This window comes from Pusillimonas noertemannii (genome assembly GCF_003096595.1).
GTDB lineage: Bacteria > Pseudomonadota > Gammaproteobacteria > Burkholderiales > Burkholderiaceae_B > Pusillimonas > Pusillimonas noertemannii.
On sequence record NZ_QEKO01000001.1, the window covers coordinates 511410 to 623501 of the forward strand.

Consider the following 112092-nt stretch of genomic DNA (forward strand, 5'->3'; position numbering starts at 1 on the left):
CCGGCGTTGCCGCTGCCGCCCTTGCCGCCCAGGGTGGCGCTGAGATTGGTCTTGTTGGTGCCGGATGCATAGGCTACGCCGCCCTGGCCGCCGCCGCCGCCGATGGACTGGGCCAGGATGCCGTGGGAAAGGTTGCCGGTGGTCAGGACCGACCCGCCTTGCAAGAGCTTGATGTCGCCGCCCCGGTTGCCTTGGCCCCCATTGCCCCCCAACGAGGCGGTGAGCGAAACGTCGGGCCGCTTGACCGAGCCCTTGGATTGTTTATCGAGATAGTCGGTGATCTTCTTTCCGGAAGATTGCATCTCTTTGTAGAAGTCGGATTTCTTGAAGGCGTCCGCCAACGACTTGTAGGTGTCGGTGTTCTGGATGTCCTTGACGAAGGCATCGAGGGCTTCTTTTGTTTCGGTGTTCTTGGTGTCGGCCGCCCACTTCTTGTAGGCGTCGACGCCCACCGCTTTCTTGAGCACGGCCCAGACTTCGCCGACCGTGTCGGGCGCATCGTCAGGCGCCGCCAGGCTCCCGCCGTTGCCGCCGCCCCCGCCGATCGATTGGGCGAAAATGCCATGGGAGGCGTTGCCGTAGGTTTCGATGATGCCCTGGTTGGACACGTCGATGGTTCCCCCCGAACCGCCCGCGCCGCCTTTGCCGCCCATCGACAGGGTGATCGAGGTCGTGCCCCCGGATGCGGCGGTACCGCCGCCGCCCATGCCGCCCCCGCCGCCGATGCTTTGCGCAAGCAGGCCGTCGGCCTGGGCCCCACGGGTGCGTACCACGCTCGAGGACGACAGCACGGCGTTGACCACACCGCCATCGCCGCCATTGCCGCCGTTGCCGCCGATGGCATTGACGACGGTGACCGAGTCGGCCAGAGGCAGTTTCTGCACCAGGCTGTCGAGCGTTTTGTCAAAGGACAGTCCGGATGAGGCCGAGGCAATGACCGCACCGCCGCTGCCGCCGCCTCCGCCGATGCTTTGAAGCAGCACGCCCGTGGCGCCGGTGCCCCGCGTTTCAACCAGGCCGTTGTTCAGGACAACGGCCGAGCCCCCTTTGCCGCCGCCCTTGCTGTTGGTGCCGCCTATGGTCTGGCCGAATGCGACCGTTCTGTACAGGCTGAGCGCGTCGGCCGATGCGGAAGCGGACCCTGCGGCGCCGCCGCCGCCGCCGATGCTCTGGACATGAATGCCTATGGCGCCGTCGCCATGCGTAAGGACGCTGCCGTTGTTGGAGACGCTGGCGTATTCGCTGGAGCCGCCGCCCCCGCCGCTGCCCCCGATGCTGTTGCTGACATTGAACGCGGTGGCGCCCGGAGCGGCGATGGCCAAACCGTAGGCGAACGCGTTGCCGGCGTTGCCGCCCCCGCCGCCAATGCTCTGCGCCAGAATACCGGTGGCGCCTACACCATATGTTTCGACGAGGCCTGTCTTGTTGTCGAGATTGACGGAGCCGCCGAGACCGCCATCGCCTCCGGAGCCGCCAATTGCATTCGTAAGGGTGATGGAAGGCAATGATTTGCCTGAGGGTGTGACGGCGGGCAGGGCGACGGCGAAGGCAGAAGCACCGCCGCCCGTGCCGCCGCCTCCGCCGATGCTGCTGGCCTGTAGTCCGGTTGCGGCTTCGCCCCGGGTTAGGATTGCGGAGCTATTGATGAGCTTGACATGGCTGCCCTTGCCGCCCTTGCCGCCTGAACCGCCCGTGGCGGAAGAGGCCGACAGGCCGTAGCCGACGGATCGCGAAGTGGCGTAGCCGCCGGTGCCGCCTCCGCCCCCGATGGATTGGGCCAGCACTGCTGTTGCATTCTTACCTGAGGTTTCTATGCTTCCCCCCTGGCTGAGGAAGGCCACTTCGCCGCCGATGCCGCCGCCGCCGCCCGCGCCCCCGAGGGCTACGGCCAGAAACGCGGTGGAGCTCGAGGCTGCACCGCCGGTGCCGCCCCCTCCGCCTATGCTTTGCAACAGCGCGCCATAGGCGGAATCGCCGGCCGTGCTGATTGTTCCGCTATGTTCGACGTATACCATGCCGCCGACGCCGCCCTGGCCGCCGGTCCCGCCGCTGCTGAAGGGCAGGATGCCACTGTTGCCGCCCGACCCGCCGCCCTTGCCGGTTATGGCGGGCTTGGCTGCGTGGAAGGCATCGAGGGCGCTGCCGCCGCCGATGCTTTGCGCCATGATGGCGCTTGCGCCGGCGCCCGTGGTGGCGATGCCGCCGCGGTTGAAGACGGAGACCCTTCCGCCCAGGCCGGCGCCGCCGCCGTCGCCGCCGGATACGAAGGCGGCGCCCCCGCCGCTTCCGCCGCTTCCGCCCACCGATTGCGCGACGAGGCCGAAACTGTAGTCGCCTTTCGCGGAGATCGTCCCGCTGTTGAATGCATTGACCGCGCCGCCGGCACCGCCCCGGGCGCCCGGCGTGCCCGACGTGAAGGCGCCGTTGGCGCCGTTGCCACCGTTTCCGCCGGCGCTTTGCAGGATGACGGCGGTGGAGTTGCTTCCGTTCGAGGAGATGGCGCCGCGGTTGGTGAAGTTGACCGTGCCGCCGTCGCCGGCGTTGGAGGGGTAGCCGCCGCTGTTGCTGGCGTTTCCGCCGTTTCCACCCAGCGAGCTGGCGGACAGGGCGGGCGCCAGCGCCCCGCTTATATTGATGTCGGCGCTTTGCTCCAGAGTGACGACGACGCGGTCGCCGTTGCCGCCGCGATCGATGTCGACCCTGTAGTCATAGGTGCCGTCGGACGACTTGCGGCCGTCGACCTTGCCTATGCCCGCCGCCCCGCCCTCGGAGAGCACCTTGATGGCCGGTACCGAAAGGTTGCGGGGATTGGCCCCGGCGACCGCCGTGATGCGCGATGCGAGGCTCAGCCTGGCCTCGCCGCCATCGCCACCCCGGGAGATGCCGCCGTCGCTTTCCGTCCATGAGGTGTATCCCAGGCCTCCGGTGCCGCCGACTGAATAGACCGAGATGACGGGCAGGGAGCGGTCTGAAGGCTGCACCGCATAGTTCAGCACCCATGTGATGTCGGCTGACTTGGAAACGGTAAGCGAGGCGTCTCCGGCGCTGCCCCCCGGCTTGCCCGGCACATTGTGGAAGACGCCCTTGCTGTAGACCGAACCGCCCGCGCCGCCGACGGAGCCGATTTCAAGCGCCATGGACCTGAGGGTAATGGTGCCGGTGGCCGGCCAGGGCGCAGGTATCGTGCTTCCGGCCAGGGTTCTGGTCAGGGGGGAGTTTTGCGTCCAGTAGGAAGCAGGCCCGTTCTGGCCCGCGGTGGCACTTTCCCAGCCGAACGCTGTTGAACCGTCTTTGCCGTCGGCCCCCTTGTAGACCTGGGCAAAGCCGAGATCGACCGCCCATGCCGGACTGGCCCCGATGGCGCCCAAAGAGGCCAGACAGGTGGTGAGGCCGACGCCGCGCAAAAGCGCGGCGGCCAAGCTGTTAAGGGAAAATTCGCGGTTGCCGCGATGTGCGTGTTGACTGCGCTGGATAAGTGTCACGAGAATATCGCCTGATGGCTTGAATTACATTTCTCGATATTAACGTAAATATATGTAACTTCTGTCGCATTTTTGGAACGGAAACAACTTTTACCTGAAACGTAAGCGGCGGCGGAAGTCTCATGGATTCAAGGTGGATGCTGGCGAATCTAGCGGCACGGCATCCAGCGAAGGCCTTCAGGCGTAAACTCTTTTGCGAATGTCCGACGGCTGGCCTCAGGCAGCCCGTCGGCGCCTCCATTTACAGACCGGAACGAGACAGCAATGGTACTGATCGCCCTTTATGTGGTTGCCATCACCGCCGAAGCCATGACGGCCGCCCTCTCGGCGGGCCGGCGCGACATGGATTGGGTAGGCGTGTGTGTCATTGCCTGCGTCACGGCATTGGGCGGCGGTTCGGTGCGCGACGTATTGCTGGGCCACTATCCCCTCACTTGGGTCAGGCATCCCGAATACCTGTGGATCACGGCCACCGCGGCGCTGGTGACGGCCCTGATCGCACCCGTCATGCGCCGGTTGCACAGCCTGTTTTTGCTGCTGGACGCCCTGGGCCTGGTCGTGTTCACGGTAATAGGCTGCCGCATCGCCCAGGAAATGCAGTTGCCCACCACCATCGTGCTGGTCAGCGGCATGATCACGGGCTGCGCCGGCGGGGTGCTGCGCGACGTCCTGTGCAACGACATTCCGCTGCTGTTTCGCAAAGAACTCTACGCCAGCGTGTCGGGCCTGACCGGCGCGGTCTTTTTGGCTGCGCAGACCTTCGACATGCATTTGAACTCGGCCATGCTCATCGCCATGGTTTTCGGGCTGGCCATGCGCATCCTGGCCTTGCGCTACAACTGGCAGATGCCCAAGTTCGTCTATCGGGACGAATGGCGCTAGGGCCTGTTAACCGTAAAAGGGTAGAGCCCTTTTAGGGCTAACAGGCCCTAGGCCGAGGCGGCGCGCCTGCGCCGCCGCAGCCGTCGCCAGCCCAGCACGACGCCGGCGGCCGACACCACGATGCCGCCCAGGCTCAGCGCAATCAGGACCGCGTCGCGCAGTGTCCGTGTGTCGAGCAAGGCCGGCGTGTCCCAGCTATGCAGGAAATAGAACAGCCAGCGTCCGATGCGCTGCGAGCGGGACAGGCTCATGCCCACCTGGCCGGTGTTCAGATCTATATAGACCCATGTATGTTCGGGGTCGTCGAAGCCCATGCGCAGGGCGGGCAGGCCGCGCACCAGGGCGCCGTTCATGGCCGCGGGATGTCGTTGGTAGTAATAGATATCGTGCTGGGCGACGAGGCTCGTCTGCATGGTTTGCGCAGGAAAGAGCCGCCGCGCGGCGGGCTCGACCTCTTCGGCCGTCCAGGCCCGCGCCACCACCAGGCCGCCTTCACGCAACTTGACGATGCGGCTATGGGCTCGTCTGTCGTGCGCCAGCACATAGGCTTGGCCGTCCAGGCGGTGCCAGGCAAGCTCTACCGGACGAAAGCCGTCTTCCCTGAGCGCGGCAATGATGCTCCGTGAGTCGGCCAGCGGGCCCAGGGGTGCATCCATGCTGCCGGCATAGGCCCGGAGGTCGGGCTTGCGTTCGGGCGAGAACACGCCCACGGGGTTCATGGACATGAGGCCGCTGAATATCCAGGTGCAGACAAAGCCGCCGAACAGCAGGCCCGCCACATGATGCCACTTCATCCAGGGTTCGCGATAGGGCGAGCGCGAGCCCGATTTGTATCGATGGCTGAAGCGCCAGCGCCAGATGCCGACCAGCACCCCGCTGAGGGCGGAAACCGTACCCAACAGGGAAAGGACGATGACCGTCCACGACCAGACCGGGTCGGACGACGTGCTGCGGAAGGCATAGAGCCAGTGCAGCCAGGCGCCGACGTAATTCCATCGCTGCTGCGCCGCCGGAGCGTCCAGCATCACCTGTCCGGTGCGGGAAGAGATATAGAGCGTGACGGGCTCGGGGGCCGATATCTCGACCTTGTGCAGCGGGCGGTGGACGTCGAGGCTGCGCGAATGGGTCCACGTGTCTTCCTCGACGAGGCCCTGGTAAACCACAGGGGCTTGCGTTTGTGCCGCAGGCCATGGCGTGGCGACCGACGGTGCGTCTTGCCCTGAGTCGCCCGTTTGCCGCGAGGCGACTAGTTCGCCCGCGTGCCTGCCCGTGGCGCTCGTTCCCTGGGCAAACAGCCAGGCGGCCCGCATGGCGTCTTCGGCGCTTGCCGGACCTTTGTGCGGGACTCCCCTTGCGCCGTCGTAGACAGCCGGCCGGCCGGCGTCTTGAGCGACGTAGGCCGGCTTGCCGGCTATGGAGGTCAGGACCAGCCCTGCGGAAGAACTCAATGTGCCGGCGCCGGCCCCGTCCGCCGCATCGTCCAGCGCCACGCAGCAGCTTTGCGGGTCCAGCTCGGGCAATGCAGCCAGCCGTTCCCAGGGCGTGAGCTTGGGATAGCCCACATACAGCATGACGATGCCGCTGACGAACCATAAAAGCATCAGCAGGCATCCGGCGATGCCCGTCCACCGGTGCGCAAGATACATCAGGCGCTTTGCCTTCGAGGCCATGCTCATTCGGCCGCTCCTTTTTCTGTAGTCAGGCTCTGGGCCAGGCTTAGAAACGATGGTTCAGCGTCAGTTCGAAGCGCCGCCCCGGCCCGTACAGCCACTGTGTCGGCGTGTAGTAGGCGGTGGTGTAATACGCCTTGTCGAACACGTTGTAGCCGCGCGCCGTAATTGTGGTGCGTTTGCCGGCCTGCCAGCGCAGCGCCAGGTCGGTACTGGTATACGAGGGCAGCTCCAGGGTGTTGGCGCTGTCGGCATAACGCTTGCCCACATATTGCACTCCGCCCATGGCGGTCCAGCCGGGCCTGAAGTTCCAGCTCAGCCATACATTGGCAAGCTTCTGGGCGACATTGGGCGGAACATTGCCCCGGCGCGACACCGCAGCGGGCGGCGAGCCGGTAGATTCATCGAAGTCGTCGTAGCGCGCGCGCAATATCGTGCCGTTGGCCTGCAGGCTCCAGCCGTGCGCGAGCTCCATGTCCAGCGACACCTCGATGCCGCGCGACGATTGCCCGCCCACTTGCACCCGCTGGCTGGGGTCGTTGGCATCGCGTGTAAGAAGATTGGTCTTCTTGATGTGGTAGGCGGCCAGCGTCCACTCGCCCTTGCCTTGCCAGAAACCCTGTTTCAGGCCCACCTCGATCTGCCGGCCTTCGGCCATCTCGAACTCGCTGTTGGCGGGGCTGAGCATGAGCAGGACGCTGACGGGGTCCGCCGCCTGTGCGTATTGGGCATAAAGCGAAAGATCGGGGCTTACTTCGTAGACCGTTCCCAGGCGAAAGCCCACATTCGAGTAGCTGCGGTCCAGCGTGCGCGCGCCCATGATCAAGTCGTCGCGGCGCACGGTGGCGTGGTCGTAGCGCAAGCCGCCCAGCACCGACCACTGCGGCGTCAGCTTGAGCCGATCTTCCATGAACAGGGCGTATTGCACAGCCTCGTTGCGGTAGCGGGGCAGGGTGGGGACGTCGCTGTGGAACCAGCCCGGCACGGGGTCGTAAGGGTCGACCGGGCCAGAGCTGCCGGTATAGGTGTTGTTGCTGTGCTGGAAGCTGCTTCGATTCACATCGAAGCCGACCGAGAAGGTGTTGGGCAGCGAGCCGACACGCCCTTCGAAGGCCGCGTTGGCGGTCAGGCCGGTCTGCTTCTGGTCGTGATGGATCTCGGTGTTGTCCGAGCGGTCGACCAGGCCCGAAGCGGGGTTGTAGACATAGCGTTCAGCATTGCGCCAATCGCGCTTGCTGCGCACATGATAAAGCCGGGCACGCACCGTGGCCGATTGACCAGGCGTCCACAGGGCATCGAGTTCCGTCCATTGGTCGCGGTAGCGTATGGTGCCGTCCTCGACGTTGTAGTTCTTCTCGCGCAGGGCATCCAGTTGCCGTCCCTCGACCAGCGGCGTGCCGAAATAGGCCATGGGCTTCTGGTAGCCATAGGCGTGGCTGAGCTTCAGGCTCAGGTCGCGGGAGGCCTCCCACTGGAGGGCGCCCGAGAATGTGGCGTCGCGCGACTCGCCCCGGTCCACCCAGTTGTCCGATCGGTTGCCGCTCAGGTTGAGGCGATACGACAGCGTGTCGCTGAGGCTGCCGCTGCTGTCCAGGCCCAGCCTTGCGGTGTCGCGCGTGCCGATGCCGGCCTGGACTTCATTCTCGATGGGCCCGTGCCTGGGCTTTCTTGGCACGATGTTCACGACGCCGCCTATGGCGCCGTCCCCGTATATGACCGAGGCGGGCCCGCGCAGCACCTCGATGCGCTCGACCGACCAGGTGTCGAAGGGAAAGGTCACGCCCACGCCGCCATACTGGCGCAAGCCGTCATACAGCCGCATGACCGAGGTGCTGTCCGTGAAGCCGCGCGACGAAAGCGACGATCCGCCGTTGCCCGGATGGCCCATGGCGCTGATGGCGCCCGCGCGGGTAATGGCCTCCGTCACGTTGGCCTGGCCGCGTTCCTCGATCTGGCGGCGGTCGATGACATCGATGCTGGCGGGCGTCTCGCGTGGCGCCAGGTTCAGGTTCGATCCGGTCTGGGCCGGCCTGTCGAGCTTGGGGGCCTGGTCGCTGGACACGACGATGGGGGCAAGCGTGTCGGGCTGGTCTTGTGCCAGGCCCTGAACTGGCCCAAGGGCCAGTGCCGCGGCAAAGCCGATCACGGCTGGCCGGGCGCTGCGGGCGCCGGACGCCCGCCTGCAAATCATGAAAGAAGTGGCTTTCATGGCTGTTTCCTGATGAGTCGCGGTCTAGTCGATGCGGGCGGCGGCGCTTGGCCGTTCGCCGGGCATGGGAAAAGAGCGCGGTGCCGCCCAGGCCGTGGCCGGACAGCATGCATGATTGAGATAAAGGAGCTTGCCCGCGGGATGCACCGGCTGGAAGCAAGCGGTGCTGCGCGGGCGGGGGCAGGATCAGGAAACGGCTGGAGGAGCCCTGGCGAGTGGAATGTTCCAGGCAATCGAGCCCGGCACCGCCGTGGTTTCGGCCTGGGCGATGCGCAGCACCACGGCATTGCTTGCCACGGGTGCAAGCACGGAAGGCTGGGGCGTTGTAGACGGCTGGAAGCAAAGCAGGCAGTGGCCCTGGCCCTGGTGCGTTCCGCCGTCATCGGTAAGCGGCGGGTCGCCATCGACCTGGATGGCGACGAGCTCGGGGCCGGTCGCACTGCAAAGCTGGGTCCATACCGTGCGCGATGCCTCATGCCCGCCCAGGGCCATTCCGAGGGAAGGCGCCAGCGTTGCAATCAGGAAGGCAAGAAGGACGAACCAGCTGGTGGGCCGTTGCGCTTTGAGGCGTGCCATGGGCATGGAGGTACTTGGCTAACCGCGAAATGTTAGCACGCCCTGCAGGGGCATTGCAGCCCCCGGAGCCCTGTGGCCGGCCTTGTGGAGGCGCTCAGCCGCGCAGTCCGTTCCAGAGAATGAAGCCGATGGCGATGGGCGTGATCAGGCCGATGAGCAGGCGGCGCCAGGCGGCCAGCGCGGACTGCCGCGGCGCCCCGTGCCATTCTTTCTGCAGGACATGCCAGATGACCCAGCCTGCAAACAGCGCCGTGAACAAACCGCCTACGGGCAGCATGACATTGGTGGCAATGGTGTCGAGCCACTCGAAGGCATTGCGTTCACCCCACTGCAGCGCCGGCATGCCTGTCATGCTCAGCGAGGCGAGCACGCCGACCAGGAACAGGCCGATTCCGGCTATGGCGCAGGCGGCCCGGCGGCCCTGGCCCGCGTGTTCCATCAGGAAGGCCACCACCACCTCGAGCATGGAGATGGAGGAGGTAAGGGCCGCGATGAAGAGCAGCGCGAAAAAGACGGTGCCGAACAAATTGCCCCATGGCAGGTATGAAAACACCATGGGCATGGTGACGAAGGTAAGGCTGGGGCCGGCGCCCTGGTCGAGTCCCAGCGCATAGGCCGGCGGCAGCACGAGCAGGCCGCCCATCACGCAACTGAGCAGGGTCAGCAGCGCCACGGTCAGGGCCGAGCGATTGAGGTTGGCGCTGGCCGGCAGGTAGGAGCCGTAGGTGGTCATGATGCCCAGGGCCAGCGACAAAGTGAAGAAAGAAAGGCCCAGGGCGTCAAGCACGGACTGCATGGTCAGGCCGGCGAAGTCGGGGACCAGGAAGGCCGAGACGCCGGCCCAGGCGCCGGGCACCATCAGCCCGCGCACGATCAGCAGGCACATCATCAGGAAGAGGCAGGGCATCAGCACCTTGGAGATGCGTTCGATGCCGCCTTGCACTCCGCCCACCACGCCGCCAACGGTGGCCAGCATGAACAGCGCATGATAGAAGAGCGGCAGCCACGGGTGTTCGGCCAGGGCGGAAAAATTGGCGCGCAATAGGTCGGGGTCGCGCGTAAGCGCCGTGGTCATGGTCTGCCAGATGTAGGCAATGGTCCAGCCGCCCACCACGCTGTAGTACGACAAAATGGTGGCGCTGGCCAGCACGCCCAGCAGTCCCACCAGCCCCCAGCCGGTTCCGCCCAGCTTGCGGTAGGCGCCGAAGGCCCCCGCATTGCCGGCGCGGCCTATCGTCATCTCGACGCGCAGCAGGCCAAGGCCTATGGTAAGGGTAAGCAGGGTGAACAGCAGCAGGAAGGCGCCGCTTCCCTGGTGGGCGGTAACGTAAGGGAATTTCCAGATGGCGCCCAGGCCCACGGCCGAGCCGGTGGCGGCAAGAATGAAGCCTAGATTCGATCCCCATTGGGCACGGTCCATGCGATTCCTTTGCAGCGGCTACGGCGGTCGCTCAGGTAAGCGGGATGATCACGATCTTCTGGTAGGCGGGCCTTTCCGCCAGTCGTTGGTACCATGCCTGGAAATGGGGCAGCTCGGGCCGCTGGATGGGCATGTTGAACCACGAATAGGCGATGCAGCCAAGGGGAATGTCGGCCACGCCGAACGACTCGCCCGACAGGTAGGGCTGGCCGGCGAGCGCATGGTCGGCCATGGCCAGAAGGCGCGAGAGTTCCTGCAGGCCTTTTTCGGCGGCGGCATGGTCGCGCTGCTCGGGGGCCAGCCGCACGGTATTCCAGAACAGCTGGCGATAGGGCTCCATGATCGAGCTTGCCACCCAGTCCATCCACATCTCGAGCCGTGCGCGCTCCGCCGCGCCGGCGGGATACAGGTGGACGGCGCCTTGCCTGGCCGCCAGATAGCGCACGATGACGTTGGATTCCCAGAGCACCAGGCCGTCGTCTTCAAGGGTGGGAATCAGGCCGTTGGGGTTGAGCGCCCGGTAGGCCGGTTCGTTGACGATGCCGAAGGGCCCGCCCGCATCGATGCGCTCGTACGAAAGGCCAAGCTCTTCGGCGCACCACAGCGCCTTCTTGACGTTGACCGAATTGGTCCTGCCCCAGATCTTCAGCATGGCGGCTCCTTGAGGTGGGTGCCCGCGTCGGCGGCGGGCGGGTTCAGGCCGCTGCGGCGGGGCGCAGCAGGCCGGCGTGATACCGTGCAACGTAGTCGTCGAAGCTTTCGGTATCGCTTTGTTCGAGTTGCGCCTGGGCGCGCAATGATTCGGCCGCGGCCTGCTCGAATTGGCTGAGGGTTTGCGCGTCGAGCGGCGACGCCAGCAGCGCATCGCGATGGGCGCGGCTTTGGCGCAAGGTGAATTCATGCAGGCCGATGCCTTCGTCGCGCATCTGCCGCAGCAGTGTGGCCGAGGGCGTGGATTCGGGCTCGTCGATTTTTTTCTGTTGCGCCAGCACGGCCTGCCTGTGGGGCTTGCCGGGGGCGTCGGTGTCGAGCAGATCGGCGTAGCCGAGCATGCGCTCGAGCAGTTCGGTGCCCCAGTCGCGCAGGCTTATGGGCCCGTCGCGGCGCGCCAGCACGAGGCCGGGCTTGCGGCCCTCATTGGAGACGACGGCGAAGTTGTCGTGGCTGTCGCGGCAGAAGCCGTTCTGGGGAAAGAAGGGGCTGTCTTCTACCGCACAGAACAGCAGGAAGGTGTCCATGAAACGGCTGGTCTCGGCGCTGATGCCCAGGGGTTCGTAAGGGTCGATGTCGAGGCAGCGCACCTCGATGTATTGGACGCCGCGGGCCGCAAGGGCGGTCGAGGGGCGCTCGCAGCGTTCGATGCTGCGTTTGGGCCGGATGCTGGAGTAGAACTCGTTCTCGATCTGCAGCACATTGGTGTTGAGCTGTATCCATTGCCCGTTGCGGTGGGTGCCGATGGCCTGGTAGGCGGGCCAGGGCGTGGTGACCGCGTCGTAGATGCGCTTCAGGAAGGTCTCGATGTCGTTGTAGCAAAGCTGCAGTTCGGACTGCGCCTTGTCTTTGTTGTTGTAGCCCAGGTCGCTCATGCGCAGGCTGGTGGCATGCGGCAGGTACAGGGTGTCGGCGTCGAGAGCATGCAGATCGTGGGGAGCATCGCCCAGGAAACCGCGCGATACGGCGGGCGAGGCGCCGAACAGGTACATCAGCAGCCACGAATAGCGGGTGAAATTGCGTATGAGCGCCAGATAGCCCTTGGAGCGCCGTTCGGCGGGGCTTGCACCCTCGGTGTTCAGCACGTCCCAGATGTCGTCGGGCAGCGAAAAGTTGTAGTGGATGCCCGCGATGCACTGCATGGCCTTGCCGTAGCGCTCGGCCAGGCCCCGCCGATACACATGCTTGAGCATGCCTGTGTTCGAGGTGCCGTACCAGGCGATGGGGATGTCGGGCTCGGCCGGCAGGCGGCTGGGCATGGACTGGTTCCAGATCAGTTCGTCGCCGATTCCGGCCGCCACGAACTTGTGCACGTCTTCGAGCTCGGCCAGCAGGGCGGGCACGGTGTTGTGGGTGCCCGTAATGAGCTCGAGCAGGGCTTCGGAATAATCGGTGGTGATATGCGGGTTGGTCAGCGCGCTGCCCAGGCCGGCGGGATGGGGCGTAAGGGCCAGGTCGCCGCTTGCGTCCACGCGCAGGCCTTCTTTTTCGATGCCGCGAAGCATGCCCGCGAGCATCGGAATGTGGGGCCGCAGCAGGCTGTGGCGTGGAGGGTTGTCAGTCATTAGAGGATTCTTTCGCTTGATACGATGTTTGGGGCGATTTTACCCGAGCACCTGGGTCGCCTTGAAACGGCGGGCCGCGCGGCTCTGGGGCTTGTCCAGGGCTTGCGTCGAGGCTTCCCTTAAAATGCCCGGATGGCTTTATTGTCGGCGATTTTCGGCTCAAAGGCAGGAATTCGTCGCTGCGGGGTTTCAGGCATGCAAAAAAATCGAATGAGGCGGGTGTGGATCATGGCGGCGGCGCTTTCGCTGGCAATGGTGGCCGCCTGTTCGCCCGAATACAACTGGCGCGAAGTGTCCGTGGGCGGCGAGGCGGGCATGGTGCTGTTTCCCGACAAGCCGCGAAGCCAGCAGCGCAGCCTGGAATTCGCGGGCCACGAAGTGCAGTTCACGCTTACCACCGCCGACATCGGCGGCACTCTCTTTGCGGTGGGGCAGGCCCCATGGCCCGCCCCCATGCTGGCTGACGAAGCCATGCGGCAGGGCATGGGCAAAGAGGTGGTGGCTTCGCTGTACCGCAATCTGGGGCGCGAGGCGCCTGCCGAACTGCCCGGGTTCGGGCAGGTGTTCGAGGTGAGCGGCGATGCTTCGTCGGGCATGCGGCTTCGAGCCCAGGTCTGGGTAAGCGGGCACGGCCTGGTCGAGGGCATTGTCATGGGGCCTGCCGACGGCTTTCCTGAGGCGGCCGCCGGCGAGTTTCTTGCGTCGGTCGCGAAGGGGCGGTGAGCGACGGCCGGGCGGGCAGCAGGCCGGTTCGATATGCCATGGTGATGGCTGCCTGGCGGCCCCGTACCTGGAATTTGTCGCTGGCATTGCGAATATGGAAGTTGACGGTGCGCTCGGTTACGCCAAGAATCATGCCGATTTCCCAACTAGTCTTTCCCATCGCGGCCCAGTGCAGGCATTCGAGCTCGCGAGCCGTCAGCGGCTTCATTCGGTTTCCTCCGTTTGGCGGCCCAGCGTATCGCCAATCTTTTTATTGCTATAGATGATGGAATGTATCAAGTTTATGCAAGAGGGTAAATCCGGGGCGGACAAAAGTACGCTCTCTCGCCGCGGGGCCACCGGCCAGCCGGCGCGCACGCCTTGGGCCCTGCGCATGGTGCTAGAATAGAACGATGTTTGTGGCGCCGATTTGCCTGATCCGCTTGCGGGCGCCTGATAAATCCAGCTAAAGAGGTCCGTATGGTCCCGTTGCATACTTCTTCCGAAACCGACGCATCCGCAGCTTTCGCCCCGGCGCAGCCCAAGGCTGACCCGCGTGGCGCCATCCCGCCGGGGTCGGTCGGCCTGGTTTCCCCCAGCTTCATTGCCTTCGACGAACCGTTGCGGCTCAGCAGCGGCCAGGTATTGCCGCGCTACGAGCTTGCCGTCGAAACCTATGGCACGCTGAACGCCCAGCGCAACAACGCGGTGCTGATCTGCCATGCGCTCAATGCCTCGCACCATGTCGCGGGCATGTCGGCTGACAATCCCAAGGACGTCGGCTGGTGGGACAACATGGTCGGCCCGGGCAAGGCAGTGGATACCGACCGTTTCTTCGTTATCGGCGTCAACAACATCGGCTCGTGCTTTGGCTCCACCGGGCCGGCCAGCGTCAATCCCGACACCGGCAAGCCCTGGGGCGCGGCTTTTCCCATGCTTACGGTCAAAGACTGGGTGCTTGCCCAGGTTCGCCTGGCCGACCACTTCGGCATCGAGAAATTCGCCGCCGTGATGGGGGGCTCGCTGGGCGGCATGCAGGCTCTGGGCTGGGCCATTACCTGCCCCGAGCGCATAGGCCACTGCATCGTCATCGCCAGCACGCCGCGCCTGTCGGCCCAGAACATCGGCTTCAACGAGGTGGCTCGGCGAGCCATTATTTCAGACCCCGATTTCCATGGCGGCGATTACTACGCCCATGGCACGGTGCCCGCGAAAGGCCTGTCGGTGGCGCGCATGATCGGCCACATCACCTATCTTTCCGACGACGACATGGCGGCCAAGTTCGGACGCACGCAGCGCTCGCCGGCACAGAACGGCGAATACCACTACGGCTACGACGTTGAGTTCGAGGTCGAGTCCTATCTGCGCTACCAGGGCGAGAAATTCTCGACTTATTTCGACGCCAACACCTACCTGCTCATTACGCGCGCGCTCGATTATTTCGATCCTTCGCGCACCCATGGGGGCGACCTGGCCAAGGCGCTCGAAGTGGCAAGCGCCGAGTTCCTGCTGGTCTCCTTTAGCACCGACTGGCGCTTCCCGCCCTCCAGGTCGCGCGAAATCGTGCAGGCCCTGCTGAAGAACCAGACGCCGGTCACCTATGCCGAGATCGATGCGCCCCATGGGCACGACGCCTTCCTGCTCGAAGACCCGCGCTACCACGCGGTGGTGCAGGGTTATTACGACCGCATTGCGGCCCAGCTGGGCCTGCCCCAGCGCCAATCGGTGAACGGGGTGCTGGCATGAGCGAGACACGCAGGCTGTCCGCGCGCGAGGCCGTGCGCCGTGCCGACGAATTGTGGAGCCGGGCAAGCAGTCAGGCCCTGCGCCCCGACCTTGCCCGCATCGCAGGCTGGATAGACACCGAGAGCCGGGTGCTGGACCTGGGATGCGGCGACGGCACGCTGCTGGCCCATTTGCGCGACAAGAAAAGCGTGGACGGCGCGGGCGTCGAGTTCGACGACGCCCGGGTCATCAGCGCCGTGCGGCGTGGCGTCAGGGTCGTGCAGCAGAACCTCGAAGAAGGCCTGGCCCTGTTCGACGACCAGCAGTTCGATTCGGTGGTGCTTTCCCAGACGCTGCAGGCCATGCACCATACCGAGCACATCCTGCGCGAGATGGCGCGGGTGGCCCGCTACGGCATCGTATCGTTTCCCAACTTCGGCTATTGGCCCCACGGCTTTTCCATACTGCGCGGACGCATGCCCGTCACCGGCGAGATGCCCTACCAGTGGTACGACACGCCCAATATCCACTTGTGCACGCTCAAGGATTTCGAGGCGCTGGCGTCCAAGCTCGGGCTGCGCATCACGCACCTGGCTACTTTCAATGGCGGAAAAGAGGTAAAGTTCCTGGCGGGCTGGCGCAGCACGCTGGCCGTGTACCGCTTCGAATCGCCCATGGCGGCGAAGCCATAGCAAACAGACAAAACTCCGGGGACGACCATCGCTTCACTGACCAACGTCTATGCCAGCCCGCGCGTCATGCCGTTGCTGGTGCTGGGCTTTGCTAGCGGCCTGCCGCTTGCCCTGACCAGCGGCACCTTGCAGGCCTGGGCCACCGTCGCGGGCGTATCGCTGCAGAACATCGGCTTCCTTACCCTGGTGGGCACGGCCTACACGCTGAAGTTTCTTTGGGCTCCCCTGGTCGACCGCTACGCGCCTCCGTTTCTCGGACGCCGGCGCAGCTGGATGTTTTTCTGCCAGGTGCTGCTGGCCCTTTCCATCGCCTGCATGGGGCTTCTGTCGCCCGCGGAGAGCCTGGGCTGGCTGGCGTTGCTGGCGGTGCTGGTGGCCTTTCTGTCCGCCACCCAGGACATCGCCTTCGACGCCTACAGCACCGACGTGCTGCGCGATAGCGAGCGGGCGGCGGGCGCCGCCCTGAAGGTGCTGGGCTACAGGCTGGCCATGATCGTCTCGGGCGGCCTGGCGCTGGTGCTGGCGGGAACCTGGCTTGGATGGGAGCACACCTACATGCTCATGGGGGTGTTCATGCTGGTGTGCGCCGTGGCCACCCTGCTGGCCCCCGAGCCCGAGGTGGTGGCGCAGCCTCCGCGTACGCTGGGACAGGCCGTTGTCCAGCCCCTGGCCGAGTTCTTCAGTCGCCGCAGCGCCATCACGATCTTGCTGCTGATCGTGCTGTACAAGCTGGGCGATGCTTTCGCCGGGGCCTTGTCCACCACGTTCCTGCTGCGGGGCGCCGGCTTCAGCACAGAAGAGGTCGGCATGGTCAACAAGATATTCGGCCTGGCGGCAACGATCGTGGGCGCGCTGGCCGGCGGCGCGCTGATGTCGCGCATGGGGCTCTACCGGTCGCTGATGTGCTTCGGCCTGCTGCAGGCAGTGTCCAATTTCGGCTATTGGGTGCTGGCGGTCACACCACCCCACCTGTATTCCATGGCCGTGGTGGTGGGGGTCGAGAACATCTGCGGCGGGCTTGGCACCGCCGCCTTCGTGGCGTTGCTGATGGCCCTGTGCAATCAACGGTTCTCCGCTACCCAGTTTGCCCTGTTGTCGGCCCTGTCGGCGGTGGGGCGCACGTATCTGGCGGGGCCTCTGACGCCGCCGCTGGTCGAGAACCTGGGCTGGCCCACCTTCTTCATCCTTACCGTGCTGATAGCCGTGCCGGGCCTTGTGCTGCTATGGTGGAAGCGCCAGGACATCCGTCGCCTGGACGACAACGCCGAAGCGGCCGCCTGAGGGCCGCCTTCGCGGCGGGGCGGCACAATATGTGAATTTCGAAGGGCCTTGCGGGTCGCGGCGTTGCCGGCGACGGGCGCGAGCCGTTATCGTGTTTGTTTTCTTAGAATCTGGGTAATGCCATGCTGCGTGTAATTTCCGCCAATCTGAATGGAATCCGCTCTGCGACCAACAAGGGTTTCCTGCCCTGGGCGGCCGACCAGGGCGCCGACTTCATATGCCTGCAGGAACTCAAGGCCCAAGAGGCCAACATGACCCCCGACATGCTGGCGCTGCCCGGTTGTCGGGGCTATTTTCATTATGCCGAGAAAAAAGGATACAGCGGCGTCGGCGTCTATGCGCGCCACGAGCCCAAGGACGTGATCGTGGGGCTGGGCGTGCCCGAGATCGACGCCGAGGGCCGCTACCTGGAGCTGGTCTACGACAAACTGGCGCTCATTTCCCTTTACCTGCCCTCGGGCTCCAGCGGCGAACATCGCCAGACCGCCAAGTTCGCCTTCATGGAACATTTCTTCGGCCATCTGCACGACCTGGCGCAGCGCGGCTGCCAGGTGATACTTTGCGGCGATTGGAACATCGCCCACAAGGAAATCGACCTGAAGAACTGGAAAGGCAATCTCAAGAACAGCGGCTTTTTGCCTGAAGAGCGCGCCTGGCTGACCCGGGTCTTCGACGAGCTGGGCTGGGTCGACGTATATCGTTCCCTGTACCCCGAGGCGACGGGCGACGCCTACACATGGTGGAGCAACCGCGGCCAGGCCAGGGCAAAGAACGTGGGCTGGCGCATCGACTACCAGATCGCCACGCGCGACATCGCATCGGCGGCAAGGCAGGCGTCCATCTACAAAGAGCAGTGGTTCAGCGACCATGCCCCCCTGACCATCGATTACGACTGGAAGCTTTGATCCGCATCAAGGCGGCCTGCAATCGTTTATGCTGACAATAGCTTGAACGTTCCGGTGCGGTCGATGTCCGTCCGGGCAACCTTCGCCGCATCATGAACAGGAGCCATCATGAAAACCCTTGCCAGCATCCTTGCCGCGGCGGTCCTCGCCGCGGCCAACAGTGCGCAGGCTGCGCCCTTGCGCTACGAGGTCGAGCCCGACCACACCTTCGTCACCTTCGAAGTGACGCACTTCAACACCTCGACCGTGCGCGCGCGCTTCGACATCATCAAGGGGTTTGTAGAGCTCGACAGGCAGGCGAAAGAGGGCCGGGCCGATATAGCCATCGACGCATCCTCCATCAGTTCCGGCGTGCCGAACTTCGACAAGCATCTGAAAAGCGGTGATTTCTTCGACGTGGCAAAGCACCCCGAGGCCAGATTCACCAGCACGGCGTTCAAGTTCGAGGGCGATGCGCTGAAGTCGGTCGAGGGTGAATTGACGCTGCTGGGCCAGACGCATCCGGTCACGCTCGCGGGCAAGCGCTTCAACTGCTACGACCAGCCAGTACTGAAGGCGCCCGTATGCGGAGGCGATTTCGAAGCCACCATCAAGCGCAGCCAATGGGGCATGAACTGGGGCATCGACATGGGCGTGCCCGACGACGTGCGGCTATTGATACAGATCGAGGCCGTCCAGCAGCAATAGATCCGGCGGCCCCGAACCGCCCCGGCGATGGCGCGCTTACGCCGTCGCCGCGTCTTGCTGGCGTGGGCTGGCTGACGTGTCGCCCTGAGGTTCGCACAGGCAGCGATACAGCACCCCGCCGATTATTCCGCCCACGATCGGGGCGAGCCAGAACAGCCACAGCTGGTCCAGCGCCCAGTCGCCCACGATCAGCGCCGGTCCGGTGCTTCGCGCGGGGTTGACCGAGGTATTGGTTACCGGAATGGAGATCAGGTGGATCAGGGTCAGGCACAGGCCTATGGCGATGGGCGCGAAGCCGGCCGGAGCGCGCCTGTCGGTCGCTCCCATGATCACGAACAGGAAGGCCGCGGTCAGCACGATCTCGATGACCAGGGCCGACACCAGCGGATAACCTCCGGGCGAGTGCTCGCCGAAGCCGTTTGCGGCCAGGCCGCCCGCAAGGCTGAAGCCCTCCTGGCCGCTTGCAACGATGTAGACGACGGCCGCGGCAATGGCGGCGCCCACGACCTGGGCGATGATGTAGGCGGGCAGATCCCTGGGGTTGAAGCGCCCCCCGGCCGCCAGGCCGATGGAGACGGCGGGGTTCAGGTGGCAGCCCGATATGTGGCCGATTGCATAGGCCATGGTCAGGACGGTCAGGCCGAATGCCAGGGCGACCCCGGCAAAGCCTATGCCCAGTTCGGGAAATCCGGCGGCCAGCACGGCGCTGCCGCAGCCCCCCAGTACCAGCCAGAATGTGCCGATCAGCTCGGCCAGCGTGCGTTTTGTCAGGCTCATGATTGTCTCGCGTGTGATTGATGCGGATGGTGGGAAGGCCGCAGCCTCGAGGCCTTGGTGGCGATCCGAAGCGATTCTATGCACGCAAGCGGGCCGATCGGGCCTGCCGGCCCTTGAAATTGACAGTATTTGACATGAGCGGCGCGCTTGGGCGTCTTCGAGACAGGAAACGCGCCGTTATGGCGATGGGGATTTCAGCGCACCGGCAGGAAATTGAAGAACAGCAGGCCCTGCATGTAATTGATGCCCACGCGGCGTATGTTCTCGTCCAGCAAATTGGCCACCAGGTCGAGCCGGCCGACCAGTTGGCCGAATTCGCGCTCGAAGCTGAGGTTGGCGGCGTCGTCCGAGATTTCGTTGGCCAGCAGCAGCGGCTGGCCTTGTTCATTGCGGCGGCTGGCCAGCAGCCATGCCGCGATCTCGACGTTGCGGGCGGCGTTGTACACCAGCCGCGCGTCCAGCACGTCGGAAACATAGAAGCGCGTCTTGCCGCCGTGCGACTGGATGATCATGTCGGCCAGGCCCAGTACGAAGGCGGCGACGCGATCGCCTTGATACTGGGGGTCGAGCGCCACCGACAATATCTGGATGTCGCGCAGGCCCTGCAGGCCCGGGGGAGTTTGGCCGGATTCTATCGCCTGGCGGCCTTGCCGAACGGCCGTGTCCAGGTCGGGGGCGCCTGTCTTGCGCCATTCGCGCGGGTTGCGGCGATATAATTTCTCGAGCAGGCGAGACAGGCTGTCGAGGTTGTCGCGCATGGCGATGGTAACCGTTCTGTTGAAGTCGGTCTGGGCCAGCTGGTCAAGCGTCATGTCTTCCGCGTCGGGGCCCTGGCCACGCGTTACGGGCACGGGGCCCGTGCAGGCGGCCAATCCCAGGCCCATAATCAAGATCGTCAGCGCAAGCCGGCTATGATTCATTCGCTTCTGTTTTAATCCATGCTTTATTCGGCGGGGCGCCAGGCCGGGCGTCGTCCGATCCTGCCGCTCATGACTTTATCAGAAAACCGGCGGCGGCCCGCTCTCCCTCGTCAGCCGCGCGGGGCAGGCACCGGCCAGGCTATCCAATCAGGAATCGATCTATGTTCAGCTTTTCCTCCGAGCAGCTTGCCCTGGAGTGGCAGGGCCTGCTTCAGCGCTTTCCGCTCGACCTCGTCGAGCGGGTTGGAGGGGTGGCCGCGCGCCACCAGACTGCGCTTGCCGACCATTTCTACGCTTGCCTGCTCGCCGACTCTGCCGCTTCCAAGCTGATCTCGCACGAACAGGTAAAGACCAGCCTGCACAACTCTCTGTGCGCCTGGATTGCAAGGGTGTTTGCCGTGCGCGCCGGCGACGACCTCAAGCCCCTGGTGGCGCAGCAAAAACATGTCGGCCAGGTGCACGCCCGCATCGACGTGCCCGTGCACCTTGTATTGCGCGGCGCCCGGCACCTGAAAGAACGGTTCGTGCAGTTCATCCATGACGACCACGTTTTCGGCCAGGCCGAACGGCTGCAGGCCGCCACGCTGGTGCACCTGGTGGTAGACCTGACCATGGAGATCATGGGCCAGACCTATTCCAGCTCGCACGACCGCTACAGCCGCACCCAGGAGGCCTACAGGCTGTTCGCGGTGGTGCAGAACGTGGCTTCCGAACGGCAGCGGCAGCGCGCCGCCCTGCTCGACTGGGAAAACAAGCTGATGTTCGACCTGGCGGTGGGCCAGACCGCGGTGCTGCTGCCGCGCATCGGGGCGAGCGAATTCGGCCTGTGGTTCCGGCACAAGGGGGCGCACGCCTTCGCGGGCATGGACGAAGTAGAGAAGATACTCAAGGCGATGAAGGCCGTCGATGAAACGCTGATCCCGGGCTTCAGCCGCCAGGACGACACGCCCATGGAGCGTTCGACACGCCTGCGCGAGCTGCGCAGCCTCTCTCAGGCCATAGGCCTGGGGCTCGAGGCGATGTTCCGCCAGACCAACGAGCTTGAAGCGGGGCGCGACGCCCTTACCCGCCTGCTGAATCGCAAGTTCCTGCCGGTGGTGTTGTCCAAGGAGCTTGCCTACGCCCGCCAGCACGACACCAATTTTGCCCTTCTGGCGCTCGACGTCGACCACTTCAAGAGCATCAATGACACTCATGGCCACGAGGCGGGCGACCTGGTCCTGCAGCAGCTGGCCGTCCTGCTCAGCAACAACAGCCGCGCGGGCGACTACATATTCCGCCTGGGCGGCGAAGAGTTCCTGATGCTGCTGGTCGACCTGGATGAAGAGTCGGCGCTGCGGGTGGCCGAGAACGTGCGCGAGGCCGTGGCCAACGAGCCGTTCGACCTGCCCCGAGAGCGCAAGCTGTCGCTTACGCTAAGCATCGGCGTGGCAATGTACGACGGCCATCCCGATTACCAGCAGATAATGCGGCGGGCCGACCAAGCCTTGTACCGCGCCAAGCAAGAGGGGCGGAATCGCGTGGCCATGGCTCGCGATTAGGCAAGCGGCCCAGCCGTCCCACGCCCGTCGTTCACCGGCGCGGGGCCATGGGCGCGTCGACCTGCAGCAGCACCGCCGCGATTCTTTCGGTGTCGCGGTAGGCGGGGTTGTCCAGTTCTTCGCCGAACACATCCGGGTCGAGTTCCCGATAGCGCCACTGCCAGGTGCCGGGCGTGTCGTCGAGCACGCGCCTGGCCGCCTGCAGAAAAGTGTCGCGTCCCTCTACGAAGGCCGCGCCGGTGTACAGCAGCATGGTGCCGCTTGGCGCCAGGCGGGGCAGCGCGGCCGCCAGCATGGCCGCCGCAAGTTCCTGTCCATGGCTGCCTCCGCCGTGCCGGTAGGCGCGCTGCATCGCGTCGTTCAGATAAGGGGGGTTGGCGACGATAAGGTCGAATACGCCTTCGGCGCCGCATAGCATGTCGCTCTGGCAGGCCGCGACGTTGCCTGCCCCGGCAATGGCCGCGTTTACCCGGGTGAGCCGCAAGGCCGATGCGTTGATGTCGCCGGCCCATACCTGGGCGGCCGGCCTGGCCAGGGCGATGTTCAAGGCCCCCGCACCGGTTCCGCAGCCGATGTCGAAGGCGCGGGATACGGGCGCCTGCCGGTCGTGCAGATGGCGCTGGATGGCCCCGACGAAGCGGTAGGTGTCGGGGCCGAAGAAAACGGCGTCCGCCTCGGTGGTGGGATAGGCCGAATGCCAGTAAAGCTGGTCGTCCAGCGAAGAAAGGCGCAGGCGGCTTTGCCAGCCGCCATCCACCTCGGAAAGGATTCCGGCCCGCTGCATCAGCGTGAAGATTTCCGCCGGCAGCACGCCCGCCCTGAAGGGCCTGCTCCACCCCAGCGCCCCGCGCAGATCGCTTGCCCATTCGTGGCCGGGACGGGAATTTACCCGCCGGTGCGTGGCCGGAGTGGGGGTGACGAAGCGATAGCCCAGTTCGCGCGCGGAAAGCGCCAGGCGAAGCAGGGCATGGCCGGTGTCGTCTGGCGTGGCGCTGGGGTCAGGCTGCATGCTGCGGCTCGCTTGTCGGGGCAGAGACGTCAACATAGCATGCTTGCAGAGGCTGCACAAAGCCGCCGGGGCCGCGCCGGCATGGGCATGCCGATTGCTGAGTCAGGGCATTAGCCTACCAGGCGAACGGAGTACGGAACGATGTCAGCGCTACCGATGTATCACGCCGAGCAGGCCACTACGAAAACCGCCCAAAACGAAGCGGGCATACGCAGTTTGTACGACGAGCTGTACCAAAACATGCCGCAGGCCGGCCGGGCGTCGCGCGCTTATCTGGAGGCTTGCCTGGACCAGGCCGCGGGTCTGCCCTGCGACTTGCCCGCGCACACGAACGGGCTGGAAGAATGGGTGGCAAGACGGCACGACGCCGTGGGCCAGCAGTACCTGGATTATCTTGCCGGCCGGCAGGCGGGAGCGCCGCGGCGCTACTTCGGCAATCGTTCCCACGCGCTGTATTTCCTTCAGGGCGTGGCACCCACCAAGTTCGTCGACGGCTCATGGCTGTACGGCCTGCTGGCGCAGTGGCACGACAACCGCTACCGCAACCTCATTCGCATCTACCTGGAAGAGCTGGGCGAGGGCAGGGCCGAAGACAACCACGTGGCCATGTACCGCAGGCTGCTGGCGGCGAGCGGATGCGAGCACGTGCGGCCGCTGTCCGACGAACATTATGCGCAGGGGGCCATCCAGTTGAGCCTGGCCCGCAACGCGGCCCATTTCCTGCCCGAAGTCATCGGATTCAACCTGGGCTATGAGCAACTGCCGCTGCATTTGCTGATCACCACGCACGAGCTGAAGGAACTGGGCGTCGACTCTTACTACTTTCAGGTCCACGTCACCGTCGACAATGCGGGCACCGGCCATGCGCGCAAGGCGCTCGAGTCGGTGCGCGGGCTGTGCCCGCCCGGCGACGAGCAGAATTATTACAACCGTGTCCGTCGTGGCTATTGCCTGAACGACCTGGGCGTGGGCACCGTCCAGGTCATCGAATCGTTCGATCTCGAGGCCGAGCTTACGCGCGTGCTGGCGGAAAAGAGCGTGCATGGCCGGCACATGCACTCGGATTATTGCAAGGTGGCGGGCCGGACGGTCAATGACTGGCTGAGCAATCCGAGCGATGTTTCCCGCTTCCTGCGCGAGCTCGAGCGCAACGGCTGGATCCGGCGGCATCGCGACCCTGCGCAGAGCCGCTTCTGGCGCCTGATCGATGGCGAGGGGGCCGACATGTTCGGGGTGTTCAGCGGCTACGAGCGCCAACTGATGCACGACTGGATTTCGGGCGACTGGCAGGCGGGGGCTCGTCCGCATGCAGGGGCCACGCCGGGCGAAGAAAGAGACCGCCGGCGGGCCGAAAGGCTGGCACGCCGCTCGCTGCGCGCCGGAGAGGCGGCCTTGCCTTCGACGCCGCCGGGGGATTTCGGCGCCGAAATGCGCCGCTTCGAAGAAGAGATCATGCAGGCGGGCAACAGGCGCGAGGCCATGGACAGGCTGGCCGGCATGATGAGCCCGGCCGGCCACCATACGCCCGTGGGCCTGATGGCCACGCGCATGTTCGGCAGCATGCTCGACCTGGCTTAGGCCGGCCCGGCCTCGGGCATCCGGCGCCTTATACACCCGCCCTAAGAAACAAAATGGGCGGGCCGTTTCGTGGTCTTGCGGTTTATGTTCGATAATATGGCTTTTCCAGTATCTTTCAGTTGAGTCATGGCCGACACCAATTCCCGCACCGACTTCGTTCGTTTTTCACTAGAGCAGGGCGTATTGCGCTTTGGCCAGTTCAAGGTCAAGTCAGGGCGAATCAGCCCGTACTTTTTCAATGCGGGCCTGTTCAACTCGGGTTCTTCCGTCGGCCGGCTGGCCGGTTTTTATGCTGAAGCCCTGGTGAAGTCGGGGATCGAGTTCGACATGCTGTTCGGCCCCGCCTACAAGGGCATTCCCCTGGCAACGGCCACGGCGGTGGCGCTGGCCGACCATCCGTCCACGGCCGATCGCAACATTCCCTTCGCATTCAATCGCAAAGAAGCCAAAGACCATGGCGAGGGCGGCGTGCTGGTAGGGGCGCCCTTGCAGGGCCGGGTGGTGATCATCGACGACGTGATCACTGCGGGCACGTCGGTGCGCGAGTCGGTCCAGATCATCCGGCATTCGGGCGCGCAGCCCGCGGCGGTGCTCATTGCGCTTGACCGCATGGAGCGCGCCGGCGCGGACGATGCCCTGTCCACTCATTCGGCGGTGCAGGACGTTGCCAAAACCTATGGCATACCGGTGGTAAGCATCGCCTCGCTCAGCGACATCATGGCGCTGATGGACGGCGATGCCCAGTTCGGCGAGCATCGCGATGCGGTCGCGGCCTACCGCGACAAGTACGGCGTCAGCTAGGGCCTGCAGGCTATAGGGCCGGGGCCGGCCTGTCGGCCGGCTGGCGCGGTCAGCCCAGCTTTTCCTTCAGCAGCTGGTTCACCTGCTGGGGGTTGGCCTTGCCCTTGGCGGCCTTCATGATCTGGCCCACCAGCGAATTGAAGGCCTTGTCCTTGCCCGCCCGGTATTGTTCGACGATGGCGGGGTTGGCGGCCAGCACTTCGTCGATCATCGAGCCGATGGCGCCGCTGTCGCTGATCTGCTTCAGGCCGCGCGCCTCGATGATGGCGTCGGGGTCGCCGTCGTGCTCGCCGGCCCACATGGCGGCGAACACGTCGCGCGCGATCTTGTTCGAGACGGTACCGTCGATGATGCGGGCAATCAGGGCCGCCAGCGAGGCGGGAGCCACGCGGCTTTGCGCGATGTCGATCTCGTCGCGATTGAGGCTGGCCGACAGTTCGCCCAGTATCCAGTTGGCGGCCAGCTTGGCCTGGCCCTGGGGTAGTTGCGCGGCGGCCTGTTCGAAGTAATCGGCATAGGCGCGATCCATCGTCAGTTGCGCGGCATCGTAGGGGGTCAGGCCCAGTTCGGTTTCGAAGCGCTGGCGCTTGGCGCCGGGCAGCTCGGGCAGCTCGGCCCTGACGCGCTCGACCCAGTCGGCCGTGATGGCCAGCGGGGGCAGGTCGGGGTCGGGAAAGTAGCGATAGTCGTCCGAGTCTTCCTTGCTGCGCATGCTGCGTGTTTCGTCGCGATCGGCGTCATACAGGCGGGTTTCCTGCCGTACGGTGCCGCCGTCCTCGATAAGCTCGATCTGCCTGCGGGCCTCGTACTGGATGGCCCGCTCAAGAAAGCGGAAGGAGTTGAGGTTCTTGATTTCGCAGCGTGTGCCGAACTCGGCCTGGCCCTTGGGCCGCACCGACACGTTGGCGTCGCAGCGGAACGAGCCCTCTTGCATGTTGCCGTCGCAGATGCCCAGCCACATCACCAGGCCGTGCAGGGTGCGCGCATAGGCCACGGCTTCGGCGGCGGAGCGCATCTCGGGCTCGGAAACGATTTCGAGCAGGGGGGTGCCGGCCCGGTTCAGGTCGATGCCGGTCGACGATTCGCCGTGGGGGCCGGTGAAATTCTCGTGCAGCGACTTGCCGGCGTCTTCTTCCAGGTGGGCGCGTGTGAGATTGACCGTATGCTCTTGGTCGCCCACGAAAAAGCGCAGCGAGCCTCCTTGCACCACAGGCAGCTCGAACTGGCTGATCTGGTAGTTCTTGGGCAGGTCGGGGTAGAAGTAGTTTTTACGGGCGAAGACCGAGCGCGGAGCGATGTGGGCCCCGATGGCCAGCCCGAAGCGGATGGCGCACTCGACCGCGCCCCGGTTGAGCACGGGCAGGCTGCCGGGCAGCGCCATGTCGATTTCGTTGGCCTGCGTATTGGGCGCCGCGCCAAAGCGCGTGCTGCTGCTGGAGAATATCTTTGATTCGGTGGCGAGCTGGGTGTGGGTCTCAAGCCCGATGACGATTTCCCATTCCATCATTGCTGTTCCGGTTTACGTTGATGCCAGTCGGTCGCCTGCTGGAAGCGGTCGGCGATGGCCAGCAACTGGCCTTCGCGGAAATAGTCGCCGATAAGCTGCAGGCCGATGGGCAGGGGCTTTGCAGAGCTGCTGAAGCCGCAGGGAATGGACATGGCGGGCAGGCCCGCCAGGCTGACCCCAAGGGTGTAGACGTCGGCCAGCCAGTCGGCGGTGGGGTCGTCGCGGTTTTCGCCGATGCGCTTGGCGACCGAGGGCGTGACCGGCCCCATGATGACGTCGCAATGGTCGGCGAAGGCCTGCTGGAAGTCTTGCGCGATAAGGCGCCGGATACGCTGGGCCTGCAGGTAGTAGGCGTCGTAGTAGCCGTGGCACAGCACATAGGTGCCCACCAGGATGCGGCGCAGGACCTCGGGGCCGAAGCCCTCGGCGCGCGAGCGGCTGGTCATGTCGGCCAGGTCACCGTAAGAGGCGGTTCGGTGGCCGTAGCGCACGCCGTCGTAGCGCGACAGGTTGCTCGAGGCCTCGGCCGGCGCGATCACATAATAGGCGGGAATGGACAGCTTGGTGCGCGGCAGCGAGATCTCGACGCGGCGTGCACCCAACGATTCATAGGTTTGCAGTGCCGACTCGACGGCCTGGGCCACCTCGGGCGACAGCCCTTCGTTGAAGAACTCGGCCGGTACGCCGATGCGCAGGCCCTGCAGCGGCTTGGCGCCCCCTTCTTGCTGCGCGGCCACAGCCGCGTCGAATTGGGCGCGGACGCGGCCGGACTGGTTGGCCGCCCCATCGCAATCGGGCAGGCTGGTGGCGTCGCGCTGGTCGAAGGCACTGATGGGGTCGAGCAGTTCGAGCAGGTCGCGGGCGTGGCGGGCCAGCGGGCCGGCCTGGTCGAGGCTGGAGCCGAAGGCCACCATGCCGAAGCGCGACACGGTGCCGTAGGTGGGCTTGATGCCGCTGACGCCGCACAGGGCCGCCGGCTGGCGTACCGAACCGCCGGTATCGGTGCCGGTGGCGGCCATGACCAGGCCGGCCGCCACGGCCGCCGCCGAGCCACCCGACGAGCCGCCGGGTACGGCATCGGCGTCCCAGGGGTTGCGGGCGGGGCCGAAGGCCGAGTTCTCGTTGCCCGAACCCATGGCGAATTCGTCGCAATTGAGCTTGCCCAGCGAGACGGCGCCGGCCTGTTCCAGCAGCGAGACCACGGTGGCGTCGAAGGGGCTTGTGTAGTCGGCCAGCATCTTGCTGGCCGCGGTGGTGCGCCAGCCCCGTGTGACGAAGACGTCTTTGTGGGCGATGGGGATGCCGGTAAGGCTGCCGCCCCGGCCCTGGCCCAGCAAGTCGTCGGCGGCCCGCGCCTGGGCGCGGGTCAGTTCGGCATCGACGTGCAGGAAGGCGTTGAGGCCTGATTGGGCCTGGATGGCATCCAGGGCGCTGTCGGCAAGCTCGAGGGCGCTGACCTTGCCCTGGCGCAGCGCAGCGCCCAGGGCTTCGATGGAATCGAATTCGGTGTGCAAAGGCATGGTGGACATGTTTTATTCGATGACCGTGGGCACAAGGAAAAGCCCCTGGGCCGTGGCGGGCGCGTTGGCCATGAGGGCCGAGCGCTGTGTTTCATTGCCGGGCTCGGCCTTGTCTTCGCGCAGGCGCAGGCTGATTTCCTGGTGTGCCGAAAGAGGGTGGGCCATGGGCTCGACGCCCTGGGTGTCGACGGCCTGCAGCTGTTCGATCAGGCCGAGTATGCCGTTGAGCTCGCGGCGGGTTCGCTCGGCGTCTTGGGGCGAGAGGGCAATGCGCGCCAGATGGGCGATGCGGGCGACGTCTTGGTCGGTGATAGCCATGAAAAGGATCTGAGCTTACTTCTTACTTAACTGTAAGAGGAGGATAAATGACTGCTAACTTCGGTAAATTATAAGTTATCATTAAAAGCTTAGCCGTCATTGGCCAGCCGGCCCCGTATTCCAATCTTTTCAGACCCCTAGCACATGTTCGGATTTCTGCGCAGCTACTTTTCCAGCGATATGGCGATCGACCTGGGTACCGCCAACACGCTCATTTACGTCCGAGGCAAGGGCATCGTGCTTGACGAGCCGTCTGTGGTGGCCATCAGGCACGACGGCAGCGCCAGCGGCAAGAAGATCATCCAGGCCGTGGGCCGCGAGGCCAAGCAGATGCTGGGCCGGGTGCCGGGCAACATCGAGGCCATCCGCCCCATGAAAGACGGCGTCATCGCCGACTTTACCGTTACCGAGCAGATGCTCAAGCAGTTCATCCGCATGGTGCACCCGCGCAGCATGTTCGCGCCCAGCCCGCGCATCATCGTCTGCGTGCCCTGCGGCTCGACCCAGGTCGAGCGCCGCGCCATCCGCGAATCGGCCCTGGGCGCCGGCGCCAGCCAGGTCTTCCTCATCGAAGAGCCCATGGCCGCCGCCATCGGCGCCGGCCTGGCCGTCTCCGACGCCAGCGGCTCCATGGTGGTCGACATTGGCGGCGGCACCACCGAGGTCGCGGTCATATCGCTGGGCGGCATGGTGTACAAGGGCTCGGTGCGGGTCGGTGGCGACAAATTCGACGAAGCCATCATCAATTACATACGCCGCAACTACGGCATGCTCATCGGCGAACCCACGGCCGAACTCATCAAGAAGGAAATCGGCTCGGCCTTCCCGGGCGCCGAAATCCGCGAGATCGAGGTCAAGGGCCGCAATCTTTCCGAAGGCGTGCCGCGCAGCTTCACGGTTTCCTCCAACGAAATCCTCGAGTCCCTCACCGATCCGCTCAACCAGATCGTCTCGGCGGTCAAAACCGCGCTCGAGCAGACTCCGCCCGAACTCGGCGCCGACATCACCGACAAGGGCATTGCCCTTACCGGCGGCGCATTGCTGCGCGACCTCGACCGCCTGCTCCAGGAAGAAACCGGCCTGCCCGTGGTCGTGGCCGACGACCCGCTTACCTGCGTCGTGCGCGGCTGCGGCGAGGCCCTCGAGCATCTTGAAAGGCTCGGCACCGTTTTCATTTACGATTGACGCGGCATGCCCCGGCCTGGCGCCCGGGGCAGGGCGGACTTTTTTAGCGTTGACAGGCCCCCGGCCGCCGGGCGTGTTTCCAGGCAAGCGCGATAGACAATGCAAGAACAAGGGACGATCAGGCTATTCAAGCGTGGGCCGACCGCGGAGCTCCGCTTGTTCCTCTTTGTAGTCATGTCCCTGGCGCTGCTCATCGTCGATGCCCGCTGGCGTGTGCTGGATCCGGCCCGCGAGGTCGTGTCGGTGGGCCTTTATCCCTTCCAGCGGGCCGTCATGGTGCCGCGCGACCTCATTGCCACCGTCAGCGACTGGACCGATGCCGCCTCGGTGGCGCGCACCGAAAAAGAGGCGTTGCAGCGCCAGCGCATCGAGCTGGCCCAGATCGCCACCCATGCCGCCCAGTTGTCGGCCGAGAACCAGCAGTTGCGCCGCCTGCTCAGCGTGGCCGACATGGTGGTCCAGCCTTCGGTTGCGGTCGAGGTCCTGTACGAGCCGCCCAATGCATTCACCCGCCACCTGGTTTTCGACAAGGGCCGCAACAGCGGCATCCTTCCAGGCATGCCCGTCATCGACGAGGGGGGCGTGGTCGGCCAGATCGTACGGGTCACGCCATTCACGTCCGAGGCGGCCTTGCTGACTGACGACAAGGTTTCCATTCCGGTGCAGGTGCTGCGCAATGGCCTGCGCCTGATCGCATTCGGCGGCCATCCCGGCGGCAAGGTCGAGGTGCGCTACCTGACCAACGACTCCGACATCGAGCCCGGCGACGTGCTGGTCACCAGCGGGGTCGGCGGCCTGTTCCCCGCGGGCCTGTCCGTGGCCCGGGTGGATGAAATCCAGCGTGACAGCGCATCGGGGTTCTCGATGGCGGTCGCCACGCCGCTGTCCCACCCTGAACGTTATCGCCATTTCCTGGTGCTGAGGGTCGAATCCAGCCACCCGGATCTTGCACAGGACCATTCCGATGAATCAGCACCGTCCGAATAATTCGCGGGCGGCCCTTCCCGTCCAGCGCCGATCGTCGCTCAGCTCGCTCGAGCCCATCGACGTCACGCCCTTCCGGCGTCCTTCGGGGTGGCTGTTCATCTGGTCGACCATCCTGGTGGTGTGGCTGATCTCGCTGCTGCCCTGGCGCCTGTGGCAGCCGGCGCCCGACCTGCTGCTGCTGGTCATACTTTTCTGGTGCCTGAATGAGCCGCGCCGCATCGGACTGACCACGGCCTTTGTGTTCGGCCTGTTGATGGACGTGCACGACGCCGGCCTTCTGGGCGAGCAGGCATTGAACTATGTGCTGGCCGCCTACGGGGCCATCATACTCACGCGGCGCCTGCAGCGCTTCAGCGCCCTGGCGCAGGCGGTGCACATGCTGCCGGTGGTCGTGGTTTCCGAAGCCGTGACGCGCATCATCCATGCCTGGCTGGCAGGCGAATGGACAGGCTGGGCATGGCTGTGGTCGGCGCTGTTCACGGTGGCGTTGTGGCCCTTGGCCGACATCCTTCTTCATCTACCGCAGCGGCGTCAGGACGAGATCGACGCCGGTGCGGGCTAGCGTCCCGCCACGCAAGCCATGTTCGAGTACAAAAGAACCACCCTGCATCAGAAGCGCCGCATACTGCTGCGCATCTGGGTCGCGGGCATCTTTGCCCTGGCCTGCTTCCTGGGGCTGGTCGGGCGCTTGTGGTATCTGCAGGTCGAGCGCTACGAGGGCTTTGCGGCCCGGGCCGACCAGAACCGCATCGCGGTCGTACCCGTTCCGCCCCGGCGGGGGGAGATACTGGACCGCAACGGCGTGGTGCTGGCCCGAAACTATCGCGACTACACCCTCGAGGTGGTGCCGGCCAATGTCAAGGACATGGATGCGCTGCTTGAAGAACTCAGCCCCATCGTCTACATCAGCGCCTACCAGCGGCGGCGCTTCGAGCAGGCGCTGAACCAGTCGGGCCGCTACGCCAGCGTCATCCTGCGCAACAACCTCAGCGACATCGAGGCCTCATGGTTCGCGGCCCATGCCTACAAGTTCCCGGGCGTCGAGCTCAAGGCGCGCTGGGTGCGCGAGTATCCGCAAGGAACTTCCGCTGCCCACGTGCTCGGCTTCGTCGGCCGGATCTCCGAGGCGGACATGAACCGGCTCGAAGAAAGCGGCGACCTCGGCAATTATCGGGGTACCAGCACCATCGGCAAAAAGGGCATCGAAAAAACCTGGGAGCAGACACTGCACGGCAAGACCGGCGTTGAGGAAGTCGAGGTTACCGCCTCGGGCCGGCCGGTGCGCACGCTGCAGCGCACCGACCCGGTGCCGGGCTCCGACCTGAGGCTGTCGCTGGACATCGGCCTGCAGAAAATCGCCGAGGCCCAGTTCGAGGGCAAGCGCGGCGCCCTGGTCGCCATCGAGCCGGGCACGGGCGAAGTGCTTGCCTTCGTCTCCGCGCCCTCGTTCGACCCCAATCTTTTCGTCGACGGCATCGACGTCGACAGCTGGCGCGAGCTGAACGAATCGCCCGACTATCCGCTGATCAACCGGCCGCTGTACAGCACGTATCCGATCGGCTCCACCTACAAGCCCTTTGTAGCGCTGGCCGCGCTCGAGCTGGGCGTGCGCTCGGCCAGCCTGCGCATTGCCGACCCCGGCTATTACGAACTGGGCGGGCAGAAGTTTCGAAATGCGGGCGGCGCGGCCTACGGCTCGACCGACATGCACCGCGCCATCGTGGTGTCGTCCGATACCTATTTCTATTCCCTGGGCCCCGAGATCGGCGTCGATGCGCTGCACGATTTCAGCAAGCAATTCGGCTTCGGGCAATTGACCGGCATCGATCTCGATGGCGAAAAGCGCGGCGTCCTGCCTTCCACCGACTGGAAGCGCCGCAACTATCGCAAGCCCGAGCAGCAGCGCTGGTACGCGGGCGAGTCGGTATCCGTTGCCGTGGGCCAGGGCTACAACGCCTTCACCCTGCTGCAGCTGGCCCAGGCTACCGCGGTGCTGGCCGACGGCGGCCGCTATATCGAGCCCCACCTTGTCAGCAAGATACGCAACCCCGAAACAGGCAAAGCCGTTTCCACCCCCATCGAGCCGTCGCACGTCATCGATCTCAAGCCCGAGAACCTCAAGGTCGTGCGCGACGCCATGGTCGACGTCCTCAAGTCGGGCACGGCGCGCCGGGCCTTTGCCGGCACCAGCTACCAGGCCGCCGGCAAGACCGGCACGGCGCAGGTCTTCAGTTTGCGCGGCGCCAAGTACAACGCGGCGGAAATCGACGAGCGCCTGCGCGACCATGCCCTGTTCATGGCCTACGCGCCCGTGGAGAATCCACGCATCGCACTCGCCCTCATCGTCGAGAACGGTGGCTGGGGCTCGACCGAGGCCGCGCCCATCGCGCGCACGGTCTTCGACTACTGGCTCGACCCCGAGCGGGTGGCCGAGCGCGAACGGCTCATTGCCCGCGTGAAGGACGGCTCATGAAGATATTGGCCCAAGCCGCGCTGAAGGCCCTGAGAAGCCTCGACTGGCCCTTGCTGGCGATATTGGTGCTGATGACCCTGCTGGGGCTCACGGTAATGCATTCGGCGGTGGGCGGAACGGATTGGCGTTTTGCCGACCAGTCGCGGCATTTCCTGCTGGCCTTCTTCGTGTTGTGGATTGTGGCCGTGATTCCCCTGCCGCGACTGATGCAGCTGGCACCCTGGTTCTACAGCATAGGGGTGGTGCTGTTGCTGGGGGTGGAGTTTTTCGGCGAAACCAGCAAAGGCGCCACCCGCTGGCTGGACCTGGGCATCGTGCGCATACAGCCCTCCGAGATGATGAAGATAGCGGTGCCCATGATGCTGGCCTGGTACTTTCATCGCCACCAGGGCAAGATCGGCATACTCGATTTCCTGGCCGCGGCGTTCCTGCTGGCGGTGCCTTTTGCGCTCATCGTGCTTCAGCCCGACCTGGGCACGGCATTGCTGGTTTTCGCTTCGGGCTTTTGCGTTATTTATTTCGGCGGGCTTTCGTTCAAGCTGCTCACGCCCGTATTCCTGGCGGTGGTCGTTGTGCTGGGCACGGTGGTCTACTACGAAGACCAGATCTGCCAGCCGGAAGTCGACTGGGTAGTGCTGCACGACTACCAGAAGCATAGGGTGTGCACATTGCTCAACCCGGGCTCCGATCCCCTGGGCAAGGGCTTCCATACCATCCAGTCGATGATCGCGATCGGCTCGGGCGGCATCTACGGCAAGGGCTATATGCAGGGCACGCAGTCCCACCTCAATTTCATTCCCGAACGCACGACCGATTTCATTTTCGCGGTCTATGCGGAAGAGTTCGGCTTGTATGGGGGGATCATGCTGCTGGTGCTGTACGGGCTGCTGATCCTCCGGGGCCTGGCGATTGCGGTTCGTGCCCATACGCAGTTCGGGCGGCTGCTGGCAGGGTCGATGGCGATGATGTTCTTTGTCTATGTGTTCGTGAACATGGGGATGGTAATGGGCATACTGCCGGTGGTGGGGGTGCCGTTGCCTTTCATGAGCTACGGGGGGACGGCTTTGCTGACGCTGGGGATCGCCTGCGGGATCTTGATGAATATCAGTACTTATCGGCCGGTTCGGCGGTAACGCTGCTTGATTTGTTTTGGGGCTGCTTCTGTGCTGCCCTGTTCGTTTCTGGCCTGTTTCTGATTCTGAGCGTGAGCAGCCTGTTCGGGTTTCGTTCCTGATTCATGCTTGGTTGCGGGGGTGTCGGTTCTTTAAACCCATTCCCGGGTTTGGCTGCGACGATGTTGGCTTTAAACCCGTTCCTGCGCTGCGGGGTATGTCTGTTCCGGACGGAGGCAGTCGGCCCTTCGGGCCCGCCTGTCCGCATCCTCCGGGCCTTCGCCCTCCGTTCTGCGGCGCCTGGCTCGACAGCCAACGCCCGGCCCAGACACACCCCGCATCACAGGAACTGCATCGGGGTGAATACACGGCCGGCTTGCGAGGCGCGCGTGTCGGGGTTGTCTCTTGTGTGGATGTATTCAGCCCCCTATAGGTAGGGAACCTCAACGGATAGGCGAGTGGTGGCGAGCAGCTCAAAAGCCATGGCGCACGCACCAAAGCACCACGATTTGAAGGCTAAAAAGCCATGCTGAAAAGATAGCGCGACAATCCAAGAGACTCTGGAATGCCGCAAATCAAGACTCTGTGAGGCGCGCCGCGGGGCCGTATTTTGGGCGACGTTGAGCAAGCCGAGCGGCGCCTTGTTTTTGGGGAGGCAAGCGAGCGCCTGTTTGAGCGGGCAAGCTTGGCGCAGCATGCTGCGCCGCCCGCGAGTTCGCGAGCGCCCCAAAAACAAGGTGATGCGAGGGCAGCCGGCAAAGCCGGCCGCAGCTCTCCGGCGCCCAAAATACGGCCCCGCGGCGCGCCGGTTTAAAACCCAAATTAATAAGCGTTCAATCTCAAAGCACGCCGGTTTAAAAACCCAAATTACAAGCGCTCAATCTCAAAGCGTGCCGCCTTAAAGACCCAAATACGGCCTTCCGATTTAGAAGGCATCGGCTTAAAGACCCAAATACAACCTTCCAACCAGCAAACAAAATCAAAAAGAACGAAGCAAATCGTCCTGGCCATACAGGCCATCAAGAATCTTGCGCACCGGCGCCGGCAGCGCGGCCTGGGTTAGCTGGGATGTAGGCAGCCAGACATGGTCCGCCTCGGGCTCCATGACTCGGGAGCCGTCCCAGACCACCAGCCAGGGCTCGATGTGCAGCTTGAAATGCGTGAACGTATGCGAAAGCCCCGCCATCCTCTGCTCTGGCGCCAGAGACAGCCCCCAACGAGCACAGGCCTCTTCCAGCTGCCCCGCCGTATCGAACTGCGGCAGGCTCAGCAGGCCGCCCCAGATTCCCGACGAAGGCCTCTGATGCAGCAGGATCGAGCCTGAATGTTCAAGAATCAATACCGCGCATTGGCGCTCTGCCTGCTGCTTGCGGCGCTTGGGCGTCGGAAGCTCGTGCTGGCGGCCCTGGGCCCGCGCCTGGCAGCCCGCGGCCAGCGGGCAGGCCTCGCAGGCCGGGCGGCTGCGCGTGCAAACCCCCGAGCCCAGGTCCATCAGACCCTGCGTGTAGGCGCTCATGTCCAGGTCCGCGGGCGCCGCCTGAACGACCTGTTCCGCCGTTTGCCACAGCAGCTGTTCCACCGCCCGAGTCGACGTCTCGCCCTCGATGCCGAAATAGCGCGTGAAGACGCGCTTCACGTTGCCGTCCATGATCGGGCTGCGCTCGCCATACGCAAAGGCCGCGATCGCCGCCGCCGTCGAGCGGCCTATCCCCGGCAGCGTCATGATCTCCGCCGCCTGGCGCGGGAATTTCCCTTCCCATGACTCGCACAGGACCTGCGCACAGCGATGCAGATTGCGGGCGCGGGCGTAGTAGCCCAGGCCCGCCCAGTAGGGCATGACCTCGTCCTGGCTGGCCTGGGCCAGCGAGCGTATCGTCGGAAAGCGCTGCAGGAAGCGTTCGTAGTAGCCGATGACCGTCGCCACCTGCGTCTGCTGCAGCATGATCTCTGAAAGCCAGATCCTGTATGGGTCGGTAGTGCCTTGCCAGGGCAGGCCGTGCCGGCCATGCGTGCCTTGCCATTGCACGACGACGGAAGCGAAGCCGGCCAGTCCGGCCGGCGCGGAGGAAACCGGTGCGGGCATCAGAAGCGTGTATTGCGAGTGACCGACCAGCGGGCCGAGAGCGCGCCCAGAATGGCGACCACCACCACCGCCAGCGCCAGGCTGACCGCATCGGGAAGCCGCAGGGCCAGGCTGGTGCCGTAGCTTTGCGCCAGGCGGGCCAGCGCCGTATTGAGCGGCATCAGGGCAAAATAGGCCAGTGCGATGGCCGCCAGCCCCGCGGTAAGCCCCGTAAGCGCGCCCAGATACAGAAAAGGCCTGCGCACAAAGGATTCGGTTGCGCCCACCAGGCGGGCCACGCCGATTTCTTCGCGCTGGGTCAGGGCCTGCATGCGCACCGTGTTGAAGACCGTGGCCAGCACCACCAGCGCCACACCGATGGCCAGCAGCACCAGGCCGATGCGGGCAAAGCGAAGTATGGCTTCCAGGCGCTGCACCCAGGCGCTGTCGTGCTGCACCAGGTCGACCTGCTGCCATTGGCGCCATTGCGTGGCCAGTGTGTCGGCGTGGCGGGCAAGGTCGGGATGCTCGTGCAGCGTGACCACCACCGCGTCGGGCAGCGGGTTGCTGGGCAGGGCGGCCAGGGCTTGGGCCCAGTTGGGGTTCGCGCGAAGCTTTGCCATGGCCTCGTCGCGCTTTACCACCTTGACCGAGGCGACGTCGTCGGCAAAATCGGCCTTCAGCCGCTGTGCAATGCCGGCGCTGGCGTCGGCATCGGCGCTGGGCGAAAGGAAGATGGTCATCTCGGGTGAAACCGACAGTTGCCGCGCCACGGGCTGCGCCGTGATCAATATGGAAGCGCCCAGTATGGGCACGGTAAGCGTCAGCGCGATGACCAGCAGATTGGCCAGCGACGAAAAGGGCTGCGCCAGCAGCCGGCGCACCGACACCGCGATGGCATAGCGATGTTGCCTGAGCCAGCGCCTCATGCCGCTACCCCCTTTACGTCGTTGAACCTGCCGTGGTCTATCAGGAAGGTGCGCGAAGCATACGACGCCATGAGGCGGCGGTCGTGCGAGGCAATGAGCGTAGTGACCCCCACGCGGTTGAAGTCCTTGAAGACGTCCATGATGCGCCGGGCCGTTTCCTGGTCGAGATTGGCCGTGGGCTCGTCGACGATGAGGATGGCCGGGCGGTTGACGATGGCGCGCGCGATGGCCAGGCGCTGCTGCTCGCCGCCCGAAAGCTCGACCGGGTTCATGTCTTCCTTGCCCGAAAGGCCTACCTTCTCGATGGCGGCGCGTGCGCGGGTATAGGCCAGGCTGTTTTCCAGGCCGATCACCTTAAGGGGCAGCAGGACGTTCTCGATGGCGTTGCGGTCAAACAGCAGATGGGTGTCTTGCAAGATGATGCCCACTGCCCGCCGCAGGTAAGGGCGGGCCCTGGAGGGCATTTTGTCGATGCGCTGGTTGTTGACGGCGATGGAGCCGCGGCTGGGGGGCTCGAGGCCGCCGATGAGCTTGAGCAGCGTGGACTTGCCCGCGCCCGAAGGGCCCGACACAAAGATGAATTCGCCGGGGTCCACGCGGAAGTTGATGTCCGAGAGAATGTTTCGGCCTCGTCCGTAGGATTTGAACACGTGCTGGAATTCGATCATGGTGGCGGCGTTGGCGGGCCTGGATAGCGCTCGAATGGTTCTGACTGATGGATATGATATCTTGCCTGAGAATTGTATCGAATGGGCGCGGCCTTGTTTAAAACTGTTAACAGCGCCTCGGCCCGTCAAAACCAGAACGTTGCGATGAAGAGCAGAACGGTTTCGAACTCTCAGCGCGGCCCGGCGCGCCCGGCCGCCGGGCCGCGCTGGCGGCCGATTCTTTACCAGGCCTTGTTGCTTGGCGCCGTGGGCCTGCTTGCATGGTTCCTGGTGGCCAACACGCTTGCCAACCTGCAGGCCCGCAATATCTCCACGGGCTTCGGCTTCCTGCGCGACGAGGCGGGCTTTGCCATCGGTGAGTCGATGCTGGCGTTCTCGCCCACCGACAGCTACGGCCGGGCATTGCTGATAGGCGTGCTGAACACCTTGCGCGTCGCGGCGATCGGCATCGTGGCCGCCACCCTTCTTGGCGTCTTGCTGGGCATCGCGCGCCTGTCGCGCAACTGGCTCGTGTCGGGCGCAGCCGGCGCCTACATCGAGGCCATGCGCAACATTCCGCTGCTGCTGCACCTCTTCTTCTGGTACGCCCTCATTACCGAGACCATGCCCGGGCCGCGCCAGGCGCTCAACCCCTTGCCGGGCGTCCATCTGTCGAACCGGGGGCTTGCCGTGCCATGGTTCGAGGGCGGCGTGCCTCTCTTGGCCTGGCTTGCATTCCTGGCCCTTGCCGCCTGCATCGCCTATCTGTGTTGTTCCGAGCGCGGTGCGCGCTGGCGCGGCCGCCGCCCCCTGCTTGCCTGGGCGCCCGCCCTTGCCCTGCTTGTCCTGTTGCTGGCGGCATGGTTTGCAGGCCACGGGGAGCTTCATTGGCAGGTGCCCCGGCTGAAGGGCTTCAATTTCCAGGGGGGCGCCACCCTCAGTCCCGAGTTTGCCGCCTTGTTGATCGGTCTGGTGCTGTACACCTCGGCCTTCGTGGCCGAGGTCGTGCGTTCGGGCATCCAGGCCATAGGCCGGGGCCAGCGGGATGCCGCGCGGGCGCTGGGGCTTGCGCCTTCCCAGGTGCTGCGACTGGTCGTGCTGCCCCAGGCGCTGCGTGTCATCGTGCCGCCCATGACCAGCCAGTATCTGAATCTCACAAAAAACAGCTCGCTGGCCGTGGCCATCGGCTACCCGGACATCGTCTCCATCGCCAATACCACCCTGAACCAGACGGGCCAGGCCATAGAGGGCGTCCTCATCATCATGGCCGCCTACCTGACCGTCAGCCTGTCCATCTCGGTGCTGATGAACTGGTACAACCGGCGCATTGCGCTGGTGGAGCGCTGACATGGCCGGGCATGCGCAGCGGGCCTCTCCTTCCCAAGCGGCCTCCACCGGGAGCCCGGTCCGCGACCTGTTTTCAACGCCGCTGAACGCCCTCCTGACCGTGCTGGTGGCATGGCTGCTGCTGATGACCGTGCCCGCCGCCGTCGACTGGCTGCTGCTCGATGCCGATTTCAGCGCCGCCACGGCGCAGGAATGCCGGGCCGCCTCGGGGGCATGCTGGGCCTTCATCGCGGAAAAGCACCGGCTCATCCTGTTCGGCATTTATCCCTACGACGAGCAGTGGCGGCCTTTGCTGGCCAGCGTCCTGCTCGTGGCCTTGGTCGTATGCAGCTGCCTGCGCCGCTTCCGCAACGGGTGGCTGGCGCTTTGGTGGGCGGTGGCGCTGGCGTGCGCCGGCGTGCTGATGTGGGGCGGGGTGTTTGGCCTTGCCCATGTCGAGAACCGCTTGTGGGGCGGGCTGCCCCTTACCCTGATGCTGGCGACGTTCGGCGTGGCCGGCGCCTTCCCGCTGGGGGTCCTGCTTGCCCTGGGCCGCCGTTCCGAGATGCCCGCCGTCAAGGCGCTTTGCGTCGTCTACATCGAACTGATCCGCGGCGTGCCGCTCATCAGCCTGCTGTTCATGTCGTCGGTGATGCTGCCCCTGTTCCTGCCCGAAGGCGTCTCCATCGACAAGCTGCTTCGGGCCCAGATCGCCATCATCCTGTTTGCCGCCGCCTATATCGCCGAGACGGTGCGCGGCGGGCTGCAGGCCATACCCAAGGGCCAGTACGAAGGCGCGGCCTCGCTGGGCCTGGGTTACTGGCGCACCATGGGCAGCGTGATACTGCCCCAGGCCCTGGCCATTGTCGTCGGCCCCCTGGTCGGCATCTTCATCTCGCTGTTCAAGGACACTTCGCTGGTCATGATCATCGGCATCTTCGACCTGACCCAGGCCGCCAAGGCCGCCATCGCCGATCCTCAGTGGCAGGGCTTCAGCACAGAGGCCTATCTGTTCATCGGCGGCATTTACTTCGTGTTCTGCTTTGCCATTTCGCGCTACAGCCGCACGCTGGAGCGCCAGCAGCGGCCCGATGCCATGTGGTAGGGGCGCTGCGCCGGCTCAGGCCGCCCGCATCTCGGCCGCCACTTGCCGCACAGTGGCGATCAGCGCCGCTGCGCCCGGCGAGGGCTGGCTGCCCGCGCGCTGCGTCAGTGCAATGATGCGCGCGCTTTCCTCGAATTCGAAGTCGAGGGGCTGCAGTACGCCCAGCCTGCATTCCAGGTCCAGTTGCTGGGGCGACATGGCGGTTACAAGGTCGCTGCTCAACAGCAGGCTGCGCAGGACGGACAGATCGCTGGTCTCGACGGGGCTTTGGGGCACAGTGCCGCTCATGCGCTTGAAGGCCCTGTCGAAAACCGCGCGTGAAGGCGTGCGGCTCGTGGGCAACAGCCATTTGGCCCGCATGAGGTCGTCGATGCCGATGCGGGGAAGCTTGGTAAGCGGATGGCCTGCGCGGACAAAAAGAGACATTCTGTCGGTCAGCAGGGGTATGTGGTCAAGGTCGGCGGCGTCGTCCCGCTCGGCGGGTTGGGGGCCGACACCCGAACCCGGGGTATGGCCTTCATGGACTTCGTCCTGGCGCAGCGTGCCCAGGATGAAGTCGAGGTCGCCGGTGCGCAGGCCAGCCCTCAGCACCTCGGTGCTGCCGGGAACAATGGAGACGCACAGGTTCGGATGTGCTTCGAGCACACGCGCAATGGCCGTGGGCAGCAGGACGGTACGGCTGAGCGGATGCGAGCCGATATTGACGATGCCTTGCGTCTTGCCCGACAGCGCGGCGATGTCCGCCTCGACATGGCGCAACTCGGCCAGGGCGCGCTTGGCCCGCACGAGCAGGATATGGCCGGCCTCGTTGGCCATCATGCCCTTGGCGGTGCGATCGAACAAGGGTATGCCCAGGCTTGCCTCGAGCTCGCCTATAGAGGCGCTGACCGCCGGCTGGGTGATGCCGTGCGCCCTGGCCACGGTGGGCATGTGGTGCGATTGGGCCAGGTCGATGAATATGCGCAGCCTGTTTTCGTTGAACAGCATGTCGAACACCGGCGCGTTGGGCGAGCCGTTGGCCTTGCGCAGCCTGGAGGCCAGCTCGTTGCGCGCGAGCTGGAATTCGCCGGCTGCGCGTTCGGCCCGGTACAGCAGCGCTTGCCCGAAGGCCGTGGGCAGCATGCCGCTGGACCGGCGCTCGAACAGTTGGGCGTCCAGGGCCTGCTCGAGTTGCCGGATGGAGCGTGACACGGCCGATTGGGCCCGATAGAGCGTGTCGGCCGCCTTGCTGATGCTGCCTTGCTGGGCCACGGCGATGAACACCCTTAGGTGGCGCAGGTTCAAATGAACGGATGGATTCATGCGCAATAAGCAAATTCGCAGGGTATTTAAAGGTATTGCGATGGCCGCTCGCAAGGATTGAGTCGAGAATGAGCCGTGCGAAGAACACTATATAACGTTTATCGAAACCAGGGCGCGCTGCATACTGACATTGCCGCGGGCCAGATGCACGTACAGGAGGAGACAGACTTGAAGATGCAACGATTGAAGAGTTTCGTATGCGTATTGGCCGTGTGCGTCTTGCCGGCATTCCCGGCCATGGCCGCCCAGTCGCCCAGCATCCAGTCCTTGCTGGACAGCCAGAAGGGCGATCGCCAGGCGCTGATCGAGCAAGCCCAGAAAGAAGGCACGCTTACCGTCTATACCTCGATCGCCAATGCGGTGGCGCAAAAACTGAAAGCCGACTTCGAGAAAAAATACGACGTCAAGGTCAACCTGTGGCGCGCGGGAGACCGCTCCATCCTGCAGCGCCTCGGTTCCGAGGCCCAGGCGGGCAAGCCGGGCGCGGACATCGTCAACATGGGGACGCTCGAGATGGAAATGCTGCATCGGGACAAGATGCTGCAGCCCGTATCGTCGCCTTTGCAGGACGGATTGATCACAGGGTCGATTGCGCCGCACAAAGAGTGGGTCTCCACGTTCGTCAATCCCGTGGTGCAGGCCTACAACACCGGAATAATTCGCAAGGAAGATCTGCCCCAGTCGTACAAAGACCTGCTCGACCCCAAGTGGAAGGGCAAGCTGGGCATCGAAGCGACCGACGAAGAGTGGTTTTCGTCCGTGGTCAACAGCATGGGCGAAGAGGCCGGCCTGAAGTACTTTCGCAACCTTGTGGCGGGCAACGGGCTTTCGGTGCGCAATGGCCACTCGTTGCTGAACAATCTGGTGGCGGCGGGCGAGGTGCCGTTGGGCCTTACGGTGTACGGGCATTCGGTCATCTCGGCCCAGAAAAAGGGTGCGCCGATCGACTACGTACTGCTGCAGCCGCGTGTTGCGGTGTCGTTCAGCATGGGGGTCGCCGCCAAGCCGCGGCATTCCCACGCGGCGCTTTTGTTCTACGAATACATGCTTACCGACGGCCAGCAGGTGTTCGCGCAAAGCAATTACGTACCTACTCGAAAGAACATCGAAACGCCGTTTTCCAATGTGGAGTTCACCATCGTCGACAAGGCGGAGTTCCTTGACGAGTTCGACAAGTGGAATGAGCTCTGGCAGGAAATCATCGTGAAGCGCCAATAGGCCATTGCAGGAAGGCGGGCGAGCCCTTTTTGCAAAAGGCCCGCCCGCCGGGACGGCTGCCGGGTTTCAAATGCCCGGCAGCCGCACGTCCAGTACCGCGCACTGCCCTGATCTCGTGGCAGCAAGCGCCCGGGCCAGCATGCCCGGAAGCTCTTCGGCGGTTTGCACCGTCAGTGCCAGCGCCCCGCCGGCCGCCTGGGCGATGCCGCCGAAATCGGCAGAGGGGGCCAGGCTCACGCAGTCGCCGATGTCCATCGGCGAGCCGGCGCCATGGATACGCTTGAAGTTTTGCTGGGTGGCATTCCAGCCCTGGTTGTTGAACACGACCGTCAGGAACGGCGCCTGGTAGCGGCGCGCGCACCAGTAGACCGACGAGGGGTTGATGAAAAAGAACGAGCCATCGCCGGTAAAGCACACCACGTCCCGATCGGGCGCGGCAAGCTTGATGCCCAGCGCGGCTCCGCCCGCCCAGCCCAGAGAGCTGCCGCCGCTGCCGAAGAAGGTGCCCGGCTGCGTGCGCGGCAAGTGCTGAAAGACAGCGCTGGCGTTGGTTACCGCCTCGTTGACGACAATGGCGTCGGAATCCAGTAATTCGTTCAGGCAGGCCGTGACCATCTCGGGCGTGATCGTGCCGTCGGCACGCAGCGTCGCCTTGCGCTTCCAGTCGGCGCGCATCTTTTCATGGCTGCCGCGGGCTTCTTCCAGCCGCGCTGCCCGCCGGGCTTCGTCCAGGGGCGGCGCGCCGTCCAGCCAGGCATTCAATTGTCCAAGCGCCGTGGCGGAATCCGCGCGCAGGAATCTTTCCGAAGGCATGTACCACAAAGGTATCGTTTCTTTCAGGGGGTCCACATCCACGTAGAAGATGCGGGCTTCCGGGCGTGGCCGCTGCTTGCCCGATGGAATCCAGGGCACATCGCAATCGAGCACCACGATGACGTCGGCGTCGCCGATCAGCGCGCCGGCCTGATAGCCCTGGTGCAGGGGATGGTCGGCGGGAAAGTTCATGTGAATGGGGCGCTCTTCAACGACCCGCAGCGCAAGGCGTTCGCACAATCGCTGAAGCTGGCCCACGCAGGCGGCGTTGCGGCCCGAATAAGAGGTGATCAACAGCGGGTTTTCCGCCTGGAGCAGGGCGCGGGCGATTTCCGCCACATGCTCGTCGGGCAGCGCCGCCGCTTCCACGGGCCGCCATTGCGCGGCCGGCAGCTTTTGGCGGCTCACGTCCTCTTCGAGCACCTCGCGCGCGCCGGTAAGATACACCGGGCCCTTGGGATCGCTGTGGGCAATCTGCATGGCGCGCTGCACCAGCTGCGGCACATTCTTGCCCGTTCTGATGCTGTAGTCCCACTTGACGTATTGGCGCACGATGCCGCCCTGGTCGGGCACGTCCTGCAGGTAGGTGGCGGAACGGTTGCGGCTGCCCGGCAGCTCGCCTTCCAGCGTGAAGGGGGTCAGGCCGGCGAATATGAAGACCGGCACCCGGCCATGCAGCGCATTGCTGATCCCGCCGCCCATGTTCTGTGTGCCCACGTCCACGTGGACGAACACGGCCTGGGCCTGGCCCGTGACCTGGGCATAGCCATGTGCGGCCGCCAGCGCCATGCCTTCGTGGGGGCTGAGTATCACCTGGGGCATGGGGCGGCCTTCAAGCTTGGCCCGCGCCAGGCTCTGGACGATGCCCGCGTGGTCGCTGCCCAGATTGCCGAAGATGTGTGTCACGCCCGATTCGTGCAGCGCGCCGAGCAAAGCATCGCAGGCCGTGTATCGGCCGGCGGGGGCTTCAACGGGGTTGGGTAGCATGGTGGTCTTCCTTCTTGTGGTTGGCGCCGAGGGTGCGTTTGTCCAGGCTGACGGTGTGATGTTCGATGTATTCGGCCAGGCCGATGCGGGTACGGACCCGGCCGATGCCGCTTTGCTTGACGCCGCCGAAGGGAATATGGCGATCGCCCAGCCTGGTGCGGGCATGGCTGTTGATGAAGGTCAGCCCCGCTTCGATACGCCTGGCCAGTGCCTGGCCGCGATCGACGTCCCGTGTCCATATCGACGAGCCCAGGCCGTGCTCGGTTCCATTGGCCATGCGAAGCGCCTCGTCTTCCGAGCCGTAGGGCACGACGGGAATGATGGGACCGAACTGTTCGCCCACGACGACCGGTGCGTCGGGCGCGACCTTGCCGATGACGGCCGGCCGCAGGTAGTAGCCTTCATCCCATGTCTCGGGCGCCAGCCTGCCGCCCAGCTCGAGTACCTGGGCGCCGTCGCGGCGCGCACTGTCGACAAGGCCGCGGATGTGGCGGAACTGGTTGTGGTTGTTGACGGGGGCGAGCGTGGCGCGCGGATCGAGCCCGTACCCCACCTGAAGCCGGTCCACCGCTTCACACAGTGTGTCGAAGAAGGCCCCGTACATGGACTGGGGCACATAGATGCGCTTGACCGCATAACAGACTTGTCCCGACCTGACGAATATCCGCTTTATCAGGTGGGGAACGATCTCTTCGGGGGCGGCATCGTCCAGCACGATGGCCGGGTCGTTTCCGCCGAGTTCCAGCCCTATGTTCTTGACCGATTCGGCCGCGGCGGCCATGACGGCCTTGCCTGTTTCTATGCCGCCCGTGAAGGAGATCTTGCGCACCAGGGGGTGGCGGGTCAGTGCGGGGCCGATCTCGCCGTCGCCGTGCACGACGTTTACCACGCCGTCCGGAAGGAAGCGGGCGATGAGTTCCAGCGCCCGGGATACGGCCAGCGGCGCAAAAGGCGAGGGCTTGACGACGATGGTGTTGCCGCTGACGAGCGCCGGGGCGACCTTCGCCATGGTCAAGCCCATGGGCGCGTTCCAGGGCACGATGGCCGCGACCACGCCTCGCGGCGCTTTGTGGATCTGGATCAGGCTTTCGCCGTCTTCATGCTGTTCGGGTTTCAGGAAGTCTTCGGCGATCGCGGCGATCTCGCGCAGTGTCTCCACGCCGTTGGCGACGTCCCGGCGGGTGTCGGCGAGCAGCATGCCCTGTTCCCTGACCAGTGTTTCCGCCAGGGCGGAAGCCTCGGCCTCCACCGCCTGCGCGGCGTCCAGGATCAGCTCGATGCGCCGCGCCACCGGAATGTCGCGCCACGAAAGATAGGCCCTGTGTGCGGCGCGCACGGCCTGGTCGGCATGAGCGGCGTTTCCGTTGGCCACCATGGCAACCAGGCTTGATCGTTTTCCCGGGTCGCGCACTTCAAAGTAGTGATTTGTGGGAACCGCCTTGTTATCGATAAGGAGTTCCAGGCGTACAGTGGTTGGATTAGTCTGCATGTTGTCTGTGTAGTGGAAAAACGTGGGCTACGAATGAGTAAAGGCGCTGCGGGGCTGGGCCGGGCGCCACAAGGCGTCGGACCCCAGGTCGCCGACGCGCTGGCAGCCCACGTAGGCCATGGTGCGCCGCAGTTCTTCGCGCAAAATGTCCAGGGCCAGGCCTGCTCCGGCCTGGCCGCCGGCGGCCACCCCATAGAGCGTGGCGCGGCCGGCCAGCACGCCCTTGGCGCCCAGGGCCAGGCACTTGGCGATGTCGCTGCCGCGCCGTATGCCTGAATCGACCAGCACGGTTGCCTTGCCGCCCACCGCGGCGGCGATGCCGGGCAGCACTTCCAGCGTGGCCGGCGCGCTGTCCAGGTTTCGCCCGCCATGGTTGGACACCACGATGCCGTCCACGCCGCATGCGACCGCCCGGCATGCGTCTTCTTCCCGCATGATTCCCTTGATGATCAGCTTTCCCGGCCAGATGTCGCGCAGGCGGGCGACGTCTTCCCAGCTGAGCTGGTCGGCCCGTAGCTCGTTGGCATGGGTAACGTTCGAGGTGAAGCGCCGCTGGTATTCCGGCGGAAAGTTGGCGTGCCGGGGCATGCCGGTGGTGGCCAGGTAGCGGGCCAGCACCGAGGCCAGCCAGCGTGGGTGGCAAAGGCTGTCGGCGGCGCTGCGCAGGTTCAGCTTGTAGGGACTGTAGAAGCCGTTGCGGCGGTCGTGTTCCCGGTTGGGCCGATAGGGAATGTCCACCGTCCAGATCAGGGCCTCGAAGCCCGCGGCGGCGGCGCGCCGCACGAGATCATAGGACAGCGAGCGCTTGCGCCACATATAAAGCTGGAACCAGAGCCGGCCGCCGGCGCTTTCGGCGATTTCTTCCATGGGCGTGTTCGAGCCGGTGGCCAGCGTGAACGGCACGCCCGCCCGGGCGGCGGCGCGCGCCAGTTCGAGTTCGCCCTTGTACCAGCACAGGCCGGCGATGCCGGTGGGGGCAATCGCCAGGGGCATGGAAGCCGCCCCGCCAAGCAGCTCGCAGGCAGGCTGGACGTCGGAGACATCGGCCAGCACCCGTTGCAGAAGCTTGAGGGATTCAAGGGCGTGCCGATTGTTCTGCAGAGACAGCTGGTCTTCCGTGCCTTTGTCCAGGTAATCGAATACGCCTCGGGGCAGCCGGCGCCGGGCGGCGCTTCGCAGGTCGGCGACGTTGTAGCAGTGGTTCAGGCGGCGCATGGCGGGGCGCATCAGGCCGTTTCGCGCACGTCCAGCGGCGCGTTCAGCTGTACGCCCGCGGGCAGCACGCCCCGTCCCCTGAAGCCGTGGCGCTGTTCGGGGGGAATCGGACGATTGTCGGGGTCGTACAGCCACAGCCGCAGCAGATGGCGCTTGCGTTCGGGCTCGGGCCAGTCCTGGTAGTCGCGCCGCGTGTGCAGGGCGACATAGTTGTTCAAAAACTGTATGTCTCCGGGCTGGAAGGGGATGTCCAGCAGAAGCTCTTCCGCGATCTCGCGGTACAGCGCAATGGCCTCTTGCTGTTCGGCGCTCCAGGGAGGCACGCCGGGCAGGCCCTGGGCCTTGTCGATGGACGAGCCTGCGCCCACCGCGCTGAAGCGCCCTTCGTGGAAGGTGAAGATGGGCTGCTTGAACCAGGCGGGCTCGCCAGGATTGACGTCGCCCTTGCGCGAGCGATAGAAATCCTGGATGAGCACCTCGGCAAGATCGGGGCGCCTTTGAAGCAATGTGTTGTAGACGCTGACGGAACTGGCTACGCGGCTGGCCCCGCCGGCTTTCGCGGTTTGCAGGCACAGAAGCCCGACGTAGTCGCAGGGGTCTGAATGGCAGCGCATTTCCGCGCGTGTAAAGTAGCCCCGCGTGTTCGGGTCGGCATAGTCTCCACCCAGGTCCTTGACGTGTCCCAGGATGTGGCCCTGCATGTTCTGCGACATGGGGCGCCCCAGATACGAGCCCACGCCCAGGTAGGCGATGGCGGTCGCCTCGCGGTCCATTTGCCGTACCGGAAAGTTGCGCAGCATGACGATGCCCCGGCCGTTGCGAAGCTCTTCGCGCACGTCGGTCATGACGGAGGCGAAGCCGCCCTGCAGGCGAAAACTCTCGACCCCGGTTTGCGCCACGGCCGTGCCCATGCGGCGCTGGGCCTCTACGGCCTCGAGCACCTGCGCCTGGTCGTCGTCGGTCAGCCTGTAGCTCCAGGCGTCGATGTCGGCCATGTCTTGCGGCAGCCAGCCGGCGGGATCGACGACAGGCTGAAGCGGAACCGCGAAAGAGCGCTTCGCGGTGGAAAAGGTTCGGAAATCGGCCATGCGTGCTCCTTGTCGAGATCATGCATGTTGTTTATGAGTGGGTGGGCTGCGGGCCCTGGCTTGCATACAGCGATCTGTGTTGCCGCATCAGCGCCCTCATGGAGATTCTGTGCGATGCAAGGCTCGATCGCCATCGCAATTCCGTTAACCCGCCTTCGAATATCGTTATTGGCTTGGTAAACCAAATCGGCGGCGGGCTGCCTGGAACAATAAAGAATCGTCAAGAAGAAGGCGTGTGTCGTCGCGCGCCGCCGGCTGCGGCGGTAAGGTGGGCGGGTGGTCCCGGGGTACTACGGGATTCCTTCAAGGGAATCAATCTGTAACAGTGCTTGGGGACATGCATTGCTAGCATACGAATGCAGTGAGCGTTTTGTTGACTGAGACAAGGAGAATCAAAAATGAACTTATCAACGCGTGTGAATCGCACGGCGGTTTGCCTGTGCGCAGCGGCCCTGATGGCAGGCTGCGCCAGCGTCAACGAAGGCATGGGTGGAATGAGCTCCGGCGGCCGAACGGCGGTGGGTGCCGGAGCCGGGGCAGCGTTGGGCGCGGGCTTGGGGGCGCTGATCGGAGACAGCAGCAAGGCGGCCTTGATCGGCGCCGGCATTGGCGCCGTGGCCGGTGGCATCGCCGGATACAATTGGTCGGGCGTGAAGCAGGATGTCCAGCAATCGGGCGCCAGCAGCCTGGGCATCGACGTGATCGAAATGCCCGACGGCACGCTCAAGGTCAACATTCCCAGCCACGTGTCCTTTGATACGGGCAAGTACGACCTGAAGCCCGAACTCCTGCCGGTGCTCGACAGCGTTGCCCGTGCGTTGGTCCAGCATCCCGAGCTGCGCGCCAAGGCCATCGGTTATACCGACAGCACAGGCCCCGCTTCGGTCAACCAGACGCTTTCGGTCAATCGCGCCACTGCCGTCACCAACTATCTGGGCAGCAGGGGCGTCCCGGCCGGCAACATGACGGTCGAAGGACGCGGTCCGAGCAATCCCATTGCCGACAACAGCACAGCCGAAGGCCGCGCCAAGAATCGGCGCGTCGAGCTTTTCCTGTACGCGGTACAGCAGTAGCCACAGCCGGTTTGCGTCTTGCGGCCGCGGCCGGGCGCCCCTGGGGCGTCCGGCCTTTTTTAGGGCGCCGGACAAGGGCGAGGTCTGTTGCGCGATGCGAAGTGAAGGCGGGTGCTCAGTCCGGGTGGTTGTTGGGCTTCTGGATGAGCGATGCGATAAGGCCGGCAATGGTATTTTCGACCAGTTCGCGGTCGGCCTGGGAAAGCGACCAATATATTTCGGGTGAAATGTCCTTGAACGGCCAGTCGAGCACGGGCGGGGCGGGGTTGCCGTCGGCCAGTCCGTATCGCGAGCCTGCCAGTGCAGGCGCTTCGTATTCCATGGGGCCAGTGCCTTCGGCCAGCCATTGCGCGCTGATTCTCAAGGCCGTGGCAAGCTGAAAGATGGCCCGCGGAAAGTGCCGTGTATTGCTTTCGTAGTTGGCGATGGCGCCTTGCGAGATCTGGCAGGTGCGCGCCAGCTGGGCCTGGGTCAGGCCGCGCAGGCGACGGGCGAAGCGAAGTCGATCGGCAAACGTATTCACATACGTGATTGAATCGGCTTATTCAATCACATTGGAGATAAATTCAAACACAATTGAAATGATTCCATGTAAAATGATGTAACAGTAATACCGCTTTCCATTGTGGTTCCCGCCAGTCCAGTAGGGTGCGCCATGAGGCCGGTTGTTCTCTTCTATACCTTGCAAGCCGCTGCCGATTTCAGCGCATACACAGCCGCCCTCGTGCAGCACGGCTACGAAGTGCGGTATTGTGCCGACGCCGCGACCCTGCGCCAAGAGGCCAGGCTGGGGGCAGACCGCGCCGCGCAAGATGGCGAGCCGGTTCTTGCGATACTGGCCGCGGCCACGCCTTTCAATCGGGCCGCGGCCAGCATTCTGGCCGGCTTGCCCCGGGTGGGCGTGCTGGCGCAGGTCGATTCCTGCGACGATGCCGCGCTTGTTGCCACGCTGCAGCTGGGCATAGACGCCTGGTGCCCGCGCAAGTGCTCTCCCCAGGTCCTGGTGCTTGCCCTGCACAGTCTCAAGCGCCGGCTCGAAAGCTATGCTGCTGTCGTGCCCCGTCAAGCGGCAGGCCCCTCGCAGCAGGGCGAGGCGGCGGCAGGCTCGCCGCCGGCCTCCGAGGGCCAATGGCAGCTTCGCGACCAGGCGTGGGTGCTCGAAATGCCCTCCGGCCGCCGGCTTCGCCTCACTTCTTCCGAGCGCAATTTCATGCTCACGCTGCTTCAGAACCCCGACAATGCGGCCACCCACGACGATCTCTTCCACAGAAGGGGGCAGCGCCCGGCCGATGCACAAATGGCCAAGCAGCGGCTGGGGGTGCTGGTCAGCCGCCTGCGCCGCAAGGTCGAGCAGCACGACGACGAGCTTCCGATCAAGTCGGTGCACAACTGGGGTTATATGTTTACCGGCGGGCTGGTGCTGTGGGGCGCGGCCGCGGCATCGGGCAGTGGCGATGCGGCGGCGCGGCCGGACGAAGCCCCGCCTTAGGCGGGGCGGCGCAAGAACACCATGTTGTCGCGATGGATCAATTCGGTGTCCGACATGCTGCCCAGTATGTCGGCGATCTTGCCGCTGGGCTGGCGCATGATGCGACGGGCGTCGCTGGCTGAATAGTTGATCAGGCCGCGTCCGCATTCCACCCCGTGTTCGTCGATGCAGGCCACCACGTCGCCGCGCTCGAACTCGCCTTCGACGGCGATCACGCCGATGGGCAGCAGGCTTTTGTGGCCCTGGGTCAGGGCCTGCACCGCGCCTTTGTCGAGCATGACGCGGCCGCGCAGGCGCAACTGGTTCACCAGCCAGCGCTGGCGGGCCGAGCGCACCGGAAGCAGCGCCCGAAGCTCGGTGCCGATGCGTTCCCCGCCGGCCAGCCGCAGCAACACATCGGGTTCGCGTCCCGAGGCAATAACGGTGCTGCCGCCGCTGTTGGCCGCGCGCCGGGCCGCCAGCACCTTGGTCAGCATGCCGCCGGTGCCTATGCCGCTGCCCGCGCCGCCGGCCATGGTCTCAAGCGCGGGGTCGCCGGCCTGGGCGGTGGATATCAGCTCGGCCGAGGGGTCTTTTCTGGGGTCGGCGCTGTACAGGCCCGACTGGTCGGTAAGAATGACCAGGGCTTCGGCTTCGATCAGGTTGGTCACCAATGCGCCCAGGGTATCGTTGTCGCCCAGGCGGATCTCGTCGGTGACGACCGTGTCGTTTTCGTTCACGATCGGCACGACGCCCAGGTCGAGCAGGGTGTACAGGGTGCTGCGCGCGTTCAGGTAGCGGCGCCGGTCGGACAAGTCTTCGTGGGTCAACAGTATCTGGGCCGTGCGCAGCCCATGGCCGGCGAACGCGACTTCGTAGGCCTGCACCAGGCCCATCTGGCCCACGGCCGCGGCGGCCTGCAGTTCGTGCATGGTATTGGGCCGGCGGGCCCATCCCAGGCGGGCCATGCCCTCGGCGATGGCGCCGCTCGAGACCAGTACCACCTGCCTGCCCTGCGCGTGCAGTGCCGCTATTTGCGCCGCCCACTGGGCCACGGCGGCCAGGTCCAGCCCGCGTCCTTCGTTGGTGACGAGCGACGACCCCACCTTGACGACGAGGCGCTTGGATTGAGAGACGACCGGCGTGGCTGTATTGGCGGGGGACATCTGGCTGGGGCCTGTTAACACTGAAGGGGCAGTCGCATGAATCCGGACTGGCGGCGGGCGCCGCTGAAAATCGGCTATTTTAATGTAGGGTCGGGCGGGGTGCCGCGCGCGGGATCGAAGCGCGGGTCGTCGTCGACCGGCACGCCGGCCGCGATGTCGGCCTGGCGCTGCTCTTGCGCTTTTTGCGCGTCGAGCCAGTCTTGCAGCTGCCAGACGAGCTCTTGGGTGCCTTCGCCCGACAGCGCCGATATGGCAAAGACCGGGCCTTCCCATTGCAGTGCTTCGCACAGGCGCTGCTTGACGCCTTCGGGGTCGGACACCATGTCGAGCTTGTTGAGCACCAGCCAGCGCGGCTTGGAGTAGAGCTCGGCGTCGTAGAGGCGGAGTTCTTCGACGATGGCGCGGGCGTCGACGGCCGCCTGCTCGACCGGGTCGAGATCGGGGTCGGGAGAAGAAACGTCGACCAGATGCAGCAGCACGCGCGTGCGCGACAGGTGGCGCAGGAATAGATGGCCCAGGCCCGCGCCTTCGGAAGCGCCTTCGATCAGGCCGGGAATGTCGGCCACCACGAAACTGCGCGACTCAGAGGTGCGCACCACGCCCAGGTTGGGATGCAGCGTGGTAAAGGGGTAGTCGGCTATCTTGGGCCGGGCATTGGATATCTTGCTGATAAGCGTGGACTTGCCCGCATTGGGCAGGCCCAGCAGGCCGACGTCGGCCAGTACCTTGAGCTCTAGCCGCAACTTGCGCTGTTCACCCGTCTTGCCGGGTGTCCACTGGCGTGGTGCGCGGTTGGTGCTGGACTTGAAGTGCAGGTTGCCCATGCCGCCTTCGCCGCCGGCGGCCAGTGTCACTTTTTCCTGGTGGCGGTCAAGGTCGAACAACTGCTCGCCGGTTTCGGCGTCGAGTATGGTGGTGCCCACGGGCACGCGTAGCACGATGTCGGGCGCCGCCGCCCCATACTGGTCGGAGCCCCGGCCGTTTTCGCCGTTTTTTGCCCGGTGCAGGCGCGCGTAGCGGAAATCGATCAGGGTATTGATGTTGCGGTCGGCCACGGCATAGATGCTGCCGCCGCGCCCGCCGTCGCCGCCGTCGGGCCCGCCCTTGGGAATGAATTTTTCGCGGCGAAAGCTGGCGACGCCATTGCCGCCTTTTCCGGCGATGACTTCAATGGTGGCTTCGTCTACGAATTTCATGATGGCTTGTCGGTGAGCGTGGGGGCCGCAATCGCTGCGGAAAAACGCCGTTGGCCCGCCTTGCGGCGGCCGGACGGCGCCGGTCGAACTATTCTAAACAAAAAAGCCCTGCCTGGACGGCAGGGCTTGCGGCTTCGATCGGGCTGAAGCTTACTCGGCGGCTTCGACCGAGACGGTGCGCTTGTTCAGGGCGCCCTTGATGGCGAACTTGACGGTACCGTCGACCAGCGAGAACAGCGTGTGGTCTTTGCCGATGCCGACATTGGTGCCGGGGTGGAACTGGGTGCCGCGCTGGCGAACGATGATGGAACCTGCACGGATGGCCTGGCCACCGTACATTTTCACACCAAGCCGTTTCGCTTCTGAGTCGCGGCCGTTACGCGTTGAGCCGCCGCCTTTTTTCTGTGCCATGTTTAGCTCCTGCTATGCAATACCGGGGTTCGATCAGGCCGTGATGGCGTCGATGCGAAGTTCGGTGTAGTTCTGACGATGGCCCTGGCGCTTTTGATAATGCTTGCGACGGCGCATCTTGAAGATCTTGACCTTGTCGTGCCGGCCTTGCGCAAGAACTGTTGCCTTGACCAGGGCTCCGGAAACGAGGGGCGCGCCGATTTGCAGCTGCTCGCCTTCGCCAACGGATAAAACCTGATCCAGCGTGATTTCTTGCCCAATGTCTGCCGGTATCTGTTCTACCTTGAGTTTTTGGCCTGCGGTAACTCGATACTGCTTACCGCCGGTTTTTATGACCGCGTACATGGGGGTAACCTCTATAAAAATTTTGGCAAAATGCCAAGCCTGCTATGTTAACTGGGTTTTATCAGTTAAGTCAAGCACATAGCGTGGCTGCAGGTGCCTGGCGGCGGGCCGCCCCGGCAGGGCAAGCCGCCAGGCATGAGGCGGCCGGCCTCAGGAACGGTAATCGGCGTTGATGCTGACGTAGTCGTGCGAAAAATCGCAGGTATATACCGTCTCAGAAACCTGGCCCCGGCCCAGCGCGATGCGCATGGGGATCTCGGCTTCTTTCATGACCCGCTGCCCGTCTTCTTCGCGGTAGCCGGGGTGGCGCTGGCCCTGGCTGGCCACCAGCACGTCGCCCAGCCACAGGCTTACGCGCGAGACGTCGAGGTCGGCGATGCCGGCGTAGCCGATGGCGGCCAGGATGCGGCCCAGGTTGGGGTCCGAGGCATAGAAGGCGGTTTTTACCAGGGGGGAGTGGGCCACGGCGTAAGCGACCTGCAGCGCTTCTTCGGCGTTGGCGGCTTCATCGACTTGTATGGTCATGAACTTGGTGGCGCCTTCGGCGTCGCGCACGATTTTCTGGGCCAGCTCGAGCGCGGCGGCTTCGAGCGCCTGGTACAGGGCCTGGTAATGCGGCGACGAGGCCGAGTCGACGCTCAGGCCGCTGCGCCCGGTGGCCATGATGATGAAGGAATCGTTGGTCGAGGTGTCGCCATCGACCGTGATGCGATTGAAGGAGCGGTCGGCGATGCAGCGTGCCATGTCGGCCAGCAGCCCGGCCGGGATGGCGGCGTCGGTGGCCATGAAGCCCAGCATGGTGGCCATATTGGGCCGTATCATGCCGGCGCCCTTGCTGATGCCCGTGATGGTGACGGTTTCGTTGCCTATCTGTACGCGCTGCGAGGACACCTTGGGCTGGGTGTCGGTGGTCATGATGCTGTGGGCCGCCTGCAGCCAATTGGCCGCCTTCAGCTTATCGATGGCCGCGGGCAGGGCGGCCAGCAGACGGTCGACAGGCAGCGGTTCCAGGATGACGCCGGTTGAAAAGGGCAGCACCTGTTCCGGCTGCAGATTCAGCAGCGTAGCAGCTGTTTCGCAGGTTTGCCGGGCGACTTGCATGCCATCTGCGCCGGTGCCGGCGTTGGCGTTGCCTGTATTGATGACCAGCGCGCGTATCGCCTGGCCGGAGGCCAGGTGGCTTTCGCACAGCTGCACTGGGGCGGCGCGGAAGCGGTTGCGGGTGAACACGCCCGCCACCGTGCTGCCTTCCGCCAATCGGAATACGGTCAGGTCTTTGTGATTGGCCTTGCGGATGCCGGCTTCGGCGATGCCGATCTCGACACCATTGACGGGGTGGATTTCTGATTCGGGCGGAATGATCAGGTTGACGGCCATGGCGCAGCTCGATGAAAGGGTGGGGCGTGAAAGGGGTGGGAAGGCCCCGGGCGCACACCTGCTGGCAGGCTTGCAGCCCCGCGGGCGCAGGGAGACAGTTTACTAGAAGCCCCGGCGTGCCAGGCGGCAAAGCAGGGGCCTGATGCCATGGTATTCGCTTGGCCGGCTGCGGGGCATAGCCGGGCGGCGGCTCTAAGGGCGTGGCGTAAGACGGGTTTGCGCGACCAGCTTGAGTTCGCCCAGCGCCTCGAAGAGGTTCTTGCGGCTTTTTTCGGACAGCCCGGCAAGCAGGTCTTGAATCCATTGCTCGTGCGAACTGGCCATTTTCTTGAAGATGCGCCTGCCCTTGGCGGTAAGCTTGATCAGCGAGCTGCGCCGGTCGGTAAGCACCTTGTTGCGTTGCACCAAGCCTTCTTTTTCGAGCTGGTCGGTGATGCCGGTGATGTTGCCATTGGTGACCATCATGTGGCGCGAAAGCTCGCTCATTTTCATGCCTTCGGGCGCACGATGCAGCTGGGCCATGAGGTCGAAGCGCGGCAGGGTGGTCTCGTACTCGGTGCGCAGGCGGCCCCGGATGTCGCCCTCGATGAGGTTGCAACAGGTAAGCAAGCGCAGCCACAGGCGAAGGTCGTCGTGGTCTTCGGGCCCGGTAAGTGTTTCGAGATCGGGAGTGTCTTCGATCGCGACCGGGGGGGGGATGTCGTTCATGGCAGTTGCGGCAGAGCCCGTTGGCGATGGGTTATTTTAATCTTCAACTAACATGATAACTGTAAACATCTGAAAAAGCAGGCCCTGCCGGCATAGCTGAAAAAACCTATTGCACGGCAGGTTTTTTGGCTATATAGTTTAAGCCTAAACTAAATTTGCAGTTGTGGCGGGGGCCGGCACCCGACCTTTCGCTTCTCATAGGCTAACACTCGGAGATAGCATGAACATAGTTTGTATCGGCGGCGGGCCCGCAGGCTTGTATTTCGGCCTCTTGATGAAGCTCAGCGACCCGCGGCACGAAGTCACCGTCATCGAGCGCAACCGGCCCTACGACACCTTCGGCTGGGGCGTTGTGTTTTCCGACGCTACCCTGGGCAACCTGCGCGAGGCCGATCCGGTGTCGGCCGAGCAGATCAGCGAGGCGTTCAACCACTGGGACGACATCGAGATCAACTACCGCGACCGCAGCATCCGCAGCGGCGGCCACGGCTTTATCGGCATCGGCCGCAAAAAGCTGCTCAACATCCTTCAAGAGCGCTGCGAGCAGGTTGGCGTAAAGCTCGTGTTCGAAACCGAGGTCATCGACGACCAGGAAATCGCGCAAAAGTACAAGGCCGACCTGGTCATTGCTTCTGACGGCCTGAACAGCCGGGTGCGCACCCGCTACGCCGACACTTACAAGCCCGACATCGACACGCGGCAGTGCCGCTTCGTCTGGCTGGGCACCGAGAAAAAATTCGACGCCTTTACATTCGCCTTCGTCAATACCGAGCACGGCTGGTTCCAGGCGCATGCCTATCAGTTCGAGTCGGGCATGTCGACCTTCATCGTCGAGACCCTTGACGAAACCTGGCAGGCGGCGGGGCTCGACACCATGAGCCAGGAAGACGGCATCGCCTACTGCGAAAAGCTCTTCGCCCCCTGGCTTGACGGCAATCCGCTGGTCAGCAATGCCACGCACCTGCGCGGCTCCGCCATCTGGATCCGCTTCCCGCGCGTCATCTGCGACACCTGGGTGCACTATCAAACCCTGCCCGACGGCCGCAATGTGCCCATCGTGCTCATGGGCGACGCCGCGCACACCGCGCACTTTTCCATCGGCTCGGGCACCAAGCTGGCGCTCGAAGACGCCATCGAGCTCAACCGCTCCATCGTCGCCCAGAACAACAACCTCGAGGCCGGCCTCGAGCACTATCAAGAAGTGCGCAGCGTCGAGGTGCTCAAGATCCAGAACGCCGCGCGCAACTCCACCGAATGGTTCGAGAGCGTGGCGCGCTACGCCAATTTCGAGCCCGAGCAGTTCAGCTATTCGCTGCTTACCCGCTCGCAGCGCATCTCGCACGAAAACCTGCGCCTGCGCGATCCCAAGTGGATCGAAGACTACGAGCGCTGGCTGGCCGACAAGGCCGGCGCCAGCTCGCTTTCCGACCGTCCCGTGCCGCCCATGCTCACGCCCTTCACGGCGCGCGGCACCACGCTCAAGAACCGCATCGTGGTTTCTCCCATGGCCATGTATTCCTGCGTCGACGGCGTGCCGGGCGACTTCCATCTGGTGCACCTGGGTTCGCGCGCCATGGGCGGCGCCGGCCTGGTCATGGTCGAAATGACCTGCGTCTCTCCCGAGGCGCGCATCACTCCGGGCTGCCCGGGCCTATGGACAGACGAGCAGGCGGCCGCCTTCAAGCGCATCGTCGACTTCGTGCACGAAAACACCACCGCCAAGATCGGCATGCAGATCGGCCACGCCGGCCGCAAGGGCTCCACCAAGGTCAGCTGGGAAGGCACCGACCTGCCGCTCGAGTCCGGCAACTGGCCGCTGGTGTCGGCCTCGGCCATTCCCTACATCGAAGGCGTGTCGCAAGTGCCCCAGGCCATGACGCGCGAACAAATGGACGAGGTGCGCGACGAGTTCGTTGCCTCCACGCGCCGCGCCGCGGCGGCTGGCTTCGACTGGCTCGAGCTGCACTGTGCCCACGGCTACCTGCTGTCCAGCTTCATTTCGCCGCTGACCAACCAGCGCAACGACGAATACGGCGGCTCGCTCGAAAACCGCCTGCGCTATCCGCTCGAGGTCTTCCACGCGGTGCGCGAGGCCTGGCCTGAAAACCTGCCGATGTCGGTGCGCATTTCGGCTCACGACTGGGTCGAGGGCGGCATCACCCCCGACGACTCGGTCGAGATCGCGCGCGTCTTCAAGGCCGCGGGCGCCGACATGATCGACTGCTCTTCGGGGCAGGTCAGCAAGGCCGAGCAGCCGGTCTACGGCCGCATGTTCCAGACACCTTTTTCCGATCGCGTCCGCAACGAGGCCGGCATCCCCACCATTGCCGTGGGCGCCATCTTCGAGGCCGACCACGTCAACAGCATCATCGCCTCGGGCCGCGCCGACCTGTGCGCGCTGGCTCGCCCGCACCTGGCCGACGCGGCCTGGACGCTGCGCGAAGCGGCCCACATCGGCTACACCGACATTGCCTGGCCCAAGCAGTACTTTCCCGCCAAGAAGCAGCTCGAAACCAATTTCCAGCGTGCCGCGGCCTACGCCGAGCAGGTGGGCGCATGATCACCCCGGGCCCCGAGCGCCACGCCTTGGTTACCGGCGCTTCGCGCGGTATCGGCCTTGTCGTGGCGCGGCGCCTGCTGCAGCAGGGCGCGCGCGTCACCCTCATGGGGCGGGGCGAGGCCTCTCTGCAAAAGGCCTGCGCCGAGCTGGGCGGCGGCGACCGGGTCGGCTTCGTCACGGGCGATGTCTCGCAGGGGGCCGATGTGCAGGCGGCCTTCGACCAGGCCAGGCAGCGCTTCGGCCTTATCAGCATCCTCGTCAACAACGCGGGCCAGGCGTCCAGCGAGCGTTTCGACAGGCTTGACGAAGCCCGCTGGCAGCAAATGATCGCCGTCAACCTTACCGGCACCTTCCACTGCATCCAGGCGGCCCTGCCCGACATGGTTTCCGCCAAGTGGGGGCGCATCGTCAACGTGGCCAGCACCGCGGGGCTGGCGGGCTATGCCTACGTATCCGCCTATTGCGCCGCCAAGCACGGCGTGGTCGGCCTGACCCGTTCTCTGGCGCTCGAAGTGGCGCGAAAGGGCATCACCGTCAACGCGGTCTGCCCCGGCTACACCGAGACCGACCTCATACACGAGGCGATCGAGAACATCATGAGCAAAACCGGCATGTCTGCCGACGAAGCCAAGGCCAAGCTGGCCGAAAGCAATCCACAGGGTCGCCTCGTGCAGCCCGAACAGGTGGCCGACGCGGTGGCCTGGCTGTGCCAGGAAGGCGCTTCGGCGATCAACGGACAATCCATCCCCGTCGACGGGGGCGAGGTCATGGTGGGTTAGAACCTGTTGACACCCGATTCGACAGGCCGCATCCCACCACATAAAGGAGCATCAATAATGGAAAACACAGAGCACACCATGGCGCACCATACCGGTCCCCTGGCGGGCTACCAGGCCAAGCACTTCCTGTGGTCGGTTTCCGACGACGGCAAGGTGGCCACCATTACGCTGAATCGTCCCGAGCGCAAGAATCCGCTCACCTTCGATTCCTACGCCGAACTGCGCGACCTGTTCCGCAGCCTGAACTACGCCAGCGACATCAAAACGGTCGTCGTCACGGGCTCGGGCGGCAACTTCTGCTCGGGCGGCGACGTGCACGAGATCATCGGGCCCCTGACCAAAATGGGCATGCCCCAGTTGCTCGAGTTCACGCGCATGACAGGCGACCTCGTCAAGGCCATGCGCAACTGCCCCCAACCCATCGTGGCCGCCGTCGATGGCGTATGCGCCGGGGCCGGCGCCATTCTTGCCATGGCCTCCGACCTGCGCCTGGGCAGCCCCGAAACCCGTACCGCCTTCCTGTTCGCGCGGGTGGGCCTGGCGGGCTGCGACATGGGCGCCTGCGCCATCCTGCCGCGCATCATCGGCCAGGGCCGCGCGGCCGAGCTTTTCTACACCGGCCGTGCCATGTCCGCTGACGAGGGACTGGCCTGGGGCTTCTTCAATGCGCTGCATCCGTCTGAACAAGTGCTCGAAGCCGCGCAGACGCTGGCCGGCCGCATTGCCGCCGGCCCCACCTTCGCCCACGGCATGACCAAGAAGGCCATGCACCAGGAATGGAGCATGGGTGTCGACGAAGCCATCGAGGCCGAGGCCCAGGCCCAGGCCATCTGCATGCAGACCCAAGACTTCCGCCGCGCCTACGAAGCCTTCGTGGCCAAGCAAAAACCCGTTTTCGAGGGCGATTGATGAGCGATACCTCCTGGCTCGACTGGCCATTCTTCGACGAGCGCCATCCCCAGATGGCGCACGAGCTCGACGCCTGGTGCCAAAAGGCCCTGGCCGAGGTCGACCATTCCGACACCGACACCGCCTGCCGGCACCTGGTCAAGGCATTGGGTCAGGCCGGCTGGCTGCGCGTGGCCGTGCCCCAGGGCCCCGATGGCTCATGGGGCGGACGCTGGCCGCAGATCGATTCCCGCGCCCTGTGCATCATGCGCGAGACCCTGGCCCGGCACGACGGCCTGGCCGATTTCGCCTTCGCCATGCAGGGCCTGGGCAGCGGCGCCATTTCCATCGCCGGCAGCGACGAGCTGCGCCAGCGCTACCTGCCCCGGGTGGCATCGGGCGACGCCATCGCGGCGTTTGCGCTGTCCGAGCCCGACGCCGGCTCCGACGTTGCGGCCATGGCCTGCGAAGCCGTGCTCGACGGCGACAGCTATGTGCTCAATGGCGAAAAAACCTGGATATCCAACGGCGGCATCGCCGATTTCTATTGCGTCTTCGTGCGCACCGGCGAGGCGCCGGGGGCGCGCGGCATCTCGGCCTTCGTGGTCGACGCCGACACGCCGGGGCTCGAAATCGCCGAGCGCATCGACGTCATTGCGCCGCATCCCCTGGCCCGGCTGCGTTTCAACCAGTGCCGCGTGCCTGTATCGCAGCGGCTGGGCGAGGCGGGGCAGGGGTTCAAGATCGCCATGATGACCCTCGACATCTTTCGCGCCTCGGTGGCGGCGGCGGCGCTGGGCTTTGCCCGCCGCGCCCTGCAAGAAGGCCTTGACCGCGCCCGGTCGCGGCGCATGTTCGGCCAGACCCTGGCCGACCTGCAGATTACCCAGGCGGCACTGGGCGACATGGCCACCGAGATCGACGCCGCGGCCTTGCTTACCTATCGCGCCGCGTGGATGCGCGACGTGAAGGGCGTGCGCACCACCCGCGAGGCCGCGATGGCCAAGATGGCGGCCACCGAGTCGGCCCAGAGGGTAATCGACCGGGCGCTGCAGATGTTCGGCGGCCTGGGCGTGATGTCCGGCGTGCCGGTCGAAAAACTTTATCGAGAAATACGCGCTTTGCGCATCTATGAGGGCGCCACCGAAGTGCAGCGTCTCATCATAGCCCGGGAACTGCTCAAGCAAGACTGACCCCCGGCCGATCAACCTGGAGACAAACAATGGAACGCTCTGCCCACATAGACACCTTCGCCAGAGACCACCTTCCGCCTGAATCGGAATGGCCCGAGTTTCTGCTCGAAGGCAACCCCGACGTCGTCTATCCTGCGCGCCTGAACTGCGTCGTCGAGCTCGTCGACGCCCACGTCGCCCGTGGCGACGGCGACCGCATCGCCTTGCGCTGGCGCGACGAAGGCGGTGAAAAACGCAGCATGAGCTATCGTGAATTGGCCGAGCTGACCAATCGCATCGCCCATGTCCTGACCGAAGACATGAAGCTGGAGCCCGGCAACCGGGTGCTGCTGCGTGGCCCCAACAACGTCATGATGGCCGCCTCGTGGCTGGCAGTCGTCAAGGCCGGCATGGTGGTCGTGCCGACCATGCCGCTGCTGCGCGCCGTAGAGCTCAAGCCCATTATCGAGAAGGCACGCATTTCGGCGGTCTTGTGCGACAAGCGCCTGTCCGAAGAACTCGAGCACTGCTTCGAGGCCTCGCACCCGGCATACTGCGCCGACCTCAAGCAAGCCCTGTATTTCCACGACGACGGCCCTGATTCGCTCGACAGCATCGCCAAAGGCAAGCCGGCCGAGTTCACGCCTTGCGACACCGCGATCGACGACGTCTGCCTCATCGCCTTCACCAGCGGCACCACCGGCAAGCCCAAGGGCTGCATGCACTTCCATCGCGACGTGCTGGCCATGTGCGACACCTTCTCGAAGCATGTATTGCGCATGACCCCCGACGAGGTCGTGTGCGGCACCCCGCCGCTGGCCTTTACCTTCGGCCTGGGCGGCCTGCTGTGCTTCCCGCTAAGGGTGGCCGGCTCTACCGTGCTGTGCGAAAAGCTTACGCCCGACATGCTGCTTGCCACCGTGCAAGACTTCGGCGTCACCATGACCTTCACCGCGCCCACCTTCTACCGCCAGATGGCCGAGCGCGTCTCCAAGTACGACCTGTCGTCCCTCAAGAAAACCGTGTCGGCTGGCGAGGCGCTGCCCGACGCCACGCGCCAGCTGTGGAAGCAGGCCAGCGGCATCGAAATGATCGACGGCATCGGCGGCACCGAGATGATCCACGTCTTTGTGGCCAGCGCCCCCGAAGACGTGCGCCGCGGCGCCATCGGAACCGTCGTGCCCGGCTATGTGGCCCAGGTAGTCGACGACAACCTGCAGCCCGTGCCCAATGGCACCGTGGGCCGCCTGGTGGTCAAGGGCCCCACCGGCTGCCGCTACCTCGACGATGAGCGCCAGCGCGTGTTCGTGCAGCAGGGCTGGAACCTGCCGGGCGACACCTTCATGCAAGACGACGACGGTTATTTCTTCTACCAGGCGCGCAACGACGACATGATCATATCGGCCGGCTACAACATCGCCGGCCCCGAGGTCGAAGACGCGCTGCTTGCCCACGAGGCGGTGGCCGAATGCGGCGTCATCGGCGTGCCCGACGACGAGCGCGGCAACATCGTCAAGGCCTATGTGGTGCTCAAGCCCGGCTTCAATGCCGACGACGCCATGGTCAAGCAGCTGCAAGACCACGCCAAGGCCCAGATCGCCCCTTACAAATACCCGCGCGCCATCGAGTTCGTCGCGTCCCTGCCTCGCACCGAAACCGGCAAGCTCCAGCGTTTCGTCCTGCGACAGAAATAGCTTTTTCTTTTTAACGAGAGGAATGAATGAAGATTCTGCAACCATCCGACTGGGCTCCGCCGAAAGGGTACGCCAACGGCGTCATGAACGAACTGACGGTTGGCAGCCGCATCATCTTCGTCGGCGGACAGATTGCATGGAACGCCCAGCAGCAGTTCGAGTCCGACGACCTGGCCGAACAGGTCGGCCAGGCCCTGCGCAACATCGTGGCCATCCTTAAAGAGGGCGGCGCCGGCCCCGAGCACATCACCCGCATGACCTGGTACGTAGTCGATAAAAAAGAATACGTGGCCTCGCTGCGCGAGATCGGACAGCAGTATCGCGAAATCATCGGCCGCAACTTCCCCGCCATGACGGCGGTCGAGGTGGCCGACCTGGTCGAAGACCGCGCCAAGGTCGAGATCGAAGTCACGGCGGTGGTGCCCCCGGCGCAGTAAACGGCGCATCCTGGCCTCATGCGGTGTCGAGGCCATTCAAAGCAAGAGCCCACGAAGGCATGTCTTCGTGGGCTCTTTTCTTTTTTGGCGTAAGGCGAATGGAGGATGTCAGGGCTTTGTTGGGATTTGCCCTGTGTTCTTAAGTGCTGTTGGATTGTGTCCTTAAGCGCCGTCGTGGGCGATGCTGTTCAGGCCGGGCGGTCGGGCGGTTTGTGGCAGCGCCCTCCAACGCCCGTCCTGAACAGCATCGCCCACGACGGCTCGCGGCTGCGGCCTGCCAGGTCTGTCGATACTCTGTATTTCACAGGAGAGCAGCGAATCAGTAGGGCAGGAAATCCACAGGGCAACAGCGCAGAGCACAGGGCTATAGGGCACAGGGCACAAGCCGACATTCAGCAATAGAACGCCGTTCTGTGTGTCGTCCCGAATCTCAGCCGTCGGAGGCGGGGGGAGCTGGGCCGGGCGTTGGAGGGCGCTGCCACAAACCGCCCGACCGCCCGGCCCAGCTCCCCCCGCCTTCGGCGGCGTTTAAGAACACCATAGAATCCTCACGCCAAGCAAGAATCCCACGTCAAGCCGCAATGCATCGTCCTGCGCCCGGAGAAACCAAGCGGTGTCGCGCTTTCGAAGCAGGGAACTGGTGGCTGGCCAAAGCCCGTGCAACGGGGCGGCAGAAACACCTCTAAAGCGCCGCAAACGCCTCTTCAGCCGCATCCAACGTAGCCTGTATCACCGCATCGTCATGCGTCGACGACACAAAGCCCGCCTCGAACGCCGAAGGCGCAAGATACACGCCCCGTATCAGCATGGCGTGGAAGAACTTCTTGAAGCGCTCCACATCCGATTCCGACACTTCCTCAAACGTCGTGGGAACACCCTCGCGGAAATAGATGCCGAACATCCCCCCCACAGAGTCCGCGCTGAACGGCACCTTGGCCGCGCGCGCGCGTTCCGCCAGGCCGTGGGCCAGCTTCGCCGTCTGGGCCGAGAGCCGGTCGTAGAAGCCTTCTTCGGACAGCAGCCGCAGCGTTGCAAGCCCCGCGGCCACGGCCACCGGATTGCCCGACAGCGTGCCGGCCTGGTAGACCGGCCCCAGCGGTGCAATGTGTTCCATGATGTCGGCGCGGCCGCCGAAGGCGCCCACCGGCATGCCGCCGCCGATCACCTTGGCCAGCGTCGTGATGTCGGGCGCAACCCCCGCTAGCCCCTGTACACCCTGCGGCCCCGCGCGAAAGCCGGTCATGACCTCATCGAATATCAGCAGTGCGCCGTATTCGGTGCAAAGGCGGCGCAGGCCTTCGAGGAAGCCTGGCACCGGCTTGACCAGGTTCATGTTGCCGGCAATGGGTTCGACGATGATGCAGGCGATCTCGCTGCCGAATTCCTTGAACGCCGCCTCGACCGCTTCGAGCCGGTTGTAGTCAAGCACCAGCGTATGCTGGATGAATTCCGGCGGCACCCCCGCCGAAGTGGGGTTGCCGAAGGTAAGCATGCCCGAGCCCGCCTTGACCAGCAGGCTGTCGGCGTGGCCATGGTAGCAACCCTCGAACTTGACGATCTTGGGCCGGCCGGTAACACCGCGCGCCAATCGTATTGCCGACATGGTGGCCTCGGTGCCCGAGCTGACCAGGCGTACCTTCTCGATGGACGGAATGCGCGCGGCAATGGCTTCGGCGATCTCGATCTCGCCCTCGGTGGGCGCGCCGAACGACAGGCCGTTGACGGCGGTTTCCTGCACGACGCGCACAATGTCGGGATGGGCGTGGCCCAGGATGGCGGGGCCCCACGAGCCGACGTAGTCGATGTAGCGGTGGTCTTCGGCGTCCCAGATATAGGGGCCCTGGGCCCGCTTGACGAAGCGGGGCACGCCGCCCACCGAGCGGAATGCCCGCACTGGCGAGTTGACGCCGCCCGGAATGGTCTGGCAGGCGCGTTCGAATAAAGAAGCGTTACGGGGCATGATGGAGGATCCGGATCAGAAAAAATGCGGTCGCGACGTGGCCGGACATGGCCCGCCGCACCAAAGCCATAAGCATACCAAGCCCCGACCCGCAGCATGGGATGCCGCAGTATCGATAAAGGTCTGGATAAACGGGACGGCTTTCAGCCCTGCGGACCGAAGCTTGAAGGCGCTGCCTTCAGCCGGCCTTGAACAGCGCGCTGCAGCGCGCGGCCGCCGCCTGGATGTCGGGCGCTTCGAACAGGCCGCTGATGATGGCCAGGCTGTCCGCACCCGCCTCGATTACCGGCCCTGCATTGTCGGCGGTGATGCCCCCGATGGCCACCACGGCCGCGCGCGGCGCATCGGGCGCGCCGGACTGCATGGCCAGCTTGCGCCCTTCACGGATGTGATCGAAGGTGGCATGCACCGCATCGGGCTTGACCTGCGATGAATACACCGCGCCAAAGGCGACATAGTCGACGTCGTCTTGCAGGGCCTGCGCGGCGAGCCCGGGCTGGTTGTAGCACGAGGCGCCCAGTATGCGCGCCGGGCCCAGGGCCTGGCGAGCGACATCCAGTGGGCCGTCGTCGCGTCCCAGATGCACGCCGTCGGCGTCCAGACGCAGGGCGGTTTCCACGCTGTCGTTCACGATGAAGACGACGCCCAGCGAGCGGCAAAGGTCGCGCAGGCTGGCGGCCTGGGCAAGCCGGGCTGCCTCGTCGCCCGATTTGCGCCGCCACTGCAATGCGGTCATTCCGCCTTTTGCGGCCTGTTCAACCGCCTGCAGCAGGCGGCCGGTGTCTTGCCAGTCGGGCGTTATGCCGTACAGGCCGCGAGGAAAGCGTGTGGCGCGGGGCTTACTCATGGATGGACCGGTCGATGATGCGGTAGCCCATGCCGGGCTGGAAGGTGGATGCGGCCAGGTGGGCGGCCTTCTTGAGCGCGTTCTCGACGGCCTGGGGCATGGGCAGCCCGCGGGCAAGCTCGAGCGTTGCCGCGCAGGCGAGCGGGCCGTCGCTGTCGCTGAGCCGCGTGCTGGGGGGCTGCCACAGCCAGTTGAAGGTGGCTTGTTCGGGCCCTTGCAGCAGGTGGGCGCCTTGTCCGGGCCGGATGGGCGTGCCGGTGGTAAGCACCCACTGGGCGCCGAACTGGCGCAGCGCCAGGGCGGGGGTGCCGTTTTCGATGGTGGGCAGCAGGCCGTCGTTGTGCCAATGGGCCAGCAGACCGTGTTCGGCCACCACCAGGTCGGCCTGCGGCAGCAGCAGCTCGAAGACGGCCGCCAGCACTTCTTCGGCGTCGCTGTCGTCGGCCGAACCGGTTTCCAAGGGTGTTCCCAACTGCAGCACGAGGGGAAGCTGGCTGTAGTCGGCCGCAATCTGCGCCAGCACGCGCACCGCGTCGGTGCTGTACAGCGGCCCGGCCTTGATGGCCTGCACATTCATGTCTTCGAGCAGGCAGCGCGCCTGGTCGTCGATGAACTCGGGCGTCATGGCGCAAATGTCTTCGATGCTGGCGGTGTCCTGGACATGCACGGCCGTGACCACGCTTAGCGCATGGCCGCCGAGCCTGGCGCAGGTGACCGCGTCGGCCGGCAGATTGCTCGACCCGCTTGGATCGAAGGGGCCGAGAAAGAGAACCAGGGTGGGATCGGGGTGTTGCACGGACTTGGAGCGGTTTTGGGGAATTGTTAGGAAACTTTGGCCTGGATCAAAGTGGAAAGCTATTGCGTTTAGTAAGATTGACCCCATTCTAATGGAAGCGCTGACGATGCGGTCGAGAATTTCGCTGCTTCCAGGCCTCCAATTTTTTCTGAGAGTAACGAACATGCGTACCTGGATGTGCCTTATATGTGGTTGGATCTACGACGAAGAAGCCGGCGTGCCTGAAGAAGGCATTGCTCCGGGCACACGATGGGAAGACGTGCCTCCAAACTGGGTCTGCCCCGAATGCGGCGCCCGCAAAGAAGACTTCGAGCTCGTCGAGGTGTAAGCTTATTGAAACGGCGGTTTCCGCAGACAGGAGGCAATACCATGTCAGCTAGCAAAGATTCAGGTACCGGACCGATCGTCGACCTATCGCGGCAGTTCCTGCTTGCCATGCCCGGCATGGTCAGCGGCAACCTGGCCAACACCGTCATCTATGTATGCGAACACACCAACCATGGCGCCCTGGGCCTGGTGGTGAACCGTCCCACCGACCTTACCGTGGGCAATCTGCTGCAGCGCATCGACCTCGACCTCTCGCTCGAGATCGGGCCTGTCCAGGATACCCCTGTGTTCTTCGGCGGGCCGGTCCAGACCGACCGAGGCTTCGTGCTGCACGCACCCATCGGCGAGTACAACTCCAGCATCCCCCTGGGCGAACTGGCCCTGACCACCTCGCGCGACGTGCTCCAAGAGGTCGCCGAGGGCCGCGGCCCCAAGCAATTGCTCGTCACCCTGGGTTATGCCGGCTGGGGCGCCGGGCAGCTCGAAAGCGAAATGGCCCAGAACGCCTGGCTCAACGTCACGGCGTCCAACGACATCCTCTTCAGCGTCCCGCCCGAAGAGCGCTACGAAGCGGCCCTGGGCATCCTGGGCATCAGCTCCGCCATGCTGGCGGGCGACGCGGGCCATGCCTGAAGAAACCCTGCTGGCTTTCGACTACGGGCTGAAAAAAATCGGTGTTGCGGTGGGCAACACCCTTACCCGCCAGGCCAGGCCCCTTAAGATACTTTCCCCGGTTACACGTGAACAGCGCTTCGCGGCCCTTGCCGCGCTGCTGGAAGAATGGCGGCCCGATCGCGTGGTCGTCGGCCTTCCACTGGCCAGCGACGGGTCCGAGCAGTACCACTCGCTGCGCTGCCGCCGCTTTGCCAATCAGTTGCATGGCCGCTTCGGCGTCACGGCCGAGCTCGTCGACGAGCGCGGCTCCAGCGTCGAAGCCCAGCTTGCGCTGGGCAACCACGACGCCGACGACGCCATGGCCGCGGCCATCATCCTGCAGCGATATTTCGACGCATTGCCGAAAGGTAATATCATTACGCCCTAACTACAAACACGTCGGAACAGAGAGTCCCATCTTGAGTTTTCTGCTTGTCCTGCTGCGGCTGCCCTTCGTCCTGGTGTGGCTGGTATCCAGCCTTTTGTCGGTTGCCACGATCTATCCCCTGGTTTCGCCTTCGATGCGGGGCCGCATGAACCAAGGCTGGTCGAGCGCCATCGTGCGCATATGCGGCGTGCGGGTGAAGGTCATGGGCGAGCCCCGCATGCCCGGCGCGGCCCTGTGGGTGGCGAACCACGTATCCTGGATCGACATCTTCATCCTTGCGGGCATACGCAGCGTGTTCTTCGTCGCCAAAAGCGAGATCCGCTCCTGGCCGGTGGTCGGGTGGCTGGTGGCCAAGGTGGGTGCGGTGTTCCTGCAGCGCGGGCAAAGGCAGTCCATCCGCCAGGTGGGCGAAGAAATGCAGTCGCGCTTCCGGCGCGGCGAAGTCATCGGCCTGTTCGCCGAAGGCACCACCTCTTCGGGGTTCGACGTGCTGCCTTTCCATTCCAGCCTGTTCGATCCGGCCATACGCGGCCAGGTCGACATACAGCCCGTGGCCCTGCGCTTCATGCATCATGGCCGCCGCAGCGACTTCGCGGCGTTCGTCGGCGAAGAAACGCTGGTGGCCAATCTGTGGACCCTGCTGGGCGCCACCGGCGTATCGGTCGAGGTCGAGTTCCTGCCCGCGATCAGCCCAGAGCAATGCCAGGTGCTGGGCCGCAACCAGGTGGCGCGCCAGGCCGAGCAGGCTATCGGCGATGCCGTGCGGCTCGCCCCGGCTTCCCGGTCCGAAACCTAGGCCACAAGTGGTTCCACGAACCCATAGGGCGCCATTGCCCTGCCGCGCCCTGTAGTCAGCAGTCGGCGCCGGCCTGGTCGGTGCAGTCGACCTGAACCACCTTGCGATCGCCAAGCCGCACAGCCGTCAGGCTGCGGCCCCATACGCAGCCGGTGTCCAGGCATATGACGTCGGGACGCATCAGCAAGCCCAGGGTCGACCAGTGGCCGAACACGATGGTGGCTTCGTCCCGTGTGCGGCGCCCCGGGGCGTCGTACCAGGGCAGCAGTCCCGAGTCGTTCCAGTCTTGCTCGGTGGGCGCCAGCTTGTGGCGGAATTCCATGCGGCCCTGCGCATCGCACATGCGCAGACGAGTCAGCGCGTTGATGACGATGCGGCGGCGGCCTTCCTGGTCGAGATCATCGCGCCATTGAGAGGGTTCGTTGCCGTACATGGTTTGCAGCCGCTGGCGCCAGTCGGGTGCGCGCAGGTCTTTCTGCACTTCGGCGGCCAGCTCGAGCGTGTCGGCCACGCTCCATTGGGGCAGCACGCCCGCATGGACCATCAGGTGGCCGTGCTCGTAGTGCGCCAGGGGGCAATGCCGTATCCAGTCGAGCAGTGCTTCGGCGTCGGGCGCGTTCAGGATTTCATCGAAGGTGTCGGACTTGCCCACCTTGCGCAGGCCCGCGGCGATGCCGAGCAGGTGCAGGTCGTGGTTGCCCAGCACCGAAACGGCGCGGTCGCCCAGGGCAATGACGCTGCGCAGGGTACGCAGCGAGTCGGGGCCCCGGTTGACGAGGTCGCCCGCGAACCAGAAGCGCGGATCGTCGCCGGCGGTAATGTCGGGATGCCGCATGAGCGTTTCCAGCGAGCGGCAGCAGCCCTGCAGGTCGCCCACCATCCAGATGTCGCGATGGCTCATGTGGCGGCCTTTCTCCAGGGCCAGCGCGCCTGCGCCACGCGCCGCGCGTTGTGCTGGTTCTCCATCAGGATGAGGCCGCCGAAGGCCAGGACCAGAGCCGCCAGATTGGGCACCAGGGCCGTGACCCAGGGCGGCCATTTGCCCAGCATGCCTACGTTCAGCGCCAACTGGTTGATCATGAAAAAGCCCACGCCCAGCAGGATGCCGATGAAGACCTTGCCGCCGACCCCCCCCCGCCGTGTCTGCATGAAGCCGATCGGGGCGGCGATGGTGATCATGACGAACAGGGTGAAGGGATAGGCGAGCTTGCGCCACAAGGCGACGATCTGGCGTTCGGTCTGCAGGTGGTTGCTCGAGAGGTAGTCGATGTAGTCGAGCAGCACCGAGATGGACATGCGCTCGGGCGTCAGGATGCGGGCGATCAGGCGTTCAGAGGTCAGGGTGGTGGCCAGTTCGCGTTTCTCGACATGGAGCATCTTGGTCAGGGGTGTGGTGGGTGCCTTCGCATCGGCCAGCGCCATCAGCGCGTTGTCGTCGACGTGGGTCTCGGTTACATCGGTCAGCACCAGCATGCCTTGTTCGAAGTGGCCGTCTTTGGCGCGCGACAGCCGAGCCAGTTCTTGGTCTGCACGGAACTCGTAGACCGTGACGTCGCTGACGCCGCCGTTGGCCTTGAGCTCGGAGATGTTGATGATGCGGTTGCCGCCGCTGGAGCCTTCTTCCTTGAACCAGTAGCCGCTGTTCAGCCGGCCGCCGCCGGCGCGGCCCAGCAGCGACAGATTGGCTTCGCTGTACTTGATCTCGGCCGCGGGCGTTACCACTTCGGACAGGACGAAGGCGCCGATGACCCAAGGGAAGGTGATGATCCAGAGCATGGCAAGAAGCTTGATGCCGCTGACCCCCGAAACGCGCAAGATGACCAGCTCGTTGCGCTGGGCCAGGCTGGCAAGCGCCAGGATGGCGCCGATCAGCAGGCCTATGGGCAGCAGCTCGTACAGCCGTGTCGGAAGCTGCAGCGCCTGCAGGTAGAACAGGTTCAGCAGGGTGAACTTGGAGCCGACGTTGTCGAGGTCTTCGATAAGGGCGAAGAAGGTGAACAGGCCCACCAGCGCCAGCAGCACGACTGCACAGGAGCGATAGATTTCACGGGCTAGATAACGGCGGGCGGTACGCATGGGCAACTACTCACGACTCATTGGGAACCCGCCATCGGACGGATCATGAAAGCTTAACAAATGCTGGGCGCCACATCGGGCGCCTGCACGGTTGGGCGCCGCGGGGCTCAGGGAGCCTCGACATGGCGCATGCGGCTTTGGATGGTGGCAGTGCGCGAGCGCAGGTACGATGTGTCGCCGCGCTTGTCATAGTACGCCGGATTGGGCAGCATTGCCGCCAGCCTGGCGGCCTGGGCGCTGCTGAGCTGCGCCGCGTTGCCCCGGTAGTACTGCGCCGCGGCCGCCTCGGCGCCGAAGACATTTTCGCCCCATTGGGCCAGGTTCAGATACAGCTCCAGGATGCGCTCTTTGCTCATCACCGCCTCGATCATATAGGTAAGCAGCAGCTCCTGGGCCTTGCGCCAGTACGAGCGGTCGCCCGACAGGAAAAGGTTCTTGGCGAGCTGCTGGGTAATGGTCGACCCGCCGCGCATGCGGTCGCCGCCTTTTTCAGCCTGGCGCATGTTGTATTCCCAGGCCTTCTTGATGGCCTCCCATTCAACACCGTCGTGGGCGACGAAATTGGCGTCTTCAGAGGCGATGACGGCGCGCTTGAGATTCTTGCTGATGCGGTCGTAGGGCACCCATTGGTAATGAATGACGGCGTCCGGGTTTTCGCGCCGCAGCTCTGCCCGGGTCGCCTTCATGAAGGCGCTGCTGCCGGGGTCATGGAAAGTCAGCCAGACCACCATCACGAAAAGCCCGAACTGGTACAGCAGAAACGCGAACAGCGCCAGCAGCAGGGCGGCGGCCGCGACCTTGAGCTTGGATATCCGCCGCGCCATGAGGTCAGTGTCCCGCCATCTGGGCACGCAATTGCGCCAGCACGGGGGCGGTGTCGGGCCGCACGCCGTTCCAGATGAAGAAGGCCTCGGCGGCTTGTTCGACCAGCATGCCCAGGCCGTCGGCCACACGGTCCGCGCCGGCGGCCTGGGCCTGCAGCAGGAAGGGCGTGGGCCGGGGGCCGTACATCATGTCGTAGGCCAGGCCGCCGGGCGCATAGGCTACGCCGGAGATGGCCGGCGCTTGGCCCGCCAGGCTGCTGGACGTGGCGTTGACGACGATGTCCCATTCCCCCTGGGCCTGATCCAGGCCGCCGGCCGATACCTTGGCGGCCAGCCCGGCCATGTGGGTGTCCAGATGAATCTTCAGGCCCTGTGCCCGCCCGGCGTTGCGGTTGACGATGCGAAGCGCTTCACAGCCTGCCTCCAGCAGGGGAAGCAGGGCACCCTTGGCCGCGCCGCCGGCGCCGATCAGCAGCACGCGCTTGCCGGCCGCGTCGACTCCCTGCCGGGCGATGTCCGCCAGCAGGCCCACGCCGTCGGTATTGCAGCCTCGCAGCCGGCCTTCATGCATCCACAGGGTGTTGACGGCGCCCGCCAGCCGCGCGCGCTCGGAGAGATTGTCGCCGCACAGGGCATGGGCCTCTTCCTTGAACGGCACGGTTACGTTCAGGCCGCGCCCGCCTTCGGCGAAGAAGCCGCTTACGCTGCGGGCGAAGGCGTCCAGGGGGCTTTCGAGCAATCCATAGTGCAGGCGGATGCCGGTCTGGCGTCCGAACTGCTCGTGGATGGCCGGCGACCGGCTGTGCTTGACCGGGTTGCCGACTACGGCGAAGCGTCGCGGAAAGGCTGAGTCGTTCATGGAGATTCCGTGGACAGTCGGTTATGGGTGAAATGCCAGGTACGGGTAATGGCCAGCACGTCGGTCCGGCGGGCAATTGCATCGGGCAGCGGGGCGAAGGGCGCAGCCAGCTGCACGATGCGCTGCGCGGCCAGGTTCAGCACCGCGTGCTCGGAGGGCTGGTCGATCTCGATGCGCAGCAGGTCGCCGTTGCTCTTGATGTAGACGGTCAGCTGAAGCTTGCCGTAGACCCGGCCGCGCGCCTCGGCCGGATAGTGTTCGGTGCCCAGCAGTTCTATGCGCTGGCGCCACACCTCGACGTACTGGGCGTAGTCGGCCTCTTGGGCGGCGGGCCCCACGAAGCGCTGGCGCGGCTGGGCGTTATAGTGCTCTATCTGTTCCTTGATGGCGCTGATGCGGGCATTGAGCACCAGGCTTTCCCGCAGCAGGGCGTCTTCTCCGGGTTCATCGGATTGCTGCAGCAGGTCGGGCCGCCTGCGCGCCTCGGGCACGGCCTGGCTGGCCTGCAGCTGGGCGTAAAGCCTTTCCTGCTCTGATTCAAGCTGCGCCTGCCGCTTGCGCAGCGCTTCCAGCACGATCTGGTCGGGCGAATCGGCCGCCGTGCGCGGCAGGGGCGAAGAGGCGATTTTTTGCCCGCCATCGCCGCCGGCGTTGATTTGCTGCTGGGCAAGCACCTGGGGCCGGGCCGGGGCGGTTTCGGTACGGGCGTTGACCAGCGTGACTTCAAGCAGGCTGTCCGAACGCGCCGTGGCCGGCGGCGGGCCGTGCAGGCGCAGGGCGAGCAGAGCCGCATGAACGCAGATGGAAAGCACCAGCGCCAGCGGCAGATAGCCGCCCCGCGCATGGGGGCGCGATATCAGCATCCAGATCAGAAGGGGGCCGGTCGCGGTTTTCATGGCGCTTCAGGCTGGTATGGTTCAGGAAGCCGCCGTACCCAGGTAACGGCATTGCAGCTCAAGGGCAAGCTCGTCGAAGCCCGATATTTCCAGCTCGACCGGCTGTCCGCGCTCGAACTCGGGCATGCCGGCCACCCGCGTGACCAGCGGCACGCCTTCGAGCCGCACCAGGTCGTCGCGCAACACCTGGCCCTGCACCCGCTTGACGTCGTGCTGCTGCAGCCAGCGCAGGCACCAGTAGCGCTCCATGTCGTTCTGGTAGTCGTTCCACAGCGCATACTGCGAGTCGAAAGCCCCGATGATCGCGAACAGGTCGGCCTCCTTGGGTTTGAACGGCGCCACGAGGCGGGCCGACACACCATGCTGCGCGGCCGCCAGTATCTGGCCCTGGTTGATCAGGTCGACGTAGCGGCGCAGCGGCGATGTGGACCAGATGTACTGCGGAACGCCGATGGCTTCGTGCGGCAGGGCCTGGGTGGACATGCGCACACGCCCCGCCTGCTGGGACCGGTAGATGCCCGGTACGCCGTGCTGGGCCAGCAGGCCGCCCCACAGATTATTCGCCAGAATCATGTACTCGGCAACCACGCGGTCGAGCGGGGCATTGCGGCGGCGCGGCACGATGTGCACGATGCTGTCCGGGTCGTCGGGCTGGCCTTCCAGCTGGAACGAGTATTCGACGCGGTTGTTGTTCTCGGTTTTGCCCCGCACCGCGTCGCGCTGCGCGCCCAGCGCCTTGGCCATGCGCCACAAGGGGCGCAGCCAGTGGCCATACGGCAGTTCGGCCTGCGGGTCGTCCAGCGCCTCTTCGGTAACCAGCGGCTCAAGCGTGTTCAGGCGCAGGTTCTCGCGTACCTGCACCATCTCTACCCGGGTTTCCGATTCAAGTATCTCGCCGGTGTTCAGATTGGCCTGCACATAGAGCGACAGCGCGGGACGCGGCGCGCCGGCATCCAGCGAAAAGCGCTGGATCAGGCTCTGTGGAAGCATGGGTATCTTCTCGCCGGGCACGTACACCGTCGACATGCGCGAGCGCGCAATGTCGTCCAGCGGGCCGCCGCGCGTGATGGCCAGCCCGGGGGCGGCGATGTGTACGCCGATGCGCACCACCTCGTCCGAAATCGGCTGGACGGACAAGGCATCGTCGACTTCTATGGTCGAGGCGTCATCCACCGAATAGGCTTCCACGTCGGCAAAGGGCAGTTCCCAGTCGGGCGCCGGCAGTTCGACGTCGGGAAAGCCGGTGCCCTTGGGAAAATTCTGGGCCAGGAAGCGATGGCGATGCAGGGCGAGCGGATGGGGCCATGCGCCCAGCCGCAGCAGCAACTGCTCGGGGCTGCTTCCGGTTTGCTCGCAGGCGGCTTCGAATGCCTTCCATTGCTGCGTGTTCTTGTCCGGGCGCGTCAACAGCGATTTGGCCACTTCGGCGATGGGTTCGGGCAACTGGCCGGCCACCATCTGGTCGGTCCACTGTTGCTGCTGTTCCGCCTGCAGGCGCTTTTTCTCTATGGCCGCCAGGGCGGCCTGGAGAATGTCCGGCGGAGCGGGCCGGTAGCGGCCCTTGCCCCGGCGATGAAAATAGGCCGGGGCGCTGTTCAGCGCGAAGATCAGCGCCGTTTTTTCGACCGCGTTGGGCGGGTGGCCGAAGTATTCCCGTGCGAACTCGCAGGCGTCGAGCTCTTCCTGGGGCGCGCACTCCCATAGAAAGTCGATTTCCAGGCTTGCCGCAAGCTCGCCGGCCTGTTCGAGCAGGCCGGCGGGCTCGGGCTGATCGAAGGAAAACAGCACGTTGGCTTTCTTTATTTTGCTGCGCTTGCCCGAGGCGGCCTCCACCTGCAGGGTGGAGTCGCTTTCGGAGAAGATCTTCTCGGCTTTGAAGTTTCCGCTGTCTTCGTAGAGGACGTACATAGATCGATCGATGCGGTGCCTAGGGCACCAGGGTAAATGGGAAGGCGGCCCGGATGGTTATTGAACGGCCCTAGGAATGCAGCCGGGGTTCGAGCACGAACCCCAGTACTTCGGGCAGCCATTGTTCGAAATCCGATATGCCATGGTCGCTGCCCTGGATGATGCGGCCGTGGCTGCCCGCATACCACTGCGCCATCTCGCGCCAGTCCAGGACCTCGTCGCCGGTGGCCGCCAGCAGGAAATAGCGCTGGGGGTCGGCGGGGCGCCCGACTGCCATGCGAGCCAGTTCGTCGACGTATTCGGGCAGAAAGACGAAAGGTTCTTCGCTGTGGTATTGCGTATGCTCGCCCACCTGGGTGGCCAGGTCGCGCGCCGCATGAACGACCGGGTTCAGAACGACCGCGCGGCAGAGCCGTTTTTCGGCCAGGCAAGTTGCATAATAACCTCCCAGGGACGAGCCGATGACTGTCAGGGGTTCGTTGGCGGCGCTGTCAAGATGCCGTTCGATGAGCGCTTCGCACAGCGCCATGGCCTGCGCCGGGCTGGCGGGCAGCTGCGGACAGTGCCATGCACCGAGCTGCCCTCGTTCCTTCAGGGCGTCGGCCATCATGCGCGCCTTGGCCGACGAGGGTGAAGACCGGAATCCGTGCAGGTAGAGGATCATGCGCCTGCCTGGGCCGGCAGGGCCAGCCGGTCGAGTATTTTCTGATGGACGCCGCCGAAGCTGCCGTTGCTCATGACCAGTATGTGGTCGCCCGGCCGGGCCGCGGCGGCGATGGCGCGAACCATGGCGTCCAGGTCGGAATGCGCGCGGGCGCGCTCGCCCAGGGGGGCCAGCACCTGGGCCGGGTCCCAGCCCAGCGCATGCTTGCCCTGGGTTTCGCCATAGCAGAACACCAGGTCGGCCTGCTGCAGCGCACCGGGCAGGCGGGCCGCCATGGCGCCCAGCTTCATGGTGTTGGAACGGGGTTCGAGCACCGCCACGATGCGGGCGCCGCCCACCTGCCGGCGCAGGCCGTCGAGGGTGGTGGCAATGGCCGTGGGGTGATGGGCAAAGTCGTCGTAAACCGCGATGTCGCCCACCTTGCCGCGCAGTTCCATGCGGCGCTTGATGCCGCCGAAGCGCGACAGGGCCTCGACGCCGGCCTGGGGCTGCACGCCGGCCTGCCGTGCGGCGGCCAGCGCCGCCAATGCATTCAGGCGGTTATGTTCGCCGCCCAGCCCCCAGCTCACGATGCCGGCCGCCTGGTCGCCGGCGCGTACTTCGAAATGACCGGGGTGGGCGTCGACGTCGTGGGCGCTCCAGTGTCCGCCGGGGCCGAAGGTTTGCACGGGTGTCCAGCAGCCGCGCTGCAAGACTTCGTCCAGGGCTTCGTCGTTGCTGGGCCGGATAATGGCCCCCGAGGCCGGTATGGTGCGTACCAGATGGTGGAATTGGGTCTGGATCGCGTGCAGATCGGGGAAGATGTCGGCGTGATCGTATTCGAGGTTATTCAGTATGGCGGTGCGCGGCCGATAATGGACGAACTTCGACCGCTTGTCGAAGAAGGCCGTGTCGTATTCGTCGGCCTCGATAACAAACAGCTTGCCGGCGGTCTCGTAGCGGGCTGAAACCTCGAGACCGGGGGCGATGCCGCCGATCAGGAAATTGGGCGCCAACCCCGCCTCGCGCAGTATCCAGGCCAGCATCGAGCTGGTGCTGGTCTTGCCGTGGGTGCCCGCCACCGCCATGACATGCTGGGTGCGTAAAACTGCCTCGCCCAGCCATTGGGGGCCGGAGGTATACGGCAGGCCCTGGTCCAGAATGGCTTCCATCAGCGGGTTGCCCCGGCTGACCACGTTGCCGACGACATAAAGGTCCGGACGCAGCGAGACCTGGTCGGCCGAGAAGCCCTCGATCAATTCGATGCCCTGCTCTTGAAGCTGGGTGCTCATGGGCGGATAGACGCCGGCGTCGCAGCCGGTGACCTTGTGGCCGGCCGCCCTCGCAATGAGCGCCAGGCCGCCCATGAAGGTGCCGCAGATGCCCAGGATGTGTAAATGCATGTGTATCCCTCCAGGCGGTATTGTAGTGATTCTGGCAGTCACCGGCTGCGATGATAAAATCGTTGTTCATGATGAAAAACGTCTTTTCCCCCTGCTTGCCATGAAGCGCCGTGGCTTCCTATTGCGGGCCGGCCTGTTGGCCGGCGCCGGTCTTGCCGCGGCCTGGCCCTTGCCTTCCCTGGCGGCCGACAGCCTCTTCGACGCCAGCTTTCCCGACATCGAGGGCGCCGACCAGCCCATGAAGCAGTGGCTGGGCAAACCCGTGGTGGTCAATTTCTGGGCCACCTGGTGTCCGCCCTGCGTCAAAGAAATGCCCGACCTCGAGGCCTTGCATCAGAAATACCCCGCGGTGAACTTCCTGGGACTGGCGGTCGACACCGCCGCCAATGTGCGCAAGTTCAACGAAAAAGTGCAGGTCAGCTATCCGCTGCTCATGGTCGGCCACAGCGGCATCGAGCGCATGCGCTCGATGGGAAACCGTGCCGGAGGCCTGCCGTTCACGGTGGTGTATGACGCAAAAGGCGGTGTCGCCCAGACCATACTCGGCCAGGTCAAGCCCGACGAACTCGAGCAAATCATTCAAGGCCTGTTAGCGTAAAACGCTGCAAAAACAACGTATTTCATGGACAAACACCCCCTTTTGGCGTAAAAAGACGTTCTGATCCTTGACCGAAACCAACATGGCCCGAAACATTCTTGTCTTGCACGGCCCCAATCTCAATCTGCTTGGCACCCGCGAACCGCAGGTATACGGCCGCCATACCCTGGCCGACATCGACGCCCGCCTTCAGCAGGTGGCGGCCGATAATGATGCAAGATGCTCAACGTTTCAAAGCAACCACGAAGGCGCGCTGGTCGATCGCATCCACGCTGCGCGCAGCGACGGCACCGACTACATCCTCATCAATGCCGGGGCGTACACCCACACCAGCATCGCGCTGCGCGATGCCCTGGCCGCGGTGGCCATTCCGTTCATCGAAGTACACATATCCAATGTTCACAAGCGAGAGCCCTTTCGCCATCACTCCTATCTGTCCGAGCTGGCCGTCGGGGTGATCGCGGGCCTGGGCCCTTTTGGCTACGAAGCCGCCCTGCTTCACGCGATGGCGAGCTGAGCAGCCGCATGCCGTTTTTGTTTTTATCAATATCTTCTTTCGCCGCGGGCCCCATGCCGGCCCCGGTGGAATGACACGGGAAAGTCTGTATGGACCTCAGAAAACTCAAGACCCTGATTGACCTGGTTGCCGAATCGGGCATTGCCGAACTGGAAATCACCGAAGGCGAGGGCAAAGTACGCATCGTCAAGTTCTCGCCGGCCACTCAGCCGGTCGCCTACGTGCCCGAGCCTGCCCCGGCCGCTCCCGCGGCTGCTGCGGCGGCACCCGCAGCGCCCGCCGCTCCGGCCGCGCCGCAGGGGCACGCCGTCAAGGCTCCCATGGTCGGCACCTTCTATCGCGCGCCCAACCCGGGCGCTTCGCCATTTGTCGAAGTGGGCCAGACCGTCAAAGAGGGCGAGCCCCTGTGCATCATCGAGGCCATGAAGCTGCTGAACGAAATCGAGGCCGACAAGTCGGGCGTCATCAAAGAGATCCTGGTCGAGAACGGCGAGCCCGTGGAATACGGTCAACCTCTATTTGTCATCGGCTGATTAATCCATGTTTGAGAAAATCCTCATCGCGAACCGGGGTGAGATCGCCCTGCGCATACAGCGGGCCTGCCGCGAACTCGACATCAAGACCGTCGTCGTCTATTCAGAGGCCGACCGCGATGCCAAGTACGTGCGCCTGGCCGACGAAGCCGTGTGCATCGGGCCCGCTGCCGCGCGCGACAGCTACCTGAGCATGCCGGCGCTGATCTCGGCGGCCGAGGTCACCGACGCCGAAGCCATCCATCCGGGCTACGGCTTCCTGGCTGAAAACGCAGACTTCGCCGACCGCGTCGAAAAAAGCGGCTTCGTCTTCATCGGCCCGCGCCCCGAAAGCATCCGCATGATGGGCGACAAGGTCAGCGCCAAGCAGGCCATGATCGAGGCTGGCGTTCCCGTCGTTCCCGGTTCGGCCGGCGCCTTGCCCGACGACCCCGAGGAAATCCAGCGCATCGCGCGCGAGGTGGGCTATCCGGTCATCGTCAAGGCGGCCGGCGGCGGCGGCGGGCGCGGCATGCGGGTGGTCTATACCGAGGCGGCCCTGCTCAATGCCGTGTCCATGACGCGCACCGAGGCGGGCGCAGCCTTCGGCAACCCCGAAGTCTATATGGAGAAGTTCCTCGAGAACCCCCGCCATATCGAGATCCAGGTGCTGGCCGACGGCGGACGCAACGCGGTGTGGCTGGGCGAGCGCGACTGCTCCATGCAGCGCCGCCATCAGAAAGTCATCGAAGAGGCGCCGGCGCCGGGCATCGCCCGCCGCCTCATCGAGCGCATCGGCGAGCGGTGCGCGGACGCCTGCCGCAAAATGGGCTATCGCGGCGCGGGCACGTTCGAGTTCCTGTACGAAGACGGCGAGTTCTTCTTCATCGAAATGAACACCCGCATCCAGGTCGAGCACACCGTCACCGAAATGATCACCGGCATCGACCTGGTCGTGCAGCAGATCCTTATCGCCGCCGGCGAAAAATTCACCTTGCGCCAGCGCGACATCCAGTTTCGCGGCCACGCCCTCGAGTGCCGGATCAACGCCGAAGACCCCTTCAAGTTCATCCCCAGCCCCGGCAAGATCACCAACTGGCATACGCCGGGCGGTCCGGGCGTGCGCATGGACTCCCACGTCTTCAGCGGCTACACGGTGCCCCCCAACTACGATTCCATGATCGCCAAGCTCATCACCTATGGCGATACGCGCCGCCAGGCGATCGCGCGCATGGAGATCGCCTTGTCCGAAATGGTGGTCGAGGGCATCCAGACCAACATTCCCCTGCATCGCGAACTGATGCGCGACGGCAATTTTGTCGAGGGTGGAACCAGCATCCACTATCTCGAGCACAAGCTGTCGCAACGACCCTAGCCGAAAGCCGGAGGCTCTTCCGTTCAGTCGAGGGCTTTCGGACTTTCCAGGAACAAACAACCATGCGTGAACTCGTGCTGCACTGCCAGGAAGCACAGGCAGAGGCCCTCTCAGACGCGCTGCTCGCGGCGGGCGTGCTGTCGGTATCCGTAGAAGATGCCGACAGCGACACCGAGGCCGAGCAACCTCTGTTCGGCGAGCCCGGGACCGAGCCCGAGGTCCAGGCCTGGCGCCGCAACCGTGTCGTGGCCCTGCTGCCCGACGGCATCGATCCCGAGCAGGTGCTCGAGCAGACCCATGCCTTGTGCGGGCTGGATTTCATGGCCAGCGGCTGGACCACCCGCGACGTGCCCGACGCCGACTGGGTCAAGCTGACGCAAGCGCAGTTCGGGCCCATACACATTGGCGAACGGCTCTGGATCGTGCCCAGCTGGCATCGGGACGACCCCGCCGTGCCGGCGCAGGCCGCCTCGGCGGGGGCCATCCACATCGAGCTCGATCCCGGCCTGGCTTTCGGCACGGGCAGCCATCCCACCACCCATTTGTGCCTCGAATGGCTCGAACAACACCTGCAGGCCGGACGCTCCGTGCTCGACTACGGCTGCGGCTCGGGCATTCTGGCCATTGCGGCCAAGCTGCTGGGCGCGGGGCCGACCACCGGCGTCGACATCGACGAACAGGCCGTCCGGGCTACCGAGTACAATGCCAAGGTCAATCGCAGCGATCTGCGGGCCATGCTGCCCGACGACCTGCCTGAAGGGCAGGTCGAGGTCGTTGTGGCGAACATATTGTCCAATCCCCTGAAGGTGCTGGCGCCCATGCTGGCCAACCGCGTCGCTCCGGGCGGGTCGCTGGTCCTGTCGGGTGTTCTCGAACGCCAGGCCCACGAGGTCGCCCAGGCCTATGCACCGTGGCTGCAACTGAGCGTGTGGCGTGCCCGAGAAGGATGGGTGTGCCTTAGCGGCCAGCGCAGCTGACGACGTTCGATATTTGCATATGGATCTAACCACCCGCTGTCCCCAATGCGGAGCCGAGTTTCCAATCAGCTTGCAGCAGTTGCAGCTGCGCAAGGGTTATATCCGTTGCATCAATTGCGCCCACATCTTTGACGGCTACGAAGCGGTCGTGCCCGCTTCGGCGGCCGAGCCCTCGGTGCCGCCGGCGGCGCCCGCGGTGCATGCGCCTCAGGGTGAACCCAGCTTTTCTGCCTCCAGCGCGCCGGCCGCAGCCGCGCCGGGCGAGCCCAGGTTCACCGTTTCCGGGCCGGGCCATGCCGGCTCCGGCGTACCCATACGCGTGCGCGAGCCAGCATCCGCCGAGCAGCCCTCGTTCACCCTGCGTGATACCGAGCAGCGGCTCGACGACGGGCGCGGCCACACGGTCGGCCAGGCCCATTCGGTCGGCCGCGACGCCCATTACGACTATCAAGATGACGGCTATCGGGACACGGGCTCGGGCCTGTATGTCGAACCCCGCCATGGGCACGAGGCGGGTCCCGAGTTCGTCCATGTAGAAGAGCGGCCAGGCGGCATCGGCCTGGGGGGCGTGTTCTGGAGCCTGCTGGTGCTGCTGGGCCTGGCGGCCGCGGTGCTTCAGGCCGCATATATCTACCGGGTCCAGATCGCCAGCGAGCTGCCTTCCCTGCGGCCCGCGCTCGAGCGCTACTGCGAAACCCTGGGCTGCACGGTAGAGTATCCGCGCCGCATCGCGCAGATTGCCATCATGGACTCATCCCTGCAGGCGGTACGAGACGGGCAAGAGGCCGCCCAGGGCAGCCGCCTGATGCTCAATGTGGTGTTGCGCAACAATTACGACCGGCCCCAGCAGTGGCCGACACTGTCGGTCGAGCTGGTCGATTTCTCGGGCACGGTGGCGGTCCGGAGACTCCTGGCGCCTTCCGACTATCTGCCCGAACTCTCCCTGCAACGGCCATTTCCCGCCAGAAGCGAAGTGCGCGTATCGGTGCCGCTTGCGGTCGAAGGCGTGCAGATCAACGGTTACCAGCTCGACAAGTTCTTTCCGTAAGGGTCAACATGCCTAACAAGATATTGGTATGCGGTTCGGTGGCTTTCGACACCATCACGGTGTTCGAGGGCCACTTCAAGGACCACATCCTGCCCAACAGCATCCAGTCGCTCAGCGTTTCCTTCTTCGTGCCCTCGATGCGCAAAGAGTACGGCGGGTGCGCGGGCAACATTGCCTACAACCTCAAGCTGCTGGGCGCCCATCCGGTACCGGTGGGCACGGTGGGCGTCGATGCGGGCGACTACCTCGAGTACATGCGGCGTCTGGACATCGATACGTCCCTGGTCAAGGTGCTGCCCGACACCTACACGCCGCAGTGCTTCATCACCACCGATCTCGACAGCAACCAGATCGCCTCCTTTCATCCGGGCGCCATGTCCCGCTCGTCGGAGAACGACCTCAGCGGAACGCAGGCCGCATGGGCCATCGTCGCGCCCGACTCGAAAGAAGGCATGTTTGCCAACGCGCAGCGCCTCAAGGCCCAGGGCACGCCCTTCATATTCGACCTGGGGCAGGCCATGCCGCTGTTCAACGGCGACGACCTGCTGCAGATGCTCGAGATGGCGCAGATGCTCACGGCCAACGACTACGAGGCCAGCGTCATCGAGCAGCGCACCGGACGCAGTATTCTTGATATTTCCAAAGGGCTGCAGGCGGCTGTGGTAACCCGCGGCAGCGAAGGCGCCATCCTGTACGCCGACGGCGTCGCGACCGATATCGAACCGATCGCGGTAAGCCAGGTGGTCGACCCCACGGGCTGCGGCGACGCGCACCGCGCCGGCCTGCTCTACGGCCTGGTCAACGACTGGCCGCTGGCCGATGCCTGTCGCTTGGCGAATGTGATGGGTGCCATTAAAATCTCTTCAAAGGGCCCCCAAAACCATCAGCCTACTCGCGCCCAGATCGGCGCGTTACTCAATCAGCACTATGGCATCGGCCTGATATGATCCGGTTGCCGTGCACCGAAAGGAGTCTTCCATGAGTTCAGCATTCGTAGTGCGGTCCGGCCCGTCTTATCGGCGCCTGATAGCGGTAGCGGCCGTGGCGGCCTCCATGGCCATATTGGCCGGTTGCGCAAACAAGTCCGCGTCCAGTTCGGTCTACACCTTCGGCCAGGCCCAGCAAGAACAAATCGTGCGTACCGGCACGGTGGTGTCCGTGCGTGCCGTCACCATCCAAGACGACAAATCCAGCGGTGCCGGCATGTTGGCGGGCGGCGCACTGGGCGGCGTGGCGGGCAATGCGGTGGGCGGCGGTTCGGGCCGGGCGATTGCCACGGTAGGCGGCGCCATACTGGGCGGCCTGCTGGGCAATACCGTTGAAAACCAGGTGAACAGAAGGCAGGGCCTTGAGATCACCGTGCGGCTCGACAACGGCGAAACCCGCGTCGTGGCCCAAGAGGCCGACGTATCGTTTACCTCGGGCCAGCGTGTGCGCCTCATCAGCGGCGGCGGACCTACCCGCGTCGTGCCCATGTAATACGGCTTGCGCGCGGGCCAGCCCGCATAAAGCGCAAGCGCATTGACGCCCGGTCGACGCGGCAAAAAAATCCGGCATCTTGCATGCCGGATTTTTTTTGCCTTGCGCCGGCGTGTGCCTTGCCGGAACTTGCCAGGGCTTTATGAAGAGCTTGTTCTTTCTATACCGCCAGGGCGGCAAAGGCGAAGCGCTGCACGATCATCATGGCTACCTGCGCCAGTATCAGCAGCACCAGGGGCGAAAGATCCAAGCCGCCCAGGTTGGGCATGATGCGCCGAATGGGGTCCAGCAGAGGGGCGGTAAGCGTGTGCAGCACCGGCATGATGGGGGCCATGGGGTTCACCCATGACAATATGGCTTGAATGAGCGTAAGCCACACCACCAGGTTCAAGGCCCACTTCAATACGGTAAGCAGGCTGGCCACCAATGCGGGCAGCAAGGCCTGCACAGCGGGAAGCTGGCCCGTCAGCACTATCCATGTGGCCAGCAAATACACCAGCGCGGTCAGCCAGCAGGCCAGCAGGCTTGGCAGATCGACCTTGCCGCGCGGGGGCACAAGCTTGCGTATGGGCTGCACCAGCCAGTCGGTCAAGCGGATGACGGCTTGCGAATAGGGATTGAAGGGATGCAGGCGTATTGCATAGGCCCAGGCGCGCACGATCAATGCGATGCCGAACAGCAAGAAGACGATGTCGAAGATGAATCCGAGTATGCCGCTGATCATGGGTTCAGGCTTGAAGGGTTGCAAAGCGCCATTGTCGCATGACTGAATTTGGCTTGGGGCAATGCGGCGGGGAAAAGAAAAAAAACTGCCCGGGCGTGCCGGGCAGTTTGATGCTTGCTTCTACGGTAGGGCCCTGTTTTAGGGGCGGCCGCCGGTAGGGAAGGGCCACGATGCAGCGGGGTTTACCGTTTTGCTTGCCGGTGTTGCCGCAGTGGTGTCCTTGGTGGCCTTGGCACTTGCCTTGGCGCTGGTTTTTTTGGCAGCGGCCTTTTTGGCGGGAGCCTTCTTGGCCGGGGCTTTCTTGGCTACTGCCTTTTTGGCAGCGGCTTTCTTGGCCGGCGCCTTTTTAGCAACTGCCTTCTTTGCTGCGGCCTTTTTGGCGGGCGCTTTCTTGGCGGGTGCTTTTTTGGCTACGGCTTTTTTTGCCGCGACCTTCTTGCTTGCTGCCTTTTTGGCCGGGGCTTTCTTGGCTACGGCTTTCTTGGCTACGGCCTTCTTTGCTGCGACCTTCTTGGTTGCCGCTTTTTTGGCCGGTGCTTTTTTAGCTGCGACCTTCTTGCTGGCGACCTTCTTGGTTGCTACTTTTTTAGCTGCCGCTTTCTTGGCGGGAGCCTTCTTGGCCACTACTTTTTTGGCGGCGGCCTTCTTGGCGGGTGCTGCTTTCTTGGCGACTACTTTCTTGGCCGGTGCTGCTTTCTTTGCTGTTGCTTTCTTTGCAGCCGCTTTCTTCGCGGCCTTTTTGGCTGTTGCCATGATCAAGCTCCTTGAGAATGAATCGTAGAGGTACGTTCACCCATTTGATATGGCCCCCACGAAAGGGTGCGACCCATCTCAAATGGCGCAAGCGTGCATGATGCATGAGCATCTTGCACGCCTAGAGTCTAACGTAAGGAGTTGATGTCTCCAAGCATTATTCCCAGCTAAGTGCGCCTCCGGTTTGATATTCGATGACGCGTGTCTCAAAAAAGTTGCGTTCTTTTTTAAGATCGATCATTTCGGCCATCCATGGGAAGGGATTTTCTTCTTGCGCAAACAGCGGCTCGAGACCGATTTGCTGGCAGCGGCGATTGGCGATGAAGCGCAAATAAGACTTGAACATCGATGCGTTCAAACCCAGCACGCCGCGCGGCATTGTGTCTTCAGCGTAAGCATATTCAAGGTCTACGGCCTTTTTGAAGAGCTCTTGGATTTCTTCGCGGAAGGCCGGAGTCCAGAGATGCGGGTTCTCGAGCTTGACCGTGTTGATGAGATCGATGCCGAAATTGCAGTGCATGGATTCGTCGCGAAGGATGTACATGTACTGCTCGGCGGCGCCCGTCATTTTGTTCTGGCGGCCCAGCGCAAGTATTTGCGTAAAACCAACATAAAAGAACAAACCTTCCATCAGGCATGCAAAAACGATGAGCGATTTGAGCAGGGTCTGGTCGGCTTCGGGGGTGCCCGTTTTGAAGTTGGGGTCGGCGATGGCGTTGATGAACGGGATCAGGAATTCATCTTTGGCCCTGATCGAGGGAACCTCGTTATAGGCGTTGAAGATTTCTGATTCGTCGAGGTCGAGGCTTTCGACGATGTACTGGTAGGCATGGGTGTGGATAGCTTCTTCGAATGCCTGGCGCAGAAGGAACTGGCGGCATTCGGGAGCCGTGATGTGCCGGTAGGTGCCCAACACGATGTTGTTGGCCGCCAGCGAATCGGCGGTTACGAAGAAGCCCAGGTTGCGCTTGACGATGCGCCGTTCGTCTTCGGTGAGCCCGGTGGGGTTCTTCCAAAGGGCGATGTCGCGCGACATGTTGATTTCTTGCGGCATCCAGTGGTTGGCGCAAGTGGCGAGGTATTTTTCCCAGGCCCATTTGTACTTGAAGGGCACCAGCTGGTTGACGTCGGTCTCGCCGTTGATGATGCGCTTGTCGGCGGCGCGCACGCGCTGCCCGGTGGCGCCGCCCGCTTGCGCGGCGCCTGCCGCCTGCGGTGCGGCAGGCGCCGGCATGGCGGTGTCGTCGAAGACCCGCGAGGGTTGCGGGGTGGCGGTGGCCGGCCGCGCCGTGGGCGCTGCCGGGGCTTGAGGGGTGTCGTCCCAATTCAACATAGTATGTGGCCTCTTTGTATTACTGGCAGGCTTCGCATTCTTCGAAGCCTTCGTCGCCGGGCCGCATGGTGCATACCGCACCCACGACTTCGGCTTCGGGCAGGGCGGCGGCGGGCGCCGCGGCCGCGGCGCTGCTGGAGCTGCCGTTGGAGACGGCGTTGAGCTCACCGCCGCGTCCGGTGGATTTCTCGGCATTGGTGGCGCCGCTGGAGCGCAGGTAGTAGGTGGTCTTCAGGCCGCGCAGCCATGCCAGCTTGTAGGTGTCGTCGAGCTTCTTGCCGGACACGCCCGCCATGAAGATGTTGAGCGACTGGGCCTGGTCGATCCATTTCTGGCGGCGCGCCGCGCACTCGACCACCCATTGGGGGTCGACTTCGAATGCCGTGGCATAGAGCTCGCGCAGGTCGGCCGGAATGCGGTCGATGCGCGCCAGGCTGCCGTCGAAGTACTTGAGGTCGGCGACCATGACTTCGTCCCAGAGGCCGCGCTCTTTGAGGTCGCGCACCAGGTAGTCGTTGACCACCGTGAACTCGCCCGACAGGTTGGACTTGACGTACAGGTTGCGGTAGGTGGGCTCGATGCACGGCGAGACGCCGACGATGTTCGAGATGGTGGCGGTGGGGGCGATGGCGATGCAGTTGGAGTTGCGCATGCCGTTCTGCTGGATGTGGCTGCGCAGGGTGTCCCAGTCGAGGCTGCTGCTGTCGTCGATCTCGACGTAGCCGCCGCGCTGTTCACGCAGCATGGCCAGCGTGTCTTGCGGCAGGATGCCGCGGTCCCACAGCGAGCCCTTGAACGAGGCGTACGAGCCGCGCTCGAGGGCCAGCTTGCTGGAGGCCCAGTAGGCGTAGTAGCACACGGCCTCCATCGAGCGGTCGGAGAACTCGATGGCGGCGTCGGAGGCAAAGGGAACGCGCATCAGGTGCAGGCAGTCTTGGAAGCCCATGACGCCCATGCCGACGGGGCGATGGCGCACGTTGGAGTTGCGGGCCTTGGAAACGGCGTAGTAGTTGATGTCGATGACGTTGTCCAGCATGCGCATGGCCGTGTCGATGGTGCGCTGGAGCTTTTCGTGGTCGAGCACGTACTGGCCGCTGGCGTCCTGCTTGAGATGGGCGGCCAGGTTGACCGAGCCCAGGTTGCACACGGCGATTTCAGACTCGTTGGTATTGAGCGTGATCTCGGTGCACAGGTTGGAGCTGTGGACGACGCCCACGTGCTGCTGCGGCGAGCGGATGTTGCAAGGATCTTTGAAAGTGAGCCAGGGATGGCCGGTTTCGAACAGCATGGACAGCATCTTGCGCCACAGCGAGATGGCCGGGATGGTCTTGAACAGGGGCAGTTCGCCGCTGACCGTCTTGGCCTCGTAGGCGGTGTAGGCCTTTTCGAACTCGGTGCCGTACTTGTCGTGCAGGTCGGGCACGTCGGAAGGCGAGAACAGGGTCCAGTCGCCGTTTTCCATGACGCGCTTCATGAACAGGTCGGGGATCCAGTTGGCCGTGTTCATGTCGTGGGTGCGGCGGCGCTCGTCGCCGGTGTTCTTGCGCAGCTCGAGGAACTCTTCGATGTCGAGGTGCCAGGTTTCAAGGTAGGCGCAGACGGCCCCCTTGCGCTTGCCGCCCTGGTTGACCGCCACGGCGGTGTCGTTGACCACCTTGAGGAAGGGCACCACGCCCTGGCTTTCGCCATTGGTGCCCTTGATGTGGCTGCGCAGCGCGCGCACGGGCGTCCAGTCGTTGCCCAGGCCGCCGGCGTACTTGGCCAGCAGCGCGTTTTCCTTGATGGCGTCGTAGATGCCCTCGAGGTCGTCGGACACGGTGGTGAGATAGCACGACGACAGCTGCGAGTGCAGGGTGCCCGAATTGAACAGCGTGGGGGTGGAGCTCATGAAATCGAACGAGGACAGAATTTCGTAGAACTCGATGGCCCGGGCTTCGCGGTCGATTTCGTTCAGCGCCAGGCCCATGGCCACGCGCATGAAGAACACCTGGGGCAGTTCGATGCGGCGGCCGCGCACGTGCAGGAAGTAGCGGTCGTACAGCGTTTGCAGGCCCAGGTAGTTGAACTGCAGGTCGCGCTCGGCCTTCAGGGCGCGGCCCAGGCGCGGCAGGTCGAACTGGCTGAGCTTGTTGTCGAGCAGGCTGTTTTCGATGCCGGCCTTGATGAAGCGGGGGAAGTATTCGGCGTAGCCTTCGTTCATGGCCGACTGGGCGACCTCTTGGCCCAGGACTTCTTTGCGGATGGTGTGCAGCAGCAGTCCGGCCGTGACCTGGCTGTAGGCGGGGTCGGTCTCGACCATGGCGCGCGCCGACAGAATGGCCGACTTGTAGACTTCGTCGACGGGAATGCCGTCGTAGAGGTTCTTGACGGTTTCTTTCAGGATGCCGTCGACGTCGATTTCGATGGGCAGACCCTGGCTGGCCTCGAGGATGGTGGTGCGCAGCTTGGCCAGGTCGAGCGGCCGCATCGTGCCGTTGTCGTTGACGTTGAGCGTGCTTTTCTCGACGGCGGGCTCTTGCTGGCCGGCCCGGGCGCGCTCCTGGGAGCGCTTTTCGCGGTAAAGCACGTAAGCGCGCGCGACGTCATGCTCGCCCGAGCGCATGAGGGCCAGTTCGACCTGGTCCTGGATTTCTTCAATATGGAAAGTGCCGCCGCTGGGCCGGTTGCGCACCAGCGCATTGACGACCTGCGAGGTGAGCTGGTCGACGAGTTCGCGCACCCGTGCCGAAGCCGCGCCCTGGCCGCCGTTGACCGCCAGAAAGGCTTTGGTCATGGCAATGGCGATTTTGCTGGGCTCGAAGCCGACCACGGCGCCATTGCGGCGGATGATGTTGAAGTTGTGCCATTGACCCGTGGCCTGAGCCTGCTCTTTGGAGGAGGGCTGGGACGGGGGAACGGCTTCTGGCCGGGACTCAGCGATGGTGGGCGTTTGCATGAAGGCTCCTGGAGTAGTCGATGGCACGCCGGTGGACGGCGGTGCCTTGCGTTCGGGGTGGTATGTAGGGAGGTTTCCGGCGGTTGTTGGAGAACACCGCTCTTGTGGAGCCGACCACTATATATTGTGGTTGGGCGTGTTTCAGGCACTAATTGTAGTAAGTGTGCGAGGCCTAGGCAAGCGGATTTGGGGCTTGATTTTTTCTTGGAATGTGCATGTTGGAGCGAGCGCGGGAGGGCGATTTTACGCCAAGCCCCGCCAGTCTTTGCCTAGCGGCCGATCGTGCGGCGCAGCATGGGCGGGAAAAATATTTTTTGTATTTATTCGTACGCTGCGGCAGTGGTCCGCCGGGCGGGACAAGACCGGTTTCCGGGCGGGGTTTCAGCCAAGGTAGAACATGGCCTTGGCCAGGAATACGATGGCCACGACGTGCGCGAATACGCTCAGGTGGATAAGGCGCGATTGCCGCGATTTGAGCCGGCCCTGCGCGCCCAGCCTGACGGCATAGATGAAGTGTCCCAGCACGCTTAGCGCCAGCAATATCTTCAGGCTTAGAAGCGTGCCGAGGGTGCTTTCAAAGGGCTGGGCCAGCACGGTGTGATAGCGCCAGGCCATGCCCAGGCCGGCGCCATACAGAATGATGATGGCAAAGGGCATGAGCCGCCGGGCGCGCTGCCCGATGGCCGATTCGACCGCCCGCATGGCTTCGCGCGGCACATGCCGGCGTATGCCCTCGAGCATCAGGACCTCGAAGAAGACCGTGCCCACGAAAAGAATGGCTGCAAACAGATGCAACACAAGCAAAGTGAAGTAGTCCACGCGATGCCCTTTTTAATAGAATGGGGTCTGGGCTCCATTGTAGGTCCGGGCCAGTGCTTTTCGGGCCGTAGCCGCATCGTGCTTGTGGTTACTTCGCATGCGGCCAATGGCGGACATCGCCAAACTATGCAGGAGATCACATGAGTGACACAGAGGGGAAGCAGGCGAACGGCAGGCGCGCATGGCTCATGCTGGGCGCTGTCGCCGCGTTGATGGCCGGCTGCGTCGGCGCTCCCGGCCCCAAGCCTCCCACAGAGGACAAACAGACGGCCTGTGGCCAGGCTGCCGCGGGCGACGCCTGGGTCGGCAACTGGCTGGCGGTCGACAAGCGCAAGGGCATTGCCGGCGAACTGCACGTTCAGATGACGCTCAACCAGGACGGCAGCATGGCCTACGCCGAGCAGCTCAAGCGTTCGGGCAAGCCGAACCAGACGCTGAACGAAACCGGCTGCTGGCAGCGCGCCGGAGAAACCCTGGTCATGCGCACCACGCATTCGAACGCCGTGGCGGTCGAGCAGGGCGACCCCATCTATACGAACGAGTACGAGGTGCAGCTGCGCGGCGGACAGATGGTGCTGAACGGCCCCGAGGGCCCGCTGGGCTTCAAGCGCATGCCCGGCGACTACCGCCTGCCCGTGTTCTAGCGCTCGTGCCCTAGCCCTGCAGGGCAGCCAGGCGCTGCAAGACCGCATCGCGGCCCAGCAGCGCCAGCACGGCGTCGATGGCCGGCGTCTGCTTGCGGCCCGTGGTCGCCAGGCGCAACGGAATGCCCAGTTTGGGCATCTTGACGCCGTGGCGCGCCAGGGTTTCCTGGATCAGCGCGGCCAGGCTGGCGGTGTCCCATACAGGCAGCGCGCCCGCATGCTCGGCGAAGTCGCGCAGAATTTCCCGGGCTTCGGGCGTAAGGTGCTGCGCGGCCAGCTCGGGGTCGATCTGCACCGGCGGCGCGCAGAACAGCATGGCGCCGTCGGCCAGCTGGTTCAATGTTTCGGCGCGATCCTTGAGCAGGGCCATGACGGCTGGAAGATCCGTGCTGCCGGGGTCGCCGCCCAGTTCAGCGACACGGGGCGCCACGTGCGCGGCCAGGTCTTCGTCGCTGCTGTGCTTTATATAGTGGGCATTGACCCAGTTGAGCTTTTTAGGGTCCCACTGGGCCGCCGACTTGCTCAGGCTGCGTGTGTCGAACCATTCGACCAGTTGCTCGCGGCTGAAGAGTTCATCGTCGCCGTGGCTCCAGCCCAGGCGGGCCAGGTAGTTCACCATGGCTTCGGGCAGATAGCCCTGCTTGTCGTATTCCATGACACTGACGGCCCCGTGGCGCTTGGAAAGCTTTTCGCCGTCGGGGCCGAGGATCATGGGCAGGTGGCCGTAAAGCGGCGGCTCGGCGCCCAGCGCGCGCAAAATGTTGATCTGGCGCGGCGTGTTGTTGATGTGGTCGTCGCCTCGCAGCACGTGGGTGATCTTCATGTCCCAGTCGTCGACCACCACGCAGAAGTTGTAGGTGGGCGTGCCGTCGGTGCGGGCGATGACCAGGTCGTCGAGCTCGGCGTTGTCGAAGCTGATGGGCCCCTTTACCACGTCGTTCCAGCTGGTGCTGCCCTGCAGCGGGCTGCGAAAGCGCACCACCGGCTTGCGGTCGGCCGGCACGGGGGGCAGGGTCTTGCCGGCCTCGGGCCGCCAGGTGCCATCGTAGCGCGGCTTCAGGCCCGCGGCGCGGGCCTTCTCGCGCATGGCTTCGACTTCTTCGGGCGTGCTGTAGCACAGGTAGGCCGAGCCCTCGCGCAGCATCTGGGCGATGACCTCGCGATAGCGGTCCATACGCTGCATCTGATAGAAGGGGCCTTCGTCGGGCTGCATTCCCAGCCATTGCATGCCGTCCAGTATGGCCTGCACCGCCTCGGGGGTGGAGCGTTCCAGGTCGGTGTCTTCGATGCGCAGCACGAAGACACCCTGGTGATGGCGCGCATAGGCCCACGAAAACAAGGCGGTTCGCGCGCCTCCGAGGTGAAGATAGCCGGTGGGCGAGGGGGCGAAGCGGGTGCGTACGACAGAGGGTATGGACGATGACATAGATTGTGCTTTAGGCTTGGCGTTGAATGCGCTGTGGCCGGGTGGCAGTTTGCCGCCGGGCCGTGTGGCTTGGCGTATTTTAGAGTACTGAAGATTCATTGCCGAAACGGGGCCTTATGTTGCGTCATCGTCTTGCCGCGCTGTTCGAGCCGCGATCTCTGCTCGTTGTCAGCCATCGTTCCTTGCCCGTGGCCCGAAGCCTGCCGTCTTCGCTGGCGCGCGCGGCCACTTTCGTCAAGCCGCAGGCCACGTCCCCGGCGGGTGCCGTCGACCTTGCCGTGCCCGAGGTCCTGGCTGGTGTCGAGCGGGGCGAGCGCGTCGACCTGGCCCTGCTGTGCGTGCATTCGGCGCAGCTTCCCCAGGTGCTCGAGGCCATTGGCCCGCACCGGCCCCGCGCGCTGATCCTGCTCTCTACCGAAACCGCGCCCGACAACGCCCTCGAGGACATGATCTACTGCCGCAGTTGGGCCCGCCTGAACGATTGCGCCTTGCTGGGCCCGCGTTCGTTCGGCGTGCAGAACCCGTCCAGGGGGCTCAATTTCAGCCATATCCCGCAAATGGCCCAGACCGGCAAGGTGGCGCTGGTGACCCAGTCGCGATCCCTTGTCGCGGCGGTACTCGACTGGGCCATCGACGTCAGGCTGGGTTTTTCCACCGTCGTCTCGCTGGGCGACGAAGCGGGCGTAGAGGTTGCGCAGGTACTCGACTACCTGGCCAACGATCGCCATACCGAAAGCATCGCCCTGTATCTTGAAGACACTTTCACCGCGCGCTCTCTGGCAAGCGCCCTGCGCTCGGCGGCCAGCGTCAAGCCCGTCGTGGTGCTCAAGGCGGGCCAGCTGGGCCAGGCCTCCGAGGCCGGCGAAGCGGTCTTCAATGCCATGCTGCGGCGGGCGGGCGCCGTGCGCGTGCCTTATTTCGTACAGTTGTTCTCGGCGATCAAGGTGCTGCGCTATACCTACTGGCCGCGCGGCCGCCGCATAGCGGTCTTTTCCAATGGCGACGGCGCGGCCCAGCTGGCCATGACCGTCATCGGCCCCAGCTTTCCCGTTCTGCGCGCCGAACTCGGCAAGTCTACGGTCAAGGCGCTGGCCGACGTGCTCGAGCCCGGCGCCCAGGTGCTCAATCCCATTGCCACCTCTTTGCCGCTCACGCCCGAGATCGTCCGCTCGGTGGTAGAGATACTGGCCGGCGACGCTGCCGTCGACGGGGTGCTGGTGCTGCTGGCGCCCGACCCCCTGGCCGACATGACCCGGGTGGCGCACCAGCTTGCGGTCAGTGCGCCGGCGGCACGCAAGCCGGTCATCACCTGCTTCATGGGCGAAGAAACCGTGCGCCCCCTGCGCCACCTGCTCGACGAGGTCGGCACGCCCGCATTCCGCACGCCCGAATCCGCCGCCAACGCCTTCGGCGTATTGGCCTCATACCACTACAATCAATTGCTGTCGCGGCAGACCCTGCCGCCCGAATCCCTGCAACGAGAGCCGCTGCTGGAGCAGGCGCGCGCCGTGCTGGCGCAACTGCGGGCCGAGCGCCGCACCGAACTGACTCTGGCCGAGTGCTGGGAACTGCTCGATTGCTTCCACATTCCCCTGCATCGGCCCCAGGGCGAATCCGCAGTCGACACCTGGACGGCCGACGAGCCCCTGATGGCCATCCGCGCGCGGCGCGACCCCCGCTTCGGGCCCTACATCAAGTTCGGAACCGGCGGCACCGGCGCCCTGTCGGCCAACGACAGGGCGGTCGACCTGCCGCCCCTCAACAGCTTCCTGGCGCGCCAGCTTATCGAACGCAGCCTGATCTGGAACCGCGTCCTGTCGCGCGAGATGTCTCCGGCGGCCTTCGACAATCTGCGTGAAACGCTCGAGCGCATATCGGTGCTGGTCAGCGAACTGCCCGAGATCGACAGCCTTGTCCTCGATCCGATGGTGGCCGGCGCCGGCCACGTCACGGCGCATGGCGTCCGGATGAGCCTGTCCACGTCCACCGTGCTGGTGCTGCCCGAGTCGTCGGGCTACCGCCACATGACCATCCACCCCTATCCGCGCAGGCTGGTGCAGCACAAACGCTTCGACGACGGCCGCGCCTGGACGATGAGGCCCATACGGCCCGAAGACGCCGAGCCCCTGCAGGAATTCATACGCGGCCTGTCGACCGAGGCGCGCTACATGCGTTTCGTGTCGATGCTGCGCGAACTCACGCCCAGCATGCTGGCGCGCTACACGCGCATCGACTACGACCGCGAACTGGCCCTGGTCGCCACGGTGCAGGTGCCCAATCCCGAGCACCGGGGACATCCCCGCGAGCAGATCATCGGCTTTGCGCATTACCTGCGGCACCCCGATGGGCGCGGCGCCGAGTATGCCCTGGTCATCGGCGACGACTGGCAGCGCCGCCGCCTGGGTACGGTGCTGATGCTGGGCCTGATCGAGGCGGCGCAGATACAGGGCTTTGCGTACATCGACGGCTATGTGCTGTCGTCCAATCGCGGCATGCTCAGGCTCATGGAAAGCCTGGGTTTTCGCAACGACAGCATCCCGGACGACCCCGGCACGCGCAGGGTGTGGCTCGACCTGGGCTCTCGCGCCATCGACGCATAGGGCCTGTTAACCCCAAAAGGGCTGCCGCACTGGCCGGCAAAGGCCAGGCAGGCTGGCCCCCGGGTTCAGCCGCGCAGCACCTGCTTCAGGAAGGCCGCGATGTCATTGACTTCTTCGAGGCAGACCGAATGCGGCATGGGGTAGGTCTTCCAGTCGACGCTATAGCCCATTTCCTGCAGCAATTGGCAAGATTTCTGCGCGCGCTGCAGTGGCACGACAGGGTCTTGAGTGCCGTGGGCCATGAAGATGGGCGTTTCTTTGTTTGCCGGGCTGAACTCGGCTTGCAGCGATTCGGCCAGCGGCAGGTAGCCTGACAGGGCGACAAGGCCCGCCAGTCTTTCGGGCAGGCGCAGGCCTGTTTGCAGCGTCATGGCGCAGCCCTGCGAGAACCCGGCCAGCACGATGTTGCCCGTGGCAATGCCACGCTGGTTCTCGCGCTGGATGAGGGCGCGAACCGCCTCCTGCGATTGCAGTATGCCCTGGGCGTCTTCGCGTTGGGCCAGGTCGGCGTTGCGGATGTCGTACCACGCCCGCATGGCCATGCCGCCGTTGATGGTTACCGGCTGTACCGGAGCATGTGGAAACACGAAGCGGACGGCCGGCGCGTTGCCCAGGCGCAGTTCGGGGACGATGGGCGCGAAATCGTTTCCGTCGGCGCCCAGGCCATGCAGCCAGATGACGGCATGGGTGGGATTGGGGGCGGTTTCGAGTTCGAGGGCGTCGAGCAGTTCGGGTTTCATGGTGTGTCGGGGGCGTCGCCAAGGGATTTCAGGGCCTGGAATAGGGCGCGGTAGTGCTTGCGCTGAGGCTCCTGACCGGGCTGCAGGGCTGCATTGCGCCCGGCCTCTTTGCGGCCTTCGCGGATAAGGGTGCGCAGTTGCTGGGCATCGGCGGCGGGGTGGTCGCGCAGCAGGTCTGTAAGGGCATCGTCGTTCTGCAGCAGCTCGTCGCGCAGGGTCTCTATGCGGTGCAGGGCGGCTGTTTCGGCGCGCGAGCCGTTCTGCCATATGGCCAGTTGGGTGCGGATGGCCTCGGCGTCGGCCTGGCGCATGAGCTTGCCGACATAGTGCACCTGGCGCCGCAGGCCCTCGCGGCTGGTGGTGCGCTGGGCCAGGCGGATGGCTTCGAAGAGCGATTCAGAAAGCGGCAGTTGCCGCAGCCTGTCGGTGGGCAGCTCGACCAGCTGCTTGCCCAGGTCGAGCAAGGCATGCATGTCGCGCTTGATCTGCGTCTTGCTGGGACGGTCTGGGGCGGAGTCGTCGTAGGGAGTGGGTTCTTGCGTCATGGAGACAAAAGTATTCGTGATTAGCGATATGATAACTGGGTAATATTTTCATGAGCAGCAATGAGCGACCAACCCTCTTCCCATCTTCCCATCGAAACCAATCAGCAGATTTTTCGCGAGCTGGTGCAGAAAGCGCTCGGCTATGCCAAAGGCCTGGGCGCTTCCGATGCCGTCGCCGAGCTGTCCGAAAGCCGCGGCCTGTCTGTCTCGGTGCGCAACCAAGACATAGAAACCGTCGAGCAGACCCGCGACCGCTCGCTCGATGTCACCGTGTTCGCCGGCCAGCAGCGGGGCTCGGCCTCCACTTCTGATTTTTCCGACCAGGCCCTGCGCGAGACCGTGGATGCGGCCTGGCATATTGCCCGCTATACGGCGGCCGACCCGGCGGCAGGCCTGCCCGAGGCCGAATACCTCGCGTCCGACTTCATCGACCTGCAGTTGCATCACCCCTGGGACATCGACACCGAGGCCGCGGCGGCCATCGCCCTGCAGGCCGAGCGGGCGGCGCGCGACCTCAGCCCCCTGGTCAGCAATACCGACGGCGCCTCGGTGGGCACTTTCGAAGGACATTTCGTGCTGGGCAACAGCCGCGGCTTTCTGGGCGGCTATCCCTATTCGCGGCACACCGTCTCGGTTGCGCCCATTGCCGGCCGGGGCGCCAATATGCAGCGCGACTATTGGTACAGCTCGCATCGCGATCCGCGCCGCCTGGCCGATCCCCGCGAAGTGGGCCGCTACGCGGCCCAGCGCACGCTGGCCAGGCTGTCGGCGCGCCGCATAAAAACCGGCCGCTTCCCGGTGCTGTTCGAAGCGCCCCTGGCAGTGGGCCTGCTGGGCTCGCTGGTGCAGGCGGCCAGCGGCGGGGCGCTGTACCGCAAGGCCAGCTTCCTGCTTGATTCCCTTGGCCAACAGGTCATGGCCGACCACCTTACGGTGGTCGAGAATCCCTACGTGCCCGAAGCCATGGGCAGTTCGTCATTCGACGACGAGGGCGTGCGCACCCAGGCGCGCAATGTGGTGGCCTCGGGTGTGCTGCAGGGCTATTTTCTTTCGTCGTACACGGCGCGCAAGCTGGGCATGACAACCACCGGCAATGCGGGCGGTTCCCACAATCTGCGGCTGGTGTCGCGGCTAACCCGTCCGGGCGACGACCTGGAGGCCATGCTCAAGAAAATGGGCACCGGCTTCCTCGTTACCGAGCTGATCGGCCAGGGCGTCAACTACGTTACGGGCGATTATTCGCGCGGCGCCTTCGGCTATTGGGTGCAAAACGGCGAAATCCAGCACGCGGTGCAAGAAGTCACCATTGCCGGCAACCTGGCCGACATGCTGCGCCAGATCGTGGCCGTGGGGTCCGACGCCATCACGCGCGGCTCCAAGACCACGGGCTCGGTCCTGATCGAGCAAATGGCGATCGCCGGACAATGAAACAACAATCAGGGCCCCGGCAGGGCCGCCGGGCAGGCGCAGGCAAGGGGTCTCGGCTGCGGGCGCGGGCCGCGTGCACGCAGCCTGTGCTGCATGCCCCGCGTGGGCAACAGGGCATTCCAGGCTGGGCCGCCGCGCCCTTGCTTGGCGTTCGTGCAACATATCCTTGGAAAAACAAGAAGATATGTTAATATAGAGGGCTTACTTTGGCTTATAGGCTTGGCACGGGCGAATTACAACGCTTTGGCGGGGCTTTTAAGCCGGGGTTTACCAGGGTTGCCGGCTTGAATCGCATGAATGCTCAGTGAATCGCATGAATGCTCAGTGAATCGCATGGCTCTTTTGCGCGTACCTTGTTGTATGTACGTGTTTTGTGCGTTCAAGCCACCTGGGCGCGCCGGATGTCCGGCGGCCTTTGCACCCTTTTTTAAATTTATCAGGAACCATCATGAAGACCTTCGTGGCCAAGCCGCATGAAGTCAAGCGTGACTGGTACGTGATTGACGCCAAGGGCAAAGTCCTGGGTCGTGTGGCCAGCGAAGTCGCACGCCGTTTGCGCGGCAAGCACAAGCCAGAATTCACGCCTCACGTTGACACCGGCGATTACATCGTCATCATCAACGCAGCCGATATCGTCGTTACCGGTAACAAGGCACAAGACAAGCGTTACTACCGTCACTCGGGCTATCCCGGCGGTATCACCGAGACCAACTTCGAGAAGATGCAGCAGCGTTTTCCGGGTCGCGCCCTGCAAAAGGCTGTCAAGGGCATGCTGCCCAAGGGCCCGCTGGGCTACGCCATGGCCAAGAAACTCAAGGTTTACGCTGGCGCAGAGCATCCCCATGCCGCGCAACAGCCCAAGCCTCTCGAAATCTAAGGATAGGTCATGATCGGTAATTGGAACTATGGAACCGGCCGCCGCAAAACTTCCGTGGCGCGCGTGTTCTTGAAAAAAGGTTCGGGCAAGATCGTCGTCAACGGCAAGCCCGTCGACGAGTACTTCGCTCGTGAAACCGGCCGTATGATCGTGCGCCAGCCGCTCGAACTCACCGGCCACCTCGAGTCGTTCGATTTTCACATCAACGTGCACGGTGGCGGCGAAAGCGGCCAGGCCGGCGCGGTGCGCCACGGCATCACCCGTGCGCTCATCGACTACGACGAAACGCTCAAGCCTTCGCTGAAGCAAGCGGGCCTGGTCACCCGCGATGCGCGCGAAGTCGAGCGCAAGAAAGTGGGTTTCCACAAGGCGCGTCGCCGCAAGCAGTTCAGCAAGCGCTAATCAAGGCGAGGCAAGGGCGGCCCGCCGCCTTTTGCATCGTGGCACAAAGGCTCCGGCTCGCCGGGGCCTTTTGCCGTTCAGGGCCGGCCGTGCGGGACACGCAGCATGCGCCGCACAGGCCTATACTTGGAACTGCGCATGGGCGCGGAATGGGCCTGCGGGGCGTTCACCCCGGGGGCGTTCCGCGCTTGTAGCATAATCGGGTTTTCACCTTTTCTATTTTTTGGGGCAAGGTCATGGCAGCAGGCAGTCTGGTCAAGGTAGGCATCGTGGGCGGCACGGGTTACACGGGGGTAGAGCTTTTGCGCCTGCTGGCCCAGCATCCGAACGTGCAACTGCGGGCCATCACCTCGCGCAAGGAAGACGGCATGCCTGTGGCCGATATGTACCCCAGCCTGCGCGGCAAGGTCGACCTGCGCTTCCAGACGCCAGAATCCGCCGCGCTTGATCAGTGCGACGTGGTCTTTTTTGCCACCCCCCACGGCGTGGCCATGAGCCAGGCGCAGGCCCTGCTCGACAAAGGCGTGCGCATCATCGACCTGGCGGCCGACTTCCGCCTGCAGGACACCGCTGTTTTCGAACAGTGGTACAAAATGCCGCATGCCTGCCCGCAGATCCTGGCCGATTCGGTCTACGGCCTGGTCGAACTCAATCGCCAGCGCATCGCCGGCGCCCAGGTCATCGGCAATCCGGGCTGCTATCCCACCACCGTCATCCTGGGCCTGCTTCCCCTGCTTGAAGGCGGACGCCAGCTGATCGACGCCGGCCACGTCATTGCCGATTCGAAGTCGGGGGTTTCCGGCGCCGGTCGCACGGCGTCGGTGGGCACCCTGTACTCTGAGGCCGGCGACAATTTCAAGGCCTATGGGGTGGCGGGCCACCGTCATCACCCCGAGATTTCCGAGCAGCTCGACCTGATCGCCGGCCGCAAGGTGGGGCTTACCTTCGTGCCGCACCTGGTGCCCATGATACGGGGCATGTTCTCTACCCTGTATGCGCGCATTCTGCCCGAAGCCATGAACACCGATTTCCAGGCGCTGTACGAGCAGCGTTATGCCGACGAGGCCTTCGTCGACGTCATGCCGGCCGGCAGCCTGCCTGAAACCCGTTCGGTCAGGGCGGCCAATACGCTGCGCATCGCCGTTCATCGTCCGGGCAACGGCGACCAGCTGGTGGTGCTGGTGGTTCAAGACAACCTCGTCAAGGGGGCTTCGGGCCAGGCAGTGCAGAACATGAACCTGATGTTCGGCCTGCCCGAAGATGCCGGCCTGGGCGCGATTGCCGTCCTGCCCTGAAAAAGGCAGAACTTTAGCGCCCGGGCATGGTCTGTTGGTAAATGAATCACGCACAATCCGGGCAAGAAACCCCGCCGGGCACACCGCCCGGCCGCCGGCATGGCGGCTGGATCTGGTTTTGGCTGCTGCTGGCGGCCCTTGCCGGCGCCGCCGCCGGTTACTGGGCAGCCAGTACGGCAGGCGAAGAAACCGCCGCCGCGCGATATCGCCAGCTCAAGTCGCAGTTCGAGCTGGTAACCGCGCAAAATCATCACGATTACCAGGCCTTGCAAGGCCGCCTCGATACCCTGCAAGGGCAGATGCTGGTCGAAGAAAGCACCCGTAAAAGCCTCGAGGCGGCATTGCAGTCCACCCAGGCCGAGCTGGGCCGGGCGCGCGACCAACTGGCCTTCTTCGACCGATTGCTGCCGCCGGGCCCCAATGGGTCGGTCAGCATCAGGGCGCTTGATTTCGAGCCGCGCGGCCCCACTTTGTTATACAAGGTGCTGCTGATGCGCAATGCGCCGGGCACCGAGCCCTTTGCCGGCCGCATGCAGTTCGTTGCCAAGGGCAGCATGGGCGGCAAGGCGGTTACCCTAACGCTCGAGCCTGCCGCGGCCCCGGCCGCCGAAGAGGCCGCCACCGATGTTTCAGACGCCGAAGGCGCCGCCTCCGAACAGACGCCGCTGGCCCTGCAGTTCGAGCAATTCCAGCGCAGCGAGGGCATGCTCGACCTGCCCGAAGGCTTCGAGGCGGCGTCGGTTACCCTGAATGTGCTCGAAGGCAAAACGCTGCGGGTGTCGCGCACTGTCAATTTGCCTGCGGGCGAATAGACCTTACAATGTAGTCATATAGAATGTTTTTTTGCAGCCGCAGGGTTGCCGGAGTACTCAATGTCCACTCTCACCGAATCCGTCGATCTGCAAGCGCCTCCGCCGGCCCTTGTTTTTACCGATGCCGCCGCGGCCAAGGTCAAAGACCTGCTGCTCGAAGAAGGCAACCCCGACCTCAAGCTGCGCGTTTTCGTCCAGGGCGGCGGGTGTTCGGGTTTCCAGTATGGTTTTACCTTCGATGAAACCATCAACGAAGACGACACCACCATCGATAAAGAGGGCGTCCAGCTCTTGATCGACCCCATGAGCTTCCAATATCTGTTTGGCGCCGAAATCGACTACAAAGACGATCTCGAGGGTGCGCAGTTCGTCATCCGCAATCCCAACGCCACCTCCACCTGCGGCTGCGGCTCGTCGTTTACGGCGTAGGCGGCTGGCGCAGGCCGGTTCGGTAGAAAGCGCGTTGCCGGCTCAAGCCGGATAGCGGGCGCCAAGCACCCTGGGTGCGCGGGCGCCCGTTACGCTTGGCAGGCCCGCGGCAATCCCCTCGAAGTGGGCGTGTGCCAGCCAGGCAAAGGCCAGGGCCTCGACGCTTTGCACCGGCACGCCCAGTTCGCTGGTGGGGCACACGGGCAAGCCCAGGCCTTGCGCCAGTTCTTTCATCAGGCCGCTGTTCAGTGCGCCTCCGCCGCATGCCAGCACTTCGCGGGTGGCCGGCGCATGTTCGGCCACCGCCTTGCAAATGCTCAGCACCGTCAGGCTCTGCAATGTGGCCTGCACGTCTTCGTCGGCCAGCCCCGCGTCTTGCAAGGGCTTCAGTCTTTCTTCCAGCCACGCGCGATTGAATAGATCGCGTCCCGTCGACTTGGGCGGAGGCAGGGCAAACCATGGCTCGCTGTCGTATAGCCCTGCAAGAAGGCCCTGGTGGGTCTTGCCGGAGGCGGCCCAGCGGCCGTCGGCGTCATAAAGCTTTCCGGTCTTCTCGTGGCACCACAGGTCGAGCAAAACATTGGCCGGGCCGGTGTCGAAGCCCCGCAACGGCTGCCCGGGCTCGAGCAGGGTGACGTTGGCGATGCCTCCCAGGTTCAAGACCAGCCGCGGCTGGCCGTTCTGGAAGACTGCTTGATGGAAGGCGGGAACCAGAGGCGCGCCCTGGCCGCCGGCCGCGATGTCGCGCGAGCGAAAATCGGCCACGACGTCGATGCCGGTGAGTTCGGCCAGCAGGGCGGGGGCGTTGATCTGGACAGAGTAGCCCGCCCCCGGGTCGTGCCTTACGGTTTGCCCGTGGGCGCCAATGGCCCGCAGCTGCCGGGGTGAAAGGCCGGCGTCGCTGATGACCTGGCGGCAGGCCTGGGCGTAAAGCCGGGCCAGCTCGTTGCCGGCGCGCGCGCCGCGCGCCAGTTCGTCATGGCCGGGTGTGTTCAGGGCCAGGAACTCGGCGCGCAGGGCGGCCGGCATGGGCAGCGATGCGCCGGCAAGAATGCGCGGTGGGCGCGCGGAAGGGAATTCGGCCAGCACGGCGTCCACGCCGTCTGTGCTGGTGCCCGACATGAGCCCGATGAAAAGCGGCGCGGAGCCTGGGCTGGCCATGTGCGGCGCCCCGCTTAATTGCCCGACAGGCTGGCCAGCTGGATCTGGTCGTCTTGCAGGGCGGCCAGCATGTCGATTTGCTGCTTGTAGCCGGCAAGCGCGGTATCGAAGGCCTTGCGATCGGCGCCTTCGAGGGTACGTGCGATGGGCAGGTCGACCGAGAGCGGGTCGACGTGCTTCTTGCCTATGCGGAACTCGTAGTGCAGGTGCGGCCCGGTGGCCCAGCCCGTGGAGCCCACGTAGCCGATCAACTGCCCCTGCTCGACCTTGCTGCCTTTTTTAAGGCCCTTGGCAAAGCCGCGCTGGTGGGCGTAAAGGGTGGAGTACTGGCCGTGGTGCTGCAGGATGACGACGTTGCCGTAGCCGCGCTGGGTGCCGATGAAGGAAACCGTGCCGTCGGCGGTGGCGTGTATGGGCGTGCCCGCCGGGGCGGCGTAGTCGACACCCTTGTGATTGCGATAGGTGCCGTGGATGGGGTGCCTGCGGCCGCCGAACGTGGAGCTGACCCGGGTGAATTTAAGGGCCGAGCGCAGGAAGGCGCCGCGCATGCTGCGGCCGTCGAAATCGTAGTAGCCGCCGCTGGAGTCGCTGGGCTTGAACCACACCGCATCGTAGCTTTTGTCGCGATTGATGAACTGCAGGGCCAGGATGCGGCCCGAGCCGACGTCGCGGCCCTGCGCATTGTGGGTTTCGTACACGACGCGGAAGCGGTCACCCTTGCGCAGGTCGCGCATGAAATCAATTTTGCTGCTCAGGATCTCGGCCATTTGCAGCGTGATGGAATCGGGAATGTCGGCCTTGTCTGTTGCGCCGAACAGAGAGGATTCGATTTCGCCTTCGGCCACGCGCACGTGGGTGTGGGCCTGCTCGGACTGCTCGGAAGCCTGGAAACCGTCGTTGCCGTCGGGGCGCACTTCGAGCCATTCGCTGAGCGCGACCCCGTTCTGGCTGGACGAGGGCGTGTGGTAGTAGCGCAGCCAGACGAGCTGGCCGGCTTCGTCGAGCGCCGCCTGCACGGTGCGGCCCGGATACAGCTTGTAGATGGAGCGCGCCGACTTGTCGTGCGTAAGGAAGGAGAGCAGGCCGGGTTCATCGACGTCGAGGCGCTGCAGCAGCGCCGACACGGTGTCGCCCGGCTTGATGCGGGTTTCGTCGATGAAGGGCGAGGAAAACGTGGCGGCCGCTTCGGGGAAGGGGGAGGGGAGCGCGAGGTTGCTGCTGGTTTCGGTGAAGGCGGGCAGGTCGACCTGGCTCGAGGGCTTGACAACGGCCAGTGCCGCTGCGGCCACGAAGAGGCCAAGTGCGATGGTGGCAAGGCCCCCGGTTACATAGTGATGACGGTTGGAGGGGCGGACAAGATTCTTGTCAGCCGAGGGAGTAGCGGGGTTCCCTTTTGTGGACATAAAGCTGGAGCCTGGTCAGTCGTATTCGATAAATGGATTCGTCCGAAAAGTGCGCACGCGCCAGGGCGAGGGCGGCCCGATCGGGTTAGCCAGACCCAAACACTCTGATAATATTGTGTTGCGCCAAGCACTAAGAAAAAGCCCCTTTGTTGCGCAGAAGCTGCGAAGGGGCAATCGCATTAACGCGTTATGCTAGCGCATTCACTTCATTTTATCGAGTGTTTTTCGATTTTTATTTCATCTTCCATTTTTTATGCCGTCCTCGCCACTGCCCATCACGCCCGAAGTCGAAGCTGATTTACGTATCGTCAAGCGAGGGTGCGACGAACTGCTGGTCGAATCCGAATTTGCCCAGAAGCTGGCGCGCAGCCATCAAAGCGGCCAGCCGCTGCGCATCAAGCTGGGGCTTGATCCCACGGCGCCCGACATTCATCTTGGGCACACGGTCGTGCTCAATAAAATGCGGCAGCTGCAAGACCTTGGCCATCAGGTGATCTTCCTCATAGGCGACTTCACCTCCATGATAGGCGACCCCAGCGGCCGCAACGCCACGCGCCCGCCGCTTACGGCCGAGCAGATCCAGGAAAACGCCAAGACCTACTATGCCCAGGCCAGCCTGGTACTCGACCCTTCCCGAACCGAGATCCGCTATAACTCCGAGTGGTGCGACCCGCTTGGTGCGCGGGGCATGATCCAGCTGGCCTCGCGCTATACGGTGGCCCGCATGATGGAGCGAGAGGACTTCACCCGCCGCTTCAAGGGCGGCATACCCATCTCGGTGCATGAGTTCCTGTACCCGCTCATGCAGGGCTATGATTCCGTCGCCCTCAAGGCCGACCTCGAGCTGGGCGGCACCGACCAGAAGTTCAACCTGCTGGTGGGGCGCGAGCTGCAGAAAGAATACGGGCAAGAGCCCCAGTGCGTGCTGACCATGCCCTTGCTCGAGGGCACCGACGGCGTCGACAAGATGTCCAAGTCCAAGGGCAACTACATCGGCATCACCGAAAGCCCCGATTCCATGTTCGGCAAGCTGATGTCCATCTCCGATACGCTGATGTGGCGTTACTTCGAGCTGCTGTCCTTCCGCTCCATCGACGAAATCACCCAGCTCGAGCGACAGGCCCAAGAGGGCGCCAACCCGCGCGACATGAAGGTGATGCTGGCCCAGGAGATCGTCGCGCGGTTCCATTCCACCCAGGCGGCCCACGAAGCGCTGGCCCAGTTCGAGGCGCGGTTCCGAGACGGCGCCATTCCCGACGACATGCCCGAAGTGCAGGCCGGCCCGGCGCCGCTGGGCATCCTGAAGGTGCTGCGCGAAGCGGGCCTGGCGGCCTCGGGCGCCGAGGCCCAGCGCAACGTCGAACAGGGCGGCGTGCGGGTGGACGGCACGCGCATCGAAGACAAATCGCTGCAATTGCCGGCCGGCACCTATGTGATACAAGTAGGCAAGCGCAAGTTTGCCCGGGTCACCCTCAGCTAAAGGGGCAATGTCCCCTTTCGTGTCAACAGGCCTCAAGGAGTACTCATGAAGCTCACCAGCACATCTTTCGTCGATCAACTGTTCATGTCCGAGCGCAACGCTTTCGGCAAGGTAGACGGGCCGGCCCACGTTGCGCTGGCGGGCAATGCCAATCCGCATCTGGCCTGGTCCGAAACGCCCAAGGGCACGCAGTCGTTCGCCGTCATATGCCACGACCCCGATGTTCCCAGCAAGCCCGACGACGTCAACCAAGAGGGCCGTGAAGTACCCGCCGACCTGCCCCGGGTCGACTTCTTCCACTGGGTGCTGATCGACATCGCGCCGGGTGTCGGCGAGATCGCCGAAGGCGCCTATTCGAACAGCATCACGCCGCGCGGCAAGGGCGGCCCCCTGGCGCCCAACGATACGCGCCAGGGCCTTAACGACTACACGGGCTGGTTCGCGGGCGACCGCGACATGAGCGGCGATTATTTCGGCTACGACGGGCCCTGCCCCCCCTGGAACGATTCCATCGTCCACCGCTACATCTTCACGCTCTATGCGCTCGACATCGCCGAGCTGCCGGTCGAGGGCGCGTTCACCGGCGCCGACGTACTCAAGGCCATGCAGGGCCACATTCTTGCCCAATGCAGCATCACGGGCCTTTACACGCTCAATCCACGCCTGCTGCCCAGCGCCGATTAAGGGCGGGGCTCCTTGCCCGGCCGCGGTCCGAGGCTGCGAGCGGCCCGGATACTCAAGCCAGCATGAACATCGCTCATGCTGGCTTGAACGCTTTTGGCGCAGGCGCCCGCAAAGCGCAAAAATAAGCGCTTTTGGGCTTTCAACCCCGCTTTTCGCCGGGGAACGTCGCGCATTCGCGCTAAAATGGCGTTCCCGCCGAGCAGTATTTGCGCCATACCAATCTAGGAAGCCTCATGTTTGACCGTTCCCGCACTCTTGACCAAGTCGACCCCGACCTGTGGGCCGCAATCCAGAAAGAAAACGTTCGTCAAGAGCAACACATCGAATTGATCGCCTCTGAAAACTACACTAGTCCTGCCGTCATGCAGGCTCAGGGCACGCAGCTTACCAACAAGTATGCAGAGGGCTATCCCGGCAAGCGCTACTACGGCGGCTGCGAATATGTCGACGTGGTCGAGCAGCTGGCCATCGATCGCCTGAAACAACTGTTCGGCGCGGAAGCGGCCAATGTGCAGCCCAATTCGGGTTCGCAAGCCAACCAGGGCGTCTACATGGCGGTGCTCAAGCCGGGCGATACCGTGCTGGGCATGAGCCTGGCCGAAGGCGGCCACCTTACCCATGGCTCGTCGGTCAACGCCTCGGGCAAGCTGTACGACTTCAAGTCGTACGGTCTGAACGACAAAGAAGAAATCGACTATGGCCAGCTCGAAGAGCTGACCAAGCAGCATCGTCCCAAGCTCATCGTAGGCGGCGCGTCGGCCTATGCGCTGCGCATCGATTTCGAGCGCATGGCCCGCATCGCCCACGACAACGACGCCCTGTTCATGGTCGACATCGCGCACTATGCCGGCCTGGTGGCCGGGGGCGCCTATCCCAATCCCGTGCCTCACGCCGATTTCGTCACCAGCACCACGCACAAGTCCCTGCGCGGCCCGCGCGGCGGCGTCATCATGATGAAGGCCGAGTACGAAAAAATCATCAATTCGGCCATTTTCCCCGGCATCCAGGGCGGCCCGCTCATGCATGTCATCGCTGGCAAGGCCGTTGCGTTCCAAGAGGCCCTGCAGCCCGAGTTCAAGCAGTACGCGGCCCAGGTGGTCAAGAACGCCGACGTGCTGGCGCGCACGCTGGTCGAGCGCGGCCTGCGCATCGTGTCGGGCCGCACCGAAAGCCACGTCATGCTGGTCGACCTGCGCTCCAAGGGCATCACCGGCAAGGCCGCCGAAGAAGCGCTGGGCAAGGCGCACATCACGGTCAATAAAAACGCCATTCCCAACGACCCCGAAAAGCCCTTCGTCACCAGCGGCGTCCGCCTGGGCACGCCGGCCATGACCACGCGCGGCTTCAAAGAGGGCGAGGCCGAGCTTACCGCCCACCTCATTGCCGACGTGCTCGACAACCCCGACAGCGAAACCGTCATTGCCGACGTGCGCGCCCGGGTCAACGAACTGACCTCGCGTCTGCCGGTCTATAGCTAGGGCCTGTTGACACTGGAGGGACAACCGCATGAGCGCGCAAATAGCTGACCATCAAGGCGCCAAGCGCAGTCGGGGTGGTTCCCCGGCGAGCATTGGCAACGCAGAGGGGCGGCTATTTGCGCGCTCATGCCACCGCCCGGGTTCGCCGGGCACAGGTCGCCATGAAATGTCCTTTCTGTAGCAGTTTCGATACCCAGGTCATCGACTCGCGGGTTTCCGAAGAGGGCGACACCATACGGCGTCGCAGGCGATGCACCGCCTGCGATCGCCGCTTCACCACCTACGAGCGGGCCGAGCTGCTGATGCCCGCGGTGGTCAAGCGCAACGGCACGCGTGTCGAATACGACCCCGCCAAACTGCGCGGCAGCCTCAATCTCGCCTTGCGCAAGCGGCCGGTCGACACCGAAGAAGTCGATGCCGCCGTTGCGCGCATCGAAGAAAAGCTGCTTACCAGCGGCCGGCGCGAAATCCCTTCCGGCAGCCTGGGCGAGTTGGTCATGGACGAGCTCAAGCATCTCGATCACGTGGCCTATGTGCGCTTCGCGTCGGTTTACAAAAGCTTCGAGAACATCGGCGAGTTCGTGCGGGCCATCGACGAGATCAAGGTGCCTTCCAAGCCCAAGGGCAATTCCTAGGGCAGGCAGCATGAACCCGTCCCACTCGCCCTCTTGCGATTCAGACGAAGCCTGGATGCGGCGGGCCATCGCCCTTAGCCGGCAGTCGCTTTACATCACCACGCCCAACCCTCGTGTCGCCTGCCTTATCGTGCGGGACGGCCGCTTGCTGGCCTCGGGCGTTACCCAGAAGGCCGGGGGGTCGCACGCCGAGGTGATGGCATTGCGCCAGGCGCGCGAAAACGGCGTGTCGACGCAGGGCGCCACCTTCTACGTCACCCTCGAGCCGTGCAGTCATCACGGCCGCACTCCGCCTTGTGTCGATGCGCTGATCCAGGCGCAGCCGGCCCGCGTGGTGGTGGCCATGGCCGACCCCAATCCGCTCGTTTCCGGCCGCGGCCTGGCCAAGCTCAAGGCCGCGGGCATTGCAGTGGGCGGCCCGCTTTGCGCGGCCGAAGCGCTCGAGGTCAACCCCGGCTTCGTGGCGCGCATGACGCGCGGCACCCCCTGGGTATGGCTCAAGACAGCGGCTTCGCTCGATGGACGCACGGCGCTGGGCAACGGCGCATCGCAGTGGATCACAGGGCCGCAGGCCCGCGCCGACGGCCACCATTGGCGTGCGCGCAGCTGCGTCGTGCTGACCGGCGCCGGCACTGTGCTGGCCGATGATCCGCAGCTCAATGTGCGCGAGGTGGAAACCACCCGCCAGCCGATCAAGGCGGTCATCGATACCAGCCTGCAGGTGCCCGAGAGCGCACGCCTGTTCGACGGCTCGCCGGTCTGGGTCTTTACCGCCGGCGGCGATCCGGCCAAGGCGCGGCGTTTGGCCGACCGCAATGTCCAGGTGGTGCGCATGCCGCTGGACAACGGCCGGGTGCACCTGCCCTCGGTGCTGCAATGGCTGGGGCAACACGACATCAACGAGGTGCATGTGGAAGCCGGTTCGGTGCTGAGCGGCGCGCTGCTTCAGGCCGGCTGCGTGGACGAGTTGCTGGTGTACCTGGCCCCCATGCTGCTTGGGGCGGGAAGGCCCATGGCCGAACTGCCCGTGCTGCACGATCTGGAGCAGGCCCTGCGCTTCGAATTTCACGACCAGGCCAGCCTGGGCGGCGACGTGCGCCTGCTGGCCAGGAAGGCGCCGGCATGGCGCAGCCTGCTCGATGCCATTTCCGCGGTGGCCGGCGCCTGACCGGCCGGAGACCGGCCCCCCGGCCCCCCAGGCGCCAGGCGATTCGGGCGGCGCGCCCCCGGGTAAACTCATGCACCAGACACTCTGATCATCCCGCATTACAAGGAAGCAACCCATGTTCACAGGCATAGTGGCCGCGATCGGCACCATTACCAAGGTTAAGCCTCTGGGCCAGGGCGGCCGGCACGACGGACTGCGGCTTGTCGTCCACGCACCGGGCTTTCCCCTGGAATCGACCCGGCTGGGCGACTCCATTGCCATACAGGGCGCCTGCATGACGGTCGTCGAGCTTGCGGGCGATACATTCAGCGTGGATGTGTCGCGCGAGAGCCTGAGTCTTACCGCCGGCCTTGACGCGCCGGGCGAGGTCAACCTCGAGCACGCGCTGCGCCTGGGCGATTCGCTGGACGGGCATCTGGTGTCCGGCCACGTCGATGGCCTGGGGACGGTGGCTTCGTTCGAGCCGGTGGGCGAATCATGGGACCTGCGCATCGACGTGCCCGCGCACCTGGCCAAGTACCTGGCCTACAAGGGGTCGATCACCGTCAATGGCGTAAGCCTTACCGTCAACCAGGTTGAAGATCAGGCGCAGGGTTGCCGCATCCGCATCAACCTCATTCCCCATACTGTCCAGGTTACAACGCTCAAGCATCTGCAAGCCGGCTCGGCCGTCAATCTCGAGGTCGACACCATCGCCCGCTACGTCGAACGCATGGTCTCTTTGGCATCCAAAGGCCAAGCAGGCTAGGCGCGGGCGAGCCGCGTGGTTGATCCCCGCAACGAGCTCGCAACAACGCGCGCATGGCCTTTGCCGGCCAGCCCGAAGTGTAAGCGCGCAGACGCTGCCCTCAGGAAACCGCCCGAAAATACTCGTGATTGCGGGTGTCTATGTGCGACACCCGGTATTCCACCGGCTGGTCGTTGTACGAGAAGGCCACGCGACGCACCTGCAGCACTGGAAGGCCCGGCGGCATGCCGAGCCGCCTGGCGTATTCGTCGTCGGCAATGGCGGCCTGCACGCCTTCTTCGATGCGCACCACATTGATGCCGTAAGCCACCTGGTACAGGTTGTACAGGGTGCTGGGCCGTTGATGCACCTTCTCGGCCGTCAGGCCGGGAAACAGGTCTTGCGAAAGCGTGATGTCTTCGGCCAGCAGGGGCTTGCCCTCGATCGAGCGCACGGTGGCTATGCGGTAGATGCGCGCACCGGTCGCAAGGCCCAGCCTGGCCGCCACGGCCTTGTCTGCCCGGCCCTTTGAGAAGCCTGTGATTTCCAGCTGCGGATAAGTGCGCTGCCCTTCGCCGTCGACCAGATTGAAGAAGCGGAACAGGCGCGGGCCGCGGTGGTGGACCGCCACGAATGTGCCTCGCCCCTGGTGCCTGACCAGGATGTTTTCGGCCACCAGATCATCGATCGCCTTGCGCAGCGTGCCGATGGAGACGCCGAAGCGCGCGCAGAGCTGCTTTTCCGATGGAATCATGTCGCCGGGCTTCCACTCGGCGGCGGACAGCGCCTGCACGATCTGCCTCTTGACTTCTTTGTACAGGGGCAGCCCCGAAGAAGCGGCGGGATCGAGTGTGGGCATGGGACTTTGCATGGGCGGAGAGCAACCGGAATATAGGGTATCGAGGTTCGCTGATTATAGCCAAGCCTTCGCCGGAGAGGTGTTTAATTTCATCCATGTGATACAACTCATATAGTTGACTTTGCCGCAAAGGGCGTCTTATGATGGCCGCTTCGAAACAAT

At 64.6% G+C, this 112092-nt stretch carries 103 protein-coding genes and 1 riboswitch (1 of these 104 cut by a window edge); of the genes, 52 read left to right on the forward strand and 51 right to left on the reverse strand.

What is annotated here, in order from left to right:
• Nucleotides 1–3482 carry the 5' portion of an autotransporter outer membrane beta-barrel domain-containing protein gene (locus tag C7440_RS02400; RefSeq protein ID WP_116517339.1) on the reverse strand. It extends 3079 nt beyond the left edge of the window, so 3482 of the gene's 6561 nt are visible here — the first part of the coding sequence; its start codon is at nt 3480–3482; the stop codon falls past the left edge of the window.
• Nucleotides 3483–3791: 309 nt separating this feature from the next.
• Here C7440_RS02400 and C7440_RS02405 point away from each other — a divergent pair, with 309 nt between their 5' ends.
• Complete coding sequence (locus C7440_RS02405; RefSeq protein ID WP_371743452.1) at nt 3792–4364, forward strand: trimeric intracellular cation channel family protein; 573 nt, start codon at nt 3792–3794, stop codon at nt 4362–4364.
• Nucleotides 4365–4411: 47 nt separating this feature from the next.
• On the opposite strand, the gene C7440_RS02410 is transcribed toward C7440_RS02405, so the two are convergent.
• The 6 genes from C7440_RS02410 to gshA form a co-directional block, all read right to left on the reverse strand.
• Nucleotides 4412–6040, reverse strand: coding sequence for a PepSY domain-containing protein (locus C7440_RS02410; protein ID WP_116517341.1), 1629 nt, complete (start codon nt 6038–6040; stop codon nt 4412–4414).
• Nucleotides 6041–6080: 40 nt separating this feature from the next.
• Entirely contained in the window at nt 6081–8243 is a 2163-nt protein-coding gene (locus C7440_RS02415; RefSeq protein ID WP_116517342.1) for a TonB-dependent receptor, read from the reverse strand.
• A 186-nt stretch (nt 8244–8429) separates the two neighbouring features.
• Entirely contained in the window at nt 8430–8819 is a 390-nt protein-coding gene (locus C7440_RS02420; RefSeq protein WP_165832421.1) for a DUF2946 domain-containing protein, read from the reverse strand.
• A gap of 94 nt (nt 8820–8913) precedes the next feature.
• Nucleotides 8914–10239, reverse strand: coding sequence for a sodium-dependent transporter (locus tag C7440_RS02425; protein WP_116517344.1), 1326 nt, complete (start codon nt 10237–10239; stop codon nt 8914–8916).
• A 31-nt stretch (nt 10240–10270) separates the two neighbouring features.
• Nucleotides 10271–10891 (reverse strand): glutathione S-transferase family protein, encoded by a 621-nt coding sequence (locus C7440_RS02430; protein ID WP_116517345.1) that lies wholly within the window; start codon nt 10889–10891, stop codon nt 10271–10273.
• 43 nt (nt 10892–10934) lie between these two features.
• Complete coding sequence (gene gshA / locus C7440_RS02435) at nt 10935–12515, reverse strand: glutamate--cysteine ligase (RefSeq protein WP_116517346.1); 1581 nt, start codon at nt 12513–12515, stop codon at nt 10935–10937.
• Between the two features lie 195 nt (nt 12516–12710).
• Between gshA and C7440_RS02440 the strand changes: the two genes are divergently transcribed.
• A complete protein-coding gene (locus tag C7440_RS02440) occupies nt 12711–13238 on the forward strand; it encodes a hypothetical protein (protein ID WP_133244247.1) in 528 nt (175 codons plus the stop codon).
• Here C7440_RS02440 and C7440_RS20165 read toward each other — a convergent pair.
• Nucleotides 13165–13446: a response regulator transcription factor gene (locus C7440_RS20165; protein WP_083851319.1), complete on the reverse strand. Its 282-nt coding sequence runs from the start codon at nt 13444–13446 to the stop codon at nt 13165–13167. The two genes, C7440_RS02440 and C7440_RS20165, sit on opposite strands and share 74 nt — an antisense overlap.
• A 183-nt stretch (nt 13447–13629) precedes the next feature.
• Nucleotides 13630–13708, forward strand: a riboswitch (SAM riboswitch).
• Between C7440_RS20165 and metX the strand changes: the two genes are divergently transcribed.
• The 5 genes from metX to C7440_RS02470 all read left to right on the forward strand — a co-directional run bounded on the left by metX (nt 13698) and on the right by C7440_RS02470 (nt 18507).
• Nucleotides 13698–14963, forward strand: a complete 1266-nt coding sequence (gene metX / locus C7440_RS02450; protein WP_116517348.1) for a homoserine O-succinyltransferase MetX — start codon at nt 13698–13700, stop codon at nt 14961–14963. It overlaps the preceding riboswitch by 11 nt.
• Entirely contained in the window at nt 14960–15634 is a 675-nt protein-coding gene (gene metW, locus C7440_RS02455) for a methionine biosynthesis protein MetW (protein WP_243410811.1), read from the forward strand. Before metX ends, metW begins: the two co-directional genes overlap by 4 nt.
• Before the next feature lie 36 nt (nt 15635–15670).
• Nucleotides 15671–16915 (forward strand): muropeptide transporter, encoded by a 1245-nt coding sequence (locus C7440_RS02460; protein ID WP_116517349.1) that lies wholly within the window; start codon nt 15671–15673, stop codon nt 16913–16915.
• A 122-nt stretch (nt 16916–17037) separates the two neighbouring features.
• On the forward strand, nt 17038–17820 hold the full coding sequence (locus tag C7440_RS02465) for an exodeoxyribonuclease III (protein WP_116517350.1): 783 nt from the start codon (nt 17038–17040) through the stop codon (nt 17818–17820).
• Between the two features lie 108 nt (nt 17821–17928).
• Complete coding sequence (locus C7440_RS02470; protein ID WP_218940595.1) at nt 17929–18507, forward strand: YceI family protein; 579 nt, start codon at nt 17929–17931, stop codon at nt 18505–18507.
• A 36-nt stretch (nt 18508–18543) separates the two neighbouring features.
• Here C7440_RS02470 and aqpZ read toward each other — a convergent pair whose 3' ends face one another.
• Together aqpZ and C7440_RS02480 are read right to left on the reverse strand one after the other, a co-directional pair.
• Entirely contained in the window at nt 18544–19284 is a 741-nt protein-coding gene (gene aqpZ / locus C7440_RS02475; protein WP_116517352.1) for an aquaporin Z, read from the reverse strand.
• A gap of 194 nt (nt 19285–19478) precedes the next feature.
• On the reverse strand, nt 19479–20204 hold the full coding sequence (locus tag C7440_RS02480) for a hypothetical protein (protein ID WP_165832422.1): 726 nt from the start codon (nt 20202–20204) through the stop codon (nt 19479–19481).
• Between the two features lie 161 nt (nt 20205–20365).
• Between C7440_RS02480 and C7440_RS02485 the strand changes: the two genes are divergently transcribed.
• Nucleotides 20366–21745, forward strand: coding sequence for a GGDEF domain-containing protein (locus C7440_RS02485; protein ID WP_116517354.1), 1380 nt, complete (start codon nt 20366–20368; stop codon nt 21743–21745).
• A gap of 31 nt (nt 21746–21776) precedes the next feature.
• On the opposite strand, the gene C7440_RS02490 is transcribed toward C7440_RS02485, so the two are convergent.
• The gene (locus C7440_RS02490) at nt 21777–22754 is read right to left on the reverse strand and encodes a methyltransferase (RefSeq protein ID WP_116517355.1); all 978 of its coding nucleotides are present in this window, start codon (nt 22752–22754) and stop codon (nt 21777–21779) included.
• Nucleotides 22755–22895: 141 nt separating this feature from the next.
• Here C7440_RS02490 and C7440_RS02495 point away from each other — a divergent pair, with 141 nt between their 5' ends.
• Entirely contained in the window at nt 22896–24332 is a 1437-nt protein-coding gene (locus tag C7440_RS02495; RefSeq protein ID WP_207775369.1) for an iron-containing redox enzyme family protein, read from the forward strand.
• A gap of 126 nt (nt 24333–24458) precedes the next feature.
• On the forward strand, nt 24459–25133 hold the full coding sequence (gene pyrE, locus C7440_RS02500) for an orotate phosphoribosyltransferase (protein ID WP_116517356.1): 675 nt from the start codon (nt 24459–24461) through the stop codon (nt 25131–25133).
• A gap of 49 nt (nt 25134–25182) precedes the next feature.
• On the opposite strand, the gene gatB is transcribed toward pyrE, so the two are convergent.
• From gatB to gatC, 3 genes are read right to left on the reverse strand one after another with little or no spacing between them, the layout of a single operon-like run.
• Nucleotides 25183–26637: an Asp-tRNA(Asn)/Glu-tRNA(Gln) amidotransferase subunit GatB gene (gene gatB / locus C7440_RS02505; RefSeq protein ID WP_116517357.1), complete on the reverse strand. Its 1455-nt coding sequence runs from the start codon at nt 26635–26637 to the stop codon at nt 25183–25185.
• Nucleotides 26637–28169 carry an Asp-tRNA(Asn)/Glu-tRNA(Gln) amidotransferase subunit GatA gene (gatA, locus tag C7440_RS02510; protein WP_116517358.1) on the reverse strand — a complete coding sequence of 511 codons (1533 nt, stop codon included), beginning with the start codon at nt 28167–28169 and terminating at the stop codon, nt 26637–26639. The genes gatB and gatA overlap by 1 nt, the downstream gene beginning before the upstream one ends.
• Nucleotides 28170–28172: 3 nt before the next feature.
• Nucleotides 28173–28478, reverse strand: coding sequence for an Asp-tRNA(Asn)/Glu-tRNA(Gln) amidotransferase subunit GatC (gatC, locus tag C7440_RS02515; RefSeq protein ID WP_017525310.1), 306 nt, complete (start codon nt 28476–28478; stop codon nt 28173–28175).
• A gap of 144 nt (nt 28479–28622) precedes the next feature.
• Between gatC and C7440_RS02520 the strand changes: the two genes are divergently transcribed.
• From C7440_RS02520 to rodA, 5 genes are all read left to right on the forward strand, one after another.
• On the forward strand, nt 28623–29663 hold the full coding sequence (locus tag C7440_RS02520; protein WP_116517359.1) for a rod shape-determining protein: 1041 nt from the start codon (nt 28623–28625) through the stop codon (nt 29661–29663).
• A gap of 99 nt (nt 29664–29762) precedes the next feature.
• Complete coding sequence (mreC, locus tag C7440_RS02525) at nt 29763–30650, forward strand: rod shape-determining protein MreC (protein ID WP_026068115.1); 888 nt, start codon at nt 29763–29765, stop codon at nt 30648–30650.
• A complete protein-coding gene (gene mreD, locus C7440_RS02530; protein WP_116517360.1) occupies nt 30628–31212 on the forward strand; it encodes a rod shape-determining protein MreD in 585 nt (194 codons plus the stop codon). The genes mreC and mreD overlap by 23 nt, the downstream gene beginning before the upstream one ends.
• A gap of 18 nt (nt 31213–31230) precedes the next feature.
• On the forward strand, nt 31231–33123 hold the full coding sequence (mrdA, locus tag C7440_RS02535) for a penicillin-binding protein 2 (RefSeq protein WP_017525314.1): 1893 nt from the start codon (nt 31231–31233) through the stop codon (nt 33121–33123).
• The gene (gene rodA, locus C7440_RS02540; protein ID WP_116517361.1) at nt 33120–34256 is read left to right on the forward strand and encodes a rod shape-determining protein RodA; all 1137 of its coding nucleotides are present in this window, start codon (nt 33120–33122) and stop codon (nt 34254–34256) included. The genes mrdA and rodA overlap by 4 nt, the downstream gene beginning before the upstream one ends.
• A 958-nt stretch (nt 34257–35214) precedes the next feature.
• On the opposite strand, the gene mutY is transcribed toward rodA, so the two are convergent.
• From mutY to C7440_RS02555, 3 genes are read right to left on the reverse strand one after another with little or no spacing between them, the layout of a single operon-like run.
• Nucleotides 35215–36318, reverse strand: coding sequence for an A/G-specific adenine glycosylase (gene mutY, locus C7440_RS02545; RefSeq protein WP_116517362.1), 1104 nt, complete (start codon nt 36316–36318; stop codon nt 35215–35217).
• Nucleotides 36318–37226: a cell division protein FtsX gene (locus tag C7440_RS02550; RefSeq protein WP_017525684.1), complete on the reverse strand. Its 909-nt coding sequence runs from the start codon at nt 37224–37226 to the stop codon at nt 36318–36320. Before C7440_RS02550 ends, mutY begins: the two co-directional genes overlap by 1 nt.
• Nucleotides 37223–37894, reverse strand: a complete 672-nt coding sequence (locus C7440_RS02555; RefSeq protein ID WP_017525685.1) for a cell division ATP-binding protein FtsE — start codon at nt 37892–37894, stop codon at nt 37223–37225. Before C7440_RS02555 ends, C7440_RS02550 begins: the two co-directional genes overlap by 4 nt.
• 144 nt (nt 37895–38038) lie before the next feature.
• Here C7440_RS02555 and C7440_RS02560 point away from each other — a divergent pair, with 144 nt between their 5' ends.
• Nucleotides 38039–39220: an amino acid ABC transporter permease gene (locus C7440_RS02560; protein ID WP_017525686.1), complete on the forward strand. Its 1182-nt coding sequence runs from the start codon at nt 38039–38041 to the stop codon at nt 39218–39220.
• 1 nt (nt 39221) lies between these two features.
• On the forward strand, nt 39222–40304 hold the full coding sequence (locus tag C7440_RS02565; protein ID WP_017525687.1) for an amino acid ABC transporter permease: 1083 nt from the start codon (nt 39222–39224) through the stop codon (nt 40302–40304).
• Nucleotides 40305–40319: 15 nt separating this feature from the next.
• On the opposite strand, the gene C7440_RS02570 is transcribed toward C7440_RS02565, so the two are convergent.
• Nucleotides 40320–41606, reverse strand: coding sequence for a LysR family transcriptional regulator (locus C7440_RS02570; RefSeq protein ID WP_026068192.1), 1287 nt, complete (start codon nt 41604–41606; stop codon nt 40320–40322).
• 174 nt (nt 41607–41780) lie between these two features.
• Here C7440_RS02570 and C7440_RS02575 point away from each other — a divergent pair, with 174 nt between their 5' ends.
• Nucleotides 41781–42824 (forward strand): ABC transporter substrate-binding protein, encoded by a 1044-nt coding sequence (locus C7440_RS02575; protein WP_040549572.1) that lies wholly within the window; start codon nt 41781–41783, stop codon nt 42822–42824.
• 66 nt (nt 42825–42890) lie between these two features.
• Here the strand turns inward: C7440_RS02575 and C7440_RS02580 are convergent, their stop codons facing one another.
• The 4 genes from C7440_RS02580 to C7440_RS02595 are packed head-to-tail and all read right to left on the reverse strand — an operon-like array spanning nt 42891 to nt 48416.
• Nucleotides 42891–44624, reverse strand: a complete 1734-nt coding sequence (locus C7440_RS02580) for a thiamine pyrophosphate-requiring protein (RefSeq protein ID WP_116517363.1) — start codon at nt 44622–44624, stop codon at nt 42891–42893.
• Nucleotides 44605–46113, reverse strand: a complete 1509-nt coding sequence (locus C7440_RS02585; RefSeq protein WP_218940596.1) for an aldehyde dehydrogenase family protein — start codon at nt 46111–46113, stop codon at nt 44605–44607. The genes C7440_RS02580 and C7440_RS02585 overlap by 20 nt, the downstream gene beginning before the upstream one ends.
• A 27-nt stretch (nt 46114–46140) precedes the next feature.
• Entirely contained in the window at nt 46141–47328 is a 1188-nt protein-coding gene (locus C7440_RS02590) for an alpha-hydroxy acid oxidase (protein ID WP_100224253.1), read from the reverse strand.
• A gap of 11 nt (nt 47329–47339) precedes the next feature.
• Nucleotides 47340–48416, reverse strand: a complete 1077-nt coding sequence (locus C7440_RS02595; RefSeq protein WP_116517365.1) for a TauD/TfdA family dioxygenase — start codon at nt 48414–48416, stop codon at nt 47340–47342.
• A 398-nt stretch (nt 48417–48814) separates the two neighbouring features.
• On the opposite strand from C7440_RS02595, the gene C7440_RS02600 reads away from it, so the two are divergent.
• The gene (locus C7440_RS02600; protein WP_026068193.1) at nt 48815–49489 is read left to right on the forward strand and encodes a YiaD family glycine zipper/OmpA-like lipoprotein; all 675 of its coding nucleotides are present in this window, start codon (nt 48815–48817) and stop codon (nt 49487–49489) included.
• Between the two features lie 115 nt (nt 49490–49604).
• On the opposite strand, the gene C7440_RS02605 is transcribed toward C7440_RS02600, so the two are convergent.
• Entirely contained in the window at nt 49605–50012 is a 408-nt protein-coding gene (locus tag C7440_RS02605) for a helix-turn-helix domain-containing protein (RefSeq protein WP_165832423.1), read from the reverse strand.
• 132 nt (nt 50013–50144) lie between these two features.
• Between C7440_RS02605 and C7440_RS02610 the strand changes: the two genes are divergently transcribed.
• Entirely contained in the window at nt 50145–50978 is an 834-nt protein-coding gene (locus tag C7440_RS02610) for a winged helix-turn-helix domain-containing protein (RefSeq protein WP_116517367.1), read from the forward strand.
• On the opposite strand, the gene proB is transcribed toward C7440_RS02610, so the two are convergent.
• From proB to C7440_RS02640, 6 genes are all read right to left on the reverse strand, one after another.
• Nucleotides 50975–52123, reverse strand: coding sequence for a glutamate 5-kinase (gene proB, locus C7440_RS02615; protein ID WP_116517368.1), 1149 nt, complete (start codon nt 52121–52123; stop codon nt 50975–50977). The genes C7440_RS02610 and proB overlap by 4 nt on opposite strands.
• 74 nt (nt 52124–52197) lie before the next feature.
• Nucleotides 52198–53319 carry a GTPase ObgE gene (obgE, locus tag C7440_RS02620; RefSeq protein ID WP_116517369.1) on the reverse strand — a complete coding sequence of 374 codons (1122 nt, stop codon included), beginning with the start codon at nt 53317–53319 and terminating at the stop codon, nt 52198–52200.
• Between the two features lie 150 nt (nt 53320–53469).
• Nucleotides 53470–53730 (reverse strand): 50S ribosomal protein L27, encoded by a 261-nt coding sequence (gene rpmA, locus C7440_RS02625; RefSeq protein ID WP_116517370.1) that lies wholly within the window; start codon nt 53728–53730, stop codon nt 53470–53472.
• A gap of 33 nt (nt 53731–53763) precedes the next feature.
• Nucleotides 53764–54075: a 50S ribosomal protein L21 gene (gene rplU / locus C7440_RS02630; RefSeq protein ID WP_017525700.1), complete on the reverse strand. Its 312-nt coding sequence runs from the start codon at nt 54073–54075 to the stop codon at nt 53764–53766.
• Between the two features lie 150 nt (nt 54076–54225).
• On the reverse strand, nt 54226–55452 hold the full coding sequence (gene argJ, locus C7440_RS02635) for a bifunctional glutamate N-acetyltransferase/amino-acid acetyltransferase ArgJ (protein WP_116517371.1): 1227 nt from the start codon (nt 55450–55452) through the stop codon (nt 54226–54228).
• 192 nt (nt 55453–55644) lie between these two features.
• Nucleotides 55645–56133, reverse strand: a complete 489-nt coding sequence (locus C7440_RS02640) for a MarR family winged helix-turn-helix transcriptional regulator (RefSeq protein WP_026068194.1) — start codon at nt 56131–56133, stop codon at nt 55645–55647.
• Nucleotides 56134–56380: 247 nt separating this feature from the next.
• Between C7440_RS02640 and C7440_RS02645 the strand changes: the two genes are divergently transcribed.
• The 6 genes from C7440_RS02645 to C7440_RS02670 are packed head-to-tail and all read left to right on the forward strand — an operon-like array spanning nt 56381 to nt 63690.
• On the forward strand, nt 56381–58720 hold the full coding sequence (locus C7440_RS02645; RefSeq protein WP_116517373.1) for a bifunctional salicylyl-CoA 5-hydroxylase/oxidoreductase: 2340 nt from the start codon (nt 56381–56383) through the stop codon (nt 58718–58720).
• Nucleotides 58717–59499 (forward strand): SDR family NAD(P)-dependent oxidoreductase, encoded by a 783-nt coding sequence (locus C7440_RS02650; RefSeq protein WP_116517374.1) that lies wholly within the window; start codon nt 58717–58719, stop codon nt 59497–59499. The genes C7440_RS02645 and C7440_RS02650 overlap by 4 nt, the downstream gene beginning before the upstream one ends.
• 57 nt (nt 59500–59556) lie before the next feature.
• Entirely contained in the window at nt 59557–60408 is an 852-nt protein-coding gene (locus C7440_RS02655; RefSeq protein ID WP_116517375.1) for an enoyl-CoA hydratase family protein, read from the forward strand.
• On the forward strand, nt 60408–61580 hold the full coding sequence (locus C7440_RS02660) for an acyl-CoA dehydrogenase family protein (RefSeq protein WP_116517376.1): 1173 nt from the start codon (nt 60408–60410) through the stop codon (nt 61578–61580). Before C7440_RS02655 ends, C7440_RS02660 begins: the two co-directional genes overlap by 1 nt.
• 29 nt (nt 61581–61609) lie before the next feature.
• Nucleotides 61610–63253, forward strand: coding sequence for an AMP-binding protein (locus C7440_RS02665; RefSeq protein ID WP_116517377.1), 1644 nt, complete (start codon nt 61610–61612; stop codon nt 63251–63253).
• Nucleotides 63254–63279: 26 nt separating this feature from the next.
• A complete protein-coding gene (locus tag C7440_RS02670; RefSeq protein ID WP_017525708.1) occupies nt 63280–63690 on the forward strand; it encodes a RidA family protein in 411 nt (136 codons plus the stop codon).
• Between the two features lie 682 nt (nt 63691–64372).
• Here C7440_RS02670 and hemL read toward each other — a convergent pair.
• The 3 genes from hemL to thiD all read right to left on the reverse strand — a co-directional run bounded on the left by hemL (nt 64373) and on the right by thiD (nt 67293).
• Nucleotides 64373–65650 (reverse strand): glutamate-1-semialdehyde 2,1-aminomutase, encoded by a 1278-nt coding sequence (gene hemL / locus C7440_RS02675; RefSeq protein WP_116517378.1) that lies wholly within the window; start codon nt 65648–65650, stop codon nt 64373–64375.
• A gap of 178 nt (nt 65651–65828) precedes the next feature.
• Nucleotides 65829–66497, reverse strand: a complete 669-nt coding sequence (gene thiE, locus C7440_RS02680; RefSeq protein ID WP_116517379.1) for a thiamine phosphate synthase — start codon at nt 66495–66497, stop codon at nt 65829–65831.
• Nucleotides 66490–67293 (reverse strand): bifunctional hydroxymethylpyrimidine kinase/phosphomethylpyrimidine kinase, encoded by an 804-nt coding sequence (gene thiD, locus C7440_RS02685; RefSeq protein ID WP_116517380.1) that lies wholly within the window; start codon nt 67291–67293, stop codon nt 66490–66492. The genes thiE and thiD overlap by 8 nt, the downstream gene beginning before the upstream one ends.
• A 163-nt stretch (nt 67294–67456) precedes the next feature.
• Between thiD and C7440_RS02690 the strand changes: the two genes are divergently transcribed.
• Genes C7440_RS02690 through C7440_RS02705 form a run of 4 tightly spaced genes read left to right on the forward strand, consistent with a single transcriptional unit; the run spans nt 67457 to nt 69458 of the window.
• Nucleotides 67457–67621: a rubredoxin gene (locus C7440_RS02690; protein WP_026068197.1), complete on the forward strand. Its 165-nt coding sequence runs from the start codon at nt 67457–67459 to the stop codon at nt 67619–67621.
• Between the two features lie 41 nt (nt 67622–67662).
• Nucleotides 67663–68253: a YqgE/AlgH family protein gene (locus C7440_RS02695; RefSeq protein ID WP_116517381.1), complete on the forward strand. Its 591-nt coding sequence runs from the start codon at nt 67663–67665 to the stop codon at nt 68251–68253.
• Nucleotides 68246–68662, forward strand: coding sequence for a Holliday junction resolvase RuvX (gene ruvX, locus C7440_RS02700; RefSeq protein ID WP_017525714.1), 417 nt, complete (start codon nt 68246–68248; stop codon nt 68660–68662). The genes C7440_RS02695 and ruvX overlap by 8 nt, the downstream gene beginning before the upstream one ends.
• A gap of 31 nt (nt 68663–68693) precedes the next feature.
• A complete protein-coding gene (locus C7440_RS02705; RefSeq protein ID WP_116517382.1) occupies nt 68694–69458 on the forward strand; it encodes a lysophospholipid acyltransferase family protein in 765 nt (254 codons plus the stop codon).
• Between the two features lie 55 nt (nt 69459–69513).
• Here C7440_RS02705 and C7440_RS02710 read toward each other — a convergent pair whose 3' ends face one another.
• The 8 genes from C7440_RS02710 to mpl form a co-directional block, all read right to left on the reverse strand.
• Nucleotides 69514–70359, reverse strand: coding sequence for a symmetrical bis(5'-nucleosyl)-tetraphosphatase (locus tag C7440_RS02710; RefSeq protein WP_116517383.1), 846 nt, complete (start codon nt 70357–70359; stop codon nt 69514–69516).
• Nucleotides 70356–71534: an LPS export ABC transporter permease LptG gene (gene lptG / locus C7440_RS02715; RefSeq protein WP_116517384.1), complete on the reverse strand. Its 1179-nt coding sequence runs from the start codon at nt 71532–71534 to the stop codon at nt 70356–70358. The genes C7440_RS02710 and lptG overlap by 4 nt, the downstream gene beginning before the upstream one ends.
• Before the next feature lie 107 nt (nt 71535–71641).
• Nucleotides 71642–72358 (reverse strand): monofunctional biosynthetic peptidoglycan transglycosylase, encoded by a 717-nt coding sequence (gene mtgA, locus C7440_RS02720; RefSeq protein ID WP_116517385.1) that lies wholly within the window; start codon nt 72356–72358, stop codon nt 71642–71644.
• Nucleotides 72359–72362: 4 nt separating this feature from the next.
• Nucleotides 72363–73217: a shikimate dehydrogenase gene (gene aroE / locus C7440_RS02725; protein WP_017525719.1), complete on the reverse strand. Its 855-nt coding sequence runs from the start codon at nt 73215–73217 to the stop codon at nt 72363–72365.
• Nucleotides 73214–74113, reverse strand: a complete 900-nt coding sequence (locus C7440_RS02730; protein ID WP_017525720.1) for an energy transducer TonB — start codon at nt 74111–74113, stop codon at nt 73214–73216. The genes aroE and C7440_RS02730 overlap by 4 nt, the downstream gene beginning before the upstream one ends.
• A gap of 21 nt (nt 74114–74134) precedes the next feature.
• Nucleotides 74135–76021, reverse strand: a complete 1887-nt coding sequence (locus C7440_RS02735; protein ID WP_116517386.1) for a ribonuclease catalytic domain-containing protein — start codon at nt 76019–76021, stop codon at nt 74135–74137.
• 70 nt (nt 76022–76091) lie between these two features.
• Nucleotides 76092–76685, reverse strand: a complete 594-nt coding sequence (locus tag C7440_RS02740) for a YqiA/YcfP family alpha/beta fold hydrolase (RefSeq protein ID WP_116517387.1) — start codon at nt 76683–76685, stop codon at nt 76092–76094.
• Complete coding sequence (gene mpl / locus C7440_RS02745) at nt 76682–78067, reverse strand: UDP-N-acetylmuramate:L-alanyl-gamma-D-glutamyl-meso-diaminopimelate ligase (protein WP_116517388.1); 1386 nt, start codon at nt 78065–78067, stop codon at nt 76682–76684. The genes C7440_RS02740 and mpl overlap by 4 nt, the downstream gene beginning before the upstream one ends.
• Before the next feature lie 100 nt (nt 78068–78167).
• Between mpl and C7440_RS02750 the strand changes: the two genes are divergently transcribed.
• The 8 genes from C7440_RS02750 to C7440_RS02785 all read left to right on the forward strand — a co-directional run bounded on the left by C7440_RS02750 (nt 78168) and on the right by C7440_RS02785 (nt 84573).
• Nucleotides 78168–78665 carry a TlpA family protein disulfide reductase gene (locus C7440_RS02750; RefSeq protein ID WP_026068199.1) on the forward strand — a complete coding sequence of 166 codons (498 nt, stop codon included), beginning with the start codon at nt 78168–78170 and terminating at the stop codon, nt 78663–78665.
• A gap of 82 nt (nt 78666–78747) precedes the next feature.
• On the forward strand, nt 78748–79182 hold the full coding sequence (aroQ, locus tag C7440_RS02755; RefSeq protein ID WP_026068200.1) for a type II 3-dehydroquinate dehydratase: 435 nt from the start codon (nt 78748–78750) through the stop codon (nt 79180–79182).
• Nucleotides 79183–79271: 89 nt separating this feature from the next.
• Nucleotides 79272–79715: an acetyl-CoA carboxylase biotin carboxyl carrier protein gene (gene accB, locus C7440_RS02760; RefSeq protein ID WP_017525726.1), complete on the forward strand. Its 444-nt coding sequence runs from the start codon at nt 79272–79274 to the stop codon at nt 79713–79715.
• Between the two features lie 7 nt (nt 79716–79722).
• A complete protein-coding gene (gene accC / locus C7440_RS02765; RefSeq protein ID WP_017525727.1) occupies nt 79723–81069 on the forward strand; it encodes an acetyl-CoA carboxylase biotin carboxylase subunit in 1347 nt (448 codons plus the stop codon).
• 62 nt (nt 81070–81131) lie between these two features.
• The gene (gene prmA, locus C7440_RS02770; RefSeq protein ID WP_116517389.1) at nt 81132–82046 is read left to right on the forward strand and encodes a 50S ribosomal protein L11 methyltransferase; all 915 of its coding nucleotides are present in this window, start codon (nt 81132–81134) and stop codon (nt 82044–82046) included.
• A gap of 19 nt (nt 82047–82065) precedes the next feature.
• Nucleotides 82066–83094 (forward strand): zinc-ribbon and DUF3426 domain-containing protein, encoded by a 1029-nt coding sequence (locus tag C7440_RS02775; RefSeq protein WP_116517953.1) that lies wholly within the window; start codon nt 82066–82068, stop codon nt 83092–83094.
• An 8-nt stretch (nt 83095–83102) separates the two neighbouring features.
• Complete coding sequence (locus C7440_RS02780; protein ID WP_116517390.1) at nt 83103–84041, forward strand: carbohydrate kinase family protein; 939 nt, start codon at nt 83103–83105, stop codon at nt 84039–84041.
• Nucleotides 84042–84072: 31 nt separating this feature from the next.
• Entirely contained in the window at nt 84073–84573 is a 501-nt protein-coding gene (locus C7440_RS02785) for an outer membrane lipoprotein (RefSeq protein ID WP_017525731.1), read from the forward strand.
• Nucleotides 84574–84733: 160 nt separating this feature from the next.
• On the opposite strand, the gene C7440_RS02790 is transcribed toward C7440_RS02785, so the two are convergent.
• The 5 genes from C7440_RS02790 to C7440_RS02810 all read right to left on the reverse strand — a co-directional run bounded on the left by C7440_RS02790 (nt 84734) and on the right by C7440_RS02810 (nt 91137).
• Complete coding sequence (locus C7440_RS02790) at nt 84734–85297, reverse strand: YggT family protein (protein ID WP_017525732.1); 564 nt, start codon at nt 85295–85297, stop codon at nt 84734–84736.
• A 138-nt stretch (nt 85298–85435) separates the two neighbouring features.
• On the reverse strand, nt 85436–86050 hold the full coding sequence (locus C7440_RS02795) for a histone H1-like DNA-binding protein (protein ID WP_083851370.1): 615 nt from the start codon (nt 86048–86050) through the stop codon (nt 85436–85438).
• Between the two features lie 157 nt (nt 86051–86207).
• Nucleotides 86208–87383 carry a ribonucleotide-diphosphate reductase subunit beta gene (locus C7440_RS02800; RefSeq protein ID WP_116517391.1) on the reverse strand — a complete coding sequence of 392 codons (1176 nt, stop codon included), beginning with the start codon at nt 87381–87383 and terminating at the stop codon, nt 86208–86210.
• A gap of 19 nt (nt 87384–87402) precedes the next feature.
• Nucleotides 87403–90318 carry a ribonucleoside-diphosphate reductase subunit alpha gene (locus C7440_RS02805; RefSeq protein WP_017525735.1) on the reverse strand — a complete coding sequence of 972 codons (2916 nt, stop codon included), beginning with the start codon at nt 90316–90318 and terminating at the stop codon, nt 87403–87405.
• 381 nt (nt 90319–90699) lie between these two features.
• Nucleotides 90700–91137: a CopD family copper resistance protein gene (locus C7440_RS02810; protein WP_017525736.1), complete on the reverse strand. Its 438-nt coding sequence runs from the start codon at nt 91135–91137 to the stop codon at nt 90700–90702.
• Between the two features lie 140 nt (nt 91138–91277).
• On the opposite strand from C7440_RS02810, the gene C7440_RS02815 reads away from it, so the two are divergent.
• Nucleotides 91278–91781, forward strand: coding sequence for a hypothetical protein (locus C7440_RS02815; RefSeq protein WP_116517392.1), 504 nt, complete (start codon nt 91278–91280; stop codon nt 91779–91781).
• 10 nt (nt 91782–91791) lie between these two features.
• On the opposite strand, the gene gltX is transcribed toward C7440_RS02815, so the two are convergent.
• Nucleotides 91792–93207: a glutamate--tRNA ligase gene (gene gltX, locus C7440_RS02820; RefSeq protein WP_116517393.1), complete on the reverse strand. Its 1416-nt coding sequence runs from the start codon at nt 93205–93207 to the stop codon at nt 91792–91794.
• Between the two features lie 116 nt (nt 93208–93323).
• Between gltX and C7440_RS02825 the strand changes: the two genes are divergently transcribed.
• Nucleotides 93324–95807 (forward strand): bifunctional acetate--CoA ligase family protein/GNAT family N-acetyltransferase, encoded by a 2484-nt coding sequence (locus C7440_RS02825; RefSeq protein ID WP_116517394.1) that lies wholly within the window; start codon nt 93324–93326, stop codon nt 95805–95807.
• Between the two features lie 65 nt (nt 95808–95872).
• Here the strand turns inward: C7440_RS02825 and C7440_RS02830 are convergent, their stop codons facing one another.
• Together C7440_RS02830 and yjgA are read right to left on the reverse strand one after the other, a co-directional pair.
• Nucleotides 95873–96547, reverse strand: a complete 675-nt coding sequence (locus C7440_RS02830; RefSeq protein WP_116517395.1) for an alpha/beta hydrolase — start codon at nt 96545–96547, stop codon at nt 95873–95875.
• Nucleotides 96544–97092, reverse strand: a complete 549-nt coding sequence (yjgA, locus tag C7440_RS02835) for a ribosome biogenesis factor YjgA (protein WP_116517396.1) — start codon at nt 97090–97092, stop codon at nt 96544–96546. Before yjgA ends, C7440_RS02830 begins: the two co-directional genes overlap by 4 nt.
• A gap of 60 nt (nt 97093–97152) precedes the next feature.
• Between yjgA and pmbA the strand changes: the two genes are divergently transcribed.
• From pmbA to erpA, 6 genes are all read left to right on the forward strand, one after another.
• Entirely contained in the window at nt 97153–98520 is a 1368-nt protein-coding gene (gene pmbA / locus C7440_RS02840; RefSeq protein WP_116517397.1) for a metalloprotease PmbA, read from the forward strand.
• A 448-nt stretch (nt 98521–98968) separates the two neighbouring features.
• On the forward strand, nt 98969–99397 hold the full coding sequence (gene rplM, locus C7440_RS02845; protein WP_017525743.1) for a 50S ribosomal protein L13: 429 nt from the start codon (nt 98969–98971) through the stop codon (nt 99395–99397).
• 9 nt (nt 99398–99406) lie between these two features.
• Nucleotides 99407–99799: a 30S ribosomal protein S9 gene (rpsI, locus tag C7440_RS02850; RefSeq protein WP_017525744.1), complete on the forward strand. Its 393-nt coding sequence runs from the start codon at nt 99407–99409 to the stop codon at nt 99797–99799.
• A gap of 236 nt (nt 99800–100035) precedes the next feature.
• Nucleotides 100036–101094 carry an N-acetyl-gamma-glutamyl-phosphate reductase gene (argC, locus tag C7440_RS02855; protein ID WP_017525745.1) on the forward strand — a complete coding sequence of 353 codons (1059 nt, stop codon included), beginning with the start codon at nt 100036–100038 and terminating at the stop codon, nt 101092–101094.
• A gap of 41 nt (nt 101095–101135) precedes the next feature.
• Complete coding sequence (locus C7440_RS02860; RefSeq protein ID WP_116517398.1) at nt 101136–101906, forward strand: DUF6776 family protein; 771 nt, start codon at nt 101136–101138, stop codon at nt 101904–101906.
• 60 nt (nt 101907–101966) lie between these two features.
• The gene (erpA, locus tag C7440_RS02865) at nt 101967–102335 is read left to right on the forward strand and encodes an iron-sulfur cluster insertion protein ErpA (protein WP_017525747.1); all 369 of its coding nucleotides are present in this window, start codon (nt 101967–101969) and stop codon (nt 102333–102335) included.
• 42 nt (nt 102336–102377) lie between these two features.
• Here the strand turns inward: erpA and C7440_RS02870 are convergent, their stop codons facing one another.
• The gene (locus tag C7440_RS02870) at nt 102378–103496 is read right to left on the reverse strand and encodes an anhydro-N-acetylmuramic acid kinase (RefSeq protein WP_116517399.1); all 1119 of its coding nucleotides are present in this window, start codon (nt 103494–103496) and stop codon (nt 102378–102380) included.
• 14 nt (nt 103497–103510) lie between these two features.
• On the reverse strand, nt 103511–104899 hold the full coding sequence (locus C7440_RS02875) for a M23 family metallopeptidase (protein WP_017525749.1): 1389 nt from the start codon (nt 104897–104899) through the stop codon (nt 103511–103513).
• Between the two features lie 253 nt (nt 104900–105152).
• Between C7440_RS02875 and tyrS the strand changes: the two genes are divergently transcribed.
• From tyrS to C7440_RS02905, 6 genes are all read left to right on the forward strand, one after another.
• Complete coding sequence (tyrS, locus tag C7440_RS02880; RefSeq protein ID WP_116517400.1) at nt 105153–106379, forward strand: tyrosine--tRNA ligase; 1227 nt, start codon at nt 105153–105155, stop codon at nt 106377–106379.
• Nucleotides 106380–106424: 45 nt separating this feature from the next.
• A complete protein-coding gene (locus tag C7440_RS02885; protein ID WP_017525751.1) occupies nt 106425–107063 on the forward strand; it encodes a YbhB/YbcL family Raf kinase inhibitor-like protein in 639 nt (212 codons plus the stop codon).
• Between the two features lie 233 nt (nt 107064–107296).
• Nucleotides 107297–108541 (forward strand): serine hydroxymethyltransferase, encoded by a 1245-nt coding sequence (glyA, locus tag C7440_RS02890; RefSeq protein WP_116517401.1) that lies wholly within the window; start codon nt 107297–107299, stop codon nt 108539–108541.
• A 161-nt stretch (nt 108542–108702) separates the two neighbouring features.
• A complete protein-coding gene (gene nrdR / locus C7440_RS02895) occupies nt 108703–109176 on the forward strand; it encodes a transcriptional regulator NrdR (RefSeq protein ID WP_026068203.1) in 474 nt (157 codons plus the stop codon).
• 10 nt (nt 109177–109186) lie between these two features.
• Nucleotides 109187–110344, forward strand: coding sequence for a bifunctional diaminohydroxyphosphoribosylaminopyrimidine deaminase/5-amino-6-(5-phosphoribosylamino)uracil reductase RibD (ribD, locus tag C7440_RS02900; protein WP_165832424.1), 1158 nt, complete (start codon nt 109187–109189; stop codon nt 110342–110344).
• Nucleotides 110345–110459: 115 nt separating this feature from the next.
• Nucleotides 110460–111092: a riboflavin synthase gene (locus C7440_RS02905; protein ID WP_116517402.1), complete on the forward strand. Its 633-nt coding sequence runs from the start codon at nt 110460–110462 to the stop codon at nt 111090–111092.
• 100 nt (nt 111093–111192) lie between these two features.
• Here C7440_RS02905 and C7440_RS02910 read toward each other — a convergent pair whose 3' ends face one another.
• A complete protein-coding gene (locus tag C7440_RS02910) occupies nt 111193–111930 on the reverse strand; it encodes a GntR family transcriptional regulator (protein ID WP_116517403.1) in 738 nt (245 codons plus the stop codon).
• Between the last annotated feature and the right edge of the window lie 162 nt (nt 111931–112092).

Excerpts from the sequence above, each read along its gene's own strand:
- C7440_RS02905 (WP_116517402.1), top strand. The coding sequence starts at position 110,460 with ATGTTCACAGGCATAGTGGCCGCGATCGGCACCATTACCAAGGTTAAG.
- argC (WP_017525745.1), top strand. The coding sequence starts at position 100,036 with ATGGCAGCAGGCAGTCTGGTCAAGGTAGGCATCGTGGGCGGCACGGGT.
- C7440_RS02410 (WP_116517341.1), bottom strand. The coding sequence starts at position 6,040 with ATGAGCATGGCCTCGAAGGCAAAGCGCCTGATGTATCTTGCGCACCGG.
- C7440_RS02560 (WP_017525686.1), top strand. The coding sequence starts at position 38,039 with ATGAAGAGCAGAACGGTTTCGAACTCTCAGCGCGGCCCGGCGCGCCCG.
- C7440_RS02420 (WP_165832421.1), bottom strand. The coding sequence starts at position 8,819 with ATGGCACGCCTCAAAGCGCAACGGCCCACCAGCTGGTTCGTCCTTCTT.
- C7440_RS02660 (WP_116517376.1), top strand. The coding sequence starts at position 60,408 with ATGAGCGATACCTCCTGGCTCGACTGGCCATTCTTCGACGAGCGCCAT.
- C7440_RS02735 (WP_116517386.1), bottom strand. The coding sequence starts at position 76,021 with ATGTACGTCCTCTACGAAGACAGCGGAAACTTCAAAGCCGAGAAGATC.
- C7440_RS02650 (WP_116517374.1), top strand. The coding sequence starts at position 58,717 with ATGATCACCCCGGGCCCCGAGCGCCACGCCTTGGTTACCGGCGCTTCG.
- erpA (WP_017525747.1), top strand. The coding sequence starts at position 101,967 with ATGTCCACTCTCACCGAATCCGTCGATCTGCAAGCGCCTCCGCCGGCC.
- C7440_RS02800 (WP_116517391.1), bottom strand. The coding sequence starts at position 87,383 with ATGTTGAATTGGGACGACACCCCTCAAGCCCCGGCAGCGCCCACGGCG.
- C7440_RS02750 (WP_026068199.1), top strand. The coding sequence starts at position 78,168 with ATGAAGCGCCGTGGCTTCCTATTGCGGGCCGGCCTGTTGGCCGGCGCC.
- mreC (WP_026068115.1), top strand. The coding sequence starts at position 29,763 with ATGCAAGAACAAGGGACGATCAGGCTATTCAAGCGTGGGCCGACCGCG.
- accB (WP_017525726.1), top strand. The coding sequence starts at position 79,272 with ATGGACCTCAGAAAACTCAAGACCCTGATTGACCTGGTTGCCGAATCG.
- nrdR (WP_026068203.1), top strand. The coding sequence starts at position 108,703 with ATGAAATGTCCTTTCTGTAGCAGTTTCGATACCCAGGTCATCGACTCG.
- lptG (WP_116517384.1), bottom strand. The coding sequence starts at position 71,534 with ATGCGTACCGCCCGCCGTTATCTAGCCCGTGAAATCTATCGCTCCTGT.
- C7440_RS02695 (WP_116517381.1), top strand. The coding sequence starts at position 67,663 with ATGTCAGCTAGCAAAGATTCAGGTACCGGACCGATCGTCGACCTATCG.
- C7440_RS02775 (WP_116517953.1), top strand. The coding sequence starts at position 82,066 with ATGGATCTAACCACCCGCTGTCCCCAATGCGGAGCCGAGTTTCCAATC.
- gshA (WP_116517346.1), bottom strand. The coding sequence starts at position 12,515 with ATGACTGACAACCCTCCACGCCACAGCCTGCTGCGGCCCCACATTCCG.
- C7440_RS02885 (WP_017525751.1), top strand. The coding sequence starts at position 106,425 with ATGAAGCTCACCAGCACATCTTTCGTCGATCAACTGTTCATGTCCGAG.
- C7440_RS02860 (WP_116517398.1), top strand. The coding sequence starts at position 101,136 with ATGAATCACGCACAATCCGGGCAAGAAACCCCGCCGGGCACACCGCCC.
- C7440_RS02470 (WP_218940595.1), top strand. The coding sequence starts at position 17,929 with ATGAAAACCCTTGCCAGCATCCTTGCCGCGGCGGTCCTCGCCGCGGCC.
- mtgA (WP_116517385.1), bottom strand. The coding sequence starts at position 72,358 with ATGGCGCGGCGGATATCCAAGCTCAAGGTCGCGGCCGCCGCCCTGCTG.
- C7440_RS02780 (WP_116517390.1), top strand. The coding sequence starts at position 83,103 with ATGCCTAACAAGATATTGGTATGCGGTTCGGTGGCTTTCGACACCATC.
- C7440_RS02690 (WP_026068197.1), top strand. The coding sequence starts at position 67,457 with ATGCGTACCTGGATGTGCCTTATATGTGGTTGGATCTACGACGAAGAA.
- proB (WP_116517368.1), bottom strand. The coding sequence starts at position 52,123 with ATGTCCCCCGCCAATACAGCCACGCCGGTCGTCTCTCAATCCAAGCGC.
- C7440_RS02430 (WP_116517345.1), bottom strand. The coding sequence starts at position 10,891 with ATGCTGAAGATCTGGGGCAGGACCAATTCGGTCAACGTCAAGAAGGCG.
- C7440_RS02590 (WP_100224253.1), bottom strand. The coding sequence starts at position 47,328 with ATGCGCCGCCTGAACCACTGCTACAACGTCGCCGACCTGCGAAGCGCC.
- C7440_RS02710 (WP_116517383.1), bottom strand. The coding sequence starts at position 70,359 with ATGAGCCATCGCGACATCTGGATGGTGGGCGACCTGCAGGGCTGCTGC.
- metX (WP_116517348.1), top strand. The coding sequence starts at position 13,698 with ATGGTCCCGTTGCATACTTCTTCCGAAACCGACGCATCCGCAGCTTTC.
- prmA (WP_116517389.1), top strand. The coding sequence starts at position 81,132 with ATGCGTGAACTCGTGCTGCACTGCCAGGAAGCACAGGCAGAGGCCCTC.
- C7440_RS02485 (WP_116517354.1), top strand. The coding sequence starts at position 20,366 with ATGTTCAGCTTTTCCTCCGAGCAGCTTGCCCTGGAGTGGCAGGGCCTG.
- C7440_RS02570 (WP_026068192.1), bottom strand. The coding sequence starts at position 41,606 with ATGAATCCATCCGTTCATTTGAACCTGCGCCACCTAAGGGTGTTCATC.
- mpl (WP_116517388.1), bottom strand. The coding sequence starts at position 78,067 with ATGCATTTACACATCCTGGGCATCTGCGGCACCTTCATGGGCGGCCTG.
- C7440_RS02575 (WP_040549572.1), top strand. The coding sequence starts at position 41,781 with ATGCAACGATTGAAGAGTTTCGTATGCGTATTGGCCGTGTGCGTCTTG.
- rplM (WP_017525743.1), top strand. The coding sequence starts at position 98,969 with ATGAAGACCTTCGTGGCCAAGCCGCATGAAGTCAAGCGTGACTGGTAC.
- C7440_RS02730 (WP_017525720.1), bottom strand. The coding sequence starts at position 74,113 with ATGAAAACCGCGACCGGCCCCCTTCTGATCTGGATGCTGATATCGCGC.
- C7440_RS02805 (WP_017525735.1), bottom strand. The coding sequence starts at position 90,318 with ATGCAAACGCCCACCATCGCTGAGTCCCGGCCAGAAGCCGTTCCCCCG.
- ruvX (WP_017525714.1), top strand. The coding sequence starts at position 68,246 with ATGCCTGAAGAAACCCTGCTGGCTTTCGACTACGGGCTGAAAAAAATC.
- mrdA (WP_017525314.1), top strand. The coding sequence starts at position 31,231 with ATGTTCGAGTACAAAAGAACCACCCTGCATCAGAAGCGCCGCATACTG.
- aroQ (WP_026068200.1), top strand. The coding sequence starts at position 78,748 with ATGGCCCGAAACATTCTTGTCTTGCACGGCCCCAATCTCAATCTGCTT.
- C7440_RS02670 (WP_017525708.1), top strand. The coding sequence starts at position 63,280 with ATGAAGATTCTGCAACCATCCGACTGGGCTCCGCCGAAAGGGTACGCC.
- metW (WP_243410811.1), top strand. The coding sequence starts at position 14,960 with ATGAGCGAGACACGCAGGCTGTCCGCGCGCGAGGCCGTGCGCCGTGCC.
- C7440_RS02790 (WP_017525732.1), bottom strand. The coding sequence starts at position 85,297 with ATGATCAGCGGCATACTCGGATTCATCTTCGACATCGTCTTCTTGCTG.
- hemL (WP_116517378.1), bottom strand. The coding sequence starts at position 65,650 with ATGCCCCGTAACGCTTCTTTATTCGAACGCGCCTGCCAGACCATTCCG.
- C7440_RS02595 (WP_116517365.1), bottom strand. The coding sequence starts at position 48,416 with ATGGCCGATTTCCGAACCTTTTCCACCGCGAAGCGCTCTTTCGCGGTT.
- C7440_RS02825 (WP_116517394.1), top strand. The coding sequence starts at position 93,324 with ATGTTGCGTCATCGTCTTGCCGCGCTGTTCGAGCCGCGATCTCTGCTC.
- gatB (WP_116517357.1), bottom strand. The coding sequence starts at position 26,637 with ATGGAATGGGAAATCGTCATCGGGCTTGAGACCCACACCCAGCTCGCC.
- C7440_RS02740 (WP_116517387.1), bottom strand. The coding sequence starts at position 76,685 with ATGATCCTCTACCTGCACGGATTCCGGTCTTCACCCTCGTCGGCCAAG.
- thiE (WP_116517379.1), bottom strand. The coding sequence starts at position 66,497 with ATGAGTAAGCCCCGCGCCACACGCTTTCCTCGCGGCCTGTACGGCATA.
- rplU (WP_017525700.1), bottom strand. The coding sequence starts at position 54,075 with ATGTACGCGGTCATAAAAACCGGCGGTAAGCAGTATCGAGTTACCGCA.
- argJ (WP_116517371.1), bottom strand. The coding sequence starts at position 55,452 with ATGGCCGTCAACCTGATCATTCCGCCCGAATCAGAAATCCACCCCGTC.
- C7440_RS02610 (WP_116517367.1), top strand. The coding sequence starts at position 50,145 with ATGAGGCCGGTTGTTCTCTTCTATACCTTGCAAGCCGCTGCCGATTTC.
- yjgA (WP_116517396.1), bottom strand. The coding sequence starts at position 97,092 with ATGACGCAAGAACCCACTCCCTACGACGACTCCGCCCCAGACCGTCCC.
- gatC (WP_017525310.1), bottom strand. The coding sequence starts at position 28,478 with ATGGCTATCACCGACCAAGACGTCGCCCGCATCGCCCATCTGGCGCGC.
- mutY (WP_116517362.1), bottom strand. The coding sequence starts at position 36,318 with ATGCCCGCACCGGTTTCCTCCGCGCCGGCCGGACTGGCCGGCTTCGCT.
- C7440_RS02795 (WP_083851370.1), bottom strand. The coding sequence starts at position 86,050 with ATGGCAACAGCCAAAAAGGCCGCGAAGAAAGCGGCTGCAAAGAAAGCA.
- C7440_RS02465 (WP_116517350.1), top strand. The coding sequence starts at position 17,038 with ATGCTGCGTGTAATTTCCGCCAATCTGAATGGAATCCGCTCTGCGACC.
- C7440_RS20165 (WP_083851319.1), bottom strand. The coding sequence starts at position 13,446 with ATGAAGCCGCTGACGGCTCGCGAGCTCGAATGCCTGCACTGGGCCGCG.
- C7440_RS02910 (WP_116517403.1), bottom strand. The coding sequence starts at position 111,930 with ATGCCCACACTCGATCCCGCCGCTTCTTCGGGGCTGCCCCTGTACAAA.
- C7440_RS02645 (WP_116517373.1), top strand. The coding sequence starts at position 56,381 with ATGAACATAGTTTGTATCGGCGGCGGGCCCGCAGGCTTGTATTTCGGC.
- C7440_RS02415 (WP_116517342.1), bottom strand. The coding sequence starts at position 8,243 with ATGAAAGCCACTTCTTTCATGATTTGCAGGCGGGCGTCCGGCGCCCGC.
- rpmA (WP_116517370.1), bottom strand. The coding sequence starts at position 53,730 with ATGGCACAGAAAAAAGGCGGCGGCTCAACGCGTAACGGCCGCGACTCA.
- gatA (WP_116517358.1), bottom strand. The coding sequence starts at position 28,169 with ATGTCCACCATGCCTTTGCACACCGAATTCGATTCCATCGAAGCCCTG.
- C7440_RS02870 (WP_116517399.1), bottom strand. The coding sequence starts at position 103,496 with ATGGCCAGCCCAGGCTCCGCGCCGCTTTTCATCGGGCTCATGTCGGGC.
- C7440_RS02550 (WP_017525684.1), bottom strand. The coding sequence starts at position 37,226 with ATGAGGCGCTGGCTCAGGCAACATCGCTATGCCATCGCGGTGTCGGTG.
- C7440_RS02495 (WP_207775369.1), top strand. The coding sequence starts at position 22,896 with ATGTCAGCGCTACCGATGTATCACGCCGAGCAGGCCACTACGAAAACC.
- C7440_RS02585 (WP_218940596.1), bottom strand. The coding sequence starts at position 46,113 with ATGCAGACTAATCCAACCACTGTACGCCTGGAACTCCTTATCGATAAC.
- gltX (WP_116517393.1), bottom strand. The coding sequence starts at position 93,207 with ATGTCATCGTCCATACCCTCTGTCGTACGCACCCGCTTCGCCCCCTCG.
- accC (WP_017525727.1), top strand. The coding sequence starts at position 79,723 with ATGTTTGAGAAAATCCTCATCGCGAACCGGGGTGAGATCGCCCTGCGC.
- aroE (WP_017525719.1), bottom strand. The coding sequence starts at position 73,217 with ATGAACGACTCAGCCTTTCCGCGACGCTTCGCCGTAGTCGGCAACCCG.
- C7440_RS02440 (WP_133244247.1), top strand. The coding sequence starts at position 12,711 with ATGCAAAAAAATCGAATGAGGCGGGTGTGGATCATGGCGGCGGCGCTT.
- C7440_RS02520 (WP_116517359.1), top strand. The coding sequence starts at position 28,623 with ATGTTCGGATTTCTGCGCAGCTACTTTTCCAGCGATATGGCGATCGAC.
- pyrE (WP_116517356.1), top strand. The coding sequence starts at position 24,459 with ATGGCCGACACCAATTCCCGCACCGACTTCGTTCGTTTTTCACTAGAG.
- glyA (WP_116517401.1), top strand. The coding sequence starts at position 107,297 with ATGTTTGACCGTTCCCGCACTCTTGACCAAGTCGACCCCGACCTGTGG.
- C7440_RS02580 (WP_116517363.1), bottom strand. The coding sequence starts at position 44,624 with ATGCTACCCAACCCCGTTGAAGCCCCCGCCGGCCGATACACGGCCTGC.
- C7440_RS02490 (WP_116517355.1), bottom strand. The coding sequence starts at position 22,754 with ATGCAGCCTGACCCCAGCGCCACGCCAGACGACACCGGCCATGCCCTG.
- C7440_RS02875 (WP_017525749.1), bottom strand. The coding sequence starts at position 104,899 with ATGTCCACAAAAGGGAACCCCGCTACTCCCTCGGCTGACAAGAATCTT.
- C7440_RS02655 (WP_116517375.1), top strand. The coding sequence starts at position 59,557 with ATGGAAAACACAGAGCACACCATGGCGCACCATACCGGTCCCCTGGCG.
- C7440_RS02815 (WP_116517392.1), top strand. The coding sequence starts at position 91,278 with ATGAGTGACACAGAGGGGAAGCAGGCGAACGGCAGGCGCGCATGGCTC.
- ribD (WP_165832424.1), top strand. The coding sequence starts at position 109,187 with ATGAACCCGTCCCACTCGCCCTCTTGCGATTCAGACGAAGCCTGGATG.
- C7440_RS02480 (WP_165832422.1), bottom strand. The coding sequence starts at position 20,204 with ATGAATCATAGCCGGCTTGCGCTGACGATCTTGATTATGGGCCTGGGA.
- pmbA (WP_116517397.1), top strand. The coding sequence starts at position 97,153 with ATGAGCGACCAACCCTCTTCCCATCTTCCCATCGAAACCAATCAGCAG.
- C7440_RS02555 (WP_017525685.1), bottom strand. The coding sequence starts at position 37,894 with ATGATCGAATTCCAGCACGTGTTCAAATCCTACGGACGAGGCCGAAAC.
- mreD (WP_116517360.1), top strand. The coding sequence starts at position 30,628 with ATGAATCAGCACCGTCCGAATAATTCGCGGGCGGCCCTTCCCGTCCAG.
- obgE (WP_116517369.1), bottom strand. The coding sequence starts at position 53,319 with ATGAAATTCGTAGACGAAGCCACCATTGAAGTCATCGCCGGAAAAGGC.
- rpsI (WP_017525744.1), top strand. The coding sequence starts at position 99,407 with ATGATCGGTAATTGGAACTATGGAACCGGCCGCCGCAAAACTTCCGTG.
- C7440_RS02785 (WP_017525731.1), top strand. The coding sequence starts at position 84,073 with ATGAGTTCAGCATTCGTAGTGCGGTCCGGCCCGTCTTATCGGCGCCTG.
- rodA (WP_116517361.1), top strand. The coding sequence starts at position 33,120 with ATGAAGATATTGGCCCAAGCCGCGCTGAAGGCCCTGAGAAGCCTCGAC.
- C7440_RS02665 (WP_116517377.1), top strand. The coding sequence starts at position 61,610 with ATGGAACGCTCTGCCCACATAGACACCTTCGCCAGAGACCACCTTCCG.
- aqpZ (WP_116517352.1), bottom strand. The coding sequence starts at position 19,284 with ATGAGCCTGACAAAACGCACGCTGGCCGAGCTGATCGGCACATTCTGG.
- tyrS (WP_116517400.1), top strand. The coding sequence starts at position 105,153 with ATGCCGTCCTCGCCACTGCCCATCACGCCCGAAGTCGAAGCTGATTTA.
- C7440_RS02565 (WP_017525687.1), top strand. The coding sequence starts at position 39,222 with ATGGCCGGGCATGCGCAGCGGGCCTCTCCTTCCCAAGCGGCCTCCACC.
- C7440_RS02405 (WP_371743452.1), top strand. The coding sequence starts at position 3,792 with ATGACGGCCGCCCTCTCGGCGGGCCGGCGCGACATGGATTGGGTAGGC.
- C7440_RS02600 (WP_026068193.1), top strand. The coding sequence starts at position 48,815 with ATGAACTTATCAACGCGTGTGAATCGCACGGCGGTTTGCCTGTGCGCA.
- C7440_RS02830 (WP_116517395.1), bottom strand. The coding sequence starts at position 96,547 with ATGAAACCCGAACTGCTCGACGCCCTCGAACTCGAAACCGCCCCCAAT.
- C7440_RS02425 (WP_116517344.1), bottom strand. The coding sequence starts at position 10,239 with ATGGACCGTGCCCAATGGGGATCGAATCTAGGCTTCATTCTTGCCGCC.